Origin of the sequence: Rickettsia massiliae MTU5, assembly GCF_000016625.1 — a bacterium.
Classification (GTDB): Bacteria; Pseudomonadota; Alphaproteobacteria; order Rickettsiales; family Rickettsiaceae; genus Rickettsia; species Rickettsia rickettsii.
Genome location: NC_009900.1, coordinates 865,072 through 967,500, shown reverse-complemented (window position 1 = coordinate 967,500; position 102,429 = coordinate 865,072). Strand labels below are relative to the sequence as shown.

Here is a 102,429-nt window from a genome sequence, read left to right as displayed (position 1 = left end):
AATCACTAGGTTACGAGTGTATTAATAATACTGTTTTTGTTATAAAATTAGTGAGAAAACACACGTTTTGAATTAAGGTAGTGTCTTTACAGTATTAGAAAAAAGTTTATAGGTTATTGAAAAATAATATAAAGAGCAATAACCTATGAGCATAGATTTTATAGAAATATTTTGCTACGTCGATTTGCAAGAATTAGATAAGCATACAAATTCAATGACTCAAAATAACAACAAATCTGGTCCAAAAAGTAGACTGCATAGAAGTGAGGTAATAACGATTATAATAGGTTACTGACAGTCATCTTATGATTGTTTTAAAAACTATTTTATCTGAAACAGATATGAATTCATCATCAAAGAGATTTTCAGTTAGTAAGCTTATAGCCAATTTATAAAAATAATAGGTCCACATTTACCACTATTAGTATTAATATTAAATTCTATTTTGGATCAGTGTGACGGACTATCTTTTGTAGATTCAAGTAGTATAGAGGTATGCAAGAAATATCGTATTTCAATGAATAAAGTGTTTGCTGGTATAAGCAGCACGTGGTGCAACAACAAAAGGTTGGTTCTATGGACTCAAACTACATTTAATAATTAATAGAGCTGGTGGTATAAGTTAAAGCATCTTTTAGTCCTGGTAATAAGGATGATAGAAAACAGCTAGAATTGATGATAAAAAATCTTTTTGGTAAAATATTTGGAGATCGTGATTATATTTCACAAAAATTATTTCAACAACTTTTAGAGCAAGGAGTTTTTATAGTAACTAGAGTAAAGAAAAATATGAAAAATAAGCTTATGTCTATGTTGGATAAAATATTATTGCTTAAAAGATCATTGCTAGAATCTATTTTTAGCAAAATTAAACTATTGAGTAAGTTTGAGCATTCAAGGCATAGATCAGTTACAAATGCCTTTGTTCATATGGTTGCAGCACTGATAAAAATTATCAAATGTCTGATAATAAACCTTCTATTACATCTCTCTTGATAGTCTAAATTCTATGCTCTGTTAATTCGAAACTCGCGTTAATTAGGTATGAATTATCCATTACGTTTTATATTATTTGGAGGAATATTAACATTCTCTGCTCTTGCACTAGAAGAAAATAAAATATTCAATCATTTTACTCAAGTAACTCTTGTAGTTGGTTTATTATACTTATTTATTGCAATGTGGTTAACATTATGATCCTGAAGATTATTACTTAAAGCCGGTAGAATTATTTCATTGGTCTTTATTATTTGCCTTAATGTCTGGGGCAGCTATTTATCACGGTTCCAAAACAAGATAATTCGGTAACTAAAGGATTCGGGGTTACTTTTTTATTTATTAATTTATATACAAGATTTTTTGAATACAACTCATAAAGCAGTATTTTTTACAATTCTAGGAATAAGCTTTTGGTGGCTTGGAAGTAAAGCAGAGAAAATTTGGAATCTTACTGCACAAAAATAATTAATATATAAAGTTCTGCTTTTGTAAGGAACGTATATATTCAGATAGAACTTAAAAAATTGGCCGCAATGTCTTTGTAAGCCCTCGCATGCCGAACATTTCATAACTGCTGTCGTTCCTCGTCTGTGGCTCCTCTGCTCTTTTTAGCTATAAATTATAAGGTTTTTTTGAAATAGGATATATCCGCTCAAAAATATTATTAATTTTCGCTAAAAAATTTCTTTAATTATCAATGAAAGTTATTTTGTTAACAGTCCCATAAAGTAGTTTTTAAGCAATAATATATAAATTAATTATTTTTAATTCATAAAGTATCTTAATAAAATATAATAAATACCCTACAATAATATTAAAAAATATTAAGGATAAAATATATGAATTACTTAGGATATGGTGGTATTGCTCTTGGAACAATACTTGCAATAGTAATATCATTTAATGTGAATAACTCAACCACTACCGGCTGAGAGCCGGTAGGTTGATGATAGGCACTAGAAGTGCCGTAGAGTTTAAGCTAAAGCTTATTCCAATCTAATGTTAGAAATAGAAGTTGGTTTATGAGCTTCTGTATGGTTATTTATATACTCATTAATTACTTCATCTGTGATATGACCACTTGTTGTACTAAAATAACCTCTTCCCCAAAAATGCTTCCCCCAATATCTCTTTTTTAATTCTGGGAATTCTTGTTGTATTCTACGTGCAGTTCTACCTTTTGCTCTTTGTACAAATTCACTTACTGCTATATTAGGAGGTATCGATACTAAAATATGTAAATGATCAGATGATATCACCCCATTTACTATCCTAATATTCATTTCCTCTGAAACTTGAGCTATGATTTCCCTAATCCTTTCTTTGATAACTTGGGTTAATACTTTATAACGGTATTTTGTTATCCATACTATGTGATACCTGTGATAATATACCGTATGTTTCCCTTTTTCATATTCTGTCATAGTCATCCTATAAAATAAGTCCTACTTACTTATTTTATATAAGACGACTATGACTTATTCAAACTAAAGTTTCTCCACCTGAAGGTGGAGGTTTGAACCATCAGCTGGATAATCAATATTATGGGCTATCATTTATGGATTTTTTGGATGGTTTTATATTGTATATTATTTGTTATTTAGACAATAGACTTCTTGCATAACCTTCTTCTAAAGGCGATTTGTACGTCAATCCGGTACTCGCATCCTCACGTTACTTGCGTGTGCTGCGGTGGCAAGCAAGTGCTTCCGTCTTTCTTTCAGTCCCTCTTTCTAAGATAGGTTATGTAAGGAGTCTAATAATAGGAAGAATCATCTACGAGAATAAAAGCTTTAAGTTGCTTTAAAGAGTGAAGTTTGTTAATCTCTACAAAAACATATTTGAGATTATATGATAACTACATATTTAAAGGAAAATAATTCTATAGTAAAAAATGAAGAATATATTATTAATGAATCCACATTATGGATTGATTTATTCAATATAACAGATGAAGAAAAAGTAATAGTAAAAAATACATTAAATATAGCAATACCGACTTTAAAGGACATATCTCAAATTGAGATTTCTGAGAGGTTATATGTTGAAAATGAGGTGTTATATCTAACTATTACGGAACTCGTTAATAAAGAGCAAGAATTTCCTGAAACACATTCTATAGTATTTATTTTGCATAAATGTTGTCTTATAACAGTTCGTTACGTAGAATTAATACCCTTTAATGACTGTATAAATAAATTTGCTAAGCAGCTTAATAACACACATAATGCAGAAAATATTTTATTTATGTTACTTCGTAATATGGTAACAAGATTATCGAATATTGTACAGTCGATTAGTATGGATATTGATGATTATGGACGTTTAATACTTGATAATAATATTAATGATTTGCGTATAGATCATACCAATGTATTAAAGAAAATAGGTCGAAAAGGTGATTTACTGTCTAAAAGCCGTGAGTGTTTATTTTCTTTAACTATGGCTATTCAATATATTTTAAAATCTCCACAAATAACTCAAAATAAAGCATCTAAGGATCTATTAGATACATTGCTTCGAGACGTAGACTCAATAATTAATTTTTCACAATTTATATCTAGCGAGATTGCAAGAACCCTAGACGCAGCACTCGGTATGATTGCAATTGAACAAAATAATATTATTAAAATTTTCTCGTTGGTTACTATATTTTTTCTCCCACCCACTTTAATAGCTAGTATTTACGGCATGAATTTTACCGTAATGCCTGAGCTTAAATCACCGTATGGTTATCCTATAGCATTATTCTTAATGCTATTATCTACAATTATTACCTATAAATATTTTAAGAAACGGAAGTGGTTGTAAGTTTTTCTTGAGAATAGTTCGATAGAATTTTGCATAAAAATCAATGACCGTATTTTATAGTCAATTGATTATCCAGCTGATGGTTCAAACCTCCACCTTCAGGTGGAGAAACTTTAGTTTGAATAAGTCATAGTCGTCTTATATAAAATAAGTAAGTAGGACTTATTTTATAGGATGACTATGACAGAATATGAAAAAGGGAAACATACGGTATATTATCACAGGTATCACATAGTATGGATAACAAAATACCGTTATAAAGTATTAACCCAAGTTATCAAAGAAAGGATTAGGGAAATCATAGCTCAAGTTTCAGAGGAAATGAATATTAGGATAGTAAATGGGGTGATATCATCTGATCATTTACATATTTTAGTATCGATACCTCCTAATATAGCAGTAAGTGAATTTGTACAAAGAGCAAAAGGTAGAACTGCACGTAGAATACAACAAGAATTCCCAGAATTAAAAAAGAGATATTGGGGGAAGCATTTTTGGGGAAGAGGTTATTTTAGTACAACAAGTGGTCATATCACAGATGAAGTAATTAATGAGTATATAAATAACCATACAGAAGCTCATAAACCAACTTCTATTTCTAACATTAGATTGGAATAAGCTTTAGCTTAAACTCTACGGCACTTCTAGTGCCTATCATCAACCTACCGGCTCTCAGCCGGTAGTGGTTGAGTTGGACTCACCTACATCATTACTCGTCGCTTTCCTATTAGTTATAGGCTTCGCGCCTTGCGCCTTTTATGCCAATCTCATTGAATTGACTATATGACATTGACACTATCTTAATTATTATACTACCAAAAGTTAAAATTTCTTAAATTTCAATTTAATAATAATTAGGATTTAAATATGAGCGAATTAGATTTTGAAGTAGAAAAGACAAGTTTTGTAGTAAGCGTTATTGATGTTATTGAAGAATATATAAAAGCAGAATTTTTATTTGACTTATGAAAAGCAAAAAGAAAATTGGCAATATATCCAAGGTGATTTAAATAATTTTGAATTGCCTGAGATTATTAAAAATTCTGGAGTCATGCAAGAATTCTTTAGATTAAAATCAGAATTTAGGAAATATATTAAAGATAAAAATTATACAATAGAGGATGAATTTTTTGCAGAAATATATAAAAAATCAAGTATATCTATAGAAAAGAAAATTGTAGCAATAGATACAAAAATAGAGCGTATTAAAAACGATCAACCTGAAAATGAAGCAAAAAGGCTTATGAGTGGAATATAGAGTAATGAATTAGAGTGAAACGCAATAGAAGAGGTGTATAAGAAAAAACAAGATAAGGAAAGTATAGATAGTTATAAACCATTAGGGGCAAGGGCACAAGCGGTAAGAGCTAAATCATCAATAGAAAAGATGTCATTTTTTAGTTAAAGAGAAAATATTAAGTGCAGAAGAAATGAAAGCTATTATTTCAAATTATGAATTATTAAATACATTAGCTAGTTATAACGATATGGCTAGTGCAAATGCAGTAACAAAATTATTTGAAATTGCTCGTAATGATTATGAAGATGATAAGCACAAAGGCATAAATGAACTTGGAGCAATAAACGATACAAAAACAACTTAGTTTTAAAGATATTGATTACGTAGTTGGTCATGAGTTAGATAAGTTATGTGAGTTAATAGCAGGAAATAGTGCAATCCTTACTTTTAATAATGATCAAATACATAACAGTAATGATTTTTTTGATTTAGCAATATTAGAATAGGTTAGAAGAAACGCTCAAAAAGTTAGCTGATGATTTTACGGTAAATGATGAGCGGATAAAATTCTATAGAACACTAACAGAAGAAAATGATAAAAAATTCTTTTTTGAAAATTGGAAGTTAATAAAAGGGTGTTCCGATACCATAACTTATAAGGAACTATTGCAGTTGTTACCTAGTAAAAATTTTTATTAGATCTCTTAAAAGATAGAAATTTATATAAATTAACAGAAAAAATGACTATTTCTAAAAATGAGTTACTTGAGATGTCAAAAGAGGCATAAGAAAATTATTTAAAAGAAATGAAGATTGTTTAGATATTCATTTAGACTCTATGAATACTCTTAAACTTATTATAGCATCAAATGTGATTCTTAGTAATATCTCATTCAATTCTGATACTACCGTAATTATAGAAGCAGGGAGGTCTTTGAATATCGTTGGTACACTAAATCTAGTATCAGGCAGTACTTTAAATATATCTGGTGAGGGTACATTAGGGTCAAATATTGTTTCAAAAGGTATAATAGAAAATATAAATAATGGTCAATCAGTAATGCACAAAGGCGTAACTTCTGAAATTCTTTTAAATAATACTATTGTACTCAATTTAAATTTTATGGGAGAAAATACGGATAGTAATTCAGATACAACAATATTGGGAAATACTGATCCGGAGATTTAATAAATAATATTGCCAGTTCTTTCTAAACTCTATTTTTATTCGCAACTAGGGATAAGATTTTTTTAAATCTTATCCCTTTTTTGCCGGTTACTTTATAGCCTTATTTTCAATGCTATTATCTATAATTATCAACTCTAAATTTTTATAAATACTACTCTATCTTGACTTTTGTAAAAATTACCATATTATGTGGTAACCATAGAATATGGTAATCAAGTTAATTATATAAGGATATAAATATGCGAAAAATATTGCTTAAAGGCCCGGATATAAGTATGAAAAATAAAAATCCTGATATCCAGGAAATAAAAACCTTAGCTGACTTACCTTCAGGTACAGGTAGTGAATATTTTATAAATGCACATGGATCAGAGTTTTTCTCTAAACCTATTAATTTAGGTTTATGGGGAAAAATTAAATCATATTTTATGCCTGAGCCTTCTTACTTATCAATGAGTATATTGTCTGATGAAGGTATAATTTCTGTGTTAGATATTATACTGCTTAATAAAATACAAAATAATACCACTGCAAATCAATGTAATATTGTTCATATATTTTCTTGTCATTCAGGAGCCGCTCAACATCATTTAGATTGGATACAGGGCAATATGGTGTTATGCACTTATAATAAGGCCAGCGATGGAAATATTATACGATTAGCTCAAAGTAATTACGATGCTAGAACAAAAAATGACTCTTTATTGATTGAATATATAAGAGATAATTTTCATTTATTAGCAGCGTCAGATTTTAGTATAAGCTATAAATTAGACGAGCAAATTTATAGTTTTTCTTTAAGTGCTAATGAAATTAAAAATATGAAAAGCATAGAGGAGTTGCCGGCTTTTCTACATAAAGAATATAAAGCTTTTGTAAAATTTTATAAAAATATTCATTCGAAATATCATGAATCATATCCTAAAATATTTAACTCAAATATAGAAACAAAGCCGAAAGAATTAACATACGCTGACTTAATCAGGGTATTTAGTAGAGCTTTAACCTTAGAAACATATAATTTTAATAAATTTTCTCTAAGCAAGATAGAGACTATGTTAAATCAGAAAGGATTATACACTGATACTAGTATAGGGCACGCTATAGCGCAAGGGAATTCTGAGTTATTAATTTGTTTACTTAATTATGGTAATACTAAAGTAAATTCCTATAATCTTAATCAAGCTATAGAGAAAGGTGATTTAGCTATTCTAAAAGCTGTACTTGAGCATAGTACTACACAAATAGAATTATATAATCTTAATCAAGCTATAGAGAAAGGTGATTTAGCTATTCTAAAAGCTGTACTTGAGCATAGTACTACACAAATAGCATTATATAATCTTAATCAAGCTATAGAGAAAGGTGATTTAGCTATTCTAAAAGCTGTACTTGAGCATAGTACTACAAAAATAGCATCAACTAATCTTAATCAAGCTATAGAGAAAGGTGATTTAGCTATTCTAAAAGCTGTACTTGAGCATAGTACTACACAAATAGACTTATATAATCTTAATCAAGCTATAGAGAAAGGTGATTTAGCTATTCTAAAAGCTGTACTTGAGCATCCTACTATAGAGGTAAGTAGCTATAATATTTATACGGCAGAAGAGACGCATAATTTAGACGTTATCGAATTAGTAAAAAAATATTATTATTCTACTATAAATACTATTACGTCTGAAGAAAATACTATAGATATAACACTTACTGTAGTAGAAGAAGTACCGGCATTAGGAGAGGGGATAGAGGGAGTATAAGTAATAAAATTCAATATTATTCCCGTGGAAGGCTTGCTTGCATGAATATCCAAGTCGTCATTGCGAGCGACTAAAGGCTTTGTTGCATGGCTCGAAAAACCTACTCGATGTCATTCCCGCTTTCGCAGGAATGACATAAAACGAGCCATGCAACAACGCAGCGACTGCAAGGAGCGTGTCAATCTATAAAAAATAGTAAAAAATCTGTAAATCAGAATTTTTTACTGGATTGCTTCGTCAAAATTTTCAATTTTTCCTCGTAATGACGGCAAAACCAATCCACGCGAGTAATGCCAAGTCATTCAATAGACCTCTTCGGAAACTCTACTTCTAGAGGTAATTTGTACGTCGATCCGGTACTCGAATCCTCACGTACTCTTTTGTACGCTGCGGTTCTGCGTTCCGTGTCTCCTTCAAATTCCTCTCTATAAGCGAGTTTCCGAAGAGGTCTAATAAAATCTAAATATTTCTTAGAATTACTTTACTTAATTCATAATTCAAGTGTGAGAAGTGTATCTCTTCAAATCCTTTTCTCGGAATAATAATCATTGCAAATTTTATAGCCTTAAAGCTAGAATCACTAACAATAATTCTAATTAGATGTCGTATACGCCTTTTAATTTTGTTGCGAACTACAGCTTTTTTATTTAGCTTTCTGCTAACTTTGATTCCTAAAAAGGTGTTATATTTTGATTCAAGGAAGATTTTTGGAAGTTTTTTGGCGATTACCACAATAAAATATCTATCATGGAGCTTCTTTCCAAGCTTATTTATAAGTTCAAATTCTTTTTGATTTTTTAAAGAGGTAATAGACAATTTGATAAGTCAGATTATTTTAAGCAGATAATTTATGTCTACCTTTAGCACGACGTTTTCTTAAGATTGCTCTTCCGGTTGGAGTAGCCATTCTAGATCTAAAACCATGTCTTCTTTTCCTAACTAAATTACTAGGTTGAAATGTGCGTTTCATAATATTTATACCGAACGAAAATAAAAATTAATTATTATAAATATGTCATCCCGTGGCTTGACCACGGGATGACATTAAATACTTAAATATGTGCTTTTGCTTTTTCTACGATACTTACGAATCCGTCACTGTTATTGACGGCAAGTTCTGCAAGTACTTTACGATTTATATCGATTCCTGCTTTTTTAAGAGCTCCCATAAATTGAGAGTAAACAAGCTCATGTTCTCTTACTGCTGCATTTATTCTTTGAATCCATAAGCCTCTAAAATCACGTTTACGGTTTCTACGATCTCTATAAGCATATTGGAGGGCTTTTTCTACTTTTTCAATAGCTACTCTAAAACAGCTATTTGCTCTACCTCTATAGCCTTTGGCTAATTTAAGGATTTTTTTATGTCGATTTTTGGAAATTTTTCCTGATTTTACACGTGTCATTGCTTTAGCTCCTAGTTAATTAATTTATACCGTACGGTAAAAAATATTTTTTAATATTATATCCGTCTTGAGGACAAAGTATTGTAGTTCCTCTAAGGTTACGAATTTGAGCTTTAGTACGACGACGCATAAAATGTTTTTTACCTGCTTGAGATGCAATAACCTTGCCGCTAGCAGTAAGTTTAAAACGTTTTTTTACGGCAGATTTTGTTTTTAATTTAGGCATATTGTTCCTTATAATTGGTATTTCTAGGTTTAAACGGTAAAACATTAGGCATACCAAAGCCATATTACCGATGAAACCTAAATAATAGTTTTTTTATTAGTTATTGCAAGATTTTTTTATAAAAATGTACTATAATGTTTTTAATCAATCGATAATAATTTAAAAATGTTTGGACAAAATCCTAAAAGAAGCATATTAAACGGTGACGGTACTAAGTTAGAGGTACAGTCTATTTTTAAGACTATACAAGGGGAGGGCATTTTTGTAGGTTGTCCTGCGATCTTTATTAGGCTTGGAGGATGTAATCTTGCTTGTAATTTTTGTGATACGGAGTTTGAAGATTTTGATTTAGTAGATATAGATCAGATTTTGAATAAAGTAGAAAGCCTGGCATTAAATTCTAAAAATGAAAAATCGATTAATTTAGTAGTAATAACCGGCGGTGAGCCAATGCGTCAACCTATAGAGTTATTATGTCAGAAGTTATTAGACCGAGATGTTAAAGTTCAAATAGAGACTAACGGTACGTTATATCGTTCTTTGCCGCAAGAAGTGTCTATAATTTGTTCGCCGAAGGCAGGTAAAACCGGTTATAGTAAAATAAGAGAAGAGTTATTGCCTAAAATTAGTGCGGTGAAATTTATCGTTGCTAAAAATATTTTAGAATATAGTCTCATACCGGAAGTAGGGCAAACCTCTTATAATATACCGGTTTTTATTCAACCTATGGATCAAAATGACCAAAGACTTAATGGCGAAAATAATGAGTTAGCAGTAAAATTAGCATTAGAAAGCGGTGCTAGATTATCTCTGCAAACTCATAAATTTTTAAATATCCCATAGATTTAGGTCCGCCGTATGACCTCTTTTCATCACCTAATAATATTACTATTCCAACGTTACCATTGTCAGAATTAGAAGGGTAAAGCTCTTTAAAAATTTTAATTATATTTTCACCGGCTCCATCACTTTCAGAACGATATAATTTCCCTAATTGTCTTTGTTGTTCTACAGAAGGGAAAGGTAAGATAATTTTGTCAGCATCTATGTTGCTTTGTGATGTTGATGTTATCATAGATTCAATTGAACTTTCGGTACAGAATTGTTGGAGTTGTGCTACATGTAATTACCTGCTTTTCATTGTCTAAATTAGAAACCTCCGCATTTTCTGCTTGTTCTCTAACATTTGCTTGGTAGCACATACGTAATATACTAACTAAATCTAAGTGAATTTTGCATTCCGGTTCTTTAATTTTAACAAGAGTATTGATGCATAAGAATCGTCATCTTCACTATCTTCACTCTCGCTGTCACTCCCAATATAGTCAGTGTCAGAAGAGTACATAATAGATTCAAGGAGAAAATCCTTATTATATCCTTGGCAGCAAGTTCTTCTCCACAGTTTGAGGGATTTGCAGCAATACGCTTAGGTGATATCTGTTTCATAATTTCCTTACAAAATAATTTCGGTTAGAACTAAATTTCTTTATCCAATAAATTGAAGAATTTTAACTAAGGAATATATTACTCCTATATTCTAGTCAAAAATTAATTTACTTGAATTTTTAATTGTACTGAAGTATGATAATGAAGGTTTATAATAAGTTCATATGGAGTAATAATGAGTGAAATATTAGAACTTGAAGCGGAATCCCGTACGGAATTCGGTACGGGAGCAGCAAGAGCATTAAGAAGAGCAGGGCGTGTTCCGGCTATTATTTATGGAGCGGGTAAAATACCTGTTAGTATTTCTTTGGAAGAAAAGGAAATAACTAAATATTATAGAAAGCCGGCTTTTATCTCTCAGTTAATTAATTTAACAATTGATAAGAAAAAATATAAAGTATTGCCGAAGGCTGTAGAATTACATCCTGTTACGGATATAGTACGCCATGTTGATTTTGTCTTTTTAGAAGAGAAAACCCAAAAAATGGAAGTACCTGTAGTATATGAAGGGAAAGAAAGAGCTTTAGGCGTTAAAAGAGGTGGATACTTTAATATAGTAAAAAGAAGAGTTACTTTATTATGTGATGTTAATAATATCCCAAGAAACGTAACTATAGATGTTACTAATATGCCTATTGCTACTTCGCTCAAATCGTCAAAAATAGAGTTACCGAAAGGATGTAGTTTTGTTACGAAAAAAGAATTTGTCCTTGCAACTATTATAGGACGTAGAGGAGCAAAAACTGAAGCTGAAGGGGAACAACAAGCCGCTGAAGCAGGGAAGTAAGATCATTCTCACGATAAGGACTTGCTTAGATACTTAAATAGTTATTGCGAGGATTCGTAGGTGTTGTTGTTTGGTACGTTTTATGCCATTCCTAGCTAGAAGCGGGAATCCGGTAATCTTTAATTGTCATACTGTGAGCTTGTAGCGGTATCTAGTCTTTGTTAATTTTTTTTCTGGATACCGTGGTCAAGCCACGGTATGACATCGAGTAGGTTTTTCGATCCACGCAATAATGCTGAGCTAAGAACACATTATTCTGTACTTCTTGCAAATCAATATTTCTTCAAAAATTTTCCATTACTATTTATTAGGTAAATTATTATGATTCTTGTTATTGGTCTTGGTAATCCAGGAAAAGAGTATCAATATACGAGGCATAATGTCGGCTTTATTGCTATAGAGAAAATAGCAAACCAATATAATTCATCATTTAGTACAAAGAAAAAATTCAATTGTGAAATTGCTGAAACTATTAGTGATGGACAAAAGATAATTTTTATAAAGCCCACCACCTATATGAACTTGTCCGGTAAGTCAGTGATATCGGTGAAAACATGTTATAATATCCACCCCGCAAAAATCTTTGTTATTCATGATGATATTGATTTAGAAACAGGTAGAATAAAATTTAAAACCGGTGGCGGTAATGGCGGGCATAATGGTTTAAAATCGATTGATGGGGTTATAGGTAATAATTATAACCGGATTAGGATTGGAGTCGGTAGACCGCAAAATAATCAGGATGTCGCAGATTACGTACTTAATAATTTCTCTAAACCGGAGTATGAAACAGTAATGCAAGCTATAGATAGAGTCACTAGTAACTTTGGTTTAATATTAGAGAATAAGTTAGAAGAATTTAAGAATAAGATAGTTTGATATATTCAATGTTATTCCTACGACTTGATCGACGTTGCTGCATGAATACCAACTCGTCATTGCGAGGAAAAACTGTAAGTTTTGACAAAGCAATCTCAGGCATTCTATACTACTTCAAGAGATTGCCAAGTCGATGCTACGCATCTCCGCGCAATGACGGGAAAACGATATTAAAACTAAACAGCAAAGATTTATGACACAAAATTTTGAAATTGTTTATGCTGATGAAATGGATAGAACTCATAGAACTATAATTATTGAGGCTTTGAATAAAGATGCTAGAGAACAAAAGGGGGTAGTAGGAGATATTGAATCTTTTGCATTTTCCTGTTTAGATCAGGATAAAAATTTTGTTGTAGGAATTAGCGGTATGAGTTCTTGGGGGGATTTTGATTCACTCTTTGTTAATGAAAATATAAGGAATTAAAATTATGGTACTGTACTAATGCAAAAGGCTGAGGATTTAGCACGTGAACGAGGCTGTAATTTTATTCCTCTTGTTACTATGGACGTCCAAGCAAAATCGTTTTATGAGAAACTGGGGTATAAAATTGAATTTGCTATGCACGGTTGCGAAAAAGATTCTATAATGTATTATTTACGGAAAAATTTATGACACTAAAACTCGGAATTGTTGGGTTGCCGAATGTCGGTAAGTCGACGTTATTTAATGCCTTAACGGCAAGTCAGGCTGCAGATGCCGCTAATTATCCGTTTTGTACTATTGAGCCTAATAGCAGCAAAGTTTTAGTGCCTGATGAGCGTTTGCATAAACTAGCAAGCTTAGCCGGAAGCGGTAAAATTATTCCGTCTTATATTGAGTTTGTCGATATTGCAGGGCTTGTTAAAGGAGCAAGCAAAGGGGAGGGGCTAGGTAATAAGTTCTTATCTTATATCAGGGAAGTCGATGCAATACTGCACGTACTGCGTTGTTTTGAAGATGAGGATATAACGCACGTACATAACAAAGTTGATCCGCTGCATGACCTCGAGATTATTGAAACGGAATTAATACTTGCCGATATAGAATCGGTTGAAAAGCGTTTAGCTACAAGTGAAAAACGCTTGAAGTCAGGCGATAAAGCAATGGCAGAGCAGATAGAGTGGTTAAAAGAGGTTTATAAGGTATTAGGTGAGGATAAACCTGCAAGAGTGCTAAATGAAGCTTTAGGAGTTGATAATTTAAAACAATTGCAGTTAATTACCTCTAAGCCCGTTTTATATATATGTAACGTACTTGAAAAAGATGCAGCTATAGGTAATGAATTTACAAAATTAGTAGCAGAAAGAGCAAAGAAAGAAAATGCTAAAAGTGTTGTAATTTCTTCAAAAATAGAAGCTGAAATTGCTTTACTTGAAAGCATGGAAGAAAAGGAAGAGTTTTTAAAATTTATAGGTTTAGACGAAACAGGGCTTAGTAAAGTCATTAAAGAGGGGTATAATCTTTTAAATCTTAAAAGCTTTTTTACTATAGGACCAAAGGAAGCCCATAGCTGGACTTTTAAAGACGGCACACTTGCACCGGCTGCTGCCGGTGTTATTCATACCGATTTTGAAAAAGGTTTTATCAGAGCGGAAGTTATCGGCTATAAAGATTACATAAGTCTCGGTAGTGAAGCAAAAGCCAAGGAAGTAGGTAAAATGCGTTTAGAGGGTAAAGAATATAAAATGCAGGATGGGGATATAGTACATTTTAGATTTAACGTTTAAATAACGATCAGCTATGAAAACAATTTGACCAAAACGGTCTCTTGAAGTTCAAGATAGGCTTGATTATATAGTGCAGCATATTTTGGCTGTTGCCAAGGATAAAATTGTCCTGATTATCTTGTATGGCTCGTATGCTAGAGGTGATTGGGTTAAAGATATGTATACGGAAGATCATATTACTTATAGTTATACAAGTGATTTTGACTTTATAGTAGAAAAAAAGGTAAATTTAAGGAGCATGCTACTTTAAGGGTAGAATCTAAGATAGAAAAAAGGTTAGAACAAACAAGCTGAAGAAAAGCCGAGGTTTGTTCGCTAGAACCTTGGATATCTATAATATGCGAATCTATAAGTGAGGTAAACGACAAGCTTGAAAAAGGGTGTTATTTTTATACCGACATTAAGAATGAAGGTATTCTTTTATATGATAGTGGCGAGTTGCAGCTTTCTCGAGCTAAAAATTTGCCTTGGAGTGAAGTAAAAGAATTTGGTAGAGGCAAGAGTTTTTTTATTGATTGTAAATACCCATTAGAAAGAGGTGATTTTAGTAACAGTGCTTTTGAGCTGCATCAAGCCACTGTAAGTGTTTACAGTAGCATTTTATTAGTTTTTTCCCGTTACAAAAACCAAAGTTACACGATATAAGAAAGCTAGGTGGATATTGTGCAAATTATAATGTTGAACTACTTAAAGTATTTCCGCAATCGTCTCCCGAACAAAAAGAATGTTTTGAATTACTAGAAAAAACTTACGTTGATGCAAGATATGATAAAAATTATAGAATTAGCAGAGAGCAGTTACTTTACTTGATTGAGAGAGTAGAAAGATTAAAAATGATAACGGAAAAAATTTGTTTGGAGCGGATTAATCGATAAAATTCGATGGAAATAAAAAAATCATTTGTGAAAATTATTACGAAGATTCCGGCATGGATGCTTCTATGCTTATCTATTTTATCACCGACTACGGAAACAATTTATACTTCAGGATTACCGAGTTTAACCAAATATTTCGGCATTGACGGTGGTATCACTCAAATTAAGTCTACATTATATTTTCTAGGGTTTGCTCTTGGTATATTATCACTCGGCAGATTATCGGATATTTACGGAACCTATAGCTTTATTAGGGCTTTTTATTTATGTTGTATCTTCAATTATTAGCATTTTTGCAGTTAATATAGAAATGCTGATGATAGCTCGTTTTGTGCAAGCTTTCGGTGTAAGTGTAGGTTCTGTTATTGGACAGGCTATGGCTAGAGACTCCTATCAAGGCTCAGAGTTATCATATGTCTATGCTAGCTTATATCTCCCGTGGCTGTTATTTATCCCTTCTCTAGGTTCATCTATAGGGGGCTATATTATAGAATACTCAAGCTGGCATTATGTTTTTGTATTTTTTAGCCTTACCGGTACTATATATTATTAGCTTTATATTATAAAGTTTTACCTGCAATAAATTCTTATATAGATTTTTTTCCCAAAGCAGTAAATATTTTGAGGTTTTGCAGGTAATTATTAAAGATAAAATTCTTTGGTTATATGCTTTTATCATCGGTGCGTTTAACGGCATATATTACGGTTTTTTCATAGAAGCTCCTTTTATTTTTATTGATAAAATGAAAGTTTCGCCATCTTTTTACGGTAAATTAGCGTTTTTGTTATCTTTTGCCGCTATCTTTGGAGACTTTTTCGGAGAGGGTATTTAATAAAAACGCCATGTACACGATAAAAAAGTTATGGGTTTAGGATTTATTTTTAGTTTGTGCGGTTGTATATTATTTGCGGTAAATGCTTTTATATTAGAAGTTATGTCAACGAGTCATAATCTTGCAATCGCTATGATATTTGCACCGATGATGATTCATATGGTTGGGCATAATCTACTTATCCCTATGACGCTTCGTTATGCACTGGAGGGTTATGCTAAAGTAACAGGTACAGTAGGATCTATATTTGGTGCAATATACTACGTAGTTATTGCTGCTGTAACTTATTTGGTTTCTAAAATACACGGAACGATAAGCAATTTTGCTTCGTTTTACTGTATTTGGATTTTATATAAGAAAAAGTCAAATATTCCTAACTAAAAACAGGTGTCGTCATTGTGAGCAGCTGTGGCGTTGTGTTGTATGGCTCGAAGAAAGCATTCGATGTCATTCCTGCGAAAACAGGAATCCAGGGTAAAGAGGGATAAATTGAGCGTTTAGTTTTAAAAGTCTAGCATATTTATACTTTTTTGACTGGGGATTCCCGTCTCCGCGGGAATGACATTAAGAAAGTTAGAGATAACCTAGTACATCATCTGTATGCTCTTCACCCTCAAGAGTCATATCCTCTTTTAAGGCTGCCATACTACAGCTACTAAATACATCAAGGTTATTCTGCTCGGCTTGCCATTTTAAGCTAGCTTCTTTAAAACTAACAATACCGTTTTTAATTTCTGCTAATGTCAAATTTTTTATTTCGTGTAAAAAATTCTCTATATCTGCTTTTGCTTCTGGATTTTTTTCGATGAATGGATTAAGAAACTCCTTGATACCTGCTAATAATTCTTCTTTTCCAGGTTCTATATCTTCAGAATCTAGAGCTTGAGCTATCGGTGTATTAACTGCATCCTCGTTGTTTGTATCCTCTTCCTTTTCAAAACTTTTATCAAGTGCGTTATTAGAAGTATTAATATGGAATAACTCTTTATAAAAATCATTCATAACAATTTGATCGTTAGGGTTATTTGCATTATAATTATTTATTATTTTATCAATAGCTTCTTTAAACTTTTCATTATAAGGTGCATCTCTAAAGGTGGAGCTTTCATATATAGATTTTTTAGCAAATTCTTTTAGTGCTTGCAGATTTTCAGTACTAGAATTACTCATCTCAGCATGTTTTGCCGGAATATTAGTAGCTATTTCTATTAATTTATCACCAAAAATGCTTTGAGCGGTTATTTCATCAGCTTGTTGTGTTGCTGCTAATATTTTACCGGGCATATTATTTTTTAATAGTTCTATTATTCCTCCGCCGCAACAAACAGTTTGGTAATCATCATTATTTTCTTCTTTTAATGATAAATACAAAGCGTTGTCTATGTGATAGTTATTTGCTTTTAATAATTGCCATGTTTGTAAGGTTGGGTTATTAGCATATACTCCACCATCAATAATTTTATGTAATTTAGTATTGGTTATATTACTGAAATTGTGGCTGGGGAAATATCCAGGTGCTGCAGTGATGCCTTGTATTATATCTGAAAGGTAATAATCATTCTCGTCACTTTGTCTAGCCTCTAGAGTAGAGAAGGTCATAAGAGGATTTTGTTTATTATTTAGATCATAACCTGTAACTACAACATCACCGATTAAATCCTTGAGGGTATAATCCTTACAATATGCTTTCAATAATTTTACTAATGGTTCAGGAGAAAATTTATGGCTGAATAAGCCATTAAAACTCCAAAATTTTCTAAAAGTTAATCCTACCGGAAAAATATCGTGTGCCATTTCTTCAAACAGTTCTTGAGCTTGCTCTGCACTGAATAAAGGTTTTCCGGGATTATTAGGATCCGGTAAATTAAGCAAAATAGGAATAAGTCCTCCAACACTGGTCCCTCCAGTAAAATCGAATATCTCACAAGTAGGCTTACCGGTTATTTGCTCCATTATTTTTAATTTTTCTAAATGGATATTTCCTTTTACCCCACCGCCTTCAAATAGTGCTAAGCTAATCTTATTATTGTTTATATCTACCATAACCACCTTTCAAAAATACTTGAAGAGAGAAAAATACAATCAAAATTAACTTTTGTCAATAAATTTATCTGTATAAACTGAAAATTTAACTTATAAAATAAATTGTAACTATTAGTAAAGAAAACTTGATTAATGATTAATATTTTAGTATATAGCTAATATTATATAACTAATGGAAAAGAACGATTATTTAAATTTGTTAAAGATAAGAAAATTATGAAAGCTTTGGCATTTATGTATTGTTTTGAGGGAAATACTGGACAAACTTTAGATATTAAAGAATTATGTACTACAAATGATTTATCATATAGAGCTGATTTCAGCGCCCTTACGAAGATACTAGATACTTTAACCCCCCTTATAGGGATATTTTTTTCTAAATAATTTAACACTAATTCTACTATAAATAATAATGCTAAAATACGAAAACTTTGATAGTTCCTCTGATGAAGAGTTAAAAGAAAATTATACTTTACCTCAGTACCTTAATTTTTTACTTAAAAATATACTAGATATTAATTATATATATAACTCTGAAGATTTTAAACTTAAACTAGGTTTAGTATTACATAATTTAGCTGATAGATTTTTTGAATATTCTACTAATTTGAGCAAGAACATGAATATAAACATGCTATTATAAAACGTATATTTGAAGTTGTGCATGCTAAAGCATCGACACAAAATATAGAAGAATTACCGCGAACACTAAATTACTTTGCGGAAAAGTTAACACATTTGTTATTTATGCTTGCAACGCATAGAAATAATGCAACCTTATTTACGACTCCTATGTTTTTAGAACTTATTAGTATATTTTTATCATATAAGGAGTTTTTCCTTATGTCTGCTGAGCATGCCGTTGCTCAAACAAGAGGTATACTGAAAAACTATAAATATGTGTTACCATTAGCTTCAATGTAATTTTACAAAAATATGGATAATGTAAAAAGCAATGATATAAAATCTTTTTTAGAAAAAGTTCATAAATTAAAGAATTGTCCTATAAATTCATTAGACCAAAATTTAACTGCTTTAATTCTTAAAGTAAACAATATAGGAGAACGCAATTTAAAGCTTACAAAAACTAAATTGCTTGAAAAAAAGGATTTTTCTCAAGATTTAAAGGATTTAATTGAAATAACCTACTTGGAATTTACTGAAAGCTTAAAAAATATTGCAGGGTTTTTAGCTCAAAAACAAGCATCTCTCAAGAAAGAAATTAAAAAAATCCTACCTGAAATTCTACAAATTTTATGTGCTAAAATAAAAGAATGGTATGATATTGATGCACCTGAATATGCTAAGAATGTATTACAAGATATTACCCACAAATTTAATCAAACTATTTCTCCTACCTCGTCTCAAAAGAGATGAAAACTTTCCTTTTCTAAAAGAAAAGATATATATGATGCAAATGATGATGATAATAATCAAACTTTGGAAACAACTGATATAGACAATAGTATGAAAAAATATTTTAAACTAATTGGAGAACATACTAATACTATATACGATTAAAAACAGTAAATATTATGGTCTTTTTGAGGTCCTAGAACTTGGTAGCTAAGAGTAAATGAATCAGGATTTAAAAATAAATAGGTAGCATTATATTGACCACATAGATGACTGCCTGTAGCTGGTATACTCAAATGATTTGGAGAATTGTTTTTGCAAAACTTCGGAGGACTCGCATGCTCACCTATTAAGTATAGGCTGTGCGTACTCGCCTCCTCGTTTTACATCCCAATTCTCCAAATCATTTGAGTATACCCTGTCTGCATCAACAAATTTTAATTGATAAAATAAGCTCTTTTCAGGAGCAATAAAATATTTTGTTAATATTACTATTCTGAAAAATATATCTATATTCTTGATTAGCGTAGATTTGATAATCGTAGTCGTGATAGTGAATTTGTAATGCCTCTTTATAGATTAATTCATTTAAACTTTTAAGTAAGAAATATGCTACCCCCTCACCGTAACCATAATTATCTATAATTCTGTTAATTCGGTATTTTCCGGAGAATCGTGAAAAAATTTCTTTTACTGAATCGGTTTTTGAGAGCATTTGATAGATATATCTATGTCATTCCTGCGATGTTTTGGCTTTATTGTATGGCTGTTTATGTCATTCCCACGAAAGCGGGAATCCAGTAATTTAAAGGTTATACACAATAAGTTTGTACAATTAAAAGCTCGATTTATTTTGCTTTATCCTGGATTCCCGCTTTCGCGGGAATGACATCGAGTCGGTTTTGCGGACCATGCAACAAAGTCAGCTTGACCACGGTATGACATTTAGTTCTGCAATATTTTCATTAGCAAATTAATCTCTTCGCGTAATTCTATATCGTTTTCCAGTAATTCTTCTACTTTCTTAATAGCATGCATAACCGTCGTGTGGTCTTTTTTACCGAATTTTTTACCGATATCTGCAAGACTTTTCGGCGTTAATGCTTTACTAAGATACATGGCTATTTGACGCGGTCTTGCAACTTCTCGTAATCTCCGTGATGAAGACATATCGGATAACTTAATATTATAACGGCTAGCTACCTTTTTCTGAATATCTTCAACGGTAATTATTCTTTCATTAGAACGCAGTAAATCCCGCAAAATATTTTGTGTGTTTTCGAGTGTAATTTCTTTTAAAGTAAAATTAGAATGAGCAATCACCTTATTTAAAGCTCCTTCAAGTTCTCTAACGTTTGAAACGATTTTAGATGCTAAAAAATCAATTACGTCTTTTGGTATTTTAACGTTCATCTGCTCAATCTTAGATTCTAGAATACCGAGTCGTAACTCATAAGTAGTACTATGAACGTCGGCAACTAAGCCCCATCCAAGACGAGATTTTATCCGATCTTCAATATTATCTAAATCTGAAGGCGATCTATCACAAGAAATAACCATTTGACGGTTATTATCAATCAATGTATTAAAAGTATGGAAAAATTCTTCCTGCGTACTATCTTTACCGCAAATAAATTGAATATCATCAATCATTAACACGTCAACCGAACGAAATTTCTCTTTAAACGAGATTACTTCTTTGTTACGCAGAGCTTTAACAAACTGATACATAAATTTTTCTGCCGACATGTATATCACTTTGCGACTTGGGTTATTCTGCTTGATGTACCAACCGATTGCATGCATTAAATGAGTTTTACCAAGTCCTACGCCGCCATATAGAAAAAGCGGATTAGACTCAGAAACCGCACCTGATGATTCCGCAACCGCTCTTGCTGCTGCATAAGCTAGCTCATTTGGGGCTCCAACCACAAAATTATCGAAAGTAAAACGTACGTCAAGGGTTGAAAAGATATTTTCCGCATTAAGCTCACTGCTGCCGATATCGGCAAAAGTCTTAGTAGGTAATGCTATAACTGTTTGGGTTATTCCAGGTAACTCTTTAGTAATTATTTCAATTGACTTAATGGTATTATTATAATGTTGAAATAGTTGCAATATGACCATAGAGTACTTGGATTTTATCCAATCTCTAACAAAGTTAGTAGGGGCACAAAGAATAACGGTATTTAATGAAGACTCTATAAAATTGACTTTACTAAACCAGCTATTATATAGAGTTTCACCGTAATGATTGTAAAGATCTTGAGCCACGTGACTCCAGACATTTACATAATTATCACCTTGATCCGTTAAAATTATTTGATTAGTACTCACTTAAAACTGCCACGGTAAGTTATTTTGTTTCCAGCCTTTATCTTGATTATTTCCTTCAAAGCCGTCACTAATATTATAACAATTTTGATAACCCATATTAGTTATAAAATTTGCTGCGATAAATGACCTATATCCTGAACGGCACAGAAAAAATATTATTGCATGAATTGTATCGTTAACGATAGATAAAAAATTATCTTCAAAATCTTTATTCAATTGCCAACTTAGAAAGATCACCTTATTTTTATTATCTAAATGAGGTATCCCCACTTGCTGCCACTCTTCTCTAGTTCTAACATCTACAAGAAAAGCATTATCATTTGAAATTAGCATATCATACGCTTTTGTAGAACAGATATTTTGAACCGACATATTTACGCTTTTTTGCTGTTATTGATAATAAAAGTTAATAGAATTTTACCCATGTAGAATGGATTTATTAGAGTGCTGAATTATTATAAAGCATTTTAAAATGATCTTGGTATCTGATAATGTTAATAATATTATTATAAAAAAATTTTGCAAGATGTTATAGATGAATAAATTAAATAAAAATTCTTTACAAAAGAAACTTTTCTACCGTAGTAAAAATCGCGGTTGCAGAGAAATGGATTATATACTCGGTAGCTTTGCCGAAAAGTACCTATCCTTAATGGATGAAAAAAAACTTGGAAGCTATTCTTTAATACTTGATCAAAATGATAATGATCTTTATAATTGGATTAATAATAAATCTTCTGCTCCTTCTTATCTAGATGCCGAAATAATTGATAAATTACGCAAAATAGCAAAAATATAAACTCCTGTAGAATGTTACAACAAAAATTTCCGGCGGCTGCCAAATCTTTCTTTGCAATTGATAATTTTACTAAGAATCTTAAGCAAGATTTCATTTTGAGTGCGAGTAATGAAGAGGAGGCGTTGCAATTATACAAGCAAGCTTTATTTTTTTCTTCTAATGAAAATATTTATTACTTTCCAAGCTATGATACCATCCCTTATGACCATACGTCACCAAATGCAAATATCTTATCTACACGTGCAGAAACATTAACCAAGCTAACAACAAATAATAGTAATAGCAAATTACTCATCACTCATACAGCGAACTTATTAAACAAATTACCGCCGAAAGATTTTTTTTCTAAATATTTTTTGAAATTATCCCCTAAAATGAAATTTACTACGGATGAGCTTGCTATGTTTCTAGTAGAAAATAGTTTTACAAGAAATGCGAGTAGCATCGATGCTGGGGAATTTGCGGTTAGAGGCGAAATCATTGATATAATATTGCCCGGTCCTAAAGCGTATAGAATTCATTTTAGCTGGGGTTATATTGAATCAATAAAAGAATTTGATATTGATACGCAAATTTCGACTAAATCCTGCAGGGAGCTTATTATTAGTCCTGCAAATGAGATAGTTTTAAATAGTGAAACTATAGGTAATTTTAAGAATAATTACTTACGAAATTTTGGAGTTAATCATACTGATAATCCTTTATATGAGGCGGTAATATCTGGAAGAAAATTCACAGGATATGAACAATTACTCCCGTTATTTTACGATTCCTGCTCTAACTTAATAGATTATTTAAACGATCCTATTTTCATATTCGATAATTTGTCAAAACAAGCCATTTTAGAATTTGAACATAGTTATAACGATTTTTATTCGGCAAGGTCAGAGGCAAATAAACTTAAATTTAATAGTTTCTATCCCACCCTTTCACCGACTAGCTTATATTTTACCGCTTCTGAAATAACGGAATTACTAGAACGAAAAAATAATATACTACTTACTTTTGAAAACTCAGAGCAAGCTAGCTTAATTGAAAATATATCTGCTACAAGTTTTATAGAAAAGAAAACGGTTTTCGATAAATTATTTGAGGTTATTAAAGCAAATTCTCATAAGAAAATTATTATAGGCTCAAGCGTTTTAAGTAGTTGTGAGCGAATCAAAAGCATAATTCAAAATTATGAATATAAATATAATGAGATAAATAAATTAGATGAGGCTAAGGCTTCAATAATAAATGTCGGGATAATTCCTTTAAATCAAAGCTTTTATACGAAAGAATATTTATTTATTACCGCTAGCGAATTATTAGAAGAAAAACCTAGCTCTACAAACACTAACAAAAAACTTAAAAATATCTTGCTGGAGCTTGATAATTTAGCTGAAGGCGAATTTGTTGTGCACAAAGATCATGGAATAGGGCAGTTTTTAAAGCTAGAAGCTTTAGAAATCAAAGGCAAACCACAACATGATTTTTTGAAGATTTTATATGCCGGCAATGATAAATTATATATACCAGTTGAAAGTATAGAGGTAATAAAAAAATACGGCAATGATAATGCGGAGCTTGATAAGCTTGGTAGCGTTTCATGGCAAAGAAGTAAGGCAAAGCTTAAAAATCGTATAAAAGAGATAGCGCTGCATTTAATACAAATAGCAGCTAAAAGGAAACTTAATAGTAGTGCTTCCGTTGAATTTGACCTTGAAGAATATGATAAATTTTGTGCTAATTTTCCTTTCAGCGAAACGGAAGACCAATTAACCGCTATAAACGATATTAAAGAAGATCTAAGAAACGGTATGTTAATGGATAGGTTAATATGCGGTGATGTCGGGTTTGGTAAAACAGAGGTAGCAATGCGTGCCGTCTTTATGGTAGCAAAATCTCTAAATGAACATTTACCTCAAGTAGCCGTAGTTGTACCGACAACTATTTTATGTAGTCAACATTTTTCAAGATTCATAGAACGGTTCAAAGGTTTTGGTTTAAATATCAAGCAATTATCTAGAGTTATTAGTTCTAAAGAAGCAAAAATTATAAGATCGGAGCTTGAAAGCGGTAAAATAAATATAATAATAGGCACTCATTCTTTATTACATAAAAATATAAAATTCTTTAATTTGAAATTGTTAATAATCGATGAAGAACAACATTTCGGCGTCGGTCAAAAAGAATTGCTTAAATCGCTAAAATCCTCTTCCCATGTACTTGCAATGTCGGCAACACCGATTCCTCGAACGCTGCAAATGTCAATGACCGGTTTAAAAGAACTTAGCATTATTGCAACGCCGCCTCTCAACAGGCTGGAAGTGCGTACCTCGGTTATGCCGTTTGATCCCGTTATTATCAGAGATGCATTATTACGCGAACATTTTAGAGGCGGAAGAAGCTTTTATGTAGTTCCAAGAATTAAAGATATAGAGGATATCGAAAAACAATTAAAACAAATTGTGCCGGAATTAAGCTATAAAATAGCTCACGGAAAAATGACTCCGAGTAAAATTGATGAGGTTATGAGCGAGTTTTATGCCGGTAAATTCGATATACTAGTCTCAACTACTATTATAGAATCAGGAATTGATATAGCCGAGGCAAATACCATGATCATACATAAGGCTGATATGCTGGGTCTTAGTCAGCTATATCAATTGCGTGGTCGAATAGGTCGAGGTAAAATGCGGGGTTATGCCTATCTAACGGTAGCAAGTCATAAAAAGATGACATCGCACTCCTTAAGACGCTTAGAGATAATACAAAATAGTTGTGCTTTGGGCTCAGGTTTTACTATTGCAAGCCATGATATGGATTTACGAGGTTTCGGTAATTTGATAGGTGAAGAACAATCAGGACAAATTAAAGAAGTAGGTACAGAACTCTATCAAGAAATGCTGGAAGAACAAATAGCTATTTTTAAAGATGCACCGATTGTTTCAGAACAACCCTTTATCCCGACTATTAATTTGGGATTATCCGTCTTTATTCCAGATAATTATGTAGCCGATGCAGCTCTTAAACTTGGACTATATAGAAGAATAGGTAATTTACGTAATGAGATAGAAGTAGAGACATTTAAAGATGAGATGATTGATAGATTCGGTTTACTACCGATTGAATTTAATAATTTACTTGATATTGTAAAAATAAAACTATTATGCTTTAAGTTAAATATTGCAAATCTAGATTCAGGAGATAACGGATTTGTGATTAAATTTTATAAAAATGCCGATATGACTGATAAAATTTTAAAATTCGTTAGTACTTACTCTAATCAGGCAAAAATCAAACCAGATAATAAATTAGTATATATCAAGAAATTAGTAGATAAAAATATAATTGTTGAGGTAAATCAACTACTTTGGAATTTATCGGAGGTGTAGACTCGATGTCATTCCTGCTCCGTCATTGCGAGCAGCCGTAGGCTGCATGGCAATCGCATGAAATAATAACAAACTCCTGAGATTGCTTCGTCAATTGCTATGCAATTTCCTCGCAATGACGGTAACACGTTTTGAACATAATAAATATGTCCCATAACCTAAAGCAATTATTTCAACAACATAACGTAAAAGGTTTGTCGATTAATTCTAAAACCGTTAAGGATAAAGACGTCTTTTTTACGATTAAAGGACGGAATACTGATGGAAATGATTTTATTAAGGATGCTTTAAGCAAAGGTGCAGTATTAGTAATTACGGACAATAAAAAAAATATTGTTATAGATAAAGTAATTTACGTAAAAGATGTGCAGGCAGCTTTATATGAAGCCATAGAAATATTCTATCCTAAAACACCAAAGAATCTAATAGCCGTAACCGGTACTAACGGTAAAAGCTCGGTAGTATCCTATATAGCTCAAACATATTCATTACTTGGGAAAAAAGCAGCATCTATAGGTACGATAGGGGTAGAAATATTTGGCTGCGATAATCTTATAAATGATGTACCGGAATTAACAACTTTAGACTATTTAAGCTTTAGAAAAATTGCTCATAATTTAGCTGAAAATGGTATAGAATATTTAGTTTTTGAAGCTTCTAGTCATGGTCTTGATCAAGCAAGACTTAGGGAAATAAAAGTAAATATTGCATGTTTTACTAGCTTTAGTCAGGATCATCTAGATTACCACCATACAAAAGAAAATTATTTATTAGCCAAACTGAAATTATTTATAAATCATTTATTACCGAACGGCATCGCAATATTAAATTCTGATATAGAAGAAATAGAGTTTGTTAAAGATTATCTACATAATCATAATATTAAATTTATAACCGTTGGGAAAAAAGGTGATTTAGAAATCACTAGAATTAACGGTTCTTTAAAAGGACAAAATATTAATTTTACATTTAATAATAGAGAATATAATTTTAATACCCCGATAATTGGTAGCTTTCAGGCTAGTAATTTATTAATTGCTGTTCTTAGCATTCATTATACTGGTTTTGCTTTTGATGATGTTATAGATTCTTTAGTAGAAGTTAAAGCAGTAAAAGGCAGAATGGAGAGAATAGATAACACTCATATCTTCGTTGATTATGCCCACACTCCGGACGCTCTTGCAAAAGCTTTAACGGAACTGAAAAATATTAAATTACGTGGTAGTAAACTAAGCGTAGTTTTTGGCTGCGGCGGTAATCGTGATAAGGCAAAGAGAAGTCTTATGGGGCAAATAGCCGCAAAACATGCCGATACCATCATAATTACAGATGATAATCCACGCAATGAAGACCCAAAGCTTATTAGAGCTGAAATCATAAGCGGTATAGAGAAAGCAGATTATACAGAAATAGCAAATAGAGAAGAGGCTATTAAATACGGTATAAATAATTTAAAACAAGATGATACCTTGTTAGTTGCCGGCAAAGGTCATGAAAATTACCAAATTATAGGCGATAAGAAATTACCTTTTGATGATGCTGAGGTTGTGAGGAAGTGTGTAAAAGTTTGTCATCCCGTGGCTTGACCCATATACCGGACAGTTTTAAAAAAAACCTTGATGTCATCCCCGCGGAAGCGGGGATCCAGAAAAATAACTTCAATATTAATACAGAAGTTACATATTTGATAAAATAAACATATAAAAAGCAAGCTTTTTATATGTTTACTGGCTTCCCGCCTACGCGGGAATGACATAAACAAGCCATACAACAAAAATAACAAAAACATATGATCTGGAACTCTAAAACTTTAAGTGCTGCTCTCGGTATAACAATCTCTAATTCTATAAATTGTAATGAAGTGCAATTTAATTCCAAAGACGTTAAAAAAGGTGATTTATTTATAGCACTTCAAGGTAATAGAGATGGTCACGATTATGTTCTAGATGCAATAGATAAAGGAGCAGCAGCCGTAATTATTAGTAAGCGAGTAGAGATCAATGATAAATATAAAATTATCTTAGTCGATGATTGTTTTGAAGCTCTACAAAAAATAGCTTTATATAAACGAGAGAATTCAAAAGCTAAATTTATAGCTATAACAGGCAGCGTCGGTAAAACTTCTACCAAAGAAGCACTAAAAGTATCATTACAACATGATTTTCTAGTTTTTGCTAGCCGAGGTAACTTCAATAACAAACTCGGTATGCTTATTAATCTTGCTTCAATGGCTGATGATACGGAATATGCTATTTTTGAGCTTGGCATGAACCATAAAGGTGAAATAAGAGAGCTGGTTCAAATATTAAAGCCGAATATTGCCATGATTACTAATATTTCGGAGGCTCATTTAGAATTTTTTAACTCGCTTGAAGAGATAGCTGAAGCTAAATGTGAGATTTTTGCAAATTTTAGCAAAAATGATATTGCCGTTATTAATGCCGATACTAATTGCTATAACAAAATATTATCGATATTAAAAAACCTTTCTATCACCGATATACATAGCTTCGGTAGATCATCTAAAACTTCAGCAGAATTAATTTTATATGAGAACCTAGGAGAGCAAGTCTACTTAAAGTATAAGATAAATAATAAAGTCTTAGATGTAACGATACCGTTTATTCCTCGGCATTTTACCGAAAATTATACCGGTGTACTTTTAATTATCGATATATTAGGTAAAGATATAGAGATAGCTGCAAATCACTTAGCAAATATTTCTCCTACTAAAGGAAGAGGGGAAATGATCAATATACAAAATTGTCGTGTAATTTGTGATTACTATAACGCAAGTCCGCAGTCAATGAAAGCTGCATTAGAATATTTAAAACAAGTACCTGCCGAGAATAAAACTGCTATAATAGGCGATATGCTAGAGCTAGGGGAAAATTCTAAACGATTACATGAGAAACTAGTGCAGTACATATTAGATGCCGCTTGTTCTAAGGTCTATTTAGTAGGAGTAAATACTAAATATATTGATGATTTACTACCTTCCAAAATAGCTAAAAAATACTTTAAAAATGTTGATGAATTAATTATGCATATTACGGATTTATTTGAAGGTAATGAGCTTATTCTAATAAAAGGGTCAAGAGGCGTAAAACTTGATAAGATTGTTGATTATTATAAATAAATACACTAGGATATTCTTAATATTGTGTGGTTTGGTTGTCCGTCATTGCGAGGAAAATTACAAAGTAATTGCCGAAGCAATCTCAGGATGTTTGACGAGATGGCCGCGCGCAGTCTACCAGTCTACGACTGCTTGCAATGATGATGTGGTATCCATGCACAATGAATAACATCAAAATATACTTTTAAATTTAAATCTACAAATGTTATACAATCTTTTACTTCCTCATATCCATAATTCACATATAGCTAATTTATTTCACTATATTACTTTTCGTAGCGGTCTTGCTATTATTATAACTCTAAGCCTTAGCTTTATCACGGGTCCGATATTAATAAAATTTCTGCGATCTCTTCAAAAAAACGGTCAGCCTATACGCTCAGACGGACCTGAATCGCATCAAACAAAAGTAGGTACTCCGACAATGGGGGGCATTATGATTATTTTGTCTAGTTGTCTTTCTACTTTATTACTTGCTGATTTAACTAATAAATATACTTGGATTACGTTATTTGGTTTTATTAGTTTCGGTATTATAGGATTTATGGATGATTATGCTAAGGTAACTAAAAATAATCATTACGGAGTAAGAGGAAAAAGTAAGCTTTTACTTCAAGGAATTATTAGCTTCATTATATGTGTTTTACTAGAATATCTAGATAAAAGTCCAAGTCATTTACTTAACGTACCGTTTTTTAAAAATTTAAGTTTGGATCTTGGTTATTTTTATATAGTTTTTGCTATATTTGTTATAGTCGGCTCTTCTAATGCCGTGAATCTAACGGATGGGCTTGATGGTCTTGCTACCGTCCCTATTGCCTTTACTGCCGGTTCTTTTGCTTTAATAAGTTATTTAGTAGGAAATCTAATTTACTCGAACTACTTACAGCTAACCTATATACCGAATACCGGAGAGTTAACGGTGTTATGTGCAGGATTAGTCGGTAGCTGCCTTGGATTTTTATGGTTTAATGCACAACCTGCAGAAGTTTTTATGGGCGATACCGGTAGTCTAAGTCTTGGCGGTGTGCTTGGTATTATTAGCGTTATTACTAAGCATGAAATAGTTTTAGCTATAGTCGGCGGCTTGTTTGTGATTGAAACGGCATCCGTAATTTTACAGGTATATTACTTCAAAGCTACTAAAGGAAAAAGAATATTTAAAATGGCACCGCTCCATCATCATTTTGAAAAACACGGCTGGGCAGAATCAAAAGTCGTAATAAGATTTTGGATTATTTCAGTTATATTTGCTCTTATAGGCTTATCATCCTTAAAATTACGTTAACTATATTCGTTTATCTATCTTTTATTTATCAAAAATACATTAACATAAATTAACTTTCTCTTTGCTTTTGTACAAGAAATTTACTACAATGCTGACATTAATTTATAGTAGGTGTATGGCGTGGCTAAAGAAATAGATATAAATAAATTATTAGCACAAGAAAATAATGCTTTAAATACTATATTAAGCCAAGTAAATGAATTATGCGAACAAAATAAACAGTTGCAAGGTTTAATCGAAATACAAAATGAAACTAAAGAACTAGAAAAAGAACATAATAGATCGCTGCCTTGGTTTAAAAGATTGGTAAAAACAGTTTCTAATGTAAAGTATATTTTTATAAAAAGTGAAGAACAGTTAACAAATGAAGCAATAAAGTATAATAATAAAATATTAAAAGATATTGATAATAAGATATATAGTATAGCGGAAAAATCTGCACCTTTAAAGCAAGCATTACAAGCAGAAATCGAAAAAATTTTTAAAGATTTAACAAAGAAAGATTTATCTAAAGATCAAAGAGCAAGAGTATCGGAAGTATTTTTTAGTTATAAGAGTAAATCTGAAAGATTCTCAGCTCTACATATGACAAATCCCTTACAATTCATTAATGCTGAAGAACTAGAGAAACAATATAATTCTTTAAATGCTACAAAACAAAATATCCAAAATTTAATATCCGAAAATTCTAATATCAAAGAACTTAAAGAAATACAAAAACAGGTTGCTGAAATTAGGGAAGAAGTACCTTATACATTTTTTGAAAAATTAAATAATATTTGGCAAAATGTTAAAAATGTTTTTGTAAATAATAGTGAGCAGGTTTTAGCAAAAAACAAAGAGAGTAATACTAGAACAATTAGAAAGATTGATGAACAATTATATAAAACGAAGCATAAATTTGAGGAATTAATTGAAAATAAAGAAAGAAATATTAATGATATAATTGCAAAATTACCTGACAATGAGGAGTTACAAAAGATAGCAAGTAACCTTACAAATCACATGGCTTCAAAAAAAGAACCAATATTAGCAAATTCGTCCCTAGCTAAACCTTTGGAAAATAATATAACACCGCCGCCTCCTTTATCACAAAATAACATTCCATCACCACCGCCGCCACCGCCTCCTTTACCGGAAAATAACATTCCACCCCCGCCGCCGCCACCCCCGCCTATGCCTACTATGGCTCCGGTTTCGGCTCAGACTGAGACATTATCTAAGCCTGTAGAAGCTACTACGGTTAAAAAACCGGAAAATCAACTACGTCCTTCTATAGATACTTCTGATTTAATGAGAGAAATAGTAGGGCCAAAAAAACTAAGAAAAGTTGAAAAAACGGATGTTAAGGCACAAGATTCTAGAGATTTATTGCTGCAGTCCATAAGAGGTGAACACAAACTAAAAAAAGTTGAATTTGATCCTAATACAGGAAAACCGGTTGCACATTCTCATAGTAAGCCTGCTCAGAATATTAACAAACCTAATGGAGTTGCATCAATTTTAGCACGAAGAGTTGCTATTGAGATGAGTGATAGTAGTAGCAGTAGTGGCAGTGAAAGCGATAGTGGTAACTGGAGTGATGTTAGTGTTAATAGGAATAAATCAAAAAGTCTAAAAACTAAAGGAGAACGAGATGCTAAAATGACTACGCATGCTCAAAAAATTCTAAATAATAGGCACTCACAAAAACCATCATTTGTTAGATAATAAATGTCATTCCCGCGGAAGCGGGAAGCCAGTAAAGCCTATAAAAAACTTGTTTTTTTAGGTTTATTTTATCAATTAATGGTAATTTTATAGCAGTATTAATTTTTTGGATTCCCGCTTCCGCGGGAATGACATAAAACACCATATAAATCTACCCTTTAAACTTCTTAGTTATTTCAACTATTCTTTTACCCAAGAAATTAGCAGTTTTTAAATCGCCTTGAGTAGGAGTAATATCAGGAGAAGATTTGTGGTTAGATTGAGTCATACGTCCTGACCAGCTACCTAAGCGGTTAATTTTATCGGGATCAGGCATCTCATGATCGGAAAAATTCGGAGCAGCTTTAGCTTGCCCGACCCAAATCATACAATGCTGCATAGCGAAGTGAAATAGCTGCTGAATACTGCATAACTTATCACCTGAATAAGAAGCAGAAAAGTTGCAGCTATTTTATCTTGCCATTTTTGTTGTGCCCATCTAGTTGAGGTAGCTTCCATAAATATTTTAAACGATCCGGCTAAACTACCCATATAGGTTGGGACTCCAAAAATGATGGCATCTGCATTATCTAATAAATCCCAATCGAGATTATCAGGTTTATCTTTATTTATTTGTATAATAGAAACATTTGCTCCTGCTTCTTTTACGCTCTTATTTAGTGCTTCAGCTACTTTTGCAGTATGAGACCGTATCCACTATAATATACGATAGCTACTTTAACTATTTTATTCTCCATATTATAAATTAACTATAAACTCGGCTTCAGTTTTAGACTTTATTTCTTCAATAGTAACATAGTCAGCTTGTCTAACTAATATCATTTCATCTTTATCAATATCAAAAATTCCAAGATCGGTAATTACTCTGTTAACTACTTTTTTACCTGTTAACGGAAAGCTGCATTCTTTTAATAATTTAGCACCGCTATCTTTTGCGTTATGTTCCATTATAATAACTACTCTTTTGGTGTTAGCGACCAAATCCATAGCTCCTCCCATACCTTTAACCATTTTACCCGGAATAGTCCAGTTGGCAAGATCGCCTGTTTGTGAGACTTGCATAGCACCTAAAATAGTTAAATCGACATGCGAACCTCTAATCATCCCAAATGAAAAGCTACTGTCGAAATAGCTGCTTTCAGGAATAGCAGTAATAGTTTGCTTACTGGCGTTAATTAAATCAGGATCTTCCTCTCCTGCGTAAGGAAATGGTCCCATACCAAACATACCGTTCTCGCTTTGAAATATTACATTCACTCCTTGAGGTATATAATTTGCTACATTGCGTAGGCATACCTATACCAAGATTGACATATAACCCGTCTTTAAGTTCCTCTGCGGTTATTTGATAAATTTCTTCTTTGCTCCAAGGCATATCTTATTTTTTTCCGGATAGTTAATTGCTCAATACGTTTCTCATATTTTTCACCTACTATTAATCGCTGTATGAAAATATTAGGTGTGTGAATATTGTTAGGGTCAAGCTCTCCCACCTCAACTATTTCCTCTACTTCACAAACTGTAACTTTAGCGGCACCTGCCATGACTGCATTAAAATTTCGTGCAGTTTTATTGTAAATCACGTTGCCGCTTTTATCGGCTTTAAAGCCTTTAATAATAGCAAGGTCAGCTTGAAGGGCAGTTTCCATTATATATTGTTTGCCGTTAAACTCCTTTGTTGCTTTACCTTCCTCTACAATTGTACCTATACCTGTTTTAGTATAAAAAGCCGGAATTCCCATACAAGCAGCCCTAGTTCGTTCAGCTAAAGTTCCTTGTGGGTTTAGCTCAAGCTCTAAAATCTTATCAAGATATTGTTGCTCAAAAATCTTATTTTCTCCGACATACGAAGAAATCATTTTTTTTATTTGTTTAGTTTGAAGAAGAAGCCCAAGTCCGAAATTGTCAACACCGCAATTATTGTTTATAACTGTTAAATTTTGAACATTGCTTTTTAAGAAGTGCATTTATTAAATATACCACATAGACCGAATCCGCCCGACATTATAGTCATGCCGTCATAAAGAAGTCCTTCAAGAGCAGCTTCAGCCGAAGGATAGATTTTATTCATTATTTAAGAAATGAGGAGGATTTTCAAAAGAAGTCAAGGACATACACAAGTTTGGTATATTAAAAAAATACTTTACAAGAGATTAAATTTAACCATTGCTGCTTGTTTTTTGTATTCATCAACAGTATTAGTAACTGCATCAAATCTTGATGACGATATAACAATTCAAGAAAATTCTAAAAAAAATTATAGTTATGTAGTGACTTATGATGAAGATCTTAAGTTATATTACAAGATTTACTGCTACATCTTGGATTATGGTAGGTAATCATGAAATAGGAGGTCATGGAGCAAGAGCAAAGAATTTGATTTAAAAGTAACAAAATATGAAGTAGATCCTTTTGAGGGTACAACATATTTTAAAACTAAAGATTTTAATTTTTTGCAAGTTCATAAGCAAATTGCTATAGATACAGGGGGAATACAAGCAAGTTATTTGTTATCTGAAAATATTAAAGATAGATACATGGCAAGTAACAAAATTAATCCTACTTACGGTATAGGTTATTTATGGACAAGACTAGATCAAGCAAGTTATATTTTTAGTACTAAGTTTGATGGCAAAGATAAAAGCGGACGGTAAAAATTATATTACTAAAAATAAAATTCGTTCATATGCTTATTTAGATTTATTTGATCCGTTTTTATTCTATTCAGGATATTCATTTATAATGAATACTAACTTAAATGATATTCCGATGATTGAATTAGGACCGGTTAAATATTTACCGGCTACTAGAGCGATAGATACTTGCTCCATACGGTTTAGAGCGTGGTTTAGTTAACCATTTTGTTGTTGATAACAAGATATATTCAAGTTAATATTAATTACGGCAAAAATCAAAAATTTAAGTCTTACGGTGTCGGAGTTAAAGCTAATAACTTAGTCAAAGTTGAATTTATCGGTTTAGGTTTAGAAGCGACATTTTGGAATCAGCCTAACTGCTACCCCTTTAAAAGAAAGTTGTAAGCAAGGTGGACTTGGAGCCATTAATTTTGAGCTTAGCTTAAATGAAACATTTAAGATAGTTGGCTCAGACGGTTACAAAACAGCGGGATTTATAGAAGGTATGCCTTTAAAATCCTCAGCTATAGTTAGAGCAGGGTTAAAATTAGATTTATAAGAGAAGGCTTTGTTGCATGACTAATATGTCATTCCTGCGAAAGCAGAAATCCAGAAAAAAGCGCGATACATCGAGCTTTTAATTTTAAAAACTTACTGTGTATGCACCGTTTAATTACTGGATTCCCGCTTTTGCAGGAATGACATATTAGTCATAATTTGTATATTTTATTCTTCTTCTTTTATTATAAAGTATATTTTATATTTGTAAGATAATTATGACTATATATGCTAACTATTTTAGACAAATTCTTATTCTCTTCTGTAAAAACGTTCATCAATATACGTGAAGATACCGTATCTGCTCTTAAAAGGCTTGGTATTAACAATATTCGTGATTTATTATTTTATCTACCTGTTTCATATCAAAATAAAATATTATCGCCTAATTTAACTGAAGTTAGAGACGGTGACATAATCCAAACAGAAATTGTAGTTGAGAGCATTAATTTACCAAAGAAAAGTAGTCAGCCTTTAAAAATTACAGCTAGCAATGATACTGGTTCTTTGTTATTAGTGTTTTTTCATAAACCCCCACCGTTTATTTTTAATAAGCTGCAAGTTGGTACTTCTCATATTATCAGCGGCAAGGTACAATTTTTTGATCATTACTTACAAATTTCACATCCTGAATTTATTGTAAATCCTAAACTCGCAAAAGAAATAGAGCCGATTTATTCCCTGACATATTTACTTAGTAACAAGCAGTTATATTCATATATCATAAAAGCAATAGAGATATTTGAAGAGAAATGTAAGAGTATAGAAGATAAAGAAGTAAAAGAGTATTTAGATATTATATTGCAAAATTTGCAAATGTTGCATGTTTTCCGTCATTGCGAGGAGGCATGTATGCCGACGAAGCAATCCAGTAATGTAAAATTAATAAATTCTAGATTGCCGCAGCCCCTAAAGGGGCTTCGCAATGACGATTTATATACTAACGCCAAAAAACAACTAGCAGCTAAGGAGCTTATCGCTAATCAAATATCTCTTTTAAATGTACGTACGCAAATAAGTAGAAGACAAGGTAATATTTATCCTAAAGCTGTATCTATTCAAGCAAATATATTAAATGAGCTAGGATTTGAGTTAACTTCTTATCAAAAGCAAGTCATAGAAGAAATAGAGTGTGATCAAAGCGATAAAATAGAGATGATGAGATTGTTGCAAGGCGATGTTGGCTCCGGTAAAACTTTGGTAGCTCTGCTGACGATGGTAAATGTGGTAGTCACTGGATTTCAAGCAACGCTTATGGCTCCAACTGATTTGCTTGCCAATCAGCATTATGAGTTTTTTGTTAAAGCTTTAAAAAATACTAATATAAGAGTCGGATTACTTACAGGTAAGATACTGGGGGCAGCTCGTAAAAATATTATGATACAACTTGACAACGATGAGATTGATATATTAGTCGGCACTCATGCTTTATTTCAAGAAAAAGTAAGTTTTAAGAAACTAGGTTATATAGTTATTGATGAGCAGCATAGATTTGGGGTGCAACAGCGTTTGAATTTAATAAATAAAGGAGTAAATCCCGATGTGTTAGTTATGACTGCAACGCCGATTCCTCGAAGTCTTGCACTTACTATGTTTGGTGATATGACTATCTCAAAGCTAATGGGTAAGCCGAAAAGTCGTTTACCTATCGCTACAAATACCATGTCCGTTAATAAGATAGAGCATATTATAGCAGCGATAAATAAGAAGCTTATTGCAGGTGAGCGGGTATATTGGATTTGTCCATTGATAGAGCAGGGAGAGAAAGAAACGCCGGAAGAGGATAGTTTATTGATGGATGTGATGAATCGTTTTAACTCTATCGACAATATCTATCAAGGTTATACCGGTATTATTCACGGTAAGATGAAGAACGAGCAGAAAGACCAAATAATGAAGCAATTTAAGGAAGGTGAAATTAAGATATTAGTTGCAACAACCGTTATTGAAGTCGGAATAGACATACCTGCAGCCACTTTGATAATTATTGAAAATGCTGAGCAATTTGGTCTCGCTCAGCTTCATCAGCTTAGAGGTAGAGTAGGGCGGAGTAGTTTGCAGTCATATTGTATATTGTTATACAATCCTAAAAGGCTTAGAAAAGTTGCACGAGGTAGGTTTGAGATAATGAAACGAACTAATGATGGATTTTATATAGCTGAGCAGGATTTAAAACTTCGAGGTAGCGGTGAGATTTTAGGAGTAAAACAAAGCGGCGAAATCGAATTTTTCTTCGCCGATTTAGTGGACGATTATGACCTACTTCTTAAAGCGCATAAATTTGCGGAAATAGGCTCAAAAGGTAATGTAAATTTTGTTAACTTTCAGATAAAGCTCTTCGCCAAATCTCAAATAAGCGAGTTGGTTTAGTTTGAATATGCTATTTCCGCTTGGCATTGGTGTTGTTGCGTGGTTCGATTTTTACCGTCATTGCGAGAAGCATTACGTAGTAATTCGACGAAGCAATCTCGTGCCAAAGTCCTGAGATTGCCGTGCTCCTTTCAGTCGCTCGCAATGACGAAAAGCCGCACCGTGCAAGCAAGCTTTTTTGTAAAATGAAAATCTAGAATACTATTAGTTAAAGCTAATCCTGTGTGATTTCAGCAAGTCTAGTAAACAGAGCGTCAATCATATCCCAGCCTTTTTTTTGAATAGTGAGTAAAGAAGAATCATTAATGTTTATTTGTTTTAATAAATCTATTCCCATTTGTTCATGTTCAGGATCAAGATGCATATGTATTTTGAAATGTTTTGCTGCTTTATGATTAAAAAATATTGATCCTAGTTTTGCATAAAATATAGTAGCACAAGACTCTATTACTAAATGGACAAGGACGGCTCTTTCACTATCTCCAAGAGTCATCATTTTGAGCGTAAACCAAGAACCTAAGGCCTCAAAAATAGAATCTGTAGTTTCTTCATTATTTTCTAGATTTTGGAATAATTCTATATTATGTCCAAATTCATTGGTAAGATGCTCCCATGCAAGTTGTTGAAATTCTTTTGTTTCAGAAAACACTACTCTTGCTAATACCATTTTTTGAAATTCGTCTGACCAAATCCGAAAATGTTTAAGAAATTTATTTTTTCGTAGCGTACTATCTAACTTGATTTTAAATAGTTTGTTTTTTTTAAATTGCTCTTTATATTGTTTATTATACAAAATTAAACTATCTATTATATTCATATATTTAATTATCAATTTATTTAAATATATTAATATTAACTAAATTACGCTGTCACTAATTATTAATGTTTATTTACCAATTTTTAAAACCATATGTGTATTTATAGATGAATATGAATTGTAAGATCATACTTTGTATGCAGTAAATATATAAAACATTGCGACTTATCCATTTTAGATTTATAGCTATTTTTTGTGAATAATCGCTTAGGATCATTAATATATAGGTAATTGTTAAGAAAGTGAGGTTTAAAATTAAGTCAGTATTTGAAAAATTAAACTCATTAAAGGAAATCATAAGAGTAAAAAGAGTTGAATGCACGAAAGAAGCAAAAATTGCTATAAAACAGCAAAGTTTTAAGTTTGCCTGCTCATGTTTTGAAATAAATCCAAGTATCATTGTAGCAATTACAAAAGTCCCGTAATCAATCAAAGCCCAGCTAATATACCACAATAGTACCATTATAATTGCATGACAATAACCGCTATAGAAAAAGCGAGTTAAAGAATTACGAAAATAATAAATATACCATTGCCCTAAATAGAGAGAGATTAGAATATTTGTAGTAAGCAACTGTTTAAATAGTACAGTGGTATATATTTGTAATAAAACACCGAATATTATTATATGGGTTTTTGGTTTATCATGAAAATTATAACCGGCAAAAAAGCAAAATACTGGCATAGCTGTACGCCCTATGATCCGCATAATCGTTAATTCAGGATATAGATATAAACCTACATGATCAATGATCATGGCTATAATAGCTAAAGCTTTTAGCCAATCCTGATAATTTGATTGGTGCTTATTTCTTGTTATTATCATAATTAACCGCTTTTAATAAATATGCCGTGCCGAAAAATGCTCCCATTCCAACTGCAATTGTACTACCTAGCATACAGACTTTAATCAGTAAATATTCCGAATAAAAATATTCTAAATAATAATGCTTTATTAAAGCAATTATAATAGACATTAATGTACAGCATAACAAAATTTTACCGCAGAAAAGTTTTATACCGGCTTCTATATGAAGCTTATTTTGTTTTGTAGTATAGCTATATAATAAACCTAGATTATACCAAGCTGCAATAGATGTACCGACTGCAATACCGATATGTTTCAAAGAATCCATTAATAATAGGTTCATGCCGGTATTAATTATTATTGAAAATAAGGTTATTTTGAGCGGTGCTTTAGTATCTCCATTAGCATAAAAAATAGGAGTTAAAATTTTTGCCAAAATAAAAGCAGGAAGCCCAAGTGCAAACGCAGAAATAGCCTCAGCTGTATTTGTAGTATCTTGGCTCGTGAATACTCCTCTTTCATAAATTATATTAATAATCGGATGAGATAGAATTATAATCCCGAATGTAGCAGGCAACGATAATAATAATCCCATTCTAATAGCATTATTCTGTATTTTTTTTGCAGCTACTATATCATTTGATTTATAGATTTTTGACAGCTCAGGTAGCAATATAGTAGAGAAGCTAGTACCTATTATTGATAGAGGAAATTGATATATCCGATCGGCATAAGATAATATAGAAATAGCACCTTCAATAAAGCTAGCAATAGATTGGGATATGAAAAGGTTTAATTGCTGTACGCCGGAGCTAATGGTTGCCGGTCCCATATTAATCAAAAGCTTTTTTACATCGGGATCGCTTGGGTTAAAAATTATCGGAAAGTTTAAAGCCGCTCTTTTCACACAGACAAACATAAAAGAAACTTGTAATATTCCGGCCATTATTAAAGATAAGCTAATTGAGATAGTAGATTCTATGTAATGATCAAATGTTAAAGTAAAAATTATTACGCATATACTTAAAATAACCGGTGAAAAAGCAAATGCAGCGAATTTTTTTACAGAATTTAATATTCCGCCAAGTAGAGCCGTTAATGAAACAAATATTAAATAAGGTATTGTAATTCGGCATAAAAATACCGTAAGCTCAAACTTTTCTTTTTTACCGTGAAATCCAGGAGCAATAAACAGCATTAATTGTGGCATGAAGATTTGCATTAATGCTATTATTACTATTAATGTCAGAAGTAAAAGGGTAAAAACCTCACCTGAAAAATTATTAGCGGCTTTCTTAGAAATAAGCATTTTTTCATTATAAATAGGAATGAATACGCTTGATAATGCTCCTTCTGCAAAAATTCTTCTAAATAGATTCGGTAGTTTAAAAGCAACATTAATGCTATCACCCATAGGCGTAGAGCCGAATAATGATGCGATAAACTGTTCACGCACTAAGCCAAATATGCGAGAAATTAATGTGAAAAAAGCTACTACGACTCCTGAACGAAACAATCGACTTCTTGCATAACTTGCTTCTAAAGGTAATTTGTGCGTCAATCCGGTACTCGCATCCTCACGTACTAAAGTGTACGCTGCGGTGCTGCGTTCCGTGTTTCCTTCAAATTCCTCTTTATTAACTACGTTATGCAAGAAGTCGGTCACTGTTTGTTTTTTATCTTATTTTTCTGAGGTCATTCCCGCGGAGGCGGGAATCCAGTAAAACCTATAAAAACTTGTTTTTATAGGTTTATTTTGTTAATTAATGTGTAATTGTTGAGATCGGGATTAAGGCTACTTTTTCTGGATTCCCGCCTCCGCGGGAATGATATCAAGCACCATGCAAGCAACGTCATGAATTCTTATCCCTAGCTGACCCTATCTATTCCTTCATTGATTAAAGCGTCTGCTTTTGATTTATTTTCCCATCCAGTCACTTTAACCCATTTACCTTTTTCTAAATCTTTATAATGCTCAAAGAAATGCACGATACGTTTCTTGAGCATGTCACATAAATCATCTAGCTCTTTAATATGATCGAAAGTAATATCGAGCTTAGAAGTCGGTACTGCGATTATTTTCTCATCAAGTCCTGATTCGTCTTCCATCATCAATACGCCGACTGCTCGGCATTTTATAACCGATCCAGGTACCACCGGATGATGAGCTACGACAAGTACGTCTACCGGATCACCGTCATTTGAAAGAGTATGAGGAATAAAACCGTAATTGCATGGATAGCTCATGGTAGTTTGCATAAAGCGATCAACAAAAACTGCTCCTGATTCTTTGTCAAATTCGTATTTGATTGGACCGCTATTCATCGGAATTTCGATAATTACGTTTATTTCGTAATTATTTGCTTTTGCTTTGATTTTATCTATAAACATGTTTTTATTTATTTGGTTGGTTTAGTTATTTTGCATCATTGCGAGGAGAATTACAACGTAATTCGACTAAGCAATCTCAGGCCTATTTTACTAGATTGCCACGTCGCTTCGCTCCTCGCAATGACGTTGTTATTTCGGAGGTCTGTAATTCTCATCATGCTTTGCAAGTAATTGTCTTGCTATAAATTTTCCGTTCGATAATTGCCCGATGGCAATAATTCCTTGTCCTTTACGAAATAGAGCCGGAAGGGCTCCTTGATATAATATCTCTAAATCCTTAATATTATCGGTAATAACAAAACTTATCTTATCATCAGCAATTTTATTTATTGAGTCTGTTTTAACAAGCCCACCGACTCTTAACTCTTTGCCTTGTTCTATTTCATTAATTTTTGACGGCGGCAAAAAAAATACTATATTTTTCTCTACATTGTAAAGTATTATACTAAGTCCTAAACATGCTGAGCAGAAACAAATAATTATTGTTATTAATCTATTTCTTACTCTCTTTTGCATTAAAGTTCTGTTTATTTTTCAATGAATTGTAATTTAAAAAACTTACAATTAACAATATCGCTAAGGTTAAAAAGGTAAATAAATACGCTACCGATATATAATTATTCATTTCTTAAAAATTCCATAATTTCCTTAGGTGAAGAATCTAAATAGAAATGTTTCAGATATTTTCCGTTTGCATCGATTAAATATGTAAAAGATGAATGATCAAGCATATAGTTCGGGTCGTCATCATCACCATGCACACGAGCATAGAAAACCTTGAATTTATCAGTTACATCTTTTATTTGCTGTTCGTTACCGGTAAGACCTATAAATTTCGGATGAAAATGTTTTAGATATTCTTTAAGTGCTACAGGAGTATCACGTGTTGGGTCAATAGTGATAAAAACAGGTAGAATATCTATTTTATGTTTATTTAAAATTTCTACAATCTCCGTCATTTTATTTAGAGAGGTTGGGCATATATCAGGACAACTAGTAAATCCAAAGTAAATGAGGCTTAAGTTGCCTTTCAACTTATCACTATTAAATATCTCTCCATTTTGGTCTATTAGTTCAAAATCACCGCCGATTTTTACGTTATCTTCATAGATATTAACTTGACCGGCAAGCGGTTTTTCAGGCGTTCTTAAAGATAACAACAAATATAATGCTCCTACTCCTATTAATAAGCTAATTACGATAATTATTTTTATAACATTTGACTGTATTGTCATTAAGATATTATCCATTTTTGCGTTGTCATCCTAGCTGGTCCTGCTGTATGGCTCTTATGTCATGCCTGCGAAAGCAGGAATCCAGAGAAAAGTGAAAATGTCATACCGTGGCTTGACTACGGTATCTTGTATCACAGGCCGTGTCCTGAGATCCCGCAATCAAGTTGCGGGATGACATTAAAGGTTACTGGATTCCTGCTTTCGCAGGCATGACATAAAAAGACCACAAAGTCTACTCTTTTACACAAGCCCTAATTTTTTAGGTTTAAAATATTTTACCCAAATATCTATTAACAATTTAGTAATGATAATCGCCGAAAACATTGAAGATATAATCCCGATCGTTAATGCAACGGCAAAACCTTTTATTGCACCTACTCCAAATATATAAAGTAAAAAAGCAACGATTAAAGTAGTTAGGTTAGCATCAAGGATAGTGGCAAACGCAGATTCAAAACCGGTTCTAATAGCATAAAGATTAGAAATTCCTTTATGCAGTTCCTCTTTAATTCTTTCGTAAATCAATACATTAGCATCAACAGCCATACCCATAGTGAGTATTATTCCTGCAATTCCCGGCAGAGTTAAAGTAGCTTGGAAAAGTGAAAGTAAAGCTAAAATATATAACAATGCAAGGCTTAAGGCTATATTGGCAAATAAACCAAGCACACCGTAAGACCAAACCATAAATATACACACTGCTATAAATCCTATAAGTCCTGCCTTTTTGCCCGACTCTATAGAATCAGCACCCAAATTTGGACCTATACTTCTCTCTTCAATAATTTTAAGTGGGGCAGGAAGCGAACCGGCTCGCAATAATAGTGCAAGCTCATTTGCCGACTCAATGGTAAAATTTCCTGTTATTATACCGCTTCCGCCCATAATCGCTCCGTTTATCGTTGGAGCACTTAGTAATTTATTGTCTAAAACTATAGCAAGGCGTTTACCGGTATTATTTTTGGTTATTTCACCAAATATTTTACTACCTAAATTGTTGAAAGAAAAAGCAACTACCGCTTGCGAATTTTGGTCAAAAGAAGCTGAAGCGGTTGTAAGCTGATCCCCACCCAAAACAACTTTTTTCTTTATAACGACATAATACTCCCCATGACTTTCGCTATCTCCTTTAACTAGCATTGAACCTACTGGAACATGTCCTTTTACCGCTTCTTCGATATTGGCATTTTCATCAACTAAATGAAAAGTTAGCTTTGCAGTTTTCCCTAATATATTCTTCAGGTAAGAGGGATTTTCTTCACCGGGAACTTGCAGTAATATATGCTTATCGCCTTGTTTCTGTAGGGTCGGCTCTTTAGTGCCGGTACTATCAACTCTCATGCGAACGATCTCAATAGATTGGTCTACTACCTTATTAAGTAAGTCATTTAATCTAGATTCGCTGTAGCTAAGCTTTATTTTATTTGCGTTTACTTCAGCGATAATTTCTGGATCGATTTTATTAATTATTTTCTTTAACGGCTTTAATTTCTCAGGCGATCTTACTTCTAATTGAATGCTATTTTGTCTAACTAAAAGATTTTTATAGCCGATTTTATCCTCACGAAAATTTTTGCGTAAAGTGTCGGCAAGATTTTCCATTGAATCATTTAAGTAGGTGTCAAAATCAACATCGAGTAATAAATGGGCTCCTCCTCTAAGGTCAAGTCCTAGATTTACTGAATCATGAGGCAGAAACTTAGAGTTTACTTGCATGAAATTAGGTAAGGCACAAATAACCGCAAAAACCGTACATATAATTGAAAGAACAATTTTCCACTTAGGAAGATTTTGCACCGCTTACCTTCTTATCTTTTTTGTTGTTTTCTTTTTTTACTGCTACTTCTTTTGTACGACTAGTTATATCGATAATAGCACTTTTTAAAGCTTTAATACGTACGTCTTTAGCTATTTCGATTTCAATATTATTGTCATTTTCACTTACTTTAGTCACAATACCGTAAATGCCGCTATTTGTTAGAACTTCTTCGCCTTTTTTAACTTCACTTACTAATTTCTCTCTTTCTTTGCGTCGTGTTTCTTGTGGACGTAATAATAAGAAGTAAAATACAGCAAAAATTAAAACCATCGGTATTAAGCTTGTTAACCCTGATTGTAAAGAATTTGTTTCTACAGGCACTACCTCAGTTTCCTGTATTTCTATAGTGTCGTTATTATTTGCCTGATTATCTTGCGTATTTGCTGACATATGTAATTTCCTAATTGTTGCAATAGCCTTCCTGTATAACCTCTTTCTAAAAGTAATTTGTATACCTTTGATACTTCAAGATTTGGTACGTCAAATTTTGGGCTTCGCCTTTGCTCACGTAGTTTTCTACGCTCTGCAGGCTCACCACTTATTTGGCTTCCAACTTTTGAAGTATCTGTGGTATACATCAATCCGGTACTCGCATCTCACGTACCTTTTTGTACGCTGCGGTGCTGCGTGCTGTGTGTCCTTAAAATTGCTCTTTATAAGATAGGTTATGCACTAAGTCTAATAAAATAAAAATAGCTACCTAATAGCTTTAATGCAAGGGTAAAATAATAATATTAAATGTATTTTATACTAATATAAGTTATCACAAAACCGATAAATGGCTATTTTTATGACAGTTATAACTACTAGAATTTCTAATGAACTAGATATTATACTTTCTAATGTTGCTAAGGAAATCGATAGACCAAAAGGATATATTATACGTAAAGCAATAGAAAGTTATATAGAAGAAAAAGCAGATTTATTAATTGCTTTGTCTCGTATAGAAAAAGGAGAAGAAGTAATTTCATTAGAAGATATTAAGAAAAAATATGGTTTGGAAGATTGAATTTATGATAAACTTACTGATGTCATTTGCAAAAGGGCGTTGTTGCTTAGCTCGAAAAACATGCTCTATGTCATTCCCGCCTACGTGGGAATGACATAAAACGGAACAAATCACTGGAGCGGGTGAAGGGATTTGAACCCTCGACTTCGACCTTGGCAAGGTAGCGCTCTACCCCTGAGCTACACCCGCTTAAATAAAATAACGGCGTTTTAATGTAAAAAGTTTAAGGGGATCAAAATTAATTACATATAAAACGCTTTAGTGCTTTTTAATCTAAGCGAACCTGAATATAAGTAATTATAAGATAAATTGCAAGTATTAAATTAGAAATTTATTGGCATTGCTAAATAAAGATAGATTATTTAATAAATTAACGCCATTGCAAGGAAATTACAAAGTATATTGACTAAGCAATCTAGTTAAAAACTCTGTAAACTAGAATTTTTTATTATTATTTTTTTAGTTGATACGCTCCCTTCAGTCGCTCAGCTCATTACGACACCTGTCTTGAGTTAGCAATGCTATAAAATCTAATTTTGTTAAATTGACTTTTATTTTTATATAAAACAGTATAGTTCTTTATTAATTTTAACTAATCTGTAAAAAAGTATGTGAAGTTACGCAAAAGAACAAAAAAGTTTAGCCCGTAAGCAAAAAGAAGCAATAGGGCTATACTATCGATAGGTACGTTTCTTGAATATTTTGATCTCATGCTCTATGTACACATGGCGGTACTACTTAACGAGCTATTTTTTCCTGAAGCCGATGCACGAGTGGCTTCTCTATATTCTGCCATTGCATATTGTGCAACATATGTATTTAGACCTATCGGTGCTTTAATATTCGGTTGGATAGGAGATACTATAGGTCGTAAGGTAACGGTCATTATTACAACTTTTTTAATGTCGCTTTGTTGTCTTATAATGGCTCATTATAAAAACTTATGCCGCAATTGGTATTACGGCGACTTTGGTAGTAACTGCGTGTCGTATCGCTCAGGGGATGTCCTCTATAGGGGAGGTAGTAGGTGCCGAGCTTTATCTAACCGAAATGAAACATTCCTCAACGTTATTGGGTGGTGGCTTCGCTTGTTGTTTTTATAACTTTAGGTGCAACCGTAGCATTGGCGGTAGGAACACTTGTTACTTCTTTTGGACTTGATTGGCGTATTGCATTTTGGTTTGGAGCAGCTATTGCTATAGTTGGTGCTATTGTAAGGACAAATCTTAGGGAGACTCCAGATTTCATTGATGCAAAAAGACGAATAAAGAAAACTGTAGCACAAACGGGGATAGATAGTAATCGGCTAAAATCAAGCCCTATTTGGAGTGAAAAAATTAATAAACCAACAGCAATAGCTTTCTTTTTTATACATTGTGGAGCCCCGTTATGGTTATATTTATTGCGGTAATATGCTAAAAACTCATTTAATTACAGTGCTGTTCAAGTAATTCATCAAAATTTTATTGTTTGTGGTACAGAATTAATAAGTACAATAATTGTTACTTATTTGGTTTGTAAAATACATCCTTTAAAAGTCCTTAAAGTAAGATTAATAATATTTTCTATTGTAGCCATTATGTCTCCTATCTTACTAAATAATATTATAGAATTACTTTTATTCCCAATTATTTATTGTAGTATTTGCCCCTACTACTTTTCCGGCAGGTGCAGTGTTTTATGCAAGATTTCCAGTATTAAAACGTTTTACATGCGGCAGTTTTATATTTGCTTTATCACGAGCTTTAATGTTTGCAGTTTCTTCTTTTGGAACAATTTACTTGATAGATTATTTTAATCACTGGGGATTATTATTCTTGATTATTCCAATTCTAATTGGTTATACATTTGGAGTAAATCTATTTTATAAAGTGAGAGGAGGAAGCAGAGAGTTATTATTAGAAAAAGCTTTTTGTCTTTCAAGTTCAATATTAAAAACTTTTAGGCATAACTCAGCAAATTCTCGTTCTAGTTTATAATTTATATTAGCAGCGACCAAAAGAAAATTTATTAAAGTCTCTTCAACAATTTTTCTAGCTTTCTCAGGTGATTGAATTCTCAAAGTTTGCACATTATGAATTCGGTCAAATAATTTTATTAATGCCGTATTGTATCTTTTCTCTTTAATTAATAAGTTTTCTTCCCGTAAGATTTAATTCTCGTTAGACCTTCTACGTGTTTTGCTACGTCCAGTCCAAAAATTTCGGTAATTGCTTCTTCAGTTAATTCAGTGTCTTCAATAGTATCATGAAGTAAAGCGGCTTGCAGCATAATAATGTTATAAAGCTTAGGTGCTTCTTCAGCTACAAATTCAGCAAGCATAATTGTTACCTCAATCGGGTGCGAATAATAAGGATCGCCTGATTGACGCATTTGAGAACCGTGTTACGTGCATAGTAGATACCTTTTTTGATTTCGAAGATATCTATAGGATTTTCTACTTTAGTATTTAAATATTCGAGTTTATCAAGTAATTTTTTACTATAAACACAAATTTCAAACTTTTCGTTCCAAGAGCTTATTATATCTTCCATAAAAGTTGTTTCTTATTTCATTATAATTTGTGGGCTATTAATTAAAAAATTAGGCATTGCCTAGAAAAAGTTGATAATTTGAAAAGTTTACGTCATTGCCACGCTCTTTGCAGTCGCTTAGCTCATGACGATATCAACCGTTTCGAGGAAATGCCAAAAATTGCAGTAATAAATAGCTGCAGATTAGGTTCTGTGAAGGAAAATTAAATTAATCTATTTTTGCTATTTTTTGCTGTAAATCATAAGATTTTTTTGAAATAGGAACAACAACTATTACTGCAAAAATCTTATTAATTTTCGCTAAAAAATATCTGAAAATATAAATAATTTAATTTTCCTTCACAGAACCTAAATATTAATCCTAAAGTCAAAATATAACTATGTCAAACTGTAATAGTTTAGAAGTACAAGAGTACGCACAAGCTAGTTCCTTAAATAATACTAATCTAACTGCATCACAGGGTGAGTTAATACTAACTGTTGCAAATTTATTGTTCAAAGAGTCAAATATTAATAATAATCAGAATATACAAAAAGATAATAATATATCTTATGAGAATAATATTAATAATATTATCGACTTTGAAAATCAGGATACAAGTTGTGGTATATGTAAATGTCTTGGAGCTATAGCTACTGTTTGCTGCAATGTGTATATATTTTTATTTGAATAAACACCAAATTTTACACTAAAAAAATATGAGCAAGGCTTAAGAAAGTTAGGAAACCTAGAGCATCGGTTATGGTTGTTAGAAATACACCGGAGCCTGTAGCGGGGTCTATATCAAAATAATGCAGTATTATAGGAATAGCAGAGCCGAATAATCCGGCTACTAAAAAATTTAAAATAACTGCAATAGCAAAAATAACGCTAAGATTTAAGTCAAGCAACATCACAAAGCTAAGTCCTGCTCCGATAATTGCAAGTACAAAACCGTTAAAAGCCGATACGGCTATTTCTTTTAATATAACTTTATTGACATTACTATAATGAATATCTTTATTAGCAAGGGCTCTAACCGTAACGGTCATGGCTTGTGTGCCGGCATTTCCACCCATTGAAGCTACAATAGGCATAGTGGCTGCAAGCGTTACAAGTTTTGCAATAGTATCGTTAAAATGGTTAATGATAAGTGAGGTCATGCAGGCAGTGATTAGATTAACAAAGAGCCAAGGAAAACGATGTTTAACGGTATAAAATACATTGAAGAAAGTATCTTGAGTGTGTACCCCGCTTAATGATAATATATCTTTGCCGGCTTGTTCTTCGATAATATAAATTATATTATCGATTGATACGCTACCTACTAACTTACCGCTTTTATTTACTACCGGTACAATAGTTAAAGCATATTGTCTAAAAATGAAGCTTAGTTCATTTAAGTCGGTAAAAGCATCTGCAAGCTTAAAATCTTTGCTCATCAAATCTTTTATCAATTCATTTTTTTTGCCTTTAATTAGCGTGCTGAGAGAAATAATACCGATAGGGCGTAATTTATTATCCGTAACGATTGCTGCATAAAAGTCATTCTTTACGTTCTTGATAAAATTTAATGATTCCTCGACAGTCCATCCTTCTTGAAGATTAATAAAATCGCGCTCAATTACCCTACCTACCGTATTTTCGGGATATGTACAACCTACGGTAATTTGGTGTTTTTTTTCTTTAGTGAGATTACTTAGGATAAGGTCTTTTATATCATCGTCTAGATCGATTACTACTTCAATAGCATCTTCTATAACTAGCTTATTGATTAATTCTGCAGATTTTTTTATGCCTAAAGTTTCTATTATTAAAGGTTTACTATAAGCATTTAATGATACTAACGTTTCAGGCTTAATTTCATCCTGTAATAAAGGAATAATTATTTTATATGTTTTATTGTTAAGATTATCTAAGAAATCTGCTAAATCGGCATAATGAAGCTTGGCCAGCCTGTTTGCAGCAGCATCATAATTGTGATCTTCGATCAGATCGTTAATTTGATCAAAAATTTCAGCAAATTGATCGTGATGATCTGGTAAGATGCTTTTAAATATATTAAAATTAGGCATAGCCTATTGACCTAATAGTTTATTATAGACTTATTATAATTATTTAAAGCTGGTTTAGCTAGGCTTGGCACAGAATTGTGTACAATTTGCTAATCAATATAAATCACAGAGTACAAATAAGCAATAGTTTTTATTTCAACTCCTTTTCATTTATCAGGAGTATACAATTAGCGCCAACATTTGTTAACAAGAAGAACTTAGGAGTAAATATAAAATCTGAAGTGTCGAAACAGACAAAAATTTGACTTTGTGAAAAACCGGCGAATGGTGCGGTCGAGAAGACTTGAACTTCCAATCTTTTTACAGAACAGCACCCTCAATGCTGCGCGTCTACCAATTTCGCCACGACCGCTTAAGTTTTACTCTATAGCAGATTATGAGTAAAATATCAATAGAGTTCTTTTGATGTCATTTCCGCCTTTCTATGTCATTCCCGCGGAAGCGGGAATGACATAAACTAGCCATGCGACAACACCTTTAGTCGTTTGCAATGACGGCAAAGCTATTCAAGATAAATCAACAACAAAACTAGGTGTAATAGATTGCTTAACAGCAGCTTTCATTAAACTATCTAGTTTTTCATCAATATTATCAAAATCAATATGATATTCTCTAGAATTTCCGGTTAACACTAGGGCAGAGTCTATACCAAGGCGATTTGCTGCAAGTATATCGGTGTAAACAGTGTCCCCAATCATTAACATGCGATTCTTAGGGGTATTATGACATTCTTTTAAAATTTTGCTATATATTTCTTCATATGGCTTACCGCTATAAATTACTTTTCCGCCAAGCTGCTTTATTTTTTCGGCATAATAGCCGCTACAATATCTATAAACACCGTGCTGATTTATTCCAAGGTCAGGATTAGCACAAATATTGACCATTTTACGTTGTACAACAATTTTAAATAATTCATCGAATTCGTTTAAATCTAAATTTTCGTTTTCATCTCTGTAAATAGTCATTAAGAAAATATTAGCTTTGTTAATATCATCAGTGATAGGATATTGAATTCTGTTTATTATATCATTTTCTAAATGTCCTAAATGATATATTACTGGTTTTTCTATACCGAACCGCTCTTTACTTTCTAGTATCATTTCTACTGCTATTTCGCCTGAGCTAATGATCATTTCCGGTTCTGCATTTAATCCCCAAGATTTAATTGTTTGATGCAGTGACAAAATATTTCGGGGAGCATTAGTGACAAAATATACTTTTTTTCGTTCAATAATCTTATTGATATTTTGTACGACGCCCGGATAGGTACGCCCCCCTTCAATTATTACCCCCCAAAGATCGAATAAAAACACGTCATAATCATTAATTACGTCGAAAATATTTTTTAACTTTAATATATTCATTGTTATCTCGCTAATTTGGTATTGACTAGAATCAATTGATATCGTCATTGCGAGCAGCCGTAGGCTGCGTGGCAATCCCGCAAATATCCTGAGATTGCGGACGTACAATTACTTCGTAATTTTCTTGCAATGACGTAAACTTTTTAAATTATCAATCTTTATTTTGTTATCTCGTCAATTTTAAATCAAGAAACTTTACTATTTTAATAAGTTACATTATAGTCATTTTTATTGTTTCTAGCAACAAGTAATAGAGCCAAATATATAATATGTCGGAAATTGAAGAAAAATTTAACGAATCATCATACGGTGCTGATTCCATAAAGGTTTTAAAAGGTCTTGAAGCCGTAAGAAAAAGACCGGGAATGTATATCGGGGATGTTGGAGACGGGTCGGGTCTACATCATATGATTTATGAAGTAGTCGACAACGCTATCGACGAGTCGCTTGCCGGTTATTGCAATCTAGTACGAGTAACATTAAATAAAAACGGTTCAGTAACCGTATCCGATAACGGGCGAGGTATACCCGTTGAAATTCATGAAGAAGAAGGAATATCGGCAGCTGAAGTTATTATGACGCAACTTCACGCCGGCGGTAAGTTTGACCAGAACACTTATAAGGTTGCAGGCGGTCTACACGGTGTCGGTGTATCGGTTGTAAATGCTCTTTCTGAATGGCTTGAGCTGCGTATTTGGCGTAATAATAAGGAATATTTGATTAGATTTAATAACGGTATAACGGAAGCTCCGCTTGCGGTTGTCAAAGAAAATATTGATAAAAAAGGTACGGAAGTTACTTTTTTTCCGTCTGTAGAAACGTTTACTAATATAGAATTTGATTTCGGCACTATAGAGCATCGTCTTCGTGAGCTTGCTTTTTTAAATTCAGGCGTAAAGATTTTACTCGTCGATAATCGCTTTGAAGAAGTTAAAAAAGTAGAGTTTTATTATACGGGCGGTATAGAAGCTTATGTAAAATATATAGACAGAGCGAAGCACGCTATCCATCCATGTATAGTAGTTAATACGGAGAATGTTGAGTCCGGTATGAGCTTTGAGCTTGCGATGCATTGGAACGATTCTTATCATGAAAATATTTTATGCTTTACTAATAATATTAGGCAGCGTGATGGCGGAACTCATCTTAGTGCTTTCAAATCAGCGATAACACGTGTTATTACCTCGTATCTTGATACTACTAATAAAAAAGCTAAAAATGACTTTAGCGGTGACGATACTAGGGAAGGACTATGTTGTGTGCTTTCCGTTAAAGTTCCTGATCCTAAATTTTCTTCTCAAACAAAAGATAAGCTAGTAAGCTCCGAAGTACGACCGGTTGTTGAGAATGCCGTTTATACAAAGGTTCTTGAGTGGTTTGAAGAGCATCCAGCGGAAGCTAAGGCAATTATAGCTAAGATTATGGAAGCTGCGAATGCTCGTGAAGCTGCTAGAAAAGCAAGGGAACTCACTCGAAGAAAATCAGCTTTAGAAGTCTCGAATTTACCAGGTAAACTTGCAGATTGCCATGCAAAAGATCCTGCTATTTCAGAATTGTTTATTGTTGAGGGGGACTCTGCGGGCGGTACTGCAAAGCAGGGTAGGGATAGCAAAATTCAGGCTATATTGCCTTTGCGTGGTAAAATTTTGAACGTTGAACGTGCAAGATTTGATAAAATGCTCGGTTCGGACCAAATCGGTACGTTAATTACAGCTCTTGGAATTAGTGTTGAACGAGAATTTTCCTTAGAAAAGCTTAGATACCATAAAGTTATTATTATGACCGATGCTGATGTTGACGGCTCGCACATTAGAACTTTATTACTCACGTTTTTCTATCGTCATATGCCTGAGCTAATAAATAAAGGCTATCTATATATAGCTCAGCCACCGCTTTATAAAGTAAAGAAAGGAGCAGCCGAGCTTTATTTAAAGAATGAGCAAGCGCTGCAAGATTATTTGATCAAATCAACTATTAATGATACAACCTTAATTCTAGACTGTAAAGAGCAGTTAGTGGGTGATAATTTAGAAGAGCTAATTAATAAAGTAGTTAAGTTTAACGGCTTGCTTGACCATGCTAGCAAAAAATTTAATCGCTCAATTACCGAAATTCTTGCGATTAATGACTTACTTAATAACAAAATATTTGAGCCTGAAAGTGATTTAAGACTTAAAAAAGCTTTAGATGTTTTAAATAGCTTAGAAGATTCGCCTGATAAGACTAATTGGGAAGTTTTAAAACATGAAAATAAAATAGAGTTCTTCCGCTTTAGTAGGGGTTTAAAAGAAAGTAAAATATTATTGAAAGAGCAGTTAGAATCATTTGAGTTTGTACAAATATCAAAGCTTGCTTTAACGATTTTTGATATATTTAGTAAGCAATTAAAGCTTATAGTGAAAAGTCAGGAATTCGATATTTTAACACCGAGTCAGTTGTTAAATACCATTATAGAATGCGGAAAAAGAGGTATAAATATTCAGCGTTTTAAGGGTCTTGGTGAGATGAATTCCGACCAGCTATGGGAAACTACTCTTGATCCTACAAAAAGAACTTTGCTTCAGGTAAGAGTTGCAGAAATTGATGAAGCAGAAGGCATTTTCTCTACTTTAATGGGTGACGTTGTTGAACCTCGCAGGTTATTTATCCAAGCAAATGCGTTGAATGTCGTGAATTTGGATGTGTAGTATAATCGCTGTCATACCGTGGCTTGACCACGGTATCCAGAAAATAACTAAAAATACTAATATTAGTATTTTTAACTGGATCCCGCGATTAAGTCGCGGGATGACAATTTAATCAGTTTTCCCTCGCAAAATGACGTTACAATTTTATCAAAATAATTTATGCACAAATTAATTATTCACGGTGGTAAACCTCTGAAAGGTAGTATTAATATTAGCGGTGCTAAAAATGCCGTGCTACCTATTATGGCAGCGTCTATTCTTACCGATAAACTGCATATTACTAATGTTCCAAAGTTAACGGATGTTGGTACTATGAAAGATTTGCTCCGAAGTCACGGGGCAGATATTGAAATAATAGAACATCAAGATGAATTTGAGCTTATAATTAATACCGAAAATATAAATAACTTTACTGCAGATTATGAAATAGTCCGTAAAATGAGAGCATCGATTTGGGTGCTTGGTCCTTTGCTTACCAAATACGGTAAAGCAAAAGTATCGCTTCCGGGTGGTTGTGCTATTGGAGCAAGGCAAGTAGATTTGCATATTGCTGTATTAAAAGCTATGGGAGCTACGATTGAAATAGAAGACGGTTATATTAACGCTTCAAGTAAAGGACGCTTAAAAGGTACTCATTTTGTTTTTGATAAAGTTTCCGTAGGTGCTACGATTAATGCAATACTTGCAGCTGTTTTAACAGAGGGGGAAACTGTGCTTTTTAATTGCGGTCGAGAGCCGGAAATAGTTGATTTATGTAATTGTCTTATCACAATGGGAGCCGATATTGCAGGTATCGGCACTAGCGAAATAACAATTAAAGGCAAGGATTCTTTAAATAAAGCGAGCTATAAAGTACTTTCTGATCGTATTGAAGCCGGTACTTATATGTTTGCGGCAGCTATTACTAAAGGTGATGTAAAAATTTGTGGGATTGATTACCATATTGTAGAAAATATAGCTTTAAAACTTATCGAAACAGGTATAAAAGTCGTGCCGATCAATAACGGAGTTCAAGTAACTTATGAAGGGAAGTTAAATTCAGTTGATTTAGAAACTAATCCCTATCCTGGCTTTGCTACTGATTTGCAAGCTCAATTTATGAGCCTTATGACGCTTAGTAGCGGTGTTTCAATGATCACCGAGAATATTTTTGAAAATCGTTTCATGCATGTCCCTGAATTATGTAGAATGGGAGCAGATATAGTAGTACGAGGTAATAAGGCGGTTGTTCGAGGTGTAGAAATGTTAAAAGGCGCAGAAGTTATGGCAAGTGATCTTAGAGCTTCGGTATCGTTAATACTCGCCGGTCTTAGTACTAATAGCAAAACCGTATTACACCGAATATATCATTTAGATCGTGGCTTCCAAGATTTAGAAAAAAAATTAAGTAATTGCGGTGCAGATATAAAAAGGGTATAATATACTCGATCAACTTCAAAAATTGGCTACGTCGTTCTACAAGAGCTGCGGTACTCACGTATTAAGTGCTGCGTTCCTTGCCTTGTGAACTCCTTGCTCTTTTTGAAGTTGATCTCCGTATACTCGTTTCCTATTTATTTGTAGTATACTATTTTGAACGGAGAAAAATTATGGCAAGAATTACAGCAGAAGATTGTAATAAAATTATACCGGATAGGTTTCGGCTTGTTGTCCTAGCAACAAGATATGCTAAATTATTAAACTATAAAGTAGAAACTAATCAAATCAAAAAAGAAAAGCGTGATAAGCCTCCTGTTATCGCATTACGTAGAATTGCTGCCGGAAAAGTATCGGTAGCTCAGTTAGAACAAGATTTAATAAATAGTCTGCGTACAAGAACTATGATAGAGTCGTTTGTTAATCAAGATGAATCAGAAGATGTAGAAGAAAAATTTGAGTATTTACCTGAAGTTTATATTGGGGAAGATTATTCTGATTTAGATGATCAAATCTTTATTGATGAGAATGGCGAAGATTATGACACCGATAAGTAAATGCTTATCGGTGTTGGTACTGATATAGTACAAATTCCTAGAATCGAAAAAATATTACATTTATATCCGGAACTTTTTGCTAAAAAAATTCTAACTTCACAGGAATTAAAACAGTTTGTTTTGTTGGGGAAAATACACCATGCTGCTTTTTTAGCCAAGCGTTTTGCTGCTAAAGAGGCTGTTAGTAAAGCCTTTGGAGTCGGTATAGGTCAAGGTATAAATTTTAAAGATATTACTATACTAAATAATGATTTAGGTAAGCCTATAGTAGAAGTTAGCTCAAACTATACAAACAAACTCTCTCCTTTTAATATTCACCTTTCTCTTGCTGATGATTATCCTGTATGCGTAGCGTTTGCTGTGATTGAGAGTAGTTATAATGTTATTCTTGGGTAGAGGTGTTACTGTGTGTACCCTATGTCATTCCCGCGGAGGCATTGTTGCGTGGATACCCAAACCGTTATTGCGAGGAGCGAAGCGACGTGGCAATCTCACGCAGTAATAACAAACTTCTGGGATTGCTTCGTCAAAACTTACAGTTTTTCCTCGTAATGACGCCTTGGTATGCGGGGAATGCCCGCTCTCGCAATGACAAAATATAAATTACGATCCGGCTTTGCTGTCTGCTTTAGGTAACATGATTTTTAAATCAGCTTTAGCTTCTAAATCAGAAATATATTTCTTTAGTACTTCTGCAGCTAATATATTATCAATAGTTACTTTTGCTTCTTCTTTTGTTGGAATAGGCACAGGTTTTTTCTCAAGCACTTTGATAATATGCCAACCGAAATCGGTTTTTACAGGAGTTGAAACTTCATTTACTTTTAAAGCAAAAGCTTTCTTTTCAAATTCCGGTACTAACTGCCCAGGTTGATTTAGTAGAATGTAACCGACAACGCCGCCGTTTGAAGCTGAAGCTTTATCAAGAGATAACTCTTCTGCAAGCTTAGTAAAGTTTCCGCCTTTGCTTAATTTGGTTTTTATATCATTAGCTTCTTTTTGAGATTTAACTAAAATATGAGCGACTTTTATTTGTTCTTTACCTTTAAGATTACCGACATATTTACTATATTCGTCATCAAACATCTTATCTGTAATGTTAGATTTTATGTAGTTTGCTAGTAATTCTTGTTGAGCTAATTGATTTTTTGCATTTTCAAGTTTTTCTTGGAATTCTTTAGAAGAAGTAATATTTGACTTAGCAACTTCTTCTTTTAACAAAAGATTATTAACATAAATTTTTATTAATTTTTCCTGATCTTGTGGTGGAAAATCATCAAAATTTTTGATTGTTTCACCTGATTGAAGATTAAGCTGAGGCTTAAATTCTTTCATAATTTGCGATTCTTTTACTTCACCGCCTTTATAGGTAGCAACTACCTTGTCTTTATCAGCAAAAGCAATACCGGAAAGCATGCTAACTGATAAAAATATAACAGATAATTTTTTCATTTATGACTCATAATTGTATTAAATATAAGCTTAAATTTTATAAAAATAATATATAACCGTCAACAGCTATTTGAGAATATTTTATTTATTAATAATAATTTGCAAATATTTGTAGTAAGCAAATGCCTTTCAATAAAAAATTATTCATTTAAATAAAATTATAACATTTGATAATTTTATAAAATATACCTATATTTAAGTACTAAAATACTAAAAATATCATAAGGACTTTAATGCTTTCTATTTTAAAAAAACTTTTCGGTACTGCAAATGATCGTACTGTAAAAAAACTATTTTCCGAAATTACAAAAATTAACTCGCTTGAACCTGCTATACAAAAATTATCAGATGAGGAGTTGAAGAATAAAACTGTGGAGTTTAAAGAAAAGCTTAAAAACGGAGCTACTTTAGACGATATAGTATATGAGGCGTTTGCGGTAGTTAGGGAAGCAGCTAGAAGAGTTTGCGGTATGCGTCATTTTGACGTTCAGCTTATAGGCGGCCTGATATTACATCGAGGCATGATTACCGAAATGCGTACCGGTGAGGGTAAGACCTTAGTTGCAACGCTTCCTGCTTACTTAAATGCTTTAACCGGAAAAGGTGTACATGTTGTAACCGTAAATGATTATCTAGCAAGCCGTGATTCTGCTTCCATGGGTAAAATTTACAATTTTTTAGGTTTATCGGTTGGATGTATTGTTGGCGGTATGCCTGATGAGATAAAACGAGCCGCCTATAACGCCGATATTACTCATGCAACAAATAATGAACTCGGTTTCGATTATTTAAGGGATAATATGAAGTATAGCTTGCAGGAGCGGGTACTTCGTCCTTTTAATTTTGCTATCATCGATGAGGTTGATTCGATTTTGATAGATGAAGCAAGAACGCCGCTCGTTATCTCGGGTCCGGTTAATGATAATTCAGAATTATACGGTAAAATTGATAAAATAGTACGTCTGCTTAATGCAAGTGATTTTGAAAAAGACGAAAAATTAAAAACTATCAATTTAACGGAAACCGGCATTACACATATAGAATCGCTTTTAAGTAAAGAAAATATTATAAAACCGGATACCGGTTTATATGATTTTGAGAATTTAACTTTAGTACATTATGTTAACCAAGCCTTAAGAGCTCATAATATGTTTACTGTTAATGTAGATTATTTGGTGCGTGAAGGTAAAGTAATGATTATTGATGAGTTTACCGGTCGTGTAATGGAAGGGCGTAGATATTCGGAAGGGTTACATCAAGCATTAGAAGCAAAAGAAAATGTAAAAATTCAAAATGAGAACCAAACTTTAGCATCTATTACTTTCCAAAATTATTTTCGTAATTATCCTAAATTATCGGGTATGACCGGTACGGCTATGACCGAAGCACCGGAACTAAAAGATATATATAATCTCGATGTGGTCGCAGTCCCAACCCATAATAAAGTTACAAGGCTTGACCTTGATGACGAAATTTACGGCAGTAAAAAAGAAAAATATGATGCTATCTTAAAGCTAATTAAGGATTGTTACGATCGTGGACAGCCTATACTTGTCGGTACGATAAGCATAGAAAAGTCAGAAGAACTTTCAAGCGTTTTAAATAAAGAAAAAATCCCTCATAAAGTATTAAACGCCAAATTTCATGAGCAGGAAGCTTTTATTATTGCTCAAGCAGGTAGGTTTAAGGCAGTAACGATTGCAACTAATATGGCAGGGCGCGGTACTGATATTATGCTTGGCGGTAATCCTGAAATGTTAATAGAACAGCTGGATAAAGAACATAATTATGAAGCTAAAATAGCTGAAATAAAAGCTCAAATTGCCGAAGAAAAGAAGCAGGTTATTGAGGCAGGCGGCTTATTTGTGATAGGTACGGAAAGGCATGAAAGCCGTAGGATAGATAATCAGCTAAGAGGAAGATCAGGTAGACAAGGTGATCCTGGTAAAACTAAGTTTTTCCTATCGCTTGATGACGATTTAATGCGTATTTTTGCATCAGATCGTATATCAGGAGTCCTAAGAACACTTGGATTGAAAGACGGAGAGGCTATCCACCATCCGATGATTAGTCGTTCACTTGAGAAAGCGCAGCAAAAAGTGGAAGGACATAACTACGAAATGCGTAAAAATTTATTACGTTTTGATGATGTAATGAATGACCAACGTAAGATAATATACGAGCAACGTACTGAAATTATTAAATCTAAAGATAGTCACGGTTTCTTAAATAGTACTACTGAGGAACTCGCCAAAAAGATAGTATTAACTTTCATGCCGGTAGGCTCTTATAGAGAAGATTGGGATATAGAGAATTTAAGCGTAGAATTACATCGTGTTTTTTCTATAAAATTTGATCATAATGTAGTAAGTAAAAATGATGTAACGGAAGAAGAAATCACGAAGACCGTTATACAAATGGCTCATGATATATATAAGTCAAAAGAAGAAGCCTATAGTAGTGAGTTAATGCATAATGCCGTGAAATATATTTTACTAACTACCCTTGATCAAGTTTGGAAAGATCATTTATATAGCTTAGATCATTTAAGACAAGGCATATCTCTTCGAGCTTATGCCCAAAAAGACCCTCTTAGTGAGTATAAAAGAGAAGCATTTAACTTATTCGAGCAGATGCTTAATAATTTAAAAGAATTATTTATTCAAACCGTATACCATTTCCATATTGACTTAAAACATGTTCAAAAAGAAGATGTTTCGCTTGAGTATAAAAAACTTCAGCAAAATATGCGTGAGAGTCGGGAAGATCCGGCATTTAGTAAATATAACGCAGGAAGTAGCCTTGAGACTGACCTTAAACCAGTCGTATCACGCATTGACCCAAAAGATAGAAACCCTGACGATCCTACTAGTTGGGGTAGGGTATCTCGTAATGAGCTATGCCCGTGCGGTTCAGGCAAGAAATATAAATATTGTCATGGTGCACATGAATAGATGAAAACCACTTTACCTCAGCGTTCTCTAAAAATCCAAGCTAGGCTTAATTTTATAGTGCAGCAAATTCTAGATATTGCACAAGATAAAATCGCTATGATTATCGTGTATGGCTCTTTTGCAAGAGGTGATTGGGTGCGTGATCTACCTAACGGTTACCATAGCGATACCGATATTTTGATAATTCTGAAGAAAGGTAAATATAAAGGATATACTGCTTTAAGATTAAAAGATACAATATATACCAAATTAAAAAAGACAGGAGTAATAAAGCCTCAAATTATCCCATATGACTCACGAATATCAATAATTCTTGAATCAATAGATGAAGTAAACAGGCAGTTAGAAAAAGGACGTTATTTTTATACGGATATAAAAAAAGAAGGCATTCTTTTATATGATAGCAAGGAATTTACACTTAGCAAAGCTAAAGATTTCCCTTGGAGCGAGATGAAAGAAATTGCTAAAGATTACTATGAAGAATGGTTTAGAAGTGGATGCGGGTTTTTGATTGATTGCAAATATCCATTTGAAAGAGATGAATTAAACAAAAGTGCTTTTTATCTTCATTAAGCTACGGAGAGTTTTTACAGTAGCATCTTGTTAGTTTTTTCCAATTACAAACCTAAATTGCATGATATAGAAGAATTAGGGAGTATGGCAGAAAATTATAATAATGAGTTATTGCAAGTATTTCCTATAGCAACCCCTGAGCAAAAAGAATGTTTTGAGTGACTTCAAAAAGCTTATGTTGACGCAAGATATGATAAAAACTATTAAATAGTAATTTAACTCTGTTGCTAAAGTCAAATAGAGTAGTGCAAGATATAGAACATTATGTAAAACAATGTAGCTTTGAAAATGTTTTCAAAGAGTCTATTTTTCTTGATAAAGTGGGCGTAGTAAGGAGTTTAAATGAATTAGGTGCAGTATCTACTACTGAACTATCTTCGGCATCTACAAATAATGCACTAAAAGTTGCTAAATGGTTAGTTGAAGAAAAAAGCAAATGTTAATGTGTAGTGATATTTTGAAGGATACTCCTTGAAATTCAGCCGCACGTCACGGAAATTATAAAGTAGCAGAATATCTAATATCAAAAGGCGCTGCAGTAAACGGGAACGATGGAGCTTGGCTAGGATCACCTTTATATGAAGCGGTAAGCACTTTAATGTAGCAAAATTATTACTTAAGAACGGAGCTGAGGTGGATCAAAAAAAATCCGGAGGAATACCTTTGCATGCGGTTGCTAAAAACGTTCGATGTATTTCTAAAGATATTAAGGATGATGAAATATATGAGCTGTTAGTATCATATGGTGCTGATATCAACGCAAAAGTAGAATTTAAAGGAGTAGGGTTTAGTATATATGATGGAAAAACGATATCAGAAATAGTAGAATTTAAAATAGCATTCGTCGGTGAAAGTGAAGTAATAACGGAAGAATAATGATGTTTTGAGATATCTTAATATTTATAGGCATTGTCTAGAAATTGTTGATACTGTCATTGTAAGCGGCTGTAGGCTCCTGTTGCATGGATACCAAATCGTCATTGCGAGCAGCCGTAGGCTGCGTGGCAATCTTATGCAATAACAAACTCCTGAGATTGCTTCGTCAATTACTTTGTAATTTTCCTCGCAATGACGTAAACTTTTCAAATTATCAACTTTTTCTAGGCAATGTCTATGTATCAACACGGTAGTTATTGACAAGTTTAGGAAAAAGTTTTATATTCTTCACAAGTTTAAGAAAAAGTTAATAGTATATGTCTAAAGCAAAAACAGCTTCCAAAAATAACCCGACTTCTAGGGAACAGGCTAAAGAATATTTTCATAACGGTCAGAAAATCAAACCGGTCAAGCTTATTGCTGCTCAAAAGTCTTTTCTAGCTGCCGAATATGAATCTTCCGGAGATTTAGTCGTAGGGAGCAATGGTCAGCCATTACCTTGGGGATTAGTTAAAAGTTTATCTTAATATTTTCACTTCCAAAAACCTCGCCAATAAATAATCGGGGGCATAGCTCAGGGGTAGAGCATCTGCTTTGCACGCAGAGGGTCAAGGGTTCGATTCCCTTTGCCTCCACCACTTCCGATAAGGATTTCAAGTTTTTTTGAAATTTAGTAAAAACTTTGAATGTTCCTTTTGTTTTAATTTTCACTCCATGTCTTGCTAAAAAAATATTCTGTACCTACTATTGGTTATGGGAAGTATTTATAACAGCAAAATCTAGGCAAAAACAATATAATCTACATACTCAAAAGCTGAGGTTACTATTTACTTGAGAAAGAAATACACGAAGCTTTGCTAGAACTCAGTAATTATAGTAGTGAAGAGAATAATAAATTATTAAATACAACTTATTGACTTATTAATATTATTTTCTTATAAATTAACAAAAAAATAAGGACTATGAGTGGTACAACAAAAAATATAAATGCAAAGGGAGCAGCAAGCATGGGTCTTGATAGTTGGTTTGGCGTTACTGTAGGTGATAATATTACTCACTCTTTTTAGTTTAGATACTAATAGTAATATTTTTTAGGTATCACCGATACTATGAATTACTATAATGGCTTAGGTAGTATAGACATAAATAATGCACGTGTTAATTTTAATATCACTAATAGAGCTTGAGAAATAAATGCTAATAACAGACCTTTTAAATTGATTGTAGACGAGGATTTTTCTATAAAAATTGCAGAGTTTAACACCTATGATTCTCTTGTAATAGAGATATATCAAGGCATTGCTCTTAGAATACTAGACGAAGAATGTCCTTCTATGCCTATAACTTTGGGGCAAAATGCTAAAGTTAATTTTATCTATGAAAATGAGCAATATACTTTTACAAATCATTATCAAGATAAAATGAGTTTCCAAGATATAAATACGTAAAAATAGCTAATCTACCTCATACAGAATTTGTTAAAATTTTATCTAATAATTATACGCTAGAAGAAATAAAGGAGATTGCAGATAAATATAAAGACAAACTTTTAAGAGCTGAACAACAATTAAAATGAGAACAATTTGTAATACCGCAAGGTGCAAATTTTTATGATGTTTTCGGACAACGAGAAGCATCTAAATATCGGTGAACTTATAAATGAAGCTTTAGAACAAATAGAAAAGGAGAACTCTGCTAAATTAGGTGAAGTATTTCGTGTCGATTTTAACTCAGAATATAATTTAGGTAAGATCAAAGAACGAAATCGTCGTTTAAAAATGCTGTTAGAAGATTTTAACAAACCGGAATTAGATTTAAGTCCCGATAGAGTCAGTGTAGATATTATAGGCGAATGTTATATTTATCTAATATCACGCTTTGCTTCAGATGCAGGCACAAAAGCCGAAGAATTTTATACTCCTGCTGCCGTATCAACTTTACTTGCCAAGCTTGCTGCTCCGGAGTCCGGCAATACAATTTGTGATCCGGCTTGTGGCTCCGGTTCACTATTAATTAGAGCGGTTAAAGAAGTAGAGGATGATAATTATGCACTTTACGGTCAAGAAATGACTAATACAACATGGGCATTAGCACAGATGAATATGTTTTTGCATGCGGAAGGCGGAGCACATATTTATTGGGGTGATACACTAAATCATCCGGCGTTACTTGAAAACGATAAGCTTATGGCGTTTGATATAGTTGTTGCTAACCCGCCTTTTAGTTTAGAAAAATGGGGACATGAAAACGCAGCTAATGATGAGTATAATCGTTTTGAGCGTGGTATCCTTCCTAAAAGTAAGGGAGATGATGCCTTTATTTTGCATATGATTAAAACCACTAAGCCGCGGAGTGGACGTGCTGCTATAGTAGTACCGCACGGCGTATTATTTCGTGGGGGAAACGAAGGTTTAAATTCGTCAGAGTTTAATCGAAGATAATTTATTAGATGCAGTAATTGGTCTGCCTGCTAATCTTTTTACTTCAACTAGTATTCCTGTTGCTATTTTAGTATTTGATCGCTCAAGAGAAGAGAAAGGAGAAAACGAACAACGAAAAGATATATTATTTATCGATGCTAGTGGATTTTTTAACGCAGGTAAAGGGCAGAATTTTTTAGAAGACGAGCATATTAATAAAATTGTTGATACTTATAAAAATAGAAAAATCATTGAAAAATATTCTCATCGAGCAAATATCGAAGAAATTCGTGAAAATAAATATAATTTAAATAGTCCCTGTTATATTGATACATATGAGAATGAGGAAGAAGTTAACATAGCAGAACTGCAACAAGAAATCCAATAACTCGAGATTTAGTAAATATACGTGCACAGCTGGATATTCATCTAAAAGAGCTTGGGGTTGTTAAAGGATGATTCAAGAGTACCCTTGGAGAGATAGCTTATATTCAATGTGGTAAGTTTTCTATTCGTCCAAGCAATGACCCTAGATATTACGAAGTAGTTACGTTAGATATTATAAACAGACTTTAAACGAAAAAGGCTTAAAAGTAAGTAGATTATTTCCTAAAGGAACTATTGTATTAGCAATTGCAGCTAACATAGAAATTACTGCAATACTTGATTTCGATTCAGCCTTTCCCGATAGTATTGTAGGTATAACGCCTAAAAATAATGTTTATCATGCTGTTTTTGAAATGCCGGTAGAGTCAAATACGTAAAGGTAGTATACGTCGTATATGTGATATTGTATTATTCGTTAATATGGCATACCTTTTGTATTAATTGAATGTAAATCGCCTATCGAGTCATTAGATCAAGCTATATCTCAGCATATACGTAATCAAAAATCAGATGAAATACCGCATCTTTTTCATTATGCTCAATTATTAATTGCTATAAATAAAAATGAAGCGAAATATGCTACTGTAGGCAGCTCAGACAAGTATTGGAGTATTTGGCGAGAAGAGGGAGAAAAAAACAAAATATCAATTTATAAATAACACAATAATACAGCATCATAATAAACGTTTATCGGATAGTGATCTTGTAAATAGAGTTAAAAAAATAAGCGTTGAATTTAAAAATGATGTGCCAAGTGAACTCGGCACTAACAAAACAATAATAGCTTTTTATAGAAAATCACTTAGCTTCTTACAGAATCGAAAAGATCAAAATCAGCGTGAAAATGCCATTCAAATTGCTCTTGATACCTATGACATCATGAAGCAGGAAATAATTGTTCATTGGACAAAAAACACCTGCATTTTAAATGAAATGAGAAATTCACTTGATGATTATTTTTTTTGATGTTGTTAAAAAAGAAATGAGGATTGACTTTAATAATGAAAATTTAGATGATGTTGTGGAAAGCCTAAATTGATTTTGCTAAAGATCATGGTAGTCGTATTATCATAATATTTTCCTAATATGTCTAAAGCGTTTTGGTCATAGTCATTTTGAGGTTCCATATGCCATACCGGTTCATAATCGTGAGCTGCTAAAAAATGTTTTGTATAATGTTTTAATTTTCTCTCACCTGAGTTACCAAAGTTTGTATGAAAGTGTATAAGAAATGGTAGGTTGATTTGGAGCTTTTTCTATTTTTTGTTGAATATAATTATGCTGTAATTCGTTTGTATTACCTATAATGTGGATATAAAATTTATGCGTCTGTTGTAAGTTATATAGCTCTGTTAACTTTTCAGGTTCTATTTTGCACATAGCATTCCAGCCTTTATCAAAACCTCATTATCTCGTATAGGATTACTGTTTTTTTCTTGTATAAGCTCATTCATTTTCTTACGAAATTGTGCGGTAGTTATTTTACCAGTTTTATACTGATCTATTATTCCGTTAGGTTTTTCTTCTTCTTGTGCCATAGTAGCAATATCCGGTATACTACTTAGTCCGCTGTATTCGCTAAATTTTATTATAGCGAGTTCCCTCTTGGTTAAAATTACCTGAGAATATTTAAAAACATGAGCTTTTATCATAGTGATTACCTATAAATTGTTAGTTTAGGGTAAAATAATGAGTTTAAAATCCGCTTGGCTTGATACGCCTCTTGGTTCTATGCTGGCAATTAGTGATACAGAGAGGCTTTATTTGCTCGATTTTGTTGCAAGTAAAGGATTAGAGTATAAAATTAAAAGACTTAAGATTAACACAAAATCGGCTATTATTGAAGATCGCACTAGACCGATCATATCAATTGAAGAGGAGCTTAAATCTTACTTTAGCGGTACTTTGCAAAAATTTAATACTCCTATATATCTTTTAGGAAGCGAATTTCAAAAATTAGTATGGCAAGAGCTAATGAATATACCTTACGGTGAAACACGAAGCTATTTAAATCAGGCTAAAGCTTTGGGCAAACCTACTTCTTATAGAGCTGTTGCAAATGCTAACGGTATGAATCAGTTAGCAATCATTGTTCCTTGTCATCGTATTATTAATAGCAATGGCGAACTTGGAGGATATGGCGGGGGATTACATCGTAAAAAATGGCTTATTGAACATGAGAGAAAATTTACAACAAATTAGAAATATTTTACTTGAGAATGCTACTATTCCTGTAGAACGTAGAACGTTATTCTGGAAAACTAGAGAAGGAGAGTATGGAGAGCATGACCGATTTATTGGTGTTACCGTGCCGACTTTACGTACAATAGCTAAAAGTTATTATAATTTGGATATGGAGGATTTAAGCCGACTTATTACTTCAGAATTTAATGAAGAGAGATTTTTAGCGTTAGCTATTTTGATTATGCAATATCAGACAGCACAAGATAAAGAGTTTTTGTATAATTTTTATTTAAACAATATAACACACGTAAATAATTGGAATTTAGTGGATGCATCAGCTCATCATATAATCGGAGCTTATTTATGGGATAAAGAAAAGGATTATCTCTTTACACTAACAAAATCGGAAATTCTGTGGGAAAGACGAATAGCTATAGTTGCTACTTGGTATTGTATCAAAAATAATACATTAGATACGACTTTTGAAATAGCAAAATTACTCTTAAACGATAAACATGATTTAATGCATAAAGCAGTAGGTTAGATGCTACGTGAAGCAGAAAAAAAAGATGAAAAACAATGAATAGATTTTTGGGATCGCTATACTTTACAAATGCCAAGAACCGCAGTTCGTTATGCTATAGAGAGATTACCACAAGAATTGTACACAAAATATCTTTTAAAAAACTAGATTTATATTTAATCTATGCTAATATTTCATTTTAATTTATTAAGGGTATTATTATGCTAAAAACATTACTAATTAGTTTTATAACTTTAATTTGTGCAATAAGCTATGCTGATAACCAAACAGCTCAAAATCCTAATTCTACAAATTCTTCTTCTGATCAGCTCGATGATTTACCTGCAGAGGCAGCCGTTCACTTTGCACAGCCTTGGGCAAGACCTACAACAAATGTGCAAGGTAAAGTTAGCAATTCTGCTATGTATTTTACATTAATAAATAGTAGAAGTAAGAGTTATAATTTAGTGAATATATCTTCAGATAAGATAAGTGGAATAGAAATTCATCAAACAATTAATGATCAAGGGGTTAGTAAAATGGTAAAAGTGGATTATCCATTTTCAATTGCCGGTAATATTAATGTTGATTTTAAGCCCGGTGGCATGCATATTATGCTTTATGACCCAAAAGTAGATTTAAATGTAGGAGATGAGTTTAAAATAACCTTTTTCTTTGATGACAATACACGAAAAATAGTGAATGTTAAAGTCGCAAATGACAATCCATATAATAAAACGGGGAATTGAAGGTTATTGTTGCATGGTTCACTCTTCTATGTCATGCCCGCAAAGGCGGGAATCCAGTAAAACCTATAAAAAACTTGTTTTTTTAGGTTTAATGTGTAATTTTTATATCAATATTAAGGTTATTTTTTCTGGATTCCGGCTTTTAGCTAAGCATGACATAGGAAACTATACATATGACCCTAGAAATTACCGGAAGTGAGTTAATTAAATCTAAACTTATAGATGCTCCTGAACGTTCAGGGGTTTATCGGATGTTTGACGTTAACAAGCAAGTTATCTATGTCGGTAAAGCTAAAAATTTAAAGAAACGCCTTACTAATTACATTAAAAGCGATTTAGATAATAAGACGCTTCGGATGATTGCAAATACTTGTTTTGTAGAGTATAGCATCACTAATTCCGAGGTTGAAGCACTACTTTTAGAAGCACAGCTAATCAAGAAATTTCAGCCGAAATTTAATATTCTTCTTAAGGACTACAAGTCTTTTCCTTTCATTAAGTTACGTTTAGATCATGATTTCCCGCAATTACTAAAATATCGAGGTAAAACTCTAAGTGACGGGAAGTTTTTTGGTCCTTTTGCCTCGAGTGCAGAAGTTAATACTACTTTGACCGAACTACAAAAAATTTTTAAATTACGTTCCTGCACGGATAATTACTTTAATTCACGTACTCGCCCTTGCTTACAATATGAAATAAAACGTTGTTATGCTCCTTGCGTCGGTAAAATAAACAAGGAAGTCTATAGAGACTTAGTAACTCAGGTTAAAGATTTCTTACAAGGTCGCACTAAAGAACTCCAAGAGAACCTATCTAGAAAGATGGAAGAGCTAAGTAGTCAGATGCGTTTTGAAGAGGCGGCAGAAATTAGAGATCGCATTAAAGCACTTAGTTATGTGCAGCTTAAGGCAGGGGTTTCAGATGTCGTTAAAGACGCAGATATAATCGCTATTGTGGAAAAGAACGGGCATTATTGCGTGGAAGTGTTTTTATATAGGGCAGGGCAAGCATGCGGTAATATTCCTTATTTTCCTACTTCTACCGAAAATAGTACCAAAGAAGAAGTATTAGAATATTTTTTATTACAATTTTACCAAAAACAACACGTGCCTGCGGAAATTATAATTAATCATGAAATTAATGATAAAGAGGTGATAGAGGCGATTAAGAAAATCAACAATATACTTCAGCTTAATATTACAGTACCTAATAAAGGTGGTAAGGCTAAATTAGTTCAAAATGCCGAGACAAATGCTTTATTTTCTCTAGAGCAGTATTTGAAGAAATTTGCAAAAAATCAAGAGATTATGTTTGAAATTAAAGAGCTATTTGGTCTTTCTGAAATTCCTGAAAGAATTGAGATTTATGATAATAGCCATATTCAAGGTAAGTTTGCGGTTGGCGTGATGGTAGTTGCTGGTAAAGTCGGTTTTGATAAAAAAGAATATCGGGTTTTTAATGTCAATGCTCCCTCTCTCGTATGTCATTCCCGCGAAAGCGGGAATGATGGCATAAAGAACTGCGGGGGTGACATAAAAGGTGACGATTATGAGATGCTCCGGCAAGTCCTAACAAGGCGACTTGCAAGGTTAAGGCAAGAGCCGCATAAATTGCCAAGCTTAATGATTATAGATGGTGGCAAAGGGCATTTAGGCGTCGTTAAAGAGGTGATGGATAAATTGGAAATGAATATTCCTTTTGTTTGTATGTCAAAAGGAGTAGATAGAAATGCCGGTCTTGAACAGTTCCATGTGATAGGTAAGGAAGTATTTACTCTAGATAAGAATTTGCCGGTTATGAAATATTTACAAATCTTGCGAGATGAGGCACATAATTTTGCCATAAAGAATCATAGACTAGGTAGATCACGTGCTATAAAAATATCAAGCCTTGACGATATAGAGGGCGTAGGTGCAACTCGTAAAAAAGCATTACTGCATTATTTCGGTTCGTATAAAGCAGTATGCGACGCGACCATAGATGAGCTTGCTAAAGTAAATGGTATTAACAAGTCACTTGCTGAGATGATTTTTAATGTTTTGCACAGAAAAAACTAATATTATAACTCATGAAAAACCTAGTGGTATGAGTTGCGATGTCATTCCCGCGGAGGCGGGAATCCAGTCACTAAAAAGTCTAGACATACTAAATTTTAAAAATTAAAAGCTCGATTTATCCTACTTGTCACTGAATTCCCGCTTCCTCAGGAATGACATCGAGCAGGTTTCTGGATTCATGCAATAAGGCTAGCTTTTTATATCCTCAATAGGATCTTTAAGTTCTTGGCATGCTTCGCCTATTAATTTAGGTTCATCATTCTGAGATAAATCATTAATATTAAATTTATTAAGTCAGGATAAGATGGAGTCATTGTACCATGAATAGAATAATTTAAAGCTCCTGTCATTAAAGAGTTAACAGCATCATTTTTTTGCTTAGTAGAGTAATACATATTACGCATATTTTCTGAATACGTAGCTATATCAGCTAAAGTGCTGCCATTAACGTCATCACGTGAATTAAGCTTAAATTTTATTCTCCCATTCTCGTCTTCAATAGGAATTATTATGCTATATTTTCCTTCAATACTATTGTGCTTAGACATAAAATCCTCATAATTCAATTATTAACCTTGAGTTAATATATTAAATTATTTAAAACTTCAAGTAAATATATAATATATTTTATATGACTTGCCTCGTAATAACATTAGAATACCACCATCCTAGAATAAATATCACAAGACTCGCCATCGTCCCTATAAACACTCCTCTAAGGTTGAAATATTGCAACGATAAAGAATAATATTCCCATATTAAGAAAGTAGCTGCTCCGCCAAGTGATGATAAGACCATTATAGTTTTAGATGTTTTGATACCAAAAAGCGTTGTTATTAACGGTATTAATATTACCGGTCCCCAGAAACCAGTGAAGAATACTACTAAGTCAATTACATTACTAAATTTTAAAGCTACAATTATTGCAACACTTCCTATTATAACGTTAATAATTCGAGCAATTAATAATAATTGTTGCTGATTTTTAACCTTAAAAATAGGATTGATTATATCTTTAACAATAGCTATAGAAGTAACGTTTAAATCAGAATCAGCAGTAGACATAACGGCAGCTAAGAGTCCGCTCATTACTATCCCTTGAATTAAAGTCGGGATGATTTGGTTGATTAAATAAGGTAATACTAAATTTGATGGTTGGTTTGGATAAAGCTTATAAGCAATTAAACCATTTAAAGTAATGCAAATCAAGAAGAAAAAATATATAGCGGATTTTGCATATATTGCTTTAGTTGTTTGCGTAGGATTTTTATTAATTAAAGCTCTTTGAATAAATGTAGGATATAGATTCATGACGCTAAAGCTTAAAGCTGCTGCAATTGTATAAGAAAGTAGGTTGCTCTGATCAAAATTTGCATTTTCCGTAGGTAGGTTATTAATAAAATCTACAAAACCGATTTTATTTAAACTGATAAAAGTTATGGTTGGTATAGCGATTATCATCGCCAAAAATTGTAGTAAATTAGTAAAAACAATAGATTGTAAACCGCCTATTGTAGTATATATAAGTACTATACTATAACTTAAAATTACCCCATTTACATAATTTATTTCTAAGATATATTGAAAAATATAGCCGCTTACGCTTATTTGAGCAGCCAAAAACCCCACTGAAACGATAACCGAACTAACCCCTCCGATAAAACGACCTATATTACCGTAATATGTACTCAGGATATCGCCGATACTTTCAGCTCCGTAATGTTTGGCAATTAAAGGCACTATATAGATTGCAATTAATATATCTATAGGTATTGTAAGTATAAGAGCGTAAGCATAATATTCATGCCCCAAAAAAGCCTTTTCCATAATGCCAAAAGTGGTGGCTCCTCCGACAGAACTTGCAAATATCGTAGCTATTAATAACAGCTTACTATTTTGCGCTTTACTTTCAACATTTGCATAGTTCTTAAAACTACTATGTTTAGCTCGGTAATATGTACCAATAAGTAGAATAGATATTAGGTATATGAATACGATAATATTATCAATAGGTAAATTAAACATAAATTAGATTTTAAAGCTCAAACTGAGCATTTGTTTACAATATATATTTAGGCAAGAATGCTAGATTTATAATTATGTGTCATAATCTGTTCCAAGAAGTTCAGTATCCGGTGTCCAAATATCTTGGTTGGGATCATATTTATATATTTTACCGTGGGGTTTAATTTTTTTGCAGTAGTTTTTTTTCTTTAGGGGATAGTTAGCGTTTGATTGAGTTGTAGTTTTTATATTTTTACAATATTTATGTATTTTAAAAATACCTATTTTGAGTTGCGGCATAATTAACCTTTATTTATGTAAAAAATAAAATCATTATTAACATTAATCAATAATTATTTCAAATAAAACATAATAAAAATTAATAAGTCAATATTTTTTAAATTAACCTATATTAAAATAGTTCTATAGGTCATTATTGAGTATGTTTAAGAAACCTATTCATGTACTTCACCAGCTAATTCAAGTCCCAACTCTTCAGGATTTTCATCAGCAACCACAACAATTTTAGATATTCTTGAACTGGTATAGAAATTTGTGGTATCATTTAATTTTTCTATATCTTTAGTGGTAACAAGAGAATTATCTATTGTGCTAGAATTATTATTTTGAGACGCTATTGCAAGGCTTAAAAAAGCTTTTAATTCAGGTTTATCATCGGGTACTAATTCTATTAGTTTTTTATCTCGATGATCTGCTCCATATATTATTAGTAATTTAACCATTTCTGTGTAGCCTTCATGAATAACTAATTGAAGAGGTGTATATCCATCTAAATCTTTTAACTCTGTTGAAGCTCCTTTTTCTAGTAAAAATTCAGCTATATCATAAAGTTTGCGGTAAATAGCCTTATGTAGAACTGTATGATTAAACGAATCTTGAATATTGATATCATCACCTTGATCTAAAGCCTTTTTTATAAGATGTTTTAGTTGAGCGGTTTGAAAAAACTTGGATTGGTAAAAGCTCCGTAAGTGATGTGAAACTGTTCGAATAGTTTATCTAGTGTAATGTAGCCGGAGTCTTGTGCAGAAGATGAAGATATCAGTGGTACTTCTTGAATGGCCGATAAACTAATGCTAGGGATAAAATAGGAAGAAGAAATAGGAGTTAGGGTGTCGTCTGCTCTAGTAAGGTAACATCCAGACACCATACCTGTATCATAAGAAGATGTTTGTTCTGTTATTAGAGTAGCCATGTTCGTTTCTATTGCTCTAATTTAAGCCGTAAAATTACTATAATCATTTACCTTAAATTAATATATTAAATAATATGAATTTTCAAGGTGAAAATCACTTAAAAAAAATCCATAAAATCATTGGATTAAGCTTTGTTGTGTGGTTCGATGTCATTCCTGTATGGCGTTGTTGTGTGGATCAATTCCCCCTTTGTCATCCCGCGACTTGATCGCGGAATCCATTCTAAAATACTAATATTAGTATTTTAAATTATTTTTTTGGATACCGTGGTCAAGCCACGGTATGACATCTTAATAATTTAACTCATCCTTGTTAAAAAACCTTGACTCCTTGGTATTCCTATAATATCCTATAATTTTCCATTAAATCCCAAATTAACCCAAATTATACCAATGAATGTATTTTTATCTAAGTATGTAAATGGTGTTGATAAAAAGAATAGGGTGTCGGTGCCGGCGAATTACCGTGCGGTACTAGGGAAAGAATTATTTAACGGTGTAATTGCTTATCCGTCGATTAGGAATAATTGTATAGAGGTGTGCGGTATTTCGCATATCGAGAAATTAAGGCAGATGATAGAGACGCTTGATCCTTATTCTGAGGAGCGTGATGCGTTTGAGACTATGATATTCGGGGAAGCTGTACAACTTTCCTTTGATGGGGAGGGAAGAGTGATATTGCCGCAATCTTTAATGAAGCATGCAGGAATCGAAGAGCAAGCATGCTTTGTAGGTAAAGGGGTGATTTTTGAGATTTGGCAGCCGCAGAATTTTGAGAAATATTTAAATGCCGCTCAAAAAATTGCTCATGAAAAGCGGTTAACTCTAAGGAATGCTCATTAATGATACAATCTCACGTGCCTGTAATGCTAAATGAAATGTTAGAGGCCTTAAGCCCAAAAGACGGTGAGTCTTATTTAGATTGTACGTTTGGAGCAGGAGGATATAGCAAAGCAATATTAGAAAGCTGTAACTGTTATGTCACAGCCTTGGATCGTGATCCAAACGTGATTAAAAGAGCCGAAGAAATTCAGCAAAATTACGGTGAGAGATTTGATTTTGTAGAAACGAATTTTGCGGATAGTTTTGCAAAGCTTAAGGAAAAAAAATTTGATGGGATAGTGCTGGATTTAGGCGTTTCATCAATGCAGTTAGATATAGCAGATAGAGGATTTTCGTTTTTGCATGATGGACCACTCGATATGCGTATGAGCGGGCAAGGGCTTAGTGCCGAGGAGTTTGTAAATACGGCAGAGGAAAAAGAGCTAGCTGACGTAATTTACAAATACGGAGATGAGAGCTTTTCACGAAGAATTGCTAAGAGAATTGTAGAATATAGAAAAACGGCGAGAATTGATAGTACAGGCAAGTTAGCCGAGATTGTTAGAAGTAGTATAGGATTTAGAAAAGGCAAAATTGATCCTGCAACTAAAACCTTTCAAGCCATTAGGATTTATGTAAACGATGAGCTTGGGGAGTTAGAGCAGTTTTTAGTGAATGTAAAAAATATATTAAAGAAAGACGGACGTTTAGTGGTGGTGTCTTTTCACTCTTTAGAAGATAGGATAGTGAAGAATTTCTTTAAAGAAAATTCGGAAAAGCCGGTAGTAAGATCAAAATATGCTAAAGACGACATGACGATTGATCCAAATAAATGGCTTAAGATTATTACTAACAAAGCTCTAGCATCGTCAGATAAAGAAGTAGGGCTAAATATTAGAGCGAGATCGGCAAAACTGCGAGCAGCAAAAGCGATATATGAGTAATTAATTATGAGTATAAGAAAGCTTCACTATTTAACATTATTGATAACAATTATAGCAATATGTAGTTTGTTTAGCATAAAGGAGCGAGTCTCAACTCTTGATTATCAATTAAGTAGCGTTGTAAAACAGATAAATAGTGAGAATAATAATATTCATATTTTAAAAGCAGAGCAAGCTTATCTACTTTTGCCGGCTAGATTGGAAAAACTTGCGGCGGCTTATTTAAAATTAGAAACAGTTAAATCTTATCAAATGATAAAAGATCCGTTAGGACCAAATATCGATCAAAATATTAAATTTAATCATAATATTAGTATTTCCAAGAGTAGTAAATGGCGTTACAAAAGAATTACAAATAATAAGTATATACAAACTGTTTCGAGTAGAGTGAAGGATACTCGATGAACTTCAAAAATTGGCTACGTCATCCTACAAGTACTGCGGTACTCACGTATTAAGTATACGCTCTGTTCCTCGTCTTGTGGATTCCTTGCTCTTTTTGAAGTTGATCTTCGTATCTTAGTAGGATTGTTACATGGCTTGGAAAAAGCGTTCGATGTCATTCCCGCGTAGGCGGGAATCTAGGGTAAAGCGAGATAAATCGAGCTTTTCAAAAAATCTTGATTTCAAAGATTTTTTACTTTTCAAATTAAGTTTTGAAAAGGTTTAAAAGTACTGAATTCCCGCTTTCGCGAGAATGACATAAGGATTGCGGAAATATTAGTGTTTGAAACACCATAAATAACATATGAAACAAATTTTGGAAAAATGGAAACCTGCAATTAAAAGTCTAATAATTTGGAATATTTGTAGTAAAAATATAAAAATCCGATTATTAATGGTTATTTGTGGTTTTTTTTTTCTTTTTTGTACTTTATCTTACAGATTGATAATCGTTGCTACGAATGTTTACGATAAAAATATTAATTCCTTTAAAAAAAATCATCAATTTAGAAAAGAAATAGTTGATCGAAACGGTAATTTATTAGCAGTGAACCTACCTTCTGCCTCATTATTTGCTAATCCACAAATAGTACTTGATCCTGAAACTTCCGTAAAAAAGCTAGCAGAAATTCTACCTGATATTAATAAAGCTAAATTACTTGCAGAACTTAAGTCAAATAAAAGCTTTATATGGGTAAAAAGGGATTTACTACCTAGTCAGCAAGAAAAGATAACTAGCCTTGGGTTACTTGGTTTTGAATTTGAAGAAGAGCAGAAACGAATTTATACCTTTTCTAATTTATTGTCGCATGTTGTCGGTTATGTAGGTAGAGACTCGGTAGGGCTTAGTGGCTTAGAGCTCGCTTATGATAAGTATTTAACTAATTCTGATTATGCATTAAACGAACCAAAGAATCGAAAAGAACCGCTTCAATTATCTATTGATATCAGATTACAAAGTATTTTAAGTGAGGAGCTTGATAAAACTTTAAAGCAATTTAAGGCCATAGGAGCAGTAGGCATTATTGCTGATCCAAATAATGGCGAGATTTTAGCATTAGTAAATAAGCCTGATTTCGATCCGCATTATCCGAGTTTAGCCAAACCGGAAGAGCTGTTTAATATAGCAAGTCTCGGCATTTACGAAATGGGTTCGGTGTTTAAGGCATTAACTATGGCAGTCGGCTTTGATACCGGTGCAATAAATATGAATGATGCTTATGATATAAGCTATATGAAAGTAGGAGGATTCCAGCTTAAGGATTATACGCCAAGGCAAGGATGGCATAGTGTACCTGAGATTTTTCTATATTCTTCCAATATTGGCACAAGTCAAATTATGCTTGAAATCGGTAAAAGCAATTTTAAAAAATACCTAAAGAAATTAGGTCTATTAGATCAGTTACAAATAGAATTACCTGAACGAGGTACTCCGTTATTTCCTTCTGAGAAAAGATGGAATGACTTAACGAGTGTTACTATGTCGTACGGCTACGGCATTTCGATTAGTCCTTTGCATTTTGTTAGAGCAATGTTACCGGTTGTTAACGGCGGTACTTTATATGATCTTACTTTATTAAAAAGAAAGGATGAAAAAGTAATAGGTACAAAAGTTTTTAGTGAAAATACCTCTACCCAAATGAAGAAATTATTTAGATCGGTAGTAAAAGAAGGTAACGGTAAAAGAGCAGAGGTCAAAGGCTATCTTATCGGCGGTAAGACCGGTACGGCAGAAAAACTTTCACAAGGGGCAGGGGGAAAAAAGAAATATCTAAAAAATAGTAGAGCGTCATCGTTTTTAGGTATGCTGCCTGCATCTAACCCGCAATATATTATTTTTATTAGATTTGATGAGCCGAAACCGACTAAAGAAAGCTTTGGCTTTGCAACCGCAAGCTGGACGGCTGCCCCTACTGCCGGTAGAGTATTTGAACGTATGATATCTTTATATGGTTTAGAGCCGATAGAACAAAGTGAGGAAGAAAGTTAAAATATTACCTAATAATTATAGATTTTGTCATTGTGCGCAGGCATTGTTGCGTAGATCGGTAAAACCTACTTGATGTCATCCCCGCCTATGCGGGAATGACATAAAACGATCTGTGCAACAAAAAGCCTAAATTTTCTGGCAATGACGCATTTATAAGCTAAAAAGGAGGTTTTTATGTCAAAAAATAAAAATATAACAGATAAACCTAGTATACCTATCCTACGGCTTAAGTCTTTTGATCCTACGACAACAATAAATAATATTATATCAAAACAACTATTTATATCTACAAGTTCCGAGGAACAAGAAGAATTAGAGCTTAGCGGTAATGATAAAAGACCTAACTCTAGTTGTTGTGCGTTATTGTAGAATCCATATTCATTTTTTAAAACTGTACAAAATAGAAAATTAATTTATATTTTGTATACGGTTGATATGGTCGTTGGGTGGCTTCGATTTTTCTATTGTCACTCCGTGGCTTGACCATGGGGTCCAGTAAAAATGACCACACAAAATGTTGTTTATATAGATCCCGCGATCAAGTCATGGGATGACAACCTAATTGCCGATCAAGCCATGGTATGACACAGTACAAAACTATATAACAAAAAACTATTTATGTTAAAGATAAAACAGGAAATATATAAAAAGAGCTTACAAATAATATTAAAATTGTTGTTTGCTTTGCTATGTTTTTTTATAATATTATTTCCGTTAGTGAGTTATAAAATAAGTATTCAAAGCAGAATCTTTCCGGCGATGGAAATTATATTTATTTATTATTTTATGTCGTTATATTCCTTAAATATTTTTAGCATATTTTTTCTCGGTCTATTTATAGATCAAATAAGCGGTATGCCTATCGGTACAAATTCGCTAGTTTTTTTATCGGCATATACGATTTATAAATTATCTTCAAAATATTTTGTCGCTAAAAACTATTTAATAAATTTCATTATTTTTTGCGTTTATTGTTTATTTATATTGAATTTTAAATATTTACTAATAACAATCAAGAAGCTAGAACTAGAAGCAGACGGATATTTAATAATTTTCTTTCAATTTTTAACAACTATATTTTCTTATAATATAATTCGTCTTATACTTGACTCTCCTATGAATTACTTTAAAAAGTATGCTAAATAAGAAAATACTACATGGTGAGTTAATTTCACGAAGAGCATTTATAATCGGATTAGGTAAACTCGGATTTTTATCGTTGCTTGGAATAAGAATGTTTTATTTACAGCTTATTAAAAGCGAAGAATATAAGACTTTATCGGATAAGAATCGTATTAATTTCGTTGTACTTCCACCGACTAGAGGAAGAATTTACGATTTAGACGGCAATATTTTAGCTACTAATAAACCATGTTATCAGCTAGTAATAGATAGGAGCATTAATAATAATTATAGGGATGAATTAGAAATAATTAGTAATATTCTAAATTTATCTCCGGAAAAATATAATTATATTAAGCAAAAAATTAAAAAATCTAGTCGCCACACTCCTTTAATAATATTTGATCAGCTTGATTGGCAGCAAGTATCAATGATTGAAGAACAAAAGCATAAACTCGCTTCAATATTTATTGATATAGGTTATTTAAGGTTTTATCCTTTTTCAAGCGTTACTTCTCATTTAATCGGTTATCTTGGTCAAATAAATGAGCAAGAGAAGCGGGAATTAAATATACATAGTTTAAGCAATTTTAATATCGGTAAATCCGGTATTGAAAAATATTACGATAACAAACTACGAGGAGAATTTGGTTATAAAAAAGTTGAAGTAAACGCTTACGGTAAGCAGGTAAGAGAAATAGCAGGAATCCCTACTAAATCGGGTGAAGATATGTATTTAAATATCGATGCGTCTCTTCAGCAAAATATCCAGCAATATTTAAATCCTAAAGGTTCTTCGGCAATAGTTATGGATACTAAAACCGGACATGTACTAATTTGTGCTTCCACCCCGGGTTTTGAATCAAATCATTTCAGTAAATTATCGGAACATTATTGGCAAAGTTTAACGAGTGATCCTTATAAGCCTTTAATTAATAAGGTAATACAAAATTCTTATCCTCCAGGCTCGGTTTTTAAAATAATTACCGTACTTGCAGCCCTTGAAGTAGGCATTAATCCTAATAAAACCGTTTTTTGCGACGGTAGCTCTGCTCTTGGTACTAATAGCTTTAGATGTTGGAATCATAGCGGACACGGAACGTTAGATATGATGTCTGCTTTAAAGCATTCTTGTAATATTTATATGTATGAATTAGCAAGAATAATAGGTCCGGATAAAATTCTTGAAGTTGCAAGAGAATTTGGCCTCGGCTCAAAAACCGGTATTGATTTAGCTCCTGAAAGTAGCGGGTTTGTACCGTCAAAAGAGTGGAAAAAGAAAAAATTAAAGCTTCCTTGGTCAATAGGAGATAGTTTTAATTTAGCAATTGGACAGGGGTTTCTAGGGGTAACACCGATGCAGCTTGCAAGGTTTATTACGGCTATTGCAAGTAACGGTAAACTGTATACGCCTAGAATATTAAAAAATGATCCGGAATTTTATAATGTCAATATTAAGCCCGAAAATATCACAATAATCCAAGAAAGTTTGTATAATACCGTTAATGTTGCGGGAGGTACGGCGTATTATAATAGAATTTTAGGCAAAAATAGGCAGCTCGCTGGTAAAACCGGTACTTCGCAGGTGCAAGGCAAACTAAATGCTAAAGATGATTTAAGCCGTAAATCTATTGCTTGGGAGAGGCGTAATCATGCCTTGTTCTTAGGCTTCGCTCCTTATCACGATCCTAGTTATTCTGTTACCGTCTTTATTGATCATGGCGGAGGCGGTAGTAAAGCCGCCGCCCCTGTAGCTCGTAAAATTATGTCGGACGTGTTGGATAAGTATTTATAGCTTTTTTCAGTTTGTAGTTTGTGCTATTATGTGTCGTAATGTGTTATTAATTAAAGATAGGTCACAAGATGGCAAGACTGAATTTAACTATTCTCCGGACGAACTAAATAATAGTTTACATAGTCAGCAAAAAACTTAGACAGATCAAAAGGGTATATAAATAGTACGTAAAGCAATTGAATATTATCTACAGGAAATACAAGAAGATTCAGAAGATGCTAAAATTGCTTTGCAAAGAATTAATGCCCCTGATTTTAAAACTTACACTACTGACGAAGTTAGGGAATGGTTAAAAAAGAAAATGTTTAAAGTTATATGAGAAAATAAGGTACGTGCAGAATTAGCTGAATTGTGCGGTATCCAGAAAACAACTTAAAATACTAATAATATTAGTATTTTTAACTAGACTCCGTGATCAAGGAACTAGGTGACAATGGCAGAACTGATCCACGCGGGTAATGCTAGCTTTATATAATTATATCTTAACTCATATCAAAAAATACTTTATTTTAGTTAGTAGTTTATGTTATTAATAACTAGGCTTTGCGTGCGGAAAATTAAATTAATCTATTTTTTGTTGTAAATCATAAGATTTTTTTGAAATAGGAATAACTATTATTGCAAAAATCTTATTAATTTTCTTTTACAAAACCTAGGAATTATTATAGAGGTATATATGTCTAAGAAAAAGCAGGACGATCAAATAATAAAAGAATTAGAAGAAAGACTAGCAAAACTTAAAGGCACTCCTCCATCACTTGAAGAATTAGAAGAAAGGTTTGCAAAGCTCCAAGATAGACCTTATATCCCCACAAAAAAATCCGGTAATGAAGTAGACGATCTAATTGAGCAGCTGCAATCTGAGCTTAAACTAGAACAAAAAAGTAAAAGCCTTAATGATCAAAAAGACCAAGCAATACGTGATAGGCTAGATAAATTAAGAGAAGACAGCCCTATAACGCAAAAAAAGACACCTATAGATCTTTCTTTTAATGATACTAAATCAATAATTACCGATACTATAGATGCTCAGGCAGATATAGCTAGTTCATATGCTAATCGCTCTACCGAGTTAGAGGAGAAAAAAGCATTACTCCATTTAGCTAATAATCTAACTGAAGCGAGAGATATTATTAGGGATATACCCCCTATATCTAAAGAATATGCGCCTAAACTATTAGATGTTATTGCTAGTGGGTTAGGTAAAATTTATGAAGGAATAAAGAAAATAGCTTCGCCTGCAGTTAATATTATAAAAGAAATAGGTAGTAGTCTTGTTAATTCGATTAAATCACTTCCTCAAAAATCTTCCAAGCAACAAATAAAATTAAAGAAGTTATATAGAACATATGTTGATTTGAAAGGAATAAAGCCAAAGATAAAAGAAGAGTTTCTTAAAAAACATTATGAGCGAATTGATCAGCTACAAACTCCTAAGGAAATATTTGTAGAAACTGCCAAAATTACTAAATCTATAAGGATAGCCGGAAAACAAAAGATAAATAATCTTAAACAACAACAAATTATTAATAGAATGAAGCAGCAAAGTCCTACTGCTTTTATAAATAATAATTCATTTACACCGTCTAATACTCCTACTAATAAAGCAAGGTCTTCAAAGAGCAACCAAAGGTAAATGCTATGTCATTCCTGCGAAAGCAGGAATCTAGAAAAATACCCCTTAATATTGGACAAAATTATACCTTTAACAAAATAAGCATATAAAAAATTTTTTATATGTTTTACTGGATTCCCGCTTTCGCGGGAATGACATAAAGAGCATTTACTGATCCACGCAACAATGCCACGTGGAGATGACATACTGAATGTTCTTGGACCAAGGTATTTAAAGATTATTCTACCCCTTTCATTCCGCTTGTCTTAGCTTTATCAAACGAAGTATCTTTAATTGCTGCTTCGGTAAAATCGGCATTTGTTAGGTCGGAGTTATTAAAGCGCGCCTGATAAATTTTAGTTGATTTAAATATACTATCTGTTAATATTGAGTTTGAAAAATCTGTTTTAGTAAGTATTGCTGCAGAAAAATTAGCCTCTTTTAAAATAGAATTTTTTATTACCGTATTTGTTAGGTTAGCATTTTTAAAGATACTATTTGAAAAATCTACTCTATCAAATATTAAGTTGCTCAAGTCAAAATTTGTTAAATTCATATTTGCTAAGTGAGTTATTTTTTGCAAATCTTTTACCGAATTTATTACTATATTATTTGGTAGAATTTTGCTCGAATTATCACTATTTAAAATAATATTATTAGAAACATTAGTATTAATAAAACCGGAATATGCTTGGTAGTTAATATTATTTATTTGCGAATTAGAAAGGATGGAGTTAATAATCGCAGTATTTGTTAGATTGGAATTTATTAGAGCTACTTGGTTTAAATTGCCTAAAGTAATTTTAACATCTGAAAAATTTACGTTTTGTATTAAAGATTTAGAAAAATTTATATTATTAAATTGTCCGTTAGTTATATTTGAGTTTATTATTTCACTGCTATTTAAGTCAGTATTAATCACTATAAATTGTTTAAAATCATTATTGCTAAAAATATTATTAGTATAGCTAATATTATCTAAAGTAATATTTGAGCCTTTAGTTTTATTAATCCTTACAAAATTAGCATTACTATTTTTTATTGATAAATTATTAAATTTATTATCGTTTAGACTCATATTATTTAATATAGCATTATCGATTTTAAAATGATTTAAAACTGAACTACTAATTGTACTATTTTGTAAATCACATTTAGTAAGGCTAATATTTTGTAATGTTGAATCTTGAAAGGAAGCGTATGAAAAGAAAGAGTTATTACTTTGTACGTTATTAAAATTTACTTCATTAAAAATACTTTGTGTGAAGTTAGAATCCTTAATTATTACTGCTGTTAATTTCGTTTGACTTAGGTCGCTAGATTCAAAATAATTATTAGTAAAATTGGTATTATTTATTACACTTTTTTCTAAATTCGTACCGTAAAATATTGAATTTGTTATATTAGTATTTTTAAAGCTGTTATTCTTTAGGTTAGCTTTTTGAAAATTAACACCGTCGATAGTATTATTGCTCCATAATACATGACTAAATTTAGACTTTTCAAAGTTGACATTTATTATAGTAGTTTTATTAAAAGCAGTATCGCTAAAATTTGATTGAACAAAATTTGTATTTTGTAATGTTATATTGTGAAAAATTGAACCTTGAAAGTCAGAATTATATCCGGAAATATTGTTTATTACCGAATCTGCAAAATTACTTTCTTGAATTATAGCATTTGTAAGTATTGCTTTTTCTAAATTGCTACCTGCAAAATCAGCACGTAATATTTCGCAGGAAGTCAAATCTATTCCTGATAAATCTTCATTTATTAGCTTTACTCCTATTAATTTTACTCCTTTTAAATTTGAACCGAACTTCTCTTTAAGGTTCACTTTAAGGTTTTTAGCATTTTGCGATATTATATAATTCCGGATTATCGTGCTTTGGCTATCCGTAAGTAATCCGTTCGCATCACGAGTAGATTCGGAGCAGCTGCTTAATAACAAATAAATAGTAATTATTGATATGACTTTAAGCATTAGCTTCCTCATATTCTTCTTCATTTATTCTATTTGTAGGAGGTATATGTAAGCTTAATAATTTTAATTTACGATGCAAAGCCGATCTTTCCATACCGACAAATGAGGATGTTTTTGAAATATTATTATTAAAACGACTCATTTGTGCCGATAGATATTGACGCTCAAAAACTTCTCTAGCTTCTCTAAGCGGCATAGATAACATATCAAAGCTATCTTCAAGTTTTGTAAGATTAGTACTATTTGCTAATATTTCAGAAGGTATCATATAAGGTTTGATAATTTCATTATTACCTGTAGTTAACGGATTCATAATTAAAGTCCATTCAACAACGTTACGTAATTGTCTAATATTGCCCGGCCATTCATAGGATTGAAGAGCAGCGATAGTTTCATCGGCAAAGCTACGTTCTTTTAAACCTGAAAATTTTGAAAGTTGCTTAACAAAATATTTAACGAGTAGCGGTATATCTTCTTTTCTTTCATATAATGAAGGTACTTTTAGAGAGGATACATTAAGGCGATAATATAGATCTTCTAGGAATTTGCCGTTATTAATTTCATCTTGGATATTTTTAGAAGTACCGGTGATAATTTTTATATCAACTTTAATATTTTTTCCGCAAGGTTTTGTAATAGTTTGGTCTTTAAGGAATTTTAATAATTTGACTTGGATAGGAATAGGAATATTACTGACCTCATCTATGTATAAAGTACCGTTGTTGGCAAATTCTAAGATAGTAGGGCGTCGTTTATTATTATTTGCCTGCTTTTCCGATGCGCCGAATAATTCTTGATTGATTTTTTCCGTAGTCATACAGGTAGGGCTGAAAATAATGAACGGATTATTAACCCTTTTAGATTGTTTATGAATTAATCTTGCTGCAAGTTCTTTACCGCTACCGACTTTACCGTGAATCATTATACGACTGCTAGAGCTAGCTGCCTTTTCTATTTCCATTTTATATTTTAAAGTTACCGAACATCCGCCTACTAATTCAGTTTTATCTATAACCTTTGATTTTAAATCTATATTTTCGCGTTTTAACTTTGTTACTTCACAAGCTCTTGTAAGTAAAATAACTAATTTATCATTATTAAACGGTTTTTCTATATAATCGTAAGCACCCATTTTTATAGCATTTACTGCTGTTTCTATAGTACCGTGACCGCTAATAATTATTACCGGCATTAAAGGATAGCGTTTTTTAATTATCTCTAAAATCCCAAGCCCGTCAATTTCGCTTCCTTGAAGCCAAATATCAAGTATAACTGCAGAGATCGGTTTTTCGGAAAGTATTTTAAGGGCTTGAGTACTATTAGCGGCAACCTTAGGGTTAAAACCTTCATCTTTCAAGTTTGCAGCAATAAGATTGCGTATACTCTCTTCATCGTCTACTATTAAAACATCTAGTTGTGACATTACAATTTACCTTAAAAATATTAATACTAGGTTCTTGCGTACGATTTCTAATTGATTTACTATTTCACGATATTTTTTGCTGCAAATTATAAGATTTTTTGAAATATGAATAACTAATTTTTTCAAAAAAATCTTATAATTTGCAGCAAAAAATATCGTGAAATAGTAAATCAATTAGAAATCGTAGAGCAAGAACCTAAATATATATATACGTTAATGCCGAATGTAAAAGAAAGCAACATTTTTTTATAACATTTTTGTCACAATAGTTATTTATAATGTGAAGGTTGGCTAAGATTACATAATATTAAAATTATTTAAGGAATTTTAATTAATTTTATTTGCAGTTTGTAGTGTTATAAATGATTATATATAATGAGAGGGGTAGGATATCCAAGTCGTCATTGCGAGCGACCGTAGGGAGCGCGTGGCAATCTCATGAAATAATGACAAGCTCCTGAGATTGCTTCGTTAATTGCTATGCAATTTCCTCGCAATGACGACGACGATTGTGTATCCAACAGTAAAACCGATTTTAAAAATTATGCTTAACATCTTTTTAATTATTATTTCATTATTTATTTGCTTAATAACCTACCTCTTTATCAGCAAAACGGATATTTTTACAAATTTATTGATTTTAAATAGCTTCACGACTTTAGCGAGTTTATTTATTTGTTGTTTAGGTTTATACTCAGGCAATAGTTCATATTTGGATATAGCAATTATTTATTTTCTTCTAAGCTTTATAGCAACAAACGGATATTTAAAATATTTCATAAATGAATCGAATGAAAAAAAAACAGATTGATAGACATCTTTCCAAATTCGCTTATAGAGAGGAATTGGTAGGGGACACGAAACGCAGCACCGCAGCGTACACAAGCGTACGTGAGGATGCGAGTATCGGATCGACGCACAAATTACCTCTAGAAGTAGTAGAGTTTGGGAAGATGTCTAATACGGTAATTTTAGGGTGCGGTCTTAGCGGTATGCTAACGGCGCTTTCTTTTGCACAAAAGGGTATAAAAACTACTATATTCGAGAGTAAATCGGTAAAAAGCCCAGAGTTTTTTAAAGATATAAGAACTACTGCTTTAACGCCGCATTCTAAAAATTTCTTATTCTCTATTGATATATGGGAAGAGCTTGAGAAGTGTGTAGCAGAAATGCAAGACATATATGTAGTAGATAATAAGGCTTCAGAGATATTAGACTTACGAAATGACGTTGACGCTGTACTTGGATATGTGGTTAAGAATAGCGATTTTAAAAAAGTGCTATTGTCAAAAATAACTAATAATCCGTTGATAACATTAATTGATAATAATCAATGTCAAGAGGTTATAAGCCATAATGACTATTCGATTATAAAATTTGATGATAAACAAATTAAGTGTAATTTATTAATTATATGTGACGGAGCAAATTCAAAAGTGAGGTCTCATTACTTTGCTAATGAAATTGAGAAACCTTATCAAACTGCTCTTACATTTAATATTAAGCATGAAAAGCCGCATGAAAATTGTGCTATGGAGCATTTCCTGCCGCTTGGTCCTTTTGCTTTGCTGCCTTTAAAAGATCAATATGCTTCATCCGTAATATGGTCCACTTCTTCTGATCAGGCTGTTTTAATTGTTAATTTGCCTGTAGAAGAAGTTAGATTTTTAACTCAAAGAAATGCCGGTAATTCCCTAGGTAAAATTACTATTGATAGTGAGATTAGTAGCTTTCCACTAAAAGCCCGTATAGCAAATAGATATTTTCATAACCGTATAGTGCTTATTGCCGACACTGCCCACACAGTACATCCGCTCGCCGGACAAGGGCTTAATCAGGGCATAAAGGATATAGAGATTTTGAGTATGATAGTTAGTAATAATGGCACATTACAAGAATATCAAAAGCTAAGGCAAGAGGATAATTTTATTATGTATAAGTTGACTGATGAGTTAAATAATATTTTTTCAAATTATTCCAAAAATTTAAGATGTTTAAGACAAATAGGATTTAAGGTGATAAATAATTTTAAACCTGTAAAAAACTTGATTACTAGCTATGCGATGGGGAAGAGGTGAGTGTTCTTTTGTATCATTTCTAGCTAGTGCTGATGTCATTCCCGCGAAAGTGGAAATTCAGTAATCAAGAATCGATAAAACCGTTGTTTGTTTATACTTTTTAAAAGATGGATTCCCGCTTTCGCGGGAATGACATAGAATGTGAAATAACATAGAACATAATTTTATGAGATATGCATGAGTAAAGAAAATTTAAGCAGTAAATCATCTATTAATACTCCTGAAGAAGGAATAAAAAATGCAGCAGAAGATAATAAGCTTAAATCTTCAATAAATACCCCTGAAAGAGTAGAGCTTTTGCACAAACAAAAGCTTCTGAGCCTCCACAGGAACGGCAATTGTAAAATAAGCCAGCAGGAAAAAGAACGCTGCAAGAGGATACGGCACTTTACGGTGCTAGTAGAGTTGCTCGTGCTGGAATCGCTGCAAGTGGAGTAGCAATCGAAGTGGTACAGGAGGGCAGTAAAGTTATCGCTAGTCCTACTCATATTATTAGTAGAAGGAGTAATTAACGTGGGAGAAAAAGTAGCAAAAGCTTATGATCCGGTTGATAAACTTCAGCAAGGTGCAAAAATTAAAGAAAAAGGTCCCCCAAGTCCCGGTTTAGCCGATAAGGCATTAAATAAAATCAGGACACTACCCGGTGGTGGAATTGCAGCAAATGTTCTAGAGAAAACATATAAAACATTAGGTAGTAAAGCAGTAAGACGTGCGGCTAGAATTGGCGGCGTCGCAGTATCATTAGTCCTTAATCCCACTCCCGTTGGGGTTGGGCTTGCTGCACTTTCTTTATTAGCCGTTGCTTACAATGTTGGAAAAGAAACTTTAGAAGTAAAAGAAGATAAGCGTTTAGATAGAAAGAAAAAAACTTTAGAAAATATTAAAGCTAATTATGTGAAGCAAGCAGAGTTAGTAGTTACTACTCGAATAGATAAAGCAAAAGATAGCCCTGAACTTAAAAATTTCTTGGATACTCAATTACCTAAAATGTACCAAGAAAAAGTTGAGCCTGAAAAATTAAATTCAACTAGAACTAAAGAGATTTTAAAAGCAATACGAGATACTACCTTAGAGACGGTATCTTTAGTAGTACAAGCAAGCTCTGTAGGCGGTATTATAGTCAGTTTGGTAGCAGGTGCTATTTATGGAGGAAGGAGCTAATATAATAGGTGAAGGAGATGCTAATTTAGTGGGTATGGAGCGAAAAAAAGATAAAATAAATCAAATAAATAGTTTAAAAATATCAATAGGAAATTATGAAGATAAGAAAGACTTGCTTGAAAAAGAAAGGCAAGCAAAAATAGATACCAAAGCATTAGAAGAATTTTTAACTATACCCCCTAAAATTGCTCAATTAAGTGAAGGGCAGCTAAGAGAGCATTTTAATGTAACTAGAGCAAAGGTTGCAGCGAGACCTGAATTTGCTCCTCCTGCTGAAAAAACTAATTTTGAAAAAGTTAAATCGGCAGTAAAAGCAGGAGTCGGTTATTTTGTTGAATCACAATTTGGTGATTTAAAAGAAATATACGGTAAAAAAGAAGAAATATCTCAATCTTTTATAACTCCAAATGTTAGCAATAAAGTAAAACCTGAGCAAAACACAGCTCATGAGCAAGCACAACATATGCAAGAGAATTTGTCACACGGCAAGGGGGGTCGTCGTTATGGTGCTAGCTCTCACCATCATCACAATCAACACCGAATGCTTCTAAACGCCATGAATCTTCAAGAGGATTTTAATTGTTAATAAAGACTTATAATTATCTTATAGATTATATCTTGCCGCAGAGATGTTTAAGCGGTGCGGAAATACTAGGGGGAGCGGTGAATTTTGTAGCGATTGTTGGAAAAAGCTAGAGTTTATAGCAAGACCCTATTGTAGTATATGTGGACAAAGATTTAGTATAAAAATCTTAGATAACTGCATTTGTGGAAATTGTTATAGCAACAAACCTAATTATGAGTTTGCTCGCAGCTTATTTAAGTTTAATGAGCATAGCAAAAAATAGTTCATCAGTTTAAATATCAAGATAAGATGATAAGACCTTTGCTAAGCTTTTATATAATAGATATAGCGAGGATATAAAAGATATTGGTTTAATCATACCTGTACCTATGAATAGATTTAAGAGGTTACTACGAATGTATGATCCTGCTCATATTTTAGCTATGGAAATTGCAAAAGTTACCGATAAAATGTTAAAAGCTGATATTTTAACTAAAGCAAAATGGACCAAGTCTCAGACTTTTCTCTCACGAAAACAACACAAAAATAATATAAAGGGTAGTATCAAATTTAACACAAAGTATAATATTGTAAGTAAAAAAATCTTATTAGTCGATGATGTTGTTATCACTGCTGTTACTATAAATGAATGTGCTAAAATTTTACGACAAGCGGGGGTGGCGCCGGTAACAGTCTTAAGTGTTGCTATGACATAACGTCATTGCAAGGAAGGGGACATGGTTGTGTGTATCGAAAAACACACTCGATGTCATCCCGTGGCTTGACCACGGGATCCAAAAAATAATAAAAAATTTTAGTATTTTTAACTGGACCCCATGGTCAAGCCACGGGGTGACACAGAAGGTAACTTATGCAAAATGAAATAAAAAAAGTTTGTGTTATCGGTGCAGGAGTAATGGGTTCAGGGATTGCAGCGTTAATTGCTAATTCCTCTCATAAAGTAGTGCTGCTTGATATTATCGCTAAAGATTCCGATGATCCTAATAAAATAGTTAAAACCGCTAAAGAAAATTTGCATAAACAAAAACCCCCACCTTTATCTTTTCCTGATAAAGCAAATTTCATGACCATCGGTAATTTAGAATATAATTTAGATTTAATTAAAGAATGTGATTTAGTTATTGAAGTTATTGTTGAGAAGTTAGAAATCAAATACCAATTATATAATAAAATTATTCCTTATCGTAAAGAAGATGCAATTATTGCTTCTAATACCTCTACATTACCGCTTAAAAGACTCAGAATTTACCAGATAATATTAAATCTAGATTCGTTATTACGCATTTCTTCAATCCGCCAAGATATATGGAACTGCTTGAGTTAATTATAGACCCTACGATAAAGGCTGAAGTAATAGAAAGAGTATCAGAGTTCTTAACGAAAACGCTTGGTAAAATTATAGTAAAATGTAATGATACGCCTGGTTTTATTGCTAATAGAGTAGGGTGTTTTTTACTTGAATTAGTAGCCCGTAAAGCGATAAGTCAGAATCTTGATGTTGCTACTTATAGATAAAATATTTACTACATGTTTGGGGCTGCTGAGTACTGGAATTTTCGGTTTATTTATATGATCTAATTGGGCATGACGTAATGAAGTTAATTTCAAGTTCATTACTTGCCTATCTTCCTGCAAAGGATGCTTATCATAAAATATATGTAAAGACCCCTGTTCTTGATAAGATGATAGAGAAGAAGTTAATTGGACGTAAAGGTGACGGTGGATTTTATCGTTTATCGGTCTCAAATGGCAAAAAGATTAAAGAAGTTATCAATATAAACGACTTATCATATAGTCCTGTTCAAAAAGTAGATATTTCATTTAATAATCTTGATGAGCTGCTTGTAAGTGATTCGGTTTACGGTAAATTTTTTACTGAAATTATCACGGAATTTTATGTTTATTTAGTCAGCCTAGTTCCGTCGGTTTACGGTCCATGTGAATTATTGACTATAGCGGCTAAAAACGGCTGGAATGCGGTAATTAAAAATGTTGATTTAATGTATATCCCACTTCCGCAATATTTAGTCAATAAAGAATATCAAAAAATCGATAAACCAAAATTTAATTCTCACAAAGATATTTTACAAGAAAGTCAGATAGTATTAGAGAATAGCTCGGCAAAATTAATACTTTATCAAGATGCTTTGATTTTTGTTATTACTACAAAAATGAATTGTTTAAATCATGAGGTGTTTTTTTTACTACAAGAAGCAGCAAGTAAAGCCGAAAATGACGGTAAAAATCTTTATATTTATCCGCAAAGGAAATAATTTTTCTGCCGGTGCTGATTTAAAACTTCTTCTTTCTTATATTGAAGATAAGAATTTTCACGATCTAGAGAATTTACTAAAGCTGAGACAGCAAACCATGCTCCACTTAAAATATTCCTCTGTACATTGTTATTAGCTGTGGTCTTGGTTGTGGCACTTGGAGGTGGATGTGAGCTGTTATTGCACTCAAGCTTTATTATAGGAAATCAAGAACTTAACGCAGGGCTTGAACTTGGTGTTGGTTTAATACCCGGGTGGGGCGGGTGTTACCGAAATGTTTGCTCGAAGTAATGGTAATAAAACTAAACTAATTAGAAATATCAGCAATATTATAGAGCAGAATAAAACAAGTTCAGCCGATTACTTTAAAGCAGATTATGATGTAGAGAATATGTACGTAAATATGAACAAGCATTATATTTTAGAGGAAGCTTTAAAATTAAACCTACCTAAAAAGATAGTACCGATTCCGCATAAAATTACTTTGCCTAAAATAAATTTAGCAACAGCAATAGATACATCAAAATATAACGATCTACAAAATAAGGTACTTAGCAAATTTCAAGATATTATTGATACACATAATGAAACGAATGAAGAAGAGCTACTTGCCTATGAGCAGGAAATATTTTTAGAACTTGCAAAAGATCCAAAAACTATAGAGAAGCTGAAAGTAATTGTAGGATAAACTCCTACTATGTCATTCTTGCGGGGCATTGGCGTTGTTGCATGGATCTATGTCATTACTGCGAAAGTAGGAATCCAGAAAAGTAGTCTTAATATTGACAAAATAAACCTAAAAAAACAAGTTTTTTGTAGGTTTTACTGGATTCCCGCTTTCGCAGTAATGACATAGCGAGCATTTACCGGTCCACGCAATAATGCTTCACGGGAATGATATAAAAACCGTGCGGGTAACGCTACTCCACAATAATATTGCCTATAACACCACGATAGTAAGTTTGAGGGTCGTACATAGCTTCACTGTAAATAGCAGGAGTAGAGAATATGCCCTTATTAACTGCTTTGATTTTATACTGATACGTCATTTTTTGATCAGAAATAGTACCGAAAATCATAACTCTATCATCACGATTATTTATATATATCGGTTTCCATATCATTACTTCCTGCGTGCGTTCTAATATATTTACGTGGTTGTTATCCGGTAAAAGCTCGAAGCCTGCCGGTAATAAATCAAGTAGCACCATATTGCTCAAGGTTTTATTACTACCTGAACGCATGGTGATTTCTACCGTAATATTATCACCTAATTTTACTTTGCTAACCTCTTTATTATTTTCATCGAGATATTTTTTTGTTATTTCTATGCCTTGAACTATCTCTTTATTTTCTGTTAATTGCTTATCATAGCCTAAAGTTAAAAGCTGATAGAAAAAGCCGTTACTTGAGGATGTTAAGTCGATATTCTTATTTTCTACCGACAGCTCAGCAATCATCACTTTATCGCCTGTTAAAGTAACTTCTTTATCTGTAGAGGTTACTTTAATATTAGCCTCATCTACATTATTTATTTTATCGGCATAGGCAAGACTTGCCATAATTGCATAGCTTGCGGATAGGCTATTATAGTTATCTTTAGCAAAAAGAGCGATATCCTGTACAATTTTTGGGTCAAAGTCTTTTAACCGTTCCGGAAAATGCATAGAAATTAAGTATAAATACTGACTATATTTTATTAGAGGATTGTAATACTGATAGTCTGTTTTTGATATAGGTTTATTTAGAGTAAATCTGTCTAATAATTTCTCCGCTTCTTCATTCATTTGCAGCATTTTATAGCTAGCTGCTAAATAAACGCTAGTCAAATCCTCTTGCCATGTATTTTTATGGTACTCGTCTAAATATTTTAAAATATTTGCAATATAGCTTGTAGTAATAACGCTGTTTTGCGTCAGGATATAAACCGCATATGCCTTTTCTCTTGCTTCATCTAAGGAGTTTATTGATCTGTTAGCCATATTCTCTAAATAGTAAATACCTTGATTAAATGTATCACTTGGAACGGCTAAATATCTCGTTGCTCCCTCGCTTAAGAAATGCATAGCATAAACGGAAATAAATGGATCGGAATCGTCATTAAAATTGTTCCAATATCTAAATCCACCGTCATAATTTTGCCGTTCCGATAAAGTTTGGAATATTTTTGATAATGATTCATCCATTTTTTTACGATCAGTTTTAAGGATCTGAACTAGCTCTTGTTCATTATATAATAAAATATTGGCAAAATTTTGACTTATTAATTGTTCAGTGCAACCATAAGGATAATTATCGAGGAAATCTTTAAAGCCAGAAATAATAGCTAGCGGTGATTTAGAAGCAGAAATTTGCAGTTTAGCAAATTCAGGATATAAATCCCGTAAGATTTTTAAATTAGCCTTGTTGTCTGTAATAAAGCCTGTATCAATTGTTGTAACGCTCGGACTAGCAGGGCGAACGCTCGTAGTACTAGTTAATTCGGAGCTATGTACTACTGCCATAGATATTATATCCGGCTTTAGGTGATTTATAGAAGCTACAACCTTTAAATCTGCCGAACCGAGTTTATCAGTCGCTTTTAATTTAACATTAATAGTAGCTTCCTTATTTTCGTCTATCGGTATCTCTTTAGGATAATCTAATATTTTAAGTCCTTCACTTGTTTCAATATTTAGAAAAACCTGAGCATTTCCTGAATCTTTTAGGTTATTAAATATTGTTACCGGTACTGTAAATTCATCATTCGGAGCTACAAATAAAGGTAAATTTGGATTGATAATAAGATCGGATTGGACTAATAAATCAGCTTTGGAAGTTCCTATAGCGTCAAGGCTTGAGGCTACCCCTATAACTCTTAAAGTGCCGTTAAAATAGCTTGGTATATCAAATGTGACTTCTCTCTCATCAAGATCCGCTTCTAAAATTCCTGACCAAAATGCTACGGGAGGTTGGCTTTTTCTTTTAAATGGATTAAGGTTTCGAGCGACATTTATAAAACCGTCTCCGGCAGGAGCCGCCATATAAGCTTTCATTAATAAAGGATGCTCAGGTAATATTAAATCCATGATTTGTGATGTTCGGACTTCCAAGGCTTTATCATTAATAAAGTAATTAAGCGGGTCGGGCGTCTGATAACCGGCAAATGATAATATCCCTGCATCAACAGCAAATATTATTATTTTACCGGGATTTGTAGTACGGTAACGAATTGCTAGCTTTTCTCCCGATTTGATTTTTGCAGGAAGTGTTAATTCAATATCTTGTTTATGTTTATAAATGCCCGCAGTAAACGGTACTACTGCATAGCTAAACGGTGACATAAAGATTTCCGTAGCTTTTATGTCTCTTATAAATTGTACATTTACATATCCTTTACCCTCAAAGCCGTCAGGAATTTTTATTTCTTGAATGCTATTATTTTCATCAGCTTTAAACCATTCAGAATTATGTACTTTATCGGTCTCGATAGTAATTAACCCATAACCTGTATAAGGAGTTATAATATTTAAAAGAATAGTATCGCCGGCTTTATAATCATCTTTATCAAGTTTAACTTTTAAATTTGCTTTGTCTGTTAAATTAGCCGTAACATTTCCTTCACCTATTACCGAAAATTCAGCTTGGGCAAAGATTGTATCTTCTTTATCGGTTAAGTAAATAACGTAATCGCCTGCTTCTTTAGTAGGCACTTTATAAATATAACTTTCGTTTGCCGTGATATTAACTTTGTCAGAAGATATATTAGTCTCAATAGGTACTGAACTGTAAGAATAATTACCGTTACTATCTGCTACTAAGTTATTTACATAATTAATCTTTTTTAAGTGAAGAGTTAAATTAGGTGCAGCTACTTTTTCTGCTTTATTTGATATGGCTATGAATTCTATTGCCGAGTTTGTTTTTTTCTTAATATATTTTAGATCGCTATCGCTTCTAAATCCTATAATATAAGGTAGAGGTGACACTATAAGTGATTTGCTTGCGTTTACGCTTCTTCCTGAATCAGGCTCAAATCCTTCTGCTGAAAATGTTAGATTAAAAGTAGCGTTATAATATTTCTCGAGGTTAAGGTCAAAGTTTGCCGTACCTTTAGAGTCGGTAGTAATATCTCCTAAACGTTCGTTAAAAAACTCTTTATTTCCTTTGCTACTATAAAATTTATATTCTTTAAAGCTAGGTACGAAAAACGCGGTAGGTCTAATATCAATAAAGCCGCTGACTTTTCTATTTTCTGCAGGAGTGCCGTAAAGATTTATGAGATTAACGGTTGCTTTAAGATCTTTTGGATTCGTCCATAGCTCATCTTGTGAGTTATTGAAGTTTATGTTTATTTTCATGCGGTCATGCTGAAAATCACCAACCCTGACAGACACGCTATTAAGATAGTTATTGCTGCCTTTATCTCCTACTAAATATAAGCTTATATTGTATAAGCCGGTTAAGGAATCATCAAGCGTTGAGAATAAATATTCGCCGAATCCTTCTGCATCTAGAGCTATTTTACTTTTATCTATTACTTTTCCTCTAGGGTTAGTTACTTGTATTTCTAAAGGTAAGCCGTCAAATTTTCCTTGCCAGTCGGTTTGTTTGAGCATAATACCTATGTGACCTTGCTCGCTTGGTCTATAGATGCCACGATCGGAAAATAAATAAGCTTTTAACCCTTGATCAGAACTAACGGCTCCTGCTACATCAAACCGAGAATAATTCACTTGTCTATCAATTCTACTATACGGCATAAATGAAAAATCATCCTTAGTAGTTAATATATAAGCCACTGGAGTTTTTTCTTTTGTAAAATCATTTATATTTGATAAAACGGCATGTCCTTTACTATCGGTTTTGCTGCTTACTAACACCTCACCGTTAAGTCCTATAATATCTGCTTTTACGCCGCCAGCTGGTTTACCGTTACTGATATAAGAAACAAAGATATGATGCGTTCCGGTTTTATCGGTTTTTACTATAAAACCAAGATCGGTAACTAAAATTAATCTTTTATCTTGAGATATAATGTTATTATTGTCTTTAGCATAAACTTTTGCTAGAAATAACCCCTTGGAATAGCTGCCTGCTTCTTCTAAATTAAAATATTTACTGAAATCTAAATCGGTATAATGAGGTAAATTTAAATTTTGAGAGTTAACTATTACTTCCTCTTGAAATACCTCGGAAATATTATACTCATTAAAGGTATATTCATTTATAAAAGTCGGATTTTGGAAAATATTATATCTATTTGTTTGGCTGATTAAATGATTAACTTCTTGCTGATTAATCTTATCGATTTCTAAATATAATTTATCTATGCCAAGTGAATATACGGGCAGCTTTCTTTCGCCGGCTAATGAAAGAATAGAACCGTCGGACATTAGCTTAACTTCTTTAGGGTTACCCGGTATTTGTACGATTTGAAAATAATCTGAGCCGAGTGTTAAATTATCCGATGTTTTAACACCTTGATTTACTTTAACAAGCAAAGCTCTTGAGGCAAACGTATCTACTTTAAAACTATGCGTAGTAGTAATGCTTGGGACGGAAGATAAAAGCTCAAAATTTATTTTTTCACTCGATTTAAGAATATCATCGGTTATTTCTTTCGGATTTTGCCATTTATAGTTTTTTTTGCCTGCAACTCCTAAGAAAGCCGGCTTATCCTGCGGTAATAAAAATAACTCTAAATGTTTTTTTATTTCCTCACCCGAAACCGGTGTATTTGTGGTAATTATAATTATCTGTTCCGGTTTTAGTTTATCATCTTTAACAATTGTAGCAGTACTATTGGTAATTTTTAAATATGAGGATAGACTGGGAATTAATACATTTTCTTTATAAGAATATCTTATGTTATTTGGCGTCTTATTATTTTGATCTTCTACATTTTTATATGTGAAAACTTCTCCGCCATGTAGAGGTTTAACACCATCTTTTATAATTACGGAAACTGTATCTTCTTTATCTGTAAGCGGTGGTATATTAGTAATAATTGTAGCTTCCGTATTATTGGTATTGAATTTGATAGAAAACGGTAATTTTTCTTTAGTTGAAGATTTTATAAACTCTATTCTTTCCTCTAGAGTTTTAGGATCGATAGGATAGTTAAAAGCTATTTTAGTTTGAACGAATTTTTTGGAAATATCGATATTATCCTGTAGATAATTCATTTCTTTAATAATAGGAAGTAGCGGTAAAGTCGTGAAACTTATATTATTACTTTTTAAACCAATAAAATTAGGGAATATATAATCTTCGATAGTAATCTTATAAGTTTGATGAGCTACAAAATTGCTTTCTGGAGTAAAATTTATGTTATACCACCAGCCAAATCGCCATTCTCCTTGAATATCAGGTGAAATAGATATGTAATCATTTATTTTTTTTCCGTTAAGTCCTAGCTCTCTTTGTGGCTTTGTACACCATTCTTTAATTCTAGAGTCGCAAAGGTCAATATTTAACGCATTTTGTCCTGCTAACAGATTTTCGTTAGTTAATTTAAAATATAAAGGTATTTTTTCGTTAAAGCTTGCAGCAAATAGTTGTAAATTTATTAAACATACGAAAATAGTAAATACAAATTTGCGGAAAATATTTTTCATATCTATAGCTTATTATTTATGATAACTTCAATTATATATAAATAAAATTAAGTAAAGCAATGAATAAGGATATTTTTTTCAATATTTAACAAAATTTTTTTTGTTATTTGGACAAGAATATTGTTATGAGATTATCATAATACTCGGATTTCCTATATTTAGGAGGCAACTATTTGCACAAGCTATTTTGTGTATTACTTTTCACTACAATTTTAAATATATTGTTCAAATATACATTTGAAATACCTTGGAATCCTGCTCTAAATATTAAAGGTTTTGCTTTCCCTAGCGGTCATATGAGCAGTGGCGTAGTATTTTACGGTTGGTTTTTTGCAAATATTAGATATTCCTTATCAAGAATAATAATAGTAGTGATTTTAACCGGTATGGGATTTTCGCTGATTTATAATAAGGGCTATCATTATCCGGTTGATATTATTGCATCTATAACAATTGGAATAATTGGTTATTGCTGTTATATATAGTGTAACCAAAGAAGAGATTATTCAAAAATACCCTTATATGTTTGGAGCGTTTTTATGGCTATTAACCGTACCGATGGTAGCTTATCTTAAAATTATTGATGTGAATTGTCTTGCTTGGGTATGGACGCTATTTTGGGGATTACTCGGTTTTACTATTGCATAACGTAGTTTTAATAAAAAGGCATTTGAAGGAAACACGAAGCACAGAACTGTAGCGTATACACTATAGTACGTGAGGATTCGAGCATCGGATTGACGTACAAATTACCTTTAGAAACAAGTTATGCAATAAGTCTATTGTTATTAATAATAGTTGATTATAATTAAAGCAAAAATTATAAAATTGCAATAACAAAATAATTTTTAACTTTAAATATATTAGTACCTATTGGTTACCTTATATTTAAGCAACTTCATTCTGTTTTGTTATTGGCTTTTTTTCTATTAAGCTTTTTCTCTGCATTCCCTACTTTTGCGGGGATGACATCGAAGGCTTTTTAAAAATTGTCCGGTACTATATATATGGTGGTACCGCTTACCCAATTAAAGGCATTTCATCATTGGAAGTGGAGCCACCGGCTAAAAAAGTTACAGTTTATTAAATTATATTACTTTTTATTTAGATTACATTTGAGAATATTTAATTTATGTGTTAACTTATATAAATATCTTATAATTTTTTTAAAAATAAATACTCATCTAGCTTAGCTTCCTAGTAAAGTATCAAGTCAGAATAAATTATTATTTTTGTTGTCAGATTATGATTTAATTATAATTGTAATGGCAATAACATTTATAGTTATGTTTGGCTTATTAGTGCATAATTTAGAACATATTTTCCATTCACTGCAACATTAAAAATTTCGTACAATTCTCAAACCATATCTAACTTCATTACTTAAATATATTAGAAGAGATGATCAGCATAATCTCATAAAAATAAAATATAAGTTGAAAAATATGAAAAATTTAGTAATTTATTAATAATTCTAAAATAGAAATACAGAATTAGAAAAATATTATTAATTTAAAACAAGAGTTTAATATGAGAGAAGTGGCACAAGAGTTAAAGAAGAGAGAAGATTTAAAACGTCCTTTGGAATAAACAGTTTGACCTAGCATAGATGATGTTAAGAAAGATGAGTCTCCCAAAAGACAAAAAATTGACCTCAGTCGAAATGATTTATTGTTGCAGTAAGAATAATGATCCTGAAATTGTTCGTGTAGAACTTGCCTTATGAAGAAGATAGTAGTTTTTTGTCAATTGTAATTAAAACTTTAGAGAAAAATACTGTAGTAAAAGAAATTGATTTATATGGCAGCAACCTTAGTAACGATGATATAAAAAATCTAAGCAAAATTGTAAAGTTAAATCAAATATCACATTTAAACCTGAATTCTACTTCTTTAGATAGTGAAAAAATAAAAATTCTTATTGATGCTTTAGCAGATAATACCTCTCTTGAATATTTATCTTTAAATTCTATTTCGCTGAAAAATAGAAGATTTAAGAATATTAATAGATGCTATTAAAAACCACCCTAATTTAAGTTCTTTAGCATTAGGTAGTAGTGAAGTAGGAAATAAAGGAGCAGCAATTATTAGTGAGTTGTTTCATTCAAAACTACCGTTAAAATCCTTAGATATAGGACAAATTAATATTACTGCCGAAGGGATAGACGTTATCGCAAATAATATTAGCATTGCAAAATTAATGTCGTTAAATTTAGGGTATAATAACCTTAGAAACGAGGGAGTCATAAAATTACTTCATGCTTTAATGGCTAATCAATATATTAAAGAATTAATATTAAATGAAACAAGAATCTACGAAAAAAGTGTAGAAGTAATTGGAAGTTTTTTAACTTCAACAGCTATTGATACTTTAGATTTAAAACAAATAACTTAGGGGATGTAAAATATATAGCATCTGCTTTAAAATTAAATCCATGGTTAAAAACTCTAAATCTTAATAACAATAATTTAACCCATAATAATATAAAAGAACTTACTACTGCATTAACCGAAAATAAAGCGTTAGAAACTTTACTAATAAGCAATAATATTGAAATAGGAGATCTAGGTTTTGAAGCAATAGCGAACATGCTACAAAAAACAATTCTCTAAAAAATTAGCTCTTATGAACATTAAATTAGGAGATCTAGGAGCCGCCTATCTATCTTGCTACAGTATTTCTTTATCACAAAGATCACCTACAACATATAAAGGAATTAGATCTAAGAGATAATAACATAACCAATTTGGGTGCGGAAAGCTTAAAAAGCATTCCAGGTAACATGACGATTTTAGTAGACGGTAATGATATTGATAATTCAATATTTGAGAAAAGCGTTGATGCTTTAGGAGAAAATAATTAAAATTATAAAATAATATTTATATGGCAAATCTGACAAATGCACAGAATGAAAGGTTAACAGTAGAGTTTGTTAAATATGTAGATAGCCAGACAGTAGAGGATATCATAAGAGATAAAAAATCGAGAGAGGCTTTATTAAAAAGTATTATATTAAACGAATCTATATCTACCTTAAAAATCCTTACTGAACACTATAAGAAAATACACAAAAATAATAGTGAAGCCTTTGATGAAAGTTTTGAAAAATTAGCAGTTCTAGCGGTTTTAGCAGGTAAAACAGAAAAGATTATTCCAAAAGAACTTGTTTCTTATATGGCATTTCATGTTGGATTTGCTGACGAGAATCCTACCCATGGGCTATTAAATGACAACAACAACTCAAATCTGCAGAATTTTGCATATGCTTTCCGTACTCGACTTAACTCAAAGATTATAAAAGAATAATGATACTCCTTTACAAAATAGACGCTTTGATGCCTTAGGTAGGTTAATCCAATAATAATAGCCAATATAGTGCCGTATGTTTTGACGGCAAACAAATTTTAGTAGCGTTCAACGAATTACATAATTCTAGTTGTGAACACAAATAAAGTTGAACAAATTGAGACACATACCACAAAAGTTTTTAAATATTTACACGATTATGCTACTTACACAGCTTTACCTACAGAAGAGCAAAAAAATTTTCTACAACAACAAAATCTATCTACTCAACGAAAAGCGCTACTGCTAGATGCTGCACAATATTATTATAAAAATAATAGTGACCATAAGGATATATTACCACGCATTTTGCAAGAGCTAGAAAAATATCCGAATAAATAATCAAGAGGTTCAACAAAAAGTCTGTAATGTAACCAGTGC

Annotated in this window: 98 protein-coding genes, 3 tRNA genes and 20 pseudogenes; 80 read left to right on the top strand and 41 right to left on the bottom strand. The window is 32.4% G+C overall.

The window, feature by feature from the left end; all coding sequences use genetic code 11:
- Positions 1-445: 445 nt before the first annotated feature.
- The 4 genes and pseudogenes from RMA_RS12305 to RMA_RS09960 all read left to right on the top strand — a co-directional run.
- Positions 446-535, top strand: a pseudogene (locus tag RMA_RS12305) (transposase); the annotation flags it as partial.
- 22 nt (positions 536-557) lie between these two features.
- Positions 558-626, top strand: a pseudogene (locus tag RMA_RS12300) (transposase); the annotation flags it as partial.
- Between the two features lie 13 nt (positions 627-639).
- Positions 640-996, top strand: a pseudogene (locus tag RMA_RS11790) (transposase); the annotation flags it as partial.
- Positions 997-1,044: 48 nt separating this feature from the next.
- Positions 1,045-1,197 carry a hypothetical protein gene (locus tag RMA_RS09960; protein WP_187145879.1) on the top strand — a complete coding sequence of 51 codons (153 nt, stop codon included), beginning with the start codon at positions 1,045-1,047 and terminating at the stop codon, positions 1,195-1,197.
- Between the two features lie 788 nt (positions 1,198-1,985).
- Here the strand turns inward: RMA_RS09960 and tnpA (RMA_RS05245) are convergent.
- Positions 1,986-2,423: an IS200/IS605 family transposase gene (gene tnpA, locus RMA_RS05245; protein WP_041404948.1), complete on the bottom strand. Its 438-nt coding sequence runs from the start codon at positions 2,421-2,423 to the stop codon at positions 1,986-1,988.
- A 427-nt stretch (positions 2,424-2,850) separates the two neighbouring features.
- Between tnpA (RMA_RS05245) and RMA_RS05240 the strand changes: the two genes are divergently transcribed.
- The 7 genes and pseudogenes from RMA_RS05240 to RMA_RS11140 form a co-directional block, all read left to right on the top strand.
- Positions 2,851-3,810 (top strand): magnesium transporter CorA family protein, encoded by a 960-nt coding sequence (locus tag RMA_RS05240; protein WP_012153001.1) that lies wholly within the window; start codon positions 2,851-2,853, stop codon positions 3,808-3,810.
- A 180-nt stretch (positions 3,811-3,990) separates the two neighbouring features.
- On the top strand, positions 3,991-4,428 hold the full coding sequence (tnpA, locus tag RMA_RS05235) for an IS200/IS605 family transposase (RefSeq protein WP_041404948.1): 438 nt from the start codon (positions 3,991-3,993) through the stop codon (positions 4,426-4,428).
- Between the two features lie 249 nt (positions 4,429-4,677).
- A pseudogene (locus RMA_RS05230) lies at positions 4,678-5,005 on the top strand (hypothetical protein); the annotation flags it as partial.
- 235 nt (positions 5,006-5,240) lie between these two features.
- A complete protein-coding gene (locus RMA_RS09955) occupies positions 5,241-5,414 on the top strand; it encodes a hypothetical protein (protein ID WP_187145878.1) in 174 nt (57 codons plus the stop codon).
- 474 nt (positions 5,415-5,888) lie between these two features.
- A pseudogene (locus RMA_RS11145) lies at positions 5,889-6,125 on the top strand (hypothetical protein); the annotation flags it as partial.
- 353 nt (positions 6,126-6,478) lie between these two features.
- Entirely contained in the window at positions 6,479-7,999 is a 1,521-nt protein-coding gene (locus RMA_RS05215; protein WP_041404800.1) for a hypothetical protein, read from the top strand.
- Between the two features lie 79 nt (positions 8,000-8,078).
- Positions 8,079-8,273, top strand: a pseudogene (locus RMA_RS11140) (MFS transporter); the annotation flags it as partial.
- A gap of 24 nt (positions 8,274-8,297) precedes the next feature.
- Here the strand turns inward: RMA_RS11140 and RMA_RS08675 are convergent.
- The 5 genes from RMA_RS08675 to rpmI all read right to left on the bottom strand — a co-directional run bounded on the left by RMA_RS08675 (position 8,298) and on the right by rpmI (position 9,631).
- A complete protein-coding gene (locus tag RMA_RS08675; RefSeq protein WP_081427934.1) occupies positions 8,298-8,453 on the bottom strand; it encodes a palindromic element RPE1 domain-containing protein in 156 nt (51 codons plus the stop codon).
- 5 nt (positions 8,454-8,458) lie between these two features.
- The gene (rnpA, locus tag RMA_RS05210) at positions 8,459-8,815 is read right to left on the bottom strand and encodes a ribonuclease P protein component (protein ID WP_041404799.1); all 357 of its coding nucleotides are present in this window, start codon (positions 8,813-8,815) and stop codon (positions 8,459-8,461) included.
- A gap of 19 nt (positions 8,816-8,834) precedes the next feature.
- Positions 8,835-8,969 carry a 50S ribosomal protein L34 gene (rpmH, locus tag RMA_RS05205; RefSeq protein WP_011270688.1) on the bottom strand — a complete coding sequence of 45 codons (135 nt, stop codon included), beginning with the start codon at positions 8,967-8,969 and terminating at the stop codon, positions 8,835-8,837.
- Between the two features lie 82 nt (positions 8,970-9,051).
- Positions 9,052-9,405 carry a 50S ribosomal protein L20 gene (gene rplT / locus RMA_RS05200; protein WP_012152997.1) on the bottom strand — a complete coding sequence of 118 codons (354 nt, stop codon included), beginning with the start codon at positions 9,403-9,405 and terminating at the stop codon, positions 9,052-9,054.
- Positions 9,406-9,424: 19 nt separating this feature from the next.
- Positions 9,425-9,631 (bottom strand): 50S ribosomal protein L35, encoded by a 207-nt coding sequence (rpmI, locus tag RMA_RS05195; RefSeq protein ID WP_004997924.1) that lies wholly within the window; start codon positions 9,629-9,631, stop codon positions 9,425-9,427.
- 165 nt (positions 9,632-9,796) lie between these two features.
- Here rpmI and RMA_RS05190 point away from each other — a divergent pair, with 165 nt between their 5' ends.
- On the top strand, positions 9,797-10,474 hold the full coding sequence (locus RMA_RS05190) for a 7-carboxy-7-deazaguanine synthase QueE (RefSeq protein WP_014408857.1): 678 nt from the start codon (positions 9,797-9,799) through the stop codon (positions 10,472-10,474).
- Here the strand turns inward: RMA_RS05190 and RMA_RS05185 are convergent.
- The gene (locus RMA_RS05185) at positions 10,431-10,706 is read right to left on the bottom strand and encodes a hypothetical protein (protein WP_238375417.1); all 276 of its coding nucleotides are present in this window, start codon (positions 10,704-10,706) and stop codon (positions 10,431-10,433) included. The genes RMA_RS05190 and RMA_RS05185 overlap by 44 nt on opposite strands.
- A 546-nt stretch (positions 10,707-11,252) precedes the next feature.
- On the opposite strand from RMA_RS05185, the gene RMA_RS05180 reads away from it, so the two are divergent.
- The 8 genes and pseudogenes from RMA_RS05180 (at position 11,253) to RMA_RS05155 (ending at position 16,542) form a co-directional block, all read left to right on the top strand.
- Positions 11,253-11,864 (top strand): 50S ribosomal protein L25/general stress protein Ctc, encoded by a 612-nt coding sequence (locus RMA_RS05180; protein WP_014365596.1) that lies wholly within the window; start codon positions 11,253-11,255, stop codon positions 11,862-11,864.
- 321 nt (positions 11,865-12,185) lie between these two features.
- Positions 12,186-12,743 (top strand): aminoacyl-tRNA hydrolase, encoded by a 558-nt coding sequence (gene pth, locus RMA_RS05175; RefSeq protein WP_041404798.1) that lies wholly within the window; start codon positions 12,186-12,188, stop codon positions 12,741-12,743.
- A 193-nt stretch (positions 12,744-12,936) separates the two neighbouring features.
- Positions 12,937-13,162: pseudogene (locus RMA_RS05170) on the top strand (acetyltransferase).
- Between the two features lie 26 nt (positions 13,163-13,188).
- A complete protein-coding gene (locus tag RMA_RS05165) occupies positions 13,189-13,359 on the top strand; it encodes a GNAT family N-acetyltransferase (protein WP_041404797.1) in 171 nt (56 codons plus the stop codon).
- On the top strand, positions 13,356-14,453 hold the full coding sequence (ychF, locus tag RMA_RS05160; protein WP_041404796.1) for a redox-regulated ATPase YchF: 1,098 nt from the start codon (positions 13,356-13,358) through the stop codon (positions 14,451-14,453). Before RMA_RS05165 ends, ychF begins: the two co-directional genes overlap by 4 nt.
- Positions 14,454-14,535: 82 nt before the next feature.
- Positions 14,536-14,703: a nucleotidyltransferase domain-containing protein gene (locus RMA_RS09480; protein ID WP_148194416.1), complete on the top strand. Its 168-nt coding sequence runs from the start codon at positions 14,536-14,538 to the stop codon at positions 14,701-14,703.
- A gap of 352 nt (positions 14,704-15,055) precedes the next feature.
- Positions 15,056-15,328, top strand: coding sequence for a HEPN domain-containing protein (locus RMA_RS11135; RefSeq protein WP_337998658.1), 273 nt, complete (start codon positions 15,056-15,058; stop codon positions 15,326-15,328).
- A 27-nt stretch (positions 15,329-15,355) separates the two neighbouring features.
- A pseudogene (locus RMA_RS05155) lies at positions 15,356-16,542 on the top strand (Bcr/CflA family efflux MFS transporter).
- 192 nt (positions 16,543-16,734) lie between these two features.
- On the opposite strand, the gene RMA_RS05150 reads toward RMA_RS05155, so the two are convergent.
- Positions 16,735-18,204, bottom strand: a complete 1,470-nt coding sequence (locus RMA_RS05150; protein ID WP_041404795.1) for a patatin-like phospholipase family protein — start codon at positions 18,202-18,204, stop codon at positions 16,735-16,737.
- 165 nt (positions 18,205-18,369) lie between these two features.
- Here RMA_RS05150 and RMA_RS11130 point away from each other — a divergent pair.
- The 4 genes and pseudogenes from RMA_RS11130 to RMA_RS07650 form a co-directional block, all read left to right on the top strand.
- Positions 18,370-18,588, top strand: a pseudogene (locus RMA_RS11130) (hypothetical protein); the annotation flags it as partial.
- 28 nt (positions 18,589-18,616) lie between these two features.
- A complete protein-coding gene (locus RMA_RS05140; protein ID WP_041404794.1) occupies positions 18,617-18,847 on the top strand; it encodes a hypothetical protein in 231 nt (76 codons plus the stop codon).
- Positions 18,848-18,864: 17 nt separating this feature from the next.
- Entirely contained in the window at positions 18,865-19,128 is a 264-nt protein-coding gene (locus RMA_RS05135) for a hypothetical protein (RefSeq protein WP_049749371.1), read from the top strand.
- A gap of 12 nt (positions 19,129-19,140) precedes the next feature.
- On the top strand, positions 19,141-19,581 hold the full coding sequence (locus tag RMA_RS07650; protein WP_049749370.1) for a hypothetical protein: 441 nt from the start codon (positions 19,141-19,143) through the stop codon (positions 19,579-19,581).
- A gap of 140 nt (positions 19,582-19,721) precedes the next feature.
- On the opposite strand, the gene RMA_RS11125 is transcribed toward RMA_RS07650, so the two are convergent.
- The 4 genes from RMA_RS11125 to RMA_RS05115 form a co-directional block, all read right to left on the bottom strand.
- Entirely contained in the window at positions 19,722-19,856 is a 135-nt protein-coding gene (locus tag RMA_RS11125) for a DUF6314 family protein (protein WP_238375415.1), read from the bottom strand.
- A 164-nt stretch (positions 19,857-20,020) separates the two neighbouring features.
- Positions 20,021-20,275 (bottom strand): hypothetical protein, encoded by a 255-nt coding sequence (locus RMA_RS09945; RefSeq protein ID WP_238375414.1) that lies wholly within the window; start codon positions 20,273-20,275, stop codon positions 20,021-20,023.
- Between the two features lie 230 nt (positions 20,276-20,505).
- The gene (gene dnaA, locus RMA_RS05120; protein WP_012152990.1) at positions 20,506-21,897 is read right to left on the bottom strand and encodes a chromosomal replication initiator protein DnaA; all 1,392 of its coding nucleotides are present in this window, start codon (positions 21,895-21,897) and stop codon (positions 20,506-20,508) included.
- Positions 21,898-22,269: a rhodanese-like domain-containing protein gene (locus RMA_RS05115; RefSeq protein WP_012152989.1), complete on the bottom strand. Its 372-nt coding sequence runs from the start codon at positions 22,267-22,269 to the stop codon at positions 21,898-21,900.
- A 163-nt stretch (positions 22,270-22,432) separates the two neighbouring features.
- Here RMA_RS05115 and RMA_RS05110 point away from each other — a divergent pair, with 163 nt between their 5' ends.
- From RMA_RS05110 to rickA, 6 genes are all read left to right on the top strand, one after another.
- Complete coding sequence (locus tag RMA_RS05110) at positions 22,433-22,696, top strand: succinate dehydrogenase assembly factor 2 (protein WP_008580148.1); 264 nt, start codon at positions 22,433-22,435, stop codon at positions 22,694-22,696.
- Positions 22,697-22,707: 11 nt separating this feature from the next.
- Positions 22,708-26,076 (top strand): transcription-repair coupling factor, encoded by a 3,369-nt coding sequence (gene mfd / locus RMA_RS05105; RefSeq protein WP_041404793.1) that lies wholly within the window; start codon positions 22,708-22,710, stop codon positions 26,074-26,076.
- Positions 26,077-26,222: 146 nt separating this feature from the next.
- A complete protein-coding gene (locus tag RMA_RS05100; RefSeq protein WP_041404792.1) occupies positions 26,223-27,662 on the top strand; it encodes a UDP-N-acetylmuramoyl-L-alanyl-D-glutamate--2,6-diaminopimelate ligase in 1,440 nt (479 codons plus the stop codon).
- A gap of 203 nt (positions 27,663-27,865) precedes the next feature.
- Positions 27,866-29,215: a UDP-N-acetylmuramoyl-tripeptide--D-alanyl-D-alanine ligase gene (locus RMA_RS05095; protein WP_012152986.1), complete on the top strand. Its 1,350-nt coding sequence runs from the start codon at positions 27,866-27,868 to the stop codon at positions 29,213-29,215.
- Positions 29,216-29,417: 202 nt separating this feature from the next.
- Entirely contained in the window at positions 29,418-30,503 is a 1,086-nt protein-coding gene (gene mraY, locus RMA_RS05090) for a phospho-N-acetylmuramoyl-pentapeptide-transferase (RefSeq protein WP_014365610.1), read from the top strand.
- Positions 30,504-30,623: 120 nt separating this feature from the next.
- Positions 30,624-32,213 (top strand): Arp2/3 complex-activating protein RickA, encoded by a 1,590-nt coding sequence (gene rickA, locus RMA_RS05085; protein ID WP_041404791.1) that lies wholly within the window; start codon positions 30,624-30,626, stop codon positions 32,211-32,213.
- Positions 32,214-32,364: 151 nt separating this feature from the next.
- Here the strand turns inward: rickA and RMA_RS11120 are convergent, their stop codons facing one another.
- From RMA_RS11120 to RMA_RS05065, 4 genes and pseudogenes are all read right to left on the bottom strand, one after another.
- Entirely contained in the window at positions 32,365-32,580 is a 216-nt protein-coding gene (locus RMA_RS11120; protein WP_041404790.1) for a hypothetical protein, read from the bottom strand.
- Complete coding sequence (locus tag RMA_RS11115; RefSeq protein ID WP_081427897.1) at positions 32,577-32,906, bottom strand: flavodoxin family protein; 330 nt, start codon at positions 32,904-32,906, stop codon at positions 32,577-32,579. Before RMA_RS11115 ends, RMA_RS11120 begins: the two co-directional genes overlap by 4 nt.
- 45 nt (positions 32,907-32,951) lie before the next feature.
- Positions 32,952-33,588, bottom strand: a pseudogene (locus tag RMA_RS05070) (3-oxoacid CoA-transferase subunit B).
- A pseudogene (locus tag RMA_RS05065) lies at positions 33,539-34,284 on the bottom strand (CoA transferase subunit A). The pseudogenes RMA_RS05070 and RMA_RS05065 overlap by 50 nt, the downstream one beginning before the upstream one ends.
- A gap of 382 nt (positions 34,285-34,666) precedes the next feature.
- Between RMA_RS05065 and RMA_RS11110 the strand changes: the two are divergent.
- From RMA_RS11110 to RMA_RS05055, 4 genes are all read left to right on the top strand, one after another.
- A complete protein-coding gene (locus RMA_RS11110) occupies positions 34,667-34,867 on the top strand; it encodes a hypothetical protein (protein WP_238375413.1) in 201 nt (66 codons plus the stop codon).
- A complete protein-coding gene (locus RMA_RS11105; protein ID WP_231288595.1) occupies positions 34,842-35,069 on the top strand; it encodes a hypothetical protein in 228 nt (75 codons plus the stop codon). Before RMA_RS11110 ends, RMA_RS11105 begins: the two co-directional genes overlap by 26 nt.
- 11 nt (positions 35,070-35,080) lie before the next feature.
- Positions 35,081-35,254: a hypothetical protein gene (locus RMA_RS11100; protein WP_238375412.1), complete on the top strand. Its 174-nt coding sequence runs from the start codon at positions 35,081-35,083 to the stop codon at positions 35,252-35,254.
- Positions 35,255-35,635: 381 nt separating this feature from the next.
- A complete protein-coding gene (locus RMA_RS05055) occupies positions 35,636-37,777 on the top strand; it encodes an ATP-dependent DNA helicase RecG (RefSeq protein WP_012152981.1) in 2,142 nt (713 codons plus the stop codon).
- 214 nt (positions 37,778-37,991) lie between these two features.
- Here the strand turns inward: RMA_RS05055 and RMA_RS05050 are convergent, their stop codons facing one another.
- The 9 genes from RMA_RS05050 to RMA_RS08635 form a co-directional block, all read right to left on the bottom strand.
- Positions 37,992-38,594, bottom strand: coding sequence for a hypothetical protein (locus RMA_RS05050; protein ID WP_041405027.1), 603 nt, complete (start codon positions 38,592-38,594; stop codon positions 37,992-37,994).
- Positions 38,595-38,667: 73 nt separating this feature from the next.
- Positions 38,668-39,420, bottom strand: coding sequence for a TraX family protein (locus RMA_RS05045; protein ID WP_041404788.1), 753 nt, complete (start codon positions 39,418-39,420; stop codon positions 38,668-38,670).
- Positions 39,401-40,918, bottom strand: coding sequence for a murein biosynthesis integral membrane protein MurJ (gene murJ, locus RMA_RS05040; RefSeq protein ID WP_410526298.1), 1,518 nt, complete (start codon positions 40,916-40,918; stop codon positions 39,401-39,403). The genes RMA_RS05045 and murJ overlap by 20 nt, the downstream gene beginning before the upstream one ends.
- A 353-nt stretch (positions 40,919-41,271) precedes the next feature.
- Positions 41,272-41,793, bottom strand: coding sequence for an inorganic diphosphatase (ppa, locus tag RMA_RS05035; RefSeq protein WP_014120980.1), 522 nt, complete (start codon positions 41,791-41,793; stop codon positions 41,272-41,274).
- Between the two features lie 129 nt (positions 41,794-41,922).
- Positions 41,923-42,309, bottom strand: a complete 387-nt coding sequence (ccmE, locus tag RMA_RS05030; protein ID WP_041404787.1) for a cytochrome c maturation protein CcmE — start codon at positions 42,307-42,309, stop codon at positions 41,923-41,925.
- A gap of 101 nt (positions 42,310-42,410) precedes the next feature.
- A complete protein-coding gene (locus RMA_RS05025) occupies positions 42,411-43,028 on the bottom strand; it encodes an SCO family protein (protein WP_014365621.1) in 618 nt (205 codons plus the stop codon).
- A gap of 240 nt (positions 43,029-43,268) precedes the next feature.
- Positions 43,269-44,825: a protein translocase subunit SecD gene (secD, locus tag RMA_RS05020; RefSeq protein WP_012152973.1), complete on the bottom strand. Its 1,557-nt coding sequence runs from the start codon at positions 44,823-44,825 to the stop codon at positions 43,269-43,271.
- Complete coding sequence (gene yajC / locus RMA_RS05015; RefSeq protein WP_014392334.1) at positions 44,809-45,237, bottom strand: preprotein translocase subunit YajC; 429 nt, start codon at positions 45,235-45,237, stop codon at positions 44,809-44,811. Before yajC ends, secD begins: the two co-directional genes overlap by 17 nt.
- Entirely contained in the window at positions 45,189-45,428 is a 240-nt protein-coding gene (locus tag RMA_RS08635) for a palindromic element RPE5 domain-containing protein (RefSeq protein WP_081427896.1), read from the bottom strand. The genes yajC and RMA_RS08635 overlap by 49 nt, the downstream gene beginning before the upstream one ends.
- 197 nt (positions 45,429-45,625) lie before the next feature.
- Between RMA_RS08635 and RMA_RS05010 the strand changes: the two genes are divergently transcribed.
- Positions 45,626-45,856, top strand: coding sequence for a DUF6290 family protein (locus tag RMA_RS05010; RefSeq protein WP_011271280.1), 231 nt, complete (start codon positions 45,626-45,628; stop codon positions 45,854-45,856).
- A 114-nt stretch (positions 45,857-45,970) separates the two neighbouring features.
- Here the strand turns inward: RMA_RS05010 and RMA_RS05005 are convergent.
- Positions 45,971-46,045: transfer RNA gene (locus RMA_RS05005), tRNA-Gly, on the bottom strand.
- Between the two features lie 521 nt (positions 46,046-46,566).
- Here RMA_RS05005 and RMA_RS09940 point away from each other — a divergent pair.
- The 3 genes and pseudogenes from RMA_RS09940 (at position 46,567) to RMA_RS12060 (ending at position 47,758) form a co-directional block, all read left to right on the top strand.
- Entirely contained in the window at positions 46,567-46,959 is a 393-nt protein-coding gene (locus RMA_RS09940; RefSeq protein ID WP_337998651.1) for an MFS transporter, read from the top strand.
- A 20-nt stretch (positions 46,960-46,979) separates the two neighbouring features.
- Entirely contained in the window at positions 46,980-47,267 is a 288-nt protein-coding gene (locus RMA_RS04995) for a hypothetical protein (protein WP_041405026.1), read from the top strand.
- Positions 47,268-47,423: 156 nt separating this feature from the next.
- Positions 47,424-47,758, top strand: a pseudogene (locus RMA_RS12060) (proline/betaine transporter).
- On the opposite strand, the pseudogene RMA_RS09450 reads toward RMA_RS12060, so the two are convergent.
- Positions 47,757-48,390 (bottom strand): annotated as a pseudogene (locus tag RMA_RS09450) (HD domain-containing protein); the annotation flags it as partial. The pseudogenes RMA_RS12060 and RMA_RS09450 overlap by 2 nt on opposite strands.
- Positions 48,391-48,770: 380 nt before the next feature.
- Between RMA_RS09450 and RMA_RS04980 the strand changes: the two are divergent.
- Positions 48,771-49,064, top strand: coding sequence for a hypothetical protein (locus tag RMA_RS04980; protein ID WP_041404784.1), 294 nt, complete (start codon positions 48,771-48,773; stop codon positions 49,062-49,064).
- 10 nt (positions 49,065-49,074) lie between these two features.
- Here the strand turns inward: RMA_RS04980 and mgtE are convergent, their stop codons facing one another.
- The 3 genes from mgtE to RMA_RS04965 all read right to left on the bottom strand — a co-directional run bounded on the left by mgtE (position 49,075) and on the right by RMA_RS04965 (position 51,812).
- The gene (gene mgtE, locus RMA_RS04975; RefSeq protein WP_012152970.1) at positions 49,075-50,445 is read right to left on the bottom strand and encodes a magnesium transporter; all 1,371 of its coding nucleotides are present in this window, start codon (positions 50,443-50,445) and stop codon (positions 49,075-49,077) included.
- A gap of 265 nt (positions 50,446-50,710) precedes the next feature.
- Positions 50,711-50,797 (bottom strand) — tRNA-Leu (locus RMA_RS04970).
- A 154-nt stretch (positions 50,798-50,951) separates the two neighbouring features.
- On the bottom strand, positions 50,952-51,812 hold the full coding sequence (locus RMA_RS04965; protein ID WP_014365630.1) for a TIGR01459 family HAD-type hydrolase: 861 nt from the start codon (positions 51,810-51,812) through the stop codon (positions 50,952-50,954).
- A 269-nt stretch (positions 51,813-52,081) separates the two neighbouring features.
- Between RMA_RS04965 and gyrB the strand changes: the two genes are divergently transcribed.
- The 4 genes from gyrB to acpS all read left to right on the top strand — a co-directional run bounded on the left by gyrB (position 52,082) and on the right by acpS (position 56,868).
- Positions 52,082-54,499, top strand: a complete 2,418-nt coding sequence (gyrB, locus tag RMA_RS04960; RefSeq protein WP_041404783.1) for a DNA topoisomerase (ATP-hydrolyzing) subunit B — start codon at positions 52,082-52,084, stop codon at positions 54,497-54,499.
- A gap of 159 nt (positions 54,500-54,658) precedes the next feature.
- Positions 54,659-55,918 (top strand): UDP-N-acetylglucosamine 1-carboxyvinyltransferase, encoded by a 1,260-nt coding sequence (gene murA / locus RMA_RS04955; protein WP_012152967.1) that lies wholly within the window; start codon positions 54,659-54,661, stop codon positions 55,916-55,918.
- 170 nt (positions 55,919-56,088) lie between these two features.
- Positions 56,089-56,472 carry a DNA-directed RNA polymerase subunit omega gene (rpoZ, locus tag RMA_RS04950; protein WP_041404782.1) on the top strand — a complete coding sequence of 128 codons (384 nt, stop codon included), beginning with the start codon at positions 56,089-56,091 and terminating at the stop codon, positions 56,470-56,472.
- Complete coding sequence (gene acpS, locus RMA_RS04945; RefSeq protein ID WP_012152965.1) at positions 56,473-56,868, top strand: holo-ACP synthase; 396 nt, start codon at positions 56,473-56,475, stop codon at positions 56,866-56,868.
- A 207-nt stretch (positions 56,869-57,075) separates the two neighbouring features.
- Here the strand turns inward: acpS and RMA_RS04940 are convergent, their stop codons facing one another.
- Positions 57,076-57,924 carry a peptidylprolyl isomerase gene (locus RMA_RS04940; RefSeq protein ID WP_012152964.1) on the bottom strand — a complete coding sequence of 283 codons (849 nt, stop codon included), beginning with the start codon at positions 57,922-57,924 and terminating at the stop codon, positions 57,076-57,078.
- A gap of 233 nt (positions 57,925-58,157) precedes the next feature.
- On the opposite strand from RMA_RS04940, the gene secA reads away from it, so the two are divergent.
- The 11 genes and pseudogenes from secA to RMA_RS12295 all read left to right on the top strand — a co-directional run bounded on the left by secA (position 58,158) and on the right by RMA_RS12295 (position 65,793).
- Complete coding sequence (gene secA / locus RMA_RS04935; protein ID WP_041404781.1) at positions 58,158-60,878, top strand: preprotein translocase subunit SecA; 2,721 nt, start codon at positions 58,158-58,160, stop codon at positions 60,876-60,878.
- Positions 60,879-61,451, top strand: a complete 573-nt coding sequence (locus RMA_RS04930) for a nucleotidyltransferase domain-containing protein (protein WP_238375409.1) — start codon at positions 60,879-60,881, stop codon at positions 61,449-61,451.
- Positions 61,452-61,478: 27 nt separating this feature from the next.
- A complete protein-coding gene (locus RMA_RS11785; protein ID WP_274377905.1) occupies positions 61,479-61,613 on the top strand; it encodes a hypothetical protein in 135 nt (44 codons plus the stop codon).
- A 62-nt stretch (positions 61,614-61,675) separates the two neighbouring features.
- A complete protein-coding gene (locus RMA_RS04925) occupies positions 61,676-61,894 on the top strand; it encodes a hypothetical protein (protein WP_148194414.1) in 219 nt (72 codons plus the stop codon).
- 190 nt (positions 61,895-62,084) lie between these two features.
- Positions 62,085-62,327 carry an ankyrin repeat domain-containing protein gene (locus tag RMA_RS04915; protein WP_041404780.1) on the top strand — a complete coding sequence of 81 codons (243 nt, stop codon included), beginning with the start codon at positions 62,085-62,087 and terminating at the stop codon, positions 62,325-62,327.
- A 317-nt stretch (positions 62,328-62,644) separates the two neighbouring features.
- On the top strand, positions 62,645-62,854 hold the full coding sequence (locus RMA_RS04910; RefSeq protein WP_004998070.1) for a hypothetical protein: 210 nt from the start codon (positions 62,645-62,647) through the stop codon (positions 62,852-62,854).
- A gap of 36 nt (positions 62,855-62,890) precedes the next feature.
- A tRNA-Ala gene (locus tag RMA_RS04905) sits at positions 62,891-62,965 on the top strand.
- 471 nt (positions 62,966-63,436) lie between these two features.
- Positions 63,437-63,903: pseudogene (locus RMA_RS12055) on the top strand (hypothetical protein).
- Positions 63,904-63,937: 34 nt separating this feature from the next.
- Positions 63,938-64,768, top strand: a complete 831-nt coding sequence (locus tag RMA_RS11780; RefSeq protein ID WP_202964936.1) for a class I SAM-dependent DNA methyltransferase — start codon at positions 63,938-63,940, stop codon at positions 64,766-64,768.
- Positions 64,743-65,135 (top strand): N-6 DNA methylase, encoded by a 393-nt coding sequence (locus tag RMA_RS11775; protein ID WP_202964946.1) that lies wholly within the window; start codon positions 64,743-64,745, stop codon positions 65,133-65,135. The genes RMA_RS11780 and RMA_RS11775 overlap by 26 nt, the downstream gene beginning before the upstream one ends.
- Before the next feature lie 424 nt (positions 65,136-65,559).
- On the top strand, positions 65,560-65,793 hold the full coding sequence (locus tag RMA_RS12295; protein ID WP_081427929.1) for a type I restriction endonuclease: 234 nt from the start codon (positions 65,560-65,562) through the stop codon (positions 65,791-65,793).
- Positions 65,794-66,400: 607 nt separating this feature from the next.
- Here the strand turns inward: RMA_RS12295 and RMA_RS12050 are convergent.
- Positions 66,401-66,588 (bottom strand): annotated as a pseudogene (locus RMA_RS12050) (hypothetical protein); the annotation flags it as partial.
- A 235-nt stretch (positions 66,589-66,823) separates the two neighbouring features.
- On the opposite strand from RMA_RS12050, the gene RMA_RS04880 reads away from it, so the two are divergent.
- The 4 genes from RMA_RS04880 to uvrC all read left to right on the top strand — a co-directional run bounded on the left by RMA_RS04880 (position 66,824) and on the right by uvrC (position 70,647).
- Entirely contained in the window at positions 66,824-67,336 is a 513-nt protein-coding gene (locus RMA_RS04880) for a methylated-DNA--[protein]-cysteine S-methyltransferase (protein ID WP_041404778.1), read from the top strand.
- Positions 67,311-67,862: a DNA alkylation repair protein gene (locus RMA_RS04870; protein ID WP_238375408.1), complete on the top strand. Its 552-nt coding sequence runs from the start codon at positions 67,311-67,313 to the stop codon at positions 67,860-67,862. The genes RMA_RS04880 and RMA_RS04870 overlap by 26 nt, the downstream gene beginning before the upstream one ends.
- 200 nt (positions 67,863-68,062) lie before the next feature.
- Complete coding sequence (locus RMA_RS04865) at positions 68,063-68,590, top strand: copper chaperone PCu(A)C (protein ID WP_041404777.1); 528 nt, start codon at positions 68,063-68,065, stop codon at positions 68,588-68,590.
- A gap of 173 nt (positions 68,591-68,763) precedes the next feature.
- Complete coding sequence (gene uvrC, locus RMA_RS04860; RefSeq protein ID WP_041404776.1) at positions 68,764-70,647, top strand: excinuclease ABC subunit UvrC; 1,884 nt, start codon at positions 68,764-68,766, stop codon at positions 70,645-70,647.
- Positions 70,648-70,836: 189 nt separating this feature from the next.
- Here the strand turns inward: uvrC and RMA_RS04855 are convergent.
- The 6 genes and pseudogenes from RMA_RS04855 to RMA_RS11070 all read right to left on the bottom strand — a co-directional run bounded on the left by RMA_RS04855 (position 70,837) and on the right by RMA_RS11070 (position 73,867).
- Positions 70,837-71,051 (bottom strand): annotated as a pseudogene (locus RMA_RS04855) (hypothetical protein).
- A 223-nt stretch (positions 71,052-71,274) separates the two neighbouring features.
- Complete coding sequence (locus RMA_RS04845) at positions 71,275-72,672, bottom strand: sodium:solute symporter (protein WP_012152958.1); 1,398 nt, start codon at positions 72,670-72,672, stop codon at positions 71,275-71,277.
- A gap of 72 nt (positions 72,673-72,744) precedes the next feature.
- The gene (locus RMA_RS04840; RefSeq protein ID WP_041404775.1) at positions 72,745-72,951 is read right to left on the bottom strand and encodes a hypothetical protein; all 207 of its coding nucleotides are present in this window, start codon (positions 72,949-72,951) and stop codon (positions 72,745-72,747) included.
- A 155-nt stretch (positions 72,952-73,106) separates the two neighbouring features.
- Positions 73,107-73,394 (bottom strand): hypothetical protein, encoded by a 288-nt coding sequence (locus RMA_RS11080; RefSeq protein ID WP_041404774.1) that lies wholly within the window; start codon positions 73,392-73,394, stop codon positions 73,107-73,109.
- Positions 73,395-73,397: 3 nt separating this feature from the next.
- Positions 73,398-73,553: pseudogene (locus RMA_RS11075) on the bottom strand (ankyrin repeat domain-containing protein); the annotation flags it as partial.
- Positions 73,554-73,597: 44 nt separating this feature from the next.
- Complete coding sequence (locus RMA_RS11070) at positions 73,598-73,867, bottom strand: ankyrin (protein ID WP_238375407.1); 270 nt, start codon at positions 73,865-73,867, stop codon at positions 73,598-73,600.
- A 393-nt stretch (positions 73,868-74,260) separates the two neighbouring features.
- On the opposite strand from RMA_RS11070, the gene mraZ reads away from it, so the two are divergent.
- The 8 genes from mraZ (at position 74,261) to RMA_RS04795 (ending at position 82,620) form a co-directional block, all read left to right on the top strand.
- Entirely contained in the window at positions 74,261-74,710 is a 450-nt protein-coding gene (gene mraZ, locus RMA_RS04830) for a division/cell wall cluster transcriptional repressor MraZ (protein WP_014365648.1), read from the top strand.
- The gene (gene rsmH / locus RMA_RS04825) at positions 74,710-75,633 is read left to right on the top strand and encodes a 16S rRNA (cytosine(1402)-N(4))-methyltransferase RsmH (RefSeq protein ID WP_012152956.1); all 924 of its coding nucleotides are present in this window, start codon (positions 74,710-74,712) and stop codon (positions 75,631-75,633) included. The genes mraZ and rsmH overlap by 1 nt, the downstream gene beginning before the upstream one ends.
- 6 nt (positions 75,634-75,639) lie before the next feature.
- Positions 75,640-76,038, top strand: coding sequence for a hypothetical protein (locus RMA_RS04820; protein WP_004998104.1), 399 nt, complete (start codon positions 75,640-75,642; stop codon positions 76,036-76,038).
- A 343-nt stretch (positions 76,039-76,381) separates the two neighbouring features.
- On the top strand, positions 76,382-78,067 hold the full coding sequence (locus tag RMA_RS04815) for a peptidoglycan D,D-transpeptidase FtsI family protein (protein WP_012152954.1): 1,686 nt from the start codon (positions 76,382-76,384) through the stop codon (positions 78,065-78,067).
- Positions 78,068-78,241: 174 nt separating this feature from the next.
- Complete coding sequence (locus RMA_RS04810; protein ID WP_041404773.1) at positions 78,242-78,436, top strand: hypothetical protein; 195 nt, start codon at positions 78,242-78,244, stop codon at positions 78,434-78,436.
- 249 nt (positions 78,437-78,685) lie between these two features.
- Positions 78,686-79,213, top strand: a complete 528-nt coding sequence (locus RMA_RS04805) for a hypothetical protein (RefSeq protein WP_012152953.1) — start codon at positions 78,686-78,688, stop codon at positions 79,211-79,213.
- Positions 79,203-80,984, top strand: a complete 1,782-nt coding sequence (gene mrdA / locus RMA_RS04800) for a penicillin-binding protein 2 (RefSeq protein ID WP_041404772.1) — start codon at positions 79,203-79,205, stop codon at positions 80,982-80,984. Before RMA_RS04805 ends, mrdA begins: the two co-directional genes overlap by 11 nt.
- A 676-nt stretch (positions 80,985-81,660) precedes the next feature.
- Complete coding sequence (locus tag RMA_RS04795) at positions 81,661-82,620, top strand: hypothetical protein (RefSeq protein ID WP_041404771.1); 960 nt, start codon at positions 81,661-81,663, stop codon at positions 82,618-82,620.
- 217 nt (positions 82,621-82,837) lie between these two features.
- Here RMA_RS04795 and RMA_RS04790 read toward each other — a convergent pair whose 3' ends face one another.
- Positions 82,838-84,583, bottom strand: coding sequence for a pentapeptide repeat-containing protein (locus tag RMA_RS04790; RefSeq protein ID WP_041404770.1), 1,746 nt, complete (start codon positions 84,581-84,583; stop codon positions 82,838-82,840).
- Entirely contained in the window at positions 84,576-86,006 is a 1,431-nt protein-coding gene (locus RMA_RS04785; protein WP_041404769.1) for a sigma-54-dependent transcriptional regulator, read from the bottom strand. The genes RMA_RS04790 and RMA_RS04785 overlap by 8 nt, the downstream gene beginning before the upstream one ends.
- Before the next feature lie 544 nt (positions 86,007-86,550).
- Between RMA_RS04785 and RMA_RS04780 the strand changes: the two genes are divergently transcribed.
- The 8 genes and pseudogenes from RMA_RS04780 (at position 86,551) to RMA_RS12040 (ending at position 92,792) form a co-directional block, all read left to right on the top strand.
- Entirely contained in the window at positions 86,551-86,817 is a 267-nt protein-coding gene (locus tag RMA_RS04780) for a monovalent cation/H+ antiporter complex subunit F (protein ID WP_014408795.1), read from the top strand.
- Complete coding sequence (gene ubiH / locus RMA_RS04775) at positions 86,798-88,084, top strand: 2-octaprenyl-6-methoxyphenyl hydroxylase (protein ID WP_041404768.1); 1,287 nt, start codon at positions 86,798-86,800, stop codon at positions 88,082-88,084. Before RMA_RS04780 ends, ubiH begins: the two co-directional genes overlap by 20 nt.
- Before the next feature lie 177 nt (positions 88,085-88,261).
- A complete protein-coding gene (locus RMA_RS09935) occupies positions 88,262-88,522 on the top strand; it encodes a hypothetical protein (RefSeq protein WP_041404767.1) in 261 nt (86 codons plus the stop codon).
- A 135-nt stretch (positions 88,523-88,657) separates the two neighbouring features.
- Positions 88,658-88,951 (top strand): annotated as a pseudogene (locus RMA_RS12045) (hypothetical protein); the annotation flags it as partial.
- Between the two features lie 277 nt (positions 88,952-89,228).
- Entirely contained in the window at positions 89,229-89,831 is a 603-nt protein-coding gene (locus tag RMA_RS07635; RefSeq protein WP_238375405.1) for a hypothetical protein, read from the top strand.
- Between the two features lie 115 nt (positions 89,832-89,946).
- The gene (locus RMA_RS11060) at positions 89,947-90,093 is read left to right on the top strand and encodes a hypothetical protein (RefSeq protein WP_238375584.1); all 147 of its coding nucleotides are present in this window, start codon (positions 89,947-89,949) and stop codon (positions 90,091-90,093) included.
- 106 nt (positions 90,094-90,199) lie between these two features.
- Positions 90,200-90,526, top strand: a complete 327-nt coding sequence (locus RMA_RS04745) for a ComF family protein (protein WP_238375404.1) — start codon at positions 90,200-90,202, stop codon at positions 90,524-90,526.
- Between the two features lie 155 nt (positions 90,527-90,681).
- Positions 90,682-92,792: pseudogene (locus RMA_RS12040) on the top strand (3-hydroxyacyl-CoA dehydrogenase/enoyl-CoA hydratase family protein).
- A gap of 232 nt (positions 92,793-93,024) precedes the next feature.
- On the opposite strand, the gene RMA_RS04720 reads toward RMA_RS12040, so the two are convergent.
- Complete coding sequence (locus tag RMA_RS04720) at positions 93,025-98,703, bottom strand: alpha-2-macroglobulin family protein (protein WP_041404765.1); 5,679 nt, start codon at positions 98,701-98,703, stop codon at positions 93,025-93,027.
- A 221-nt stretch (positions 98,704-98,924) separates the two neighbouring features.
- On the opposite strand from RMA_RS04720, the gene RMA_RS11040 reads away from it, so the two are divergent.
- The 6 genes and pseudogenes from RMA_RS11040 (at position 98,925) to RMA_RS04685 (ending at position 102,390) form a co-directional block, all read left to right on the top strand.
- Positions 98,925-99,188, top strand: coding sequence for a phosphatase PAP2 family protein (locus tag RMA_RS11040; protein WP_041404764.1), 264 nt, complete (start codon positions 98,925-98,927; stop codon positions 99,186-99,188).
- Positions 99,189-99,225: 37 nt separating this feature from the next.
- Positions 99,226-99,351 (top strand): hypothetical protein, encoded by a 126-nt coding sequence (locus RMA_RS11760; RefSeq protein WP_274377901.1) that lies wholly within the window; start codon positions 99,226-99,228, stop codon positions 99,349-99,351.
- Between the two features lie 999 nt (positions 99,352-100,350).
- Positions 100,351-101,097, top strand: a pseudogene (locus RMA_RS08575) (hypothetical protein).
- A gap of 265 nt (positions 101,098-101,362) precedes the next feature.
- Positions 101,363-101,566 (top strand): leucine-rich repeat domain-containing protein, encoded by a 204-nt coding sequence (locus tag RMA_RS12035; protein ID WP_049749367.1) that lies wholly within the window; start codon positions 101,363-101,365, stop codon positions 101,564-101,566.
- Between the two features lie 20 nt (positions 101,567-101,586).
- Positions 101,587-102,009: a hypothetical protein gene (locus RMA_RS11035; RefSeq protein WP_238375401.1), complete on the top strand. Its 423-nt coding sequence runs from the start codon at positions 101,587-101,589 to the stop codon at positions 102,007-102,009.
- Between the two features lie 132 nt (positions 102,010-102,141).
- A complete protein-coding gene (locus tag RMA_RS04685; protein ID WP_014365662.1) occupies positions 102,142-102,390 on the top strand; it encodes a hypothetical protein in 249 nt (82 codons plus the stop codon).
- Positions 102,391-102,429: the final 39 nt, after the last annotated feature.

Coding starts and splice junctions, on each gene's coding strand:
- RMA_RS09960 (WP_187145879.1), top strand. CDS start 1,045: ATGAATTATCCATTACGTTTTATATTATTTGGAGGAATATTAACATTC.
- tnpA (WP_041404948.1), bottom strand. CDS start 2,423: ATGACAGAATATGAAAAAGGGAAACATACGGTATATTATCACAGGTAT.
- RMA_RS05240 (WP_012153001.1), top strand. CDS start 2,851: ATGATAACTACATATTTAAAGGAAAATAATTCTATAGTAAAAAATGAA.
- tnpA (WP_041404948.1), top strand. CDS start 3,991: ATGACAGAATATGAAAAAGGGAAACATACGGTATATTATCACAGGTAT.
- RMA_RS09955 (WP_187145878.1), top strand. CDS start 5,241: ATGAAAGCTATTATTTCAAATTATGAATTATTAAATACATTAGCTAGT.
- RMA_RS05215 (WP_041404800.1), top strand. CDS start 6,479: ATGCGAAAAATATTGCTTAAAGGCCCGGATATAAGTATGAAAAATAAA.
- rpmH (WP_011270688.1), bottom strand. CDS start 8,969: ATGAAACGCACATTTCAACCTAGTAATTTAGTTAGGAAAAGAAGACAT.
- rplT (WP_012152997.1), bottom strand. CDS start 9,405: ATGACACGTGTAAAATCAGGAAAAATTTCCAAAAATCGACATAAAAAA.
- rpmI (WP_004997924.1), bottom strand. CDS start 9,631: ATGCCTAAATTAAAAACAAAATCTGCCGTAAAAAAACGTTTTAAACTT.
- RMA_RS05190 (WP_014408857.1), top strand. CDS start 9,797: ATGTTTGGACAAAATCCTAAAAGAAGCATATTAAACGGTGACGGTACT.
- RMA_RS05185 (WP_238375417.1), bottom strand. CDS start 10,706: ATGATAACATCAACATCACAAAGCAACATAGATGCTGACAAAATTATC.
- RMA_RS05180 (WP_014365596.1), top strand. CDS start 11,253: ATGAGTGAAATATTAGAACTTGAAGCGGAATCCCGTACGGAATTCGGT.
- pth (WP_041404798.1), top strand. CDS start 12,186: ATGATTCTTGTTATTGGTCTTGGTAATCCAGGAAAAGAGTATCAATAT.
- RMA_RS05165 (WP_041404797.1), top strand. CDS start 13,189: ATGCAAAAGGCTGAGGATTTAGCACGTGAACGAGGCTGTAATTTTATT.
- ychF (WP_041404796.1), top strand. CDS start 13,356: ATGACACTAAAACTCGGAATTGTTGGGTTGCCGAATGTCGGTAAGTCG.
- RMA_RS05150 (WP_041404795.1), bottom strand. CDS start 18,204: ATGGTAGATATAAACAATAATAAGATTAGCTTAGCACTATTTGAAGGC.
- RMA_RS05140 (WP_041404794.1), top strand. CDS start 18,617: ATGCTAAAATACGAAAACTTTGATAGTTCCTCTGATGAAGAGTTAAAA.
- RMA_RS07650 (WP_049749370.1), top strand. CDS start 19,141: ATGGATAATGTAAAAAGCAATGATATAAAATCTTTTTTAGAAAAAGTT.
- RMA_RS09945 (WP_238375414.1), bottom strand. CDS start 20,275: ATGCTCTCAAAAACCGATTCAGTAAAAGAAATTTTTTCACGATTCTCC.
- RMA_RS05115 (WP_012152989.1), bottom strand. CDS start 22,269: ATGTCGGTTCAAAATATCTGTTCTACAAAAGCGTATGATATGCTAATT.
- RMA_RS05110 (WP_008580148.1), top strand. CDS start 22,433: ATGAATAAATTAAATAAAAATTCTTTACAAAAGAAACTTTTCTACCGT.
- mfd (WP_041404793.1), top strand. CDS start 22,708: ATGTTACAACAAAAATTTCCGGCGGCTGCCAAATCTTTCTTTGCAATT.
- RMA_RS05100 (WP_041404792.1), top strand. CDS start 26,223: ATGTCCCATAACCTAAAGCAATTATTTCAACAACATAACGTAAAAGGT.
- RMA_RS05095 (WP_012152986.1), top strand. CDS start 27,866: ATGATCTGGAACTCTAAAACTTTAAGTGCTGCTCTCGGTATAACAATC.
- mraY (WP_014365610.1), top strand. CDS start 29,418: ATGTTATACAATCTTTTACTTCCTCATATCCATAATTCACATATAGCT.
- RMA_RS11120 (WP_041404790.1), bottom strand. CDS start 32,580: ATGATTTGGGTCGGGCAAGCTAAAGCTGCTCCGAATTTTTCCGATCAT.
- RMA_RS11105 (WP_231288595.1), top strand. CDS start 34,842: ATGGCAAAGATAAAAGCGGACGGTAAAAATTATATTACTAAAAATAAA.
- RMA_RS05055 (WP_012152981.1), top strand. CDS start 35,636: ATGCTAACTATTTTAGACAAATTCTTATTCTCTTCTGTAAAAACGTTC.
- RMA_RS05050 (WP_041405027.1), bottom strand. CDS start 38,594: ATGAATATAATAGATAGTTTAATTTTGTATAATAAACAATATAAAGAG.
- RMA_RS05045 (WP_041404788.1), bottom strand. CDS start 39,420: ATGATAATAACAAGAAATAAGCACCAATCAAATTATCAGGATTGGCTA.
- ppa (WP_014120980.1), bottom strand. CDS start 41,793: ATGTTTATAGATAAAATCAAAGCAAAAGCAAATAATTACGAAATAAAC.
- ccmE (WP_041404787.1), bottom strand. CDS start 42,309: ATGCAAAAGAGAGTAAGAAATAGATTAATAACAATAATTATTTGTTTC.
- RMA_RS05025 (WP_014365621.1), bottom strand. CDS start 43,028: ATGACAATACAGTCAAATGTTATAAAAATAATTATCGTAATTAGCTTA.
- yajC (WP_014392334.1), bottom strand. CDS start 45,237: ATGTCAGCAAATACGCAAGATAATCAGGCAAATAATAACGACACTATA.
- RMA_RS05010 (WP_011271280.1), top strand. CDS start 45,626: ATGGCTATTTTTATGACAGTTATAACTACTAGAATTTCTAATGAACTA.
- RMA_RS09940 (WP_337998651.1), top strand. CDS start 46,567: ATGCTCTATGTACACATGGCGGTACTACTTAACGAGCTATTTTTTCCT.
- RMA_RS04980 (WP_041404784.1), top strand. CDS start 48,771: ATGTCAAACTGTAATAGTTTAGAAGTACAAGAGTACGCACAAGCTAGT.
- mgtE (WP_012152970.1), bottom strand. CDS start 50,445: ATGCCTAATTTTAATATATTTAAAAGCATCTTACCAGATCATCACGAT.
- RMA_RS04965 (WP_014365630.1), bottom strand. CDS start 51,812: ATGAATATATTAAAGTTAAAAAATATTTTCGACGTAATTAATGATTAT.
- gyrB (WP_041404783.1), top strand. CDS start 52,082: ATGTCGGAAATTGAAGAAAAATTTAACGAATCATCATACGGTGCTGAT.
- murA (WP_012152967.1), top strand. CDS start 54,659: ATGCACAAATTAATTATTCACGGTGGTAAACCTCTGAAAGGTAGTATT.
- rpoZ (WP_041404782.1), top strand. CDS start 56,089: ATGGCAAGAATTACAGCAGAAGATTGTAATAAAATTATACCGGATAGG.
- acpS (WP_012152965.1), top strand. CDS start 56,473: ATGCTTATCGGTGTTGGTACTGATATAGTACAAATTCCTAGAATCGAA.
- RMA_RS04940 (WP_012152964.1), bottom strand. CDS start 57,924: ATGAAAAAATTATCTGTTATATTTTTATCAGTTAGCATGCTTTCCGGT.
- secA (WP_041404781.1), top strand. CDS start 58,158: ATGCTTTCTATTTTAAAAAAACTTTTCGGTACTGCAAATGATCGTACT.
- RMA_RS04930 (WP_238375409.1), top strand. CDS start 60,879: ATGAAAACCACTTTACCTCAGCGTTCTCTAAAAATCCAAGCTAGGCTT.
- RMA_RS04910 (WP_004998070.1), top strand. CDS start 62,645: ATGTCTAAAGCAAAAACAGCTTCCAAAAATAACCCGACTTCTAGGGAA.
- RMA_RS11780 (WP_202964936.1), top strand. CDS start 63,938: ATGATGTTTTCGGACAACGAGAAGCATCTAAATATCGGTGAACTTATA.
- RMA_RS04880 (WP_041404778.1), top strand. CDS start 66,824: ATGAGTTTAAAATCCGCTTGGCTTGATACGCCTCTTGGTTCTATGCTG.
- RMA_RS04870 (WP_238375408.1), top strand. CDS start 67,311: ATGAGAGAAAATTTACAACAAATTAGAAATATTTTACTTGAGAATGCT.
- RMA_RS04865 (WP_041404777.1), top strand. CDS start 68,063: ATGCTAAAAACATTACTAATTAGTTTTATAACTTTAATTTGTGCAATA.
- uvrC (WP_041404776.1), top strand. CDS start 68,764: ATGACCCTAGAAATTACCGGAAGTGAGTTAATTAAATCTAAACTTATA.
- RMA_RS04845 (WP_012152958.1), bottom strand. CDS start 72,672: ATGTTTAATTTACCTATTGATAATATTATCGTATTCATATACCTAATA.
- RMA_RS04840 (WP_041404775.1), bottom strand. CDS start 72,951: ATGCCGCAACTCAAAATAGGTATTTTTAAAATACATAAATATTGTAAA.
- RMA_RS11080 (WP_041404774.1), bottom strand. CDS start 73,394: ATGGTTAAATTACTAATAATATATGGAGCAGATCATCGAGATAAAAAA.
- RMA_RS11070 (WP_238375407.1), bottom strand. CDS start 73,867: ATGGCTACTCTAATAACAGAACAAACATCTTCTTATGATACAGGTATG.
- mraZ (WP_014365648.1), top strand. CDS start 74,261: ATGAATGTATTTTTATCTAAGTATGTAAATGGTGTTGATAAAAAGAAT.
- rsmH (WP_012152956.1), top strand. CDS start 74,710: ATGATACAATCTCACGTGCCTGTAATGCTAAATGAAATGTTAGAGGCC.
- RMA_RS04820 (WP_004998104.1), top strand. CDS start 75,640: ATGAGTATAAGAAAGCTTCACTATTTAACATTATTGATAACAATTATA.
- RMA_RS04815 (WP_012152954.1), top strand. CDS start 76,382: ATGAAACAAATTTTGGAAAAATGGAAACCTGCAATTAAAAGTCTAATA.
- RMA_RS04810 (WP_041404773.1), top strand. CDS start 78,242: ATGTCAAAAAATAAAAATATAACAGATAAACCTAGTATACCTATCCTA.
- RMA_RS04805 (WP_012152953.1), top strand. CDS start 78,686: ATGTTAAAGATAAAACAGGAAATATATAAAAAGAGCTTACAAATAATA.
- mrdA (WP_041404772.1), top strand. CDS start 79,203: ATGCTAAATAAGAAAATACTACATGGTGAGTTAATTTCACGAAGAGCA.
- RMA_RS04795 (WP_041404771.1), top strand. CDS start 81,661: ATGTCTAAGAAAAAGCAGGACGATCAAATAATAAAAGAATTAGAAGAA.
- RMA_RS04790 (WP_041404770.1), bottom strand. CDS start 84,583: ATGCTTAAAGTCATATCAATAATTACTATTTATTTGTTATTAAGCAGC.
- RMA_RS04785 (WP_041404769.1), bottom strand. CDS start 86,006: ATGTCACAACTAGATGTTTTAATAGTAGACGATGAAGAGAGTATACGC.
- RMA_RS04780 (WP_014408795.1), top strand. CDS start 86,551: ATGCTTAACATCTTTTTAATTATTATTTCATTATTTATTTGCTTAATA.
- ubiH (WP_041404768.1), top strand. CDS start 86,798: ATGAAAAAAAAACAGATTGATAGACATCTTTCCAAATTCGCTTATAGA.
- RMA_RS09935 (WP_041404767.1), top strand. CDS start 88,262: ATGAGTAAAGAAAATTTAAGCAGTAAATCATCTATTAATACTCCTGAA.
- RMA_RS07635 (WP_238375405.1), top strand. CDS start 89,229: ATGGAGGAAGGAGCTAATATAATAGGTGAAGGAGATGCTAATTTAGTG.
- RMA_RS04745 (WP_238375404.1), top strand. CDS start 90,200: ATGAATAGATTTAAGAGGTTACTACGAATGTATGATCCTGCTCATATT.
- RMA_RS04720 (WP_041404765.1), bottom strand. CDS start 98,703: ATGAAAAATATTTTCCGCAAATTTGTATTTACTATTTTCGTATGTTTA.
- RMA_RS11760 (WP_274377901.1), top strand. CDS start 99,226: ATGTTTGGAGCGTTTTTATGGCTATTAACCGTACCGATGGTAGCTTAT.
- RMA_RS11035 (WP_238375401.1), top strand. CDS start 101,587: ATGGCAAATCTGACAAATGCACAGAATGAAAGGTTAACAGTAGAGTTT.